The sequence below is a fragment of the Pseudomonas sp. TE12508 genome (assembly GCF_056279485.1).
In genome coordinates this window covers 57672-171396 of record NZ_JBWCCN010000017.1, presented here as the reverse complement: position 1 = coordinate 171396, position 113725 = coordinate 57672, and the positions used below count along the sequence as shown (strand labels likewise).

Annotated in this window: 107 protein-coding genes and 4 tRNA genes (2 of these 111 only partly in view); 56 read left to right on the top strand and 55 right to left on the bottom strand. The window is 59.0% G+C overall.

All coding sequences use genetic code 11. The features are described from left to right. Both ACZ9IM_RS23085 and ACZ9IM_RS23080 read right to left on the bottom strand, forming a co-directional pair. Positions 1-452 carry the 5' end (the start) of a FecCD family ABC transporter permease gene (locus tag ACZ9IM_RS23085; RefSeq protein WP_427626878.1) on the bottom strand. It extends 532 nt beyond the left edge of the window, so only the first 452 of its 984 coding nucleotides appear in the window; the start codon lies at positions 450-452; the stop codon falls past the left edge of the window. A gap of 50 nt (positions 453-502) precedes the next feature. Beyond that, positions 503-1375: a heme/hemin ABC transporter substrate-binding protein gene (locus ACZ9IM_RS23080; RefSeq protein WP_427626828.1), complete on the bottom strand. Its 873-nt coding sequence runs from the start codon at positions 1373-1375 to the stop codon at positions 503-505. A 166-nt stretch (positions 1376-1541) separates the two neighbouring features. Here ACZ9IM_RS23080 and ACZ9IM_RS23075 point away from each other — a divergent pair, with 166 nt between their 5' ends. Next, a complete protein-coding gene (locus ACZ9IM_RS23075; protein ID WP_476225040.1) occupies positions 1542-1859 on the top strand; it encodes a Rieske (2Fe-2S) protein in 318 nt (105 codons plus the stop codon). Here ACZ9IM_RS23075 and sfsA read toward each other — a convergent pair. Beyond that, positions 1848-2561: a DNA/RNA nuclease SfsA gene (sfsA, locus tag ACZ9IM_RS23070; RefSeq protein WP_476225039.1), complete on the bottom strand. Its 714-nt coding sequence runs from the start codon at positions 2559-2561 to the stop codon at positions 1848-1850. The genes ACZ9IM_RS23075 and sfsA overlap by 12 nt on opposite strands. Further along, the gene (locus tag ACZ9IM_RS23065) at positions 2561-3733 is read right to left on the bottom strand and encodes a pyridoxal phosphate-dependent aminotransferase (protein ID WP_007902028.1); all 1173 of its coding nucleotides are present in this window, start codon (positions 3731-3733) and stop codon (positions 2561-2563) included. The genes sfsA and ACZ9IM_RS23065 overlap by 1 nt, the downstream gene beginning before the upstream one ends. 334 nt (positions 3734-4067) lie before the next feature. On the opposite strand from ACZ9IM_RS23065, the gene dksA reads away from it, so the two are divergent. From dksA to ACZ9IM_RS22990, 15 genes are all read left to right on the top strand, one after another. Next, the gene (gene dksA / locus ACZ9IM_RS23060; RefSeq protein WP_007902025.1) at positions 4068-4508 is read left to right on the top strand and encodes an RNA polymerase-binding protein DksA; all 441 of its coding nucleotides are present in this window, start codon (positions 4068-4070) and stop codon (positions 4506-4508) included. Positions 4509-4715: 207 nt separating this feature from the next. Beyond that, positions 4716-5612, top strand: a complete 897-nt coding sequence (gluQRS, locus tag ACZ9IM_RS23055; RefSeq protein ID WP_476225038.1) for a tRNA glutamyl-Q(34) synthetase GluQRS — start codon at positions 4716-4718, stop codon at positions 5610-5612. Positions 5613-5689: 77 nt separating this feature from the next. Beyond that, entirely contained in the window at positions 5690-5866 is a 177-nt protein-coding gene (locus tag ACZ9IM_RS23050; RefSeq protein ID WP_003176118.1) for a hypothetical protein, read from the top strand. Next, positions 5850-8804, top strand: coding sequence for a sensor histidine kinase (locus ACZ9IM_RS23045; protein ID WP_476225037.1), 2955 nt, complete (start codon positions 5850-5852; stop codon positions 8802-8804). The genes ACZ9IM_RS23050 and ACZ9IM_RS23045 overlap by 17 nt, the downstream gene beginning before the upstream one ends. 22 nt (positions 8805-8826) lie before the next feature. After that, positions 8827-10263, top strand: coding sequence for a sigma-54-dependent transcriptional regulator (locus tag ACZ9IM_RS23040; RefSeq protein WP_476225036.1), 1437 nt, complete (start codon positions 8827-8829; stop codon positions 10261-10263). Positions 10264-10972: 709 nt separating this feature from the next. Continuing rightward, entirely contained in the window at positions 10973-12373 is a 1401-nt protein-coding gene (locus ACZ9IM_RS23035; RefSeq protein WP_008068509.1) for a polynucleotide adenylyltransferase PcnB, read from the top strand. Positions 12374-12376: 3 nt separating this feature from the next. Next, positions 12377-12862: a 2-amino-4-hydroxy-6-hydroxymethyldihydropteridine diphosphokinase gene (gene folK / locus ACZ9IM_RS23030; RefSeq protein WP_427626839.1), complete on the top strand. Its 486-nt coding sequence runs from the start codon at positions 12377-12379 to the stop codon at positions 12860-12862. 377 nt (positions 12863-13239) lie between these two features. After that, on the top strand, positions 13240-14040 hold the full coding sequence (gene panB, locus ACZ9IM_RS23025; protein WP_008068507.1) for a 3-methyl-2-oxobutanoate hydroxymethyltransferase: 801 nt from the start codon (positions 13240-13242) through the stop codon (positions 14038-14040). Then, entirely contained in the window at positions 14037-14897 is an 861-nt protein-coding gene (panC, locus tag ACZ9IM_RS23020) for a pantoate--beta-alanine ligase (protein ID WP_476225035.1), read from the top strand. Before panB ends, panC begins: the two co-directional genes overlap by 4 nt. A 244-nt stretch (positions 14898-15141) precedes the next feature. Continuing rightward, positions 15142-15522 (top strand): aspartate 1-decarboxylase, encoded by a 381-nt coding sequence (panD, locus tag ACZ9IM_RS23015; RefSeq protein WP_008153310.1) that lies wholly within the window; start codon positions 15142-15144, stop codon positions 15520-15522. 231 nt (positions 15523-15753) lie between these two features. Then, entirely contained in the window at positions 15754-17418 is a 1665-nt protein-coding gene (gene pgi, locus ACZ9IM_RS23010) for a glucose-6-phosphate isomerase (RefSeq protein WP_427626845.1), read from the top strand. A gap of 202 nt (positions 17419-17620) precedes the next feature. After that, a complete protein-coding gene (acs, locus tag ACZ9IM_RS23005) occupies positions 17621-19558 on the top strand; it encodes an acetate--CoA ligase (RefSeq protein ID WP_476225034.1) in 1938 nt (645 codons plus the stop codon). A gap of 191 nt (positions 19559-19749) precedes the next feature. Further along, entirely contained in the window at positions 19750-20766 is a 1017-nt protein-coding gene (locus ACZ9IM_RS23000; protein ID WP_427626849.1) for a class I SAM-dependent rRNA methyltransferase, read from the top strand. A gap of 61 nt (positions 20767-20827) precedes the next feature. After that, positions 20828-23818 carry a DUF748 domain-containing protein gene (locus ACZ9IM_RS22995; RefSeq protein WP_476225033.1) on the top strand — a complete coding sequence of 997 codons (2991 nt, stop codon included), beginning with the start codon at positions 20828-20830 and terminating at the stop codon, positions 23816-23818. Then, positions 23818-24114, top strand: a complete 297-nt coding sequence (locus ACZ9IM_RS22990; protein WP_427626880.1) for a DUF2845 domain-containing protein — start codon at positions 23818-23820, stop codon at positions 24112-24114. The genes ACZ9IM_RS22995 and ACZ9IM_RS22990 overlap by 1 nt, the downstream gene beginning before the upstream one ends. 204 nt (positions 24115-24318) lie before the next feature. On the opposite strand, the gene ACZ9IM_RS22985 is transcribed toward ACZ9IM_RS22990, so the two are convergent. After that, complete coding sequence (locus ACZ9IM_RS22985) at positions 24319-24675, bottom strand: BON domain-containing protein (protein ID WP_007901973.1); 357 nt, start codon at positions 24673-24675, stop codon at positions 24319-24321. A 316-nt stretch (positions 24676-24991) separates the two neighbouring features. After that, positions 24992-25414, bottom strand: coding sequence for a pilin (locus tag ACZ9IM_RS22980; protein ID WP_008068485.1), 423 nt, complete (start codon positions 25412-25414; stop codon positions 24992-24994). A 226-nt stretch (positions 25415-25640) separates the two neighbouring features. Between ACZ9IM_RS22980 and pilB the strand changes: the two genes are divergently transcribed. From pilB to yacG, 5 genes are read left to right on the top strand one after another with little or no spacing between them, the layout of a single operon-like run. Continuing rightward, complete coding sequence (pilB, locus tag ACZ9IM_RS22975; RefSeq protein ID WP_476225032.1) at positions 25641-27341, top strand: type IV-A pilus assembly ATPase PilB; 1701 nt, start codon at positions 25641-25643, stop codon at positions 27339-27341. A gap of 2 nt (positions 27342-27343) precedes the next feature. Then, positions 27344-28561, top strand: coding sequence for a type II secretion system F family protein (locus ACZ9IM_RS22970; RefSeq protein WP_476225031.1), 1218 nt, complete (start codon positions 27344-27346; stop codon positions 28559-28561). 1 nt (position 28562) lies between these two features. Further along, positions 28563-29435 (top strand): prepilin peptidase, encoded by an 873-nt coding sequence (locus ACZ9IM_RS22965; protein WP_476225029.1) that lies wholly within the window; start codon positions 28563-28565, stop codon positions 29433-29435. Beyond that, positions 29432-30055 (top strand): dephospho-CoA kinase, encoded by a 624-nt coding sequence (gene coaE, locus ACZ9IM_RS22960; protein WP_123497164.1) that lies wholly within the window; start codon positions 29432-29434, stop codon positions 30053-30055. The genes ACZ9IM_RS22965 and coaE overlap by 4 nt, the downstream gene beginning before the upstream one ends. Continuing rightward, positions 30052-30252, top strand: coding sequence for a DNA gyrase inhibitor YacG (gene yacG / locus ACZ9IM_RS22955; protein WP_008015124.1), 201 nt, complete (start codon positions 30052-30054; stop codon positions 30250-30252). Before coaE ends, yacG begins: the two co-directional genes overlap by 4 nt. A 9-nt stretch (positions 30253-30261) precedes the next feature. Here yacG and ACZ9IM_RS22950 read toward each other — a convergent pair whose 3' ends face one another. Then, complete coding sequence (locus ACZ9IM_RS22950) at positions 30262-30477, bottom strand: hypothetical protein (RefSeq protein ID WP_237886718.1); 216 nt, start codon at positions 30475-30477, stop codon at positions 30262-30264. 63 nt (positions 30478-30540) lie between these two features. Beyond that, the gene (locus tag ACZ9IM_RS22945; protein ID WP_427626861.1) at positions 30541-31230 is read right to left on the bottom strand and encodes an energy-coupling factor ABC transporter permease; all 690 of its coding nucleotides are present in this window, start codon (positions 31228-31230) and stop codon (positions 30541-30543) included. 323 nt (positions 31231-31553) lie between these two features. On the opposite strand from ACZ9IM_RS22945, the gene ACZ9IM_RS22940 reads away from it, so the two are divergent. Then, positions 31554-31796: a DUF2790 domain-containing protein gene (locus tag ACZ9IM_RS22940; RefSeq protein ID WP_476225028.1), complete on the top strand. Its 243-nt coding sequence runs from the start codon at positions 31554-31556 to the stop codon at positions 31794-31796. Positions 31797-31804: 8 nt separating this feature from the next. Here ACZ9IM_RS22940 and ACZ9IM_RS22935 read toward each other — a convergent pair whose 3' ends face one another. From ACZ9IM_RS22935 to ACZ9IM_RS22925, 3 genes are all read right to left on the bottom strand, one after another. Continuing rightward, on the bottom strand, positions 31805-33073 hold the full coding sequence (locus ACZ9IM_RS22935; protein WP_476225027.1) for an OprD family porin: 1269 nt from the start codon (positions 33071-33073) through the stop codon (positions 31805-31807). A gap of 111 nt (positions 33074-33184) precedes the next feature. After that, the gene (locus ACZ9IM_RS22930; protein ID WP_427626867.1) at positions 33185-34396 is read right to left on the bottom strand and encodes a benzoate/H(+) symporter BenE family transporter; all 1212 of its coding nucleotides are present in this window, start codon (positions 34394-34396) and stop codon (positions 33185-33187) included. A 122-nt stretch (positions 34397-34518) separates the two neighbouring features. Beyond that, positions 34519-35862: an aromatic acid/H+ symport family MFS transporter gene (locus ACZ9IM_RS22925; RefSeq protein WP_063342493.1), complete on the bottom strand. Its 1344-nt coding sequence runs from the start codon at positions 35860-35862 to the stop codon at positions 34519-34521. A 430-nt stretch (positions 35863-36292) separates the two neighbouring features. Between ACZ9IM_RS22925 and ppk2 the strand changes: the two genes are divergently transcribed. From ppk2 to ACZ9IM_RS22890, 7 genes are all read left to right on the top strand, one after another. Next, positions 36293-37117, top strand: a complete 825-nt coding sequence (gene ppk2 / locus ACZ9IM_RS22920; RefSeq protein ID WP_427626869.1) for a polyphosphate kinase 2 — start codon at positions 36293-36295, stop codon at positions 37115-37117. 49 nt (positions 37118-37166) lie between these two features. After that, positions 37167-38954, top strand: coding sequence for a SulP family inorganic anion transporter (locus tag ACZ9IM_RS22915; RefSeq protein ID WP_476225026.1), 1788 nt, complete (start codon positions 37167-37169; stop codon positions 38952-38954). An 82-nt stretch (positions 38955-39036) separates the two neighbouring features. Continuing rightward, entirely contained in the window at positions 39037-40137 is a 1101-nt protein-coding gene (locus ACZ9IM_RS22910) for an AI-2E family transporter (RefSeq protein WP_476225025.1), read from the top strand. A gap of 135 nt (positions 40138-40272) precedes the next feature. Then, entirely contained in the window at positions 40273-40899 is a 627-nt protein-coding gene (locus tag ACZ9IM_RS22905; RefSeq protein WP_008008717.1) for a DUF1780 domain-containing protein, read from the top strand. Positions 40900-41052: 153 nt separating this feature from the next. After that, a complete protein-coding gene (locus tag ACZ9IM_RS22900; RefSeq protein WP_007901951.1) occupies positions 41053-41226 on the top strand; it encodes a DUF3094 domain-containing protein in 174 nt (57 codons plus the stop codon). A 60-nt stretch (positions 41227-41286) separates the two neighbouring features. After that, entirely contained in the window at positions 41287-42585 is a 1299-nt protein-coding gene (locus tag ACZ9IM_RS22895) for an NAD(P)/FAD-dependent oxidoreductase (RefSeq protein WP_427626876.1), read from the top strand. Positions 42586-42916: 331 nt separating this feature from the next. Next, positions 42917-43318, top strand: coding sequence for an HvfA family oxazolone/thioamide-modified RiPP metallophore (locus tag ACZ9IM_RS22890; protein WP_008068435.1), 402 nt, complete (start codon positions 42917-42919; stop codon positions 43316-43318). A 106-nt stretch (positions 43319-43424) separates the two neighbouring features. On the opposite strand, the gene ACZ9IM_RS22885 is transcribed toward ACZ9IM_RS22890, so the two are convergent. The 7 genes from ACZ9IM_RS22885 to rluD all read right to left on the bottom strand — a co-directional run bounded on the left by ACZ9IM_RS22885 (position 43425) and on the right by rluD (position 48535). Next, a tRNA-Pro gene (locus ACZ9IM_RS22885) sits at positions 43425-43501 on the bottom strand. A gap of 95 nt (positions 43502-43596) precedes the next feature. After that, positions 43597-43672: transfer RNA gene (locus tag ACZ9IM_RS22880), tRNA-Lys, on the bottom strand. A 5-nt stretch (positions 43673-43677) separates the two neighbouring features. Continuing rightward, positions 43678-43754 (bottom strand) — tRNA-Pro (locus ACZ9IM_RS22875). A 9-nt stretch (positions 43755-43763) separates the two neighbouring features. Beyond that, a tRNA-Asn gene (locus ACZ9IM_RS22870) sits at positions 43764-43839 on the bottom strand. A 317-nt stretch (positions 43840-44156) separates the two neighbouring features. Further along, complete coding sequence (clpB, locus tag ACZ9IM_RS22865) at positions 44157-46721, bottom strand: ATP-dependent chaperone ClpB (RefSeq protein WP_192345402.1); 2565 nt, start codon at positions 46719-46721, stop codon at positions 44157-44159. 129 nt (positions 46722-46850) lie between these two features. Next, positions 46851-47576: a peptidoglycan editing factor PgeF gene (gene pgeF / locus ACZ9IM_RS22860; RefSeq protein ID WP_476225024.1), complete on the bottom strand. Its 726-nt coding sequence runs from the start codon at positions 47574-47576 to the stop codon at positions 46851-46853. Beyond that, positions 47573-48535 (bottom strand): 23S rRNA pseudouridine(1911/1915/1917) synthase RluD, encoded by a 963-nt coding sequence (rluD, locus tag ACZ9IM_RS22855; protein ID WP_095055713.1) that lies wholly within the window; start codon positions 48533-48535, stop codon positions 47573-47575. Before rluD ends, pgeF begins: the two co-directional genes overlap by 4 nt. Before the next feature lie 151 nt (positions 48536-48686). Between rluD and ACZ9IM_RS22850 the strand changes: the two genes are divergently transcribed. The 4 genes from ACZ9IM_RS22850 to ACZ9IM_RS22835 all read left to right on the top strand — a co-directional run bounded on the left by ACZ9IM_RS22850 (position 48687) and on the right by ACZ9IM_RS22835 (position 53001). Beyond that, entirely contained in the window at positions 48687-49709 is a 1023-nt protein-coding gene (locus ACZ9IM_RS22850) for an outer membrane protein assembly factor BamD (RefSeq protein WP_008068432.1), read from the top strand. 136 nt (positions 49710-49845) lie between these two features. Further along, positions 49846-50079 carry a PP0621 family protein gene (locus ACZ9IM_RS22845; RefSeq protein ID WP_007901926.1) on the top strand — a complete coding sequence of 78 codons (234 nt, stop codon included), beginning with the start codon at positions 49846-49848 and terminating at the stop codon, positions 50077-50079. Continuing rightward, entirely contained in the window at positions 50069-51658 is a 1590-nt protein-coding gene (locus ACZ9IM_RS22840) for an ATP-binding protein (RefSeq protein WP_476225023.1), read from the top strand. The genes ACZ9IM_RS22845 and ACZ9IM_RS22840 overlap by 11 nt, the downstream gene beginning before the upstream one ends. A 2-nt stretch (positions 51659-51660) precedes the next feature. Further along, on the top strand, positions 51661-53001 hold the full coding sequence (locus tag ACZ9IM_RS22835) for a sigma-54-dependent transcriptional regulator (protein WP_008068430.1): 1341 nt from the start codon (positions 51661-51663) through the stop codon (positions 52999-53001). Between the two features lie 108 nt (positions 53002-53109). Here the strand turns inward: ACZ9IM_RS22835 and thiO are convergent, their stop codons facing one another. Genes thiO through ACZ9IM_RS22800 form a run of 7 tightly spaced genes read right to left on the bottom strand, consistent with a single transcriptional unit; the run spans position 53110 to position 59912 of the window. Beyond that, complete coding sequence (gene thiO, locus ACZ9IM_RS22830; RefSeq protein WP_427627915.1) at positions 53110-54210, bottom strand: glycine oxidase ThiO; 1101 nt, start codon at positions 54208-54210, stop codon at positions 53110-53112. Between the two features lie 56 nt (positions 54211-54266). Next, positions 54267-54668: a type IV pilin protein gene (locus tag ACZ9IM_RS22825; protein ID WP_427627913.1), complete on the bottom strand. Its 402-nt coding sequence runs from the start codon at positions 54666-54668 to the stop codon at positions 54267-54269. A gap of 14 nt (positions 54669-54682) precedes the next feature. Continuing rightward, a complete protein-coding gene (locus ACZ9IM_RS22820; protein ID WP_427627912.1) occupies positions 54683-57805 on the bottom strand; it encodes a pilus assembly protein in 3123 nt (1040 codons plus the stop codon). Then, complete coding sequence (locus tag ACZ9IM_RS22815) at positions 57792-58271, bottom strand: pilus assembly PilX family protein (RefSeq protein WP_427627910.1); 480 nt, start codon at positions 58269-58271, stop codon at positions 57792-57794. Before ACZ9IM_RS22815 ends, ACZ9IM_RS22820 begins: the two co-directional genes overlap by 14 nt. Before the next feature lie 11 nt (positions 58272-58282). After that, the gene (locus tag ACZ9IM_RS22810; protein WP_427627908.1) at positions 58283-58996 is read right to left on the bottom strand and encodes a PilW family protein; all 714 of its coding nucleotides are present in this window, start codon (positions 58994-58996) and stop codon (positions 58283-58285) included. After that, positions 58993-59442 (bottom strand): type IV pilus modification protein PilV, encoded by a 450-nt coding sequence (gene pilV, locus ACZ9IM_RS22805; RefSeq protein WP_305446957.1) that lies wholly within the window; start codon positions 59440-59442, stop codon positions 58993-58995. The genes ACZ9IM_RS22810 and pilV overlap by 4 nt, the downstream gene beginning before the upstream one ends. Continuing rightward, on the bottom strand, positions 59439-59912 hold the full coding sequence (locus ACZ9IM_RS22800) for a GspH/FimT family pseudopilin (RefSeq protein ID WP_008068412.1): 474 nt from the start codon (positions 59910-59912) through the stop codon (positions 59439-59441). The genes pilV and ACZ9IM_RS22800 overlap by 4 nt, the downstream gene beginning before the upstream one ends. Before the next feature lie 131 nt (positions 59913-60043). Here ACZ9IM_RS22800 and ACZ9IM_RS22795 point away from each other — a divergent pair, with 131 nt between their 5' ends. Continuing rightward, positions 60044-60592 carry a GspH/FimT family pseudopilin gene (locus tag ACZ9IM_RS22795; protein WP_427627906.1) on the top strand — a complete coding sequence of 183 codons (549 nt, stop codon included), beginning with the start codon at positions 60044-60046 and terminating at the stop codon, positions 60590-60592. On the opposite strand, the gene ispH is transcribed toward ACZ9IM_RS22795, so the two are convergent. From ispH to murJ, 6 genes are all read right to left on the bottom strand, one after another. Further along, positions 60569-61516: a 4-hydroxy-3-methylbut-2-enyl diphosphate reductase gene (gene ispH, locus ACZ9IM_RS22790; RefSeq protein WP_007901894.1), complete on the bottom strand. Its 948-nt coding sequence runs from the start codon at positions 61514-61516 to the stop codon at positions 60569-60571. The genes ACZ9IM_RS22795 and ispH overlap by 24 nt on opposite strands. Positions 61517-61708: 192 nt before the next feature. Next, the gene (fkpB, locus tag ACZ9IM_RS22785; RefSeq protein ID WP_427627920.1) at positions 61709-62146 is read right to left on the bottom strand and encodes an FKBP-type peptidyl-prolyl cis-trans isomerase; all 438 of its coding nucleotides are present in this window, start codon (positions 62144-62146) and stop codon (positions 61709-61711) included. Between the two features lie 7 nt (positions 62147-62153). Then, complete coding sequence (lspA, locus tag ACZ9IM_RS22780) at positions 62154-62666, bottom strand: signal peptidase II (protein WP_007901890.1); 513 nt, start codon at positions 62664-62666, stop codon at positions 62154-62156. Continuing rightward, positions 62659-65490 (bottom strand): isoleucine--tRNA ligase, encoded by a 2832-nt coding sequence (gene ileS / locus ACZ9IM_RS22775; protein WP_476225021.1) that lies wholly within the window; start codon positions 65488-65490, stop codon positions 62659-62661. The genes lspA and ileS overlap by 8 nt, the downstream gene beginning before the upstream one ends. After that, a complete protein-coding gene (ribF, locus tag ACZ9IM_RS22770; protein ID WP_427627901.1) occupies positions 65491-66441 on the bottom strand; it encodes a bifunctional riboflavin kinase/FAD synthetase in 951 nt (316 codons plus the stop codon). Between the two features lie 129 nt (positions 66442-66570). After that, positions 66571-68109: a murein biosynthesis integral membrane protein MurJ gene (murJ, locus tag ACZ9IM_RS22765; protein ID WP_427627899.1), complete on the bottom strand. Its 1539-nt coding sequence runs from the start codon at positions 68107-68109 to the stop codon at positions 66571-66573. A 252-nt stretch (positions 68110-68361) separates the two neighbouring features. Here murJ and rpsT point away from each other — a divergent pair, with 252 nt between their 5' ends. After that, positions 68362-68640 carry a 30S ribosomal protein S20 gene (rpsT, locus tag ACZ9IM_RS22760; protein WP_007901883.1) on the top strand — a complete coding sequence of 93 codons (279 nt, stop codon included), beginning with the start codon at positions 68362-68364 and terminating at the stop codon, positions 68638-68640. Between the two features lie 183 nt (positions 68641-68823). On the opposite strand, the gene ACZ9IM_RS22755 is transcribed toward rpsT, so the two are convergent. The 5 genes from ACZ9IM_RS22755 to rplU all read right to left on the bottom strand — a co-directional run bounded on the left by ACZ9IM_RS22755 (position 68824) and on the right by rplU (position 72585). Then, positions 68824-69288 (bottom strand): CreA family protein, encoded by a 465-nt coding sequence (locus ACZ9IM_RS22755; RefSeq protein WP_063342478.1) that lies wholly within the window; start codon positions 69286-69288, stop codon positions 68824-68826. A 12-nt stretch (positions 69289-69300) separates the two neighbouring features. Beyond that, a complete protein-coding gene (proB, locus tag ACZ9IM_RS22750) occupies positions 69301-70419 on the bottom strand; it encodes a glutamate 5-kinase (protein WP_032830120.1) in 1119 nt (372 codons plus the stop codon). Positions 70420-70542: 123 nt separating this feature from the next. Beyond that, positions 70543-71766, bottom strand: a complete 1224-nt coding sequence (cgtA, locus tag ACZ9IM_RS22745; protein WP_007901876.1) for an Obg family GTPase CgtA — start codon at positions 71764-71766, stop codon at positions 70543-70545. A gap of 193 nt (positions 71767-71959) precedes the next feature. Beyond that, positions 71960-72235, bottom strand: coding sequence for a 50S ribosomal protein L27 (gene rpmA, locus ACZ9IM_RS22740; RefSeq protein WP_007901871.1), 276 nt, complete (start codon positions 72233-72235; stop codon positions 71960-71962). Between the two features lie 35 nt (positions 72236-72270). After that, a complete protein-coding gene (rplU, locus tag ACZ9IM_RS22735) occupies positions 72271-72585 on the bottom strand; it encodes a 50S ribosomal protein L21 (RefSeq protein WP_007901869.1) in 315 nt (104 codons plus the stop codon). Positions 72586-72825: 240 nt separating this feature from the next. Here rplU and ACZ9IM_RS22730 point away from each other — a divergent pair, with 240 nt between their 5' ends. The 3 genes from ACZ9IM_RS22730 to ACZ9IM_RS22720 all read left to right on the top strand — a co-directional run bounded on the left by ACZ9IM_RS22730 (position 72826) and on the right by ACZ9IM_RS22720 (position 74753). Beyond that, positions 72826-73794: a polyprenyl synthetase family protein gene (locus tag ACZ9IM_RS22730; RefSeq protein ID WP_008008687.1), complete on the top strand. Its 969-nt coding sequence runs from the start codon at positions 72826-72828 to the stop codon at positions 73792-73794. Between the two features lie 153 nt (positions 73795-73947). Further along, positions 73948-74289 carry a zinc ribbon domain-containing protein YjdM gene (locus ACZ9IM_RS22725; protein WP_007970912.1) on the top strand — a complete coding sequence of 114 codons (342 nt, stop codon included), beginning with the start codon at positions 73948-73950 and terminating at the stop codon, positions 74287-74289. 206 nt (positions 74290-74495) lie between these two features. After that, complete coding sequence (locus ACZ9IM_RS22720; RefSeq protein WP_095632313.1) at positions 74496-74753, top strand: PA4570 family protein; 258 nt, start codon at positions 74496-74498, stop codon at positions 74751-74753. Positions 74754-74883: 130 nt separating this feature from the next. On the opposite strand, the gene ACZ9IM_RS22715 is transcribed toward ACZ9IM_RS22720, so the two are convergent. The 3 genes from ACZ9IM_RS22715 to ACZ9IM_RS22705 form a co-directional block, all read right to left on the bottom strand. Continuing rightward, positions 74884-75501: an FKBP-type peptidyl-prolyl cis-trans isomerase gene (locus tag ACZ9IM_RS22715; protein WP_007901858.1), complete on the bottom strand. Its 618-nt coding sequence runs from the start codon at positions 75499-75501 to the stop codon at positions 74884-74886. Between the two features lie 130 nt (positions 75502-75631). Continuing rightward, complete coding sequence (locus ACZ9IM_RS22710; RefSeq protein ID WP_476225020.1) at positions 75632-75928, bottom strand: DUF6482 family protein; 297 nt, start codon at positions 75926-75928, stop codon at positions 75632-75634. Positions 75929-76130: 202 nt separating this feature from the next. Then, positions 76131-76619: a TIGR00645 family protein gene (locus tag ACZ9IM_RS22705; RefSeq protein ID WP_007901849.1), complete on the bottom strand. Its 489-nt coding sequence runs from the start codon at positions 76617-76619 to the stop codon at positions 76131-76133. A gap of 160 nt (positions 76620-76779) precedes the next feature. Between ACZ9IM_RS22705 and ACZ9IM_RS22700 the strand changes: the two genes are divergently transcribed. Next, positions 76780-78609: a hypothetical protein gene (locus tag ACZ9IM_RS22700; protein ID WP_476225019.1), complete on the top strand. Its 1830-nt coding sequence runs from the start codon at positions 76780-76782 to the stop codon at positions 78607-78609. A gap of 5 nt (positions 78610-78614) precedes the next feature. Here ACZ9IM_RS22700 and ACZ9IM_RS22695 read toward each other — a convergent pair whose 3' ends face one another. Further along, positions 78615-78956, bottom strand: a complete 342-nt coding sequence (locus ACZ9IM_RS22695) for a PA4575 family protein (RefSeq protein ID WP_007901845.1) — start codon at positions 78954-78956, stop codon at positions 78615-78617. Here ACZ9IM_RS22695 and ACZ9IM_RS22690 point away from each other — a divergent pair. Continuing rightward, positions 78955-79200 carry a hypothetical protein gene (locus ACZ9IM_RS22690; protein WP_427626810.1) on the top strand — a complete coding sequence of 82 codons (246 nt, stop codon included), beginning with the start codon at positions 78955-78957 and terminating at the stop codon, positions 79198-79200. The two genes, ACZ9IM_RS22695 and ACZ9IM_RS22690, sit on opposite strands and share 2 nt — an antisense overlap. A 67-nt stretch (positions 79201-79267) precedes the next feature. Here ACZ9IM_RS22690 and ACZ9IM_RS22685 read toward each other — a convergent pair whose 3' ends face one another. Further along, positions 79268-81706, bottom strand: coding sequence for a Lon protease family protein (locus tag ACZ9IM_RS22685; RefSeq protein ID WP_427626808.1), 2439 nt, complete (start codon positions 81704-81706; stop codon positions 79268-79270). Positions 81707-81981: 275 nt separating this feature from the next. Here ACZ9IM_RS22685 and ACZ9IM_RS22680 point away from each other — a divergent pair, with 275 nt between their 5' ends. The 4 genes from ACZ9IM_RS22680 to ACZ9IM_RS22665 all read left to right on the top strand — a co-directional run bounded on the left by ACZ9IM_RS22680 (position 81982) and on the right by ACZ9IM_RS22665 (position 85557). Continuing rightward, the gene (locus tag ACZ9IM_RS22680) at positions 81982-82470 is read left to right on the top strand and encodes a DUF3015 domain-containing protein (protein WP_007901840.1); all 489 of its coding nucleotides are present in this window, start codon (positions 81982-81984) and stop codon (positions 82468-82470) included. 105 nt (positions 82471-82575) lie between these two features. After that, entirely contained in the window at positions 82576-84429 is a 1854-nt protein-coding gene (locus tag ACZ9IM_RS22675; RefSeq protein WP_476225018.1) for an Lnb N-terminal periplasmic domain-containing protein, read from the top strand. 206 nt (positions 84430-84635) lie between these two features. Next, entirely contained in the window at positions 84636-84992 is a 357-nt protein-coding gene (locus tag ACZ9IM_RS22670) for a hypothetical protein (RefSeq protein ID WP_427626804.1), read from the top strand. A gap of 70 nt (positions 84993-85062) precedes the next feature. After that, positions 85063-85557 (top strand): GreA/GreB family elongation factor, encoded by a 495-nt coding sequence (locus ACZ9IM_RS22665; protein ID WP_476225017.1) that lies wholly within the window; start codon positions 85063-85065, stop codon positions 85555-85557. Positions 85558-85743: 186 nt separating this feature from the next. On the opposite strand, the gene ettA is transcribed toward ACZ9IM_RS22665, so the two are convergent. Beyond that, a complete protein-coding gene (gene ettA, locus ACZ9IM_RS22660) occupies positions 85744-87408 on the bottom strand; it encodes an energy-dependent translational throttle protein EttA (RefSeq protein WP_008072328.1) in 1665 nt (554 codons plus the stop codon). A 287-nt stretch (positions 87409-87695) separates the two neighbouring features. On the opposite strand from ettA, the gene ACZ9IM_RS22655 reads away from it, so the two are divergent. Beyond that, the gene (locus tag ACZ9IM_RS22655) at positions 87696-91544 is read left to right on the top strand and encodes a sensor domain-containing protein (RefSeq protein WP_476225016.1); all 3849 of its coding nucleotides are present in this window, start codon (positions 87696-87698) and stop codon (positions 91542-91544) included. A 253-nt stretch (positions 91545-91797) separates the two neighbouring features. Next, a complete protein-coding gene (glyA, locus tag ACZ9IM_RS22650) occupies positions 91798-93051 on the top strand; it encodes a serine hydroxymethyltransferase (protein WP_007895259.1) in 1254 nt (417 codons plus the stop codon). A 126-nt stretch (positions 93052-93177) separates the two neighbouring features. On the opposite strand, the gene ACZ9IM_RS22645 is transcribed toward glyA, so the two are convergent. Then, positions 93178-93429, bottom strand: coding sequence for a hypothetical protein (locus ACZ9IM_RS22645; RefSeq protein ID WP_476225015.1), 252 nt, complete (start codon positions 93427-93429; stop codon positions 93178-93180). Here ACZ9IM_RS22645 and ACZ9IM_RS22640 point away from each other — a divergent pair. Genes ACZ9IM_RS22640 through ACZ9IM_RS22630 form a run of 3 tightly spaced genes read left to right on the top strand, consistent with a single transcriptional unit; the run spans position 93428 to position 96233 of the window. Next, entirely contained in the window at positions 93428-94741 is a 1314-nt protein-coding gene (locus ACZ9IM_RS22640; RefSeq protein WP_063342470.1) for a C4-dicarboxylate transporter DctA, read from the top strand. The two genes, ACZ9IM_RS22645 and ACZ9IM_RS22640, sit on opposite strands and share 2 nt — an antisense overlap. A 53-nt stretch (positions 94742-94794) precedes the next feature. After that, a complete protein-coding gene (locus ACZ9IM_RS22635) occupies positions 94795-95499 on the top strand; it encodes a FadR/GntR family transcriptional regulator (protein WP_008072332.1) in 705 nt (234 codons plus the stop codon). 26 nt (positions 95500-95525) lie between these two features. Next, positions 95526-96233 (top strand): GntR family transcriptional regulator, encoded by a 708-nt coding sequence (locus tag ACZ9IM_RS22630; RefSeq protein WP_476225014.1) that lies wholly within the window; start codon positions 95526-95528, stop codon positions 96231-96233. Between the two features lie 130 nt (positions 96234-96363). Here ACZ9IM_RS22630 and yjiA read toward each other — a convergent pair whose 3' ends face one another. The 3 genes from yjiA to ACZ9IM_RS22615 form a co-directional block, all read right to left on the bottom strand. After that, entirely contained in the window at positions 96364-97335 is a 972-nt protein-coding gene (yjiA, locus tag ACZ9IM_RS22625; protein WP_427626795.1) for a GTPase, read from the bottom strand. 163 nt (positions 97336-97498) lie between these two features. Continuing rightward, a complete protein-coding gene (locus ACZ9IM_RS22620) occupies positions 97499-97696 on the bottom strand; it encodes a YbdD/YjiX family protein (RefSeq protein ID WP_007895266.1) in 198 nt (65 codons plus the stop codon). Positions 97697-97710: 14 nt separating this feature from the next. Next, a complete protein-coding gene (locus tag ACZ9IM_RS22615; RefSeq protein ID WP_427626794.1) occupies positions 97711-99777 on the bottom strand; it encodes a carbon starvation CstA family protein in 2067 nt (688 codons plus the stop codon). A gap of 158 nt (positions 99778-99935) precedes the next feature. On the opposite strand from ACZ9IM_RS22615, the gene ACZ9IM_RS22610 reads away from it, so the two are divergent. Then, positions 99936-100304 (top strand): PilZ domain-containing protein, encoded by a 369-nt coding sequence (locus ACZ9IM_RS22610; protein WP_192345377.1) that lies wholly within the window; start codon positions 99936-99938, stop codon positions 100302-100304. Between the two features lie 129 nt (positions 100305-100433). On the opposite strand, the gene radA is transcribed toward ACZ9IM_RS22610, so the two are convergent. The 3 genes from radA to katB are packed head-to-tail and all read right to left on the bottom strand — an operon-like array spanning position 100434 to position 104000. Then, positions 100434-101801: a DNA repair protein RadA gene (gene radA / locus ACZ9IM_RS22605; RefSeq protein ID WP_007937264.1), complete on the bottom strand. Its 1368-nt coding sequence runs from the start codon at positions 101799-101801 to the stop codon at positions 100434-100436. A 45-nt stretch (positions 101802-101846) separates the two neighbouring features. Continuing rightward, positions 101847-102401: an ankyrin repeat domain-containing protein gene (locus tag ACZ9IM_RS22600; RefSeq protein ID WP_476225013.1), complete on the bottom strand. Its 555-nt coding sequence runs from the start codon at positions 102399-102401 to the stop codon at positions 101847-101849. 57 nt (positions 102402-102458) lie between these two features. Then, positions 102459-104000, bottom strand: coding sequence for a catalase KatB (gene katB, locus ACZ9IM_RS22595; protein WP_427626790.1), 1542 nt, complete (start codon positions 103998-104000; stop codon positions 102459-102461). A gap of 285 nt (positions 104001-104285) precedes the next feature. On the opposite strand from katB, the gene mscL reads away from it, so the two are divergent. Beyond that, positions 104286-104699, top strand: coding sequence for a large-conductance mechanosensitive channel protein MscL (mscL, locus tag ACZ9IM_RS22590; protein ID WP_007895273.1), 414 nt, complete (start codon positions 104286-104288; stop codon positions 104697-104699). Positions 104700-104743: 44 nt separating this feature from the next. On the opposite strand, the gene ACZ9IM_RS22585 is transcribed toward mscL, so the two are convergent. Then, a complete protein-coding gene (locus ACZ9IM_RS22585; protein ID WP_476225011.1) occupies positions 104744-105520 on the bottom strand; it encodes a ferredoxin--NADP reductase in 777 nt (258 codons plus the stop codon). A 292-nt stretch (positions 105521-105812) separates the two neighbouring features. On the opposite strand from ACZ9IM_RS22585, the gene ACZ9IM_RS22580 reads away from it, so the two are divergent. Beyond that, positions 105813-106520, top strand: coding sequence for an autoinducer binding domain-containing protein (locus tag ACZ9IM_RS22580; protein ID WP_476225010.1), 708 nt, complete (start codon positions 105813-105815; stop codon positions 106518-106520). A 191-nt stretch (positions 106521-106711) separates the two neighbouring features. Beyond that, positions 106712-107836 (top strand): methyltransferase, encoded by a 1125-nt coding sequence (locus tag ACZ9IM_RS22575; RefSeq protein WP_476225009.1) that lies wholly within the window; start codon positions 106712-106714, stop codon positions 107834-107836. Between the two features lie 72 nt (positions 107837-107908). Here ACZ9IM_RS22575 and ACZ9IM_RS22570 read toward each other — a convergent pair whose 3' ends face one another. Genes ACZ9IM_RS22570 through ACZ9IM_RS22560 form a run of 3 tightly spaced genes read right to left on the bottom strand, consistent with a single transcriptional unit; the run spans position 107909 to position 110582 of the window. Then, positions 107909-108079: a DUF2474 domain-containing protein gene (locus ACZ9IM_RS22570; protein ID WP_476225008.1), complete on the bottom strand. Its 171-nt coding sequence runs from the start codon at positions 108077-108079 to the stop codon at positions 107909-107911. A gap of 49 nt (positions 108080-108128) precedes the next feature. Beyond that, the gene (gene cydB, locus ACZ9IM_RS22565) at positions 108129-109136 is read right to left on the bottom strand and encodes a cytochrome d ubiquinol oxidase subunit II (RefSeq protein WP_007895284.1); all 1008 of its coding nucleotides are present in this window, start codon (positions 109134-109136) and stop codon (positions 108129-108131) included. Positions 109137-109139: 3 nt separating this feature from the next. After that, positions 109140-110582, bottom strand: coding sequence for a cytochrome ubiquinol oxidase subunit I (locus tag ACZ9IM_RS22560; protein WP_427626784.1), 1443 nt, complete (start codon positions 110580-110582; stop codon positions 109140-109142). Positions 110583-111087: 505 nt separating this feature from the next. On the opposite strand from ACZ9IM_RS22560, the gene ACZ9IM_RS22555 reads away from it, so the two are divergent. From ACZ9IM_RS22555 to ACZ9IM_RS22545, 3 genes are all read left to right on the top strand, one after another. Further along, positions 111088-112326, top strand: a complete 1239-nt coding sequence (locus ACZ9IM_RS22555) for an MFS transporter (RefSeq protein WP_476225007.1) — start codon at positions 111088-111090, stop codon at positions 112324-112326. Between the two features lie 131 nt (positions 112327-112457). Beyond that, complete coding sequence (locus ACZ9IM_RS22550; RefSeq protein WP_192345368.1) at positions 112458-112736, top strand: type II toxin-antitoxin system RelE/ParE family toxin; 279 nt, start codon at positions 112458-112460, stop codon at positions 112734-112736. A gap of 14 nt (positions 112737-112750) precedes the next feature. Then, on the top strand, positions 112751-113038 hold the full coding sequence (locus ACZ9IM_RS22545) for a HigA family addiction module antitoxin (protein WP_476225006.1): 288 nt from the start codon (positions 112751-112753) through the stop codon (positions 113036-113038). A gap of 6 nt (positions 113039-113044) precedes the next feature. On the opposite strand, the gene ACZ9IM_RS22540 is transcribed toward ACZ9IM_RS22545, so the two are convergent. Together ACZ9IM_RS22540 and ACZ9IM_RS22535 are read right to left on the bottom strand one after the other, a co-directional pair. Continuing rightward, positions 113045-113596: a DJ-1 family glyoxalase III gene (locus tag ACZ9IM_RS22540; protein WP_008070008.1), complete on the bottom strand. Its 552-nt coding sequence runs from the start codon at positions 113594-113596 to the stop codon at positions 113045-113047. A 67-nt stretch (positions 113597-113663) separates the two neighbouring features. Beyond that, positions 113664-113725, bottom strand: partial view of a DUF4879 domain-containing protein gene (locus ACZ9IM_RS22535; protein ID WP_427626818.1) — the 3' portion only. Its footprint extends 394 nt past the window's final position; only the last 62 of its 456 coding nucleotides appear in the window; its start codon lies beyond the right edge, outside the window; its stop codon occupies positions 113664-113666.

The following is a 113725-nucleotide window of genomic DNA, read 5'->3' as shown; positions in this document are numbered from 1 at the left end:
GCAATACCGGCCAACAGCATGGTCGCGACATGGGTCTGCCCGTTGCGCCGGCCCAGCCGATACACCAGCGCCGTCACGCCGAGCCCACCAAGAAACGCGCACAGCGATAATAGGTAAGGCCCGAAGGATTCAGGTAGACCGCCGAACGCAGAACCACCGACAATCGCGATCGCCGCACCCAACGCCGCGCCGCTCGAGACGCCCACCAGCCCCGGATCGGCCAGAGGATTACGAAACAACCCCTGCATCGCCACGCCAGACAACGCCAACACCCCCCCCACCGCCAACCCCAACAAGGTTCGCGGCAGACGAATCTGCCCGAGGATCAGCTCGGCCTGCTCCAGCCCGTCGGGCGCGATCGGTACACCCACCAACCGCAGGGCTGCACGCAAGGTGTCGAACAACGGCAAGCTCACCGGTCCAAGCGCCAATGACAACCAGATGGCCAACACACACAGCAGGATCAGACCAATGAACAAAGCACGGGGTTTAACCAGGATGGTCATTGGCCGGCCGAATCGGGGTAAAAGGCGTCAGACAGTTTTTTCAACGCAGGGGGTAGCCGCGGTCCCAATCCCCCGACCAACAAAGTCGGATCAAGCTCCATGACTCGCCCGTCCTTGGCCGCGCGGGTCGAGGACAGGATCGGGTTCTCCTTGAACAATGCCGCACGGGCCGCATCGCCGATCAGTGCGCGATCGGCAAACACCAGCACCTCAGGATCCAGACTGACCAGGGATTCGACAGAAAAGGGTTTGTAGCCGGTATGCGTGGCCAGATTGTGCCCTCCGGCCTGTTGCAGCAACCAATCAGCGGCGGTGTCCTTGCCGGCGATGAGCGGTTTGCCGCCCGCGTGACCAAGCAACAACAGCACGCCCGGCGATTTTTGCGTCAGTTGTGACTGAGTGACCCGCCCCCTTTCATGATCGAGCATCTGTTGATAACTCTTGAACAACTGCGTCGCCCAGTCTTCAGCGCCGAGCAACGAGCCCAAATGCTTCAAGTTGTTCTGCAAAGTCATCAGATCCGGCTTAGCGGAAAACAGTTCGATTTGCACACCGGCACTGCGAATCTGCGACAGCACCGGCGGCGGCCCCATTTCTTCGGTGCCGATCAAAATCTGCGGGCGTAAGCTCAAGATGCCCTCCGCCGACAGTTGCCGCTGATACCCGATTCTTGGCAGCGTCTTGAGGGAGTCAGGATACTGACTGGTGGTATCGACACCGACCAGTTTTGACGCTCCGCCCAGCGCGATGACCCACTCCGTCAGCGCTCCACCGGCACTGACCCAACGTTGTGGCAACTCGGCCGTTGCGCCGTGGTGGCTGACGAGGAGTCCGACACAGAGCGCAACAACACGGGTACTCAGGCGCATAAACAGCTTCCTTTAAGGGTTTTCCCGGGCATCGAAATGACAGGCCACGTATCCTTGGCGTCTGGCACCCATGCCTGAAGGGCAAGACGGCCATTTGATAATTGCTTGCATTTGAACGTCAAGCTCGGACATATCTGGTCACGAGCCGCGGAACTTGAGGATAGACATGAAGTTTCTTTGCGCAGGCGCCGAATTGGCTGACGCCAGCAGTCGCGGTTTCGACATCGACGGCCAGAAACTCCTGGCCGTGCGCCGGGGCGGCCGGGTGTATGTGTATGAAAATCGCTGCCCGCACCGGGGCGTCGGACTGGAATGGAAGCCCGACCAGTTTCTCGACCCCAGCAACAGCATGATCCAGTGCGCCACCCATGGCGCACTGTTCCTGATTGAAGACGGCGAATGCGTCGCCGGCCCATGCGCCGGGCAATCCCTGACTACCATCCCCAGCCGCGAAGACGAGCAAGGAATCTGGCTAACCGTTTAACAGCACCTCCAGGCGCCGATCGACCACTATCTCTTCGTGGGTCAAGTGCACGCCATACGCCAGCACTTCGACCCCGCACGCCACCGCTTCGCGTAACGCCGCGGCGTAGGCCGAATCGATTTCTTCAGCAGGACGCACGGAGTCGATGCCGGTCAGGTTCACGCAATACAACTGCACGGCACGAATCCCGTCCCGGGCCAAATGCGCCAACTCTCGCAAATGCTTGGCTCCGCGCTGGGTCACTGCGTCTGGAAATGCCGCCACCAACGAGCCATCGAAGCCCAGGGTCACGCTTTTGACTTCCACATAAGCCGGCCCGCTCGGGTAGTCGAGACGGAAATCGATGCGGCTGCTCTCCAGACCATAGGCCACTTCGCGCTTCAGTTCGGTAAAGCCGTTCAGCTCGGTGATGACATTGGCCCGCAACGCCTCCTCGATCAAACCGTTGGCGCGCCCGGTGTTTACGCAAAACAACCGCCCTTGCGGGGTTTCCCCGACTTCCCAGGTGCCGGGCAATTTACGCTTGGGGTCGTTGGAACGGCTGAACCAGACCTGCCCGCCTTCAACCTGGCAATTAAGCATCGAACCGGTGTTTGGGCAGTGAATGGTCAGCAACTCGCCGCTAACGGTTTCGATATCGGCGAGAAAACGTTTGTAGCGACGAATCAAGCGACCTTCTTCGAGCGGAGGATGAAAGCGCATCAGCCTTGCCAGCTCTTCAAACCGCGAGCGATCCGTTCGACCGCTTCTTGCAAGCGTGGAAGACTCTGGGTATAGGCAAACCGCACATGATGCCCGGCCTGATAACGACCGAAGTCCAGGCCCGGCGTAATCGCGACGTGCTCGGTTTCGAGGAAATGTCGGCAAAACGCGAAGGCATCGCCGCCGAACTTGCTGATATCGGCGTACAAATAGAACGCACCTTCCGGCTCTACGGCAATACCGAAGCCCAATTCACGCAGGGCTGGCAACAGGAAATCACGACGTCGTCCGAACTCGGCGCGGCGCTCCTCGAAAATTTGAATAGTGGCGGGTTCGAAGCAAGCCAATGCGGCGTGCTGGGCCATGCTCGGCGCACTGATGTAGAGGTTTTGGGCGAGCTTCTCCAGCTCACCAACCGCCGCTTCTGGTGCTACCAGCCAACCGAGACGCCAGCCGGTCATGCCGAAATACTTGGAAAAACTATTGAGGACGAAGGCGCTGTCATCGACTTCCAGCACGCTGGCCGCCTCCGTGCCGTAAGTCAGGCCATGGTAGATCTCGTCGACCACCAAATGGCCGTGGCGGGCCTTGATCGCTGCAGACAGCCCGGCCAACTCGTCGCGGGTCAGGATGGTCCCGGTCGGGTTGGCCGGCGACGCTACCAGCGCGCCGACACTGTCGTGATCCCAGTGACGCGCAACCAAGTCCGGGGTCAGCTGATAACGCACGTCCGGGCCGACCGGCACCAGTTGCGCCGCGCCTTCCACCAACCGCAGGAAATGCCGGTTGCACGGGTAACCCGGGTCTGCCAGCAGCCAGTGTTTACCTGGGTCCACCAGCAAGGCGCTGGCCAACAGCAATGCGCCTGAACCGCCGGGCGTGATAAGAATTCGTTGCGGATCGATGTTCAGCCCGTAACGTTGCTGATAAAAGCCCGAAATGGCTTCACGCAGCTCAGGAATGCCGCGAGCGGCGGTGTAACGAGTCTTTCCCGCCGTCAGCGCGGCCTGGCCGGCCTGGATGATCGGCTCGGCGGTGGTGAAGTCCGGCTCGCCGATTTCCAGGTGAATCACGTCGTGGCCGGCTGCTTGCAGCTCGTTGGCCCGCGCCAGCAGGGCCATAACGTGAAACGGTTCGATAGCGCGACTGCGCGCACTGTAGGACAGAGCCATTAGCCTTCCTTACAACGGGGAAAAGAATCGATTCTACCCAAGCGCAGGAACGAGCGAGAACCTAAAGCGGTCAGAGCCCATATAACGCTGGTCTCAAACGGTTCAAGCGTATGCTCCAGGTTTGACTAAAATCAATAATTGATCAGGTCTCCAGAGCCACCAGGCAAGGCTTTGCAATCTTTTGCAAGCGCCACGGGCCGCGGGCTCGACATCCGGGAGTAGCGCGGTCCGATTTGATCTGGTAAGTTCGCCCGCTTGCAGCCGCAGGGCCGGCAGGTGTCGGTGATGGAGCAATCCTGCGCAATGGATTACAAGAGTAGAGGCGGTCCATTTCATGCCCACCCAAGCAAAGCAGCAAAATCAGTCGATCAGCGGCTTCGAACCCTACAAAGAAGTGAAGGGCGAAGAGTACATGGGCAAGCCCATGCGCGCTCACTTCACCAAGATCCTGAACAAGTGGAAACAGGACTTGATGCAGGAAGTCGACCGTACTGTTGATCACATGAAAGACGAAGCGGCCAACTTTCCTGACCCGGCAGACCGTGCCAGCCAGGAAGAGGAATTCAGCCTCGAATTGCGCGCCCGCGATCGCGAGCGCAAGTTGATCAAGAAAATCGACAAAACACTGCAATTGATCGAAGACGAAGAATACGGCTGGTGCGAATCCTGTGGCGTCGAAATCGGCGTCAAGCGACTGGAAGCCCGCCCTACCGCCGACATGTGCGTTGACTGCAAGACCCTGGCGGAAATCAAGGAAAAGCAAGTCGGCAAGTAATCTTTGCGACTTGAACGAAGAACGGAGCGTGCGAACGCTCCGTTTTTTTGTTTCTGACATTTCCCCTGGCAGCAAACCTGTGGGAGCGGGCTTGCTCGCGAAAGCAGTGTGTCAGGCAACATTAATGTTGAAGCTGATGGCCCCTTCGCGAGCAAGCCCGCTCCCACAGGTGGCTGGTGCACGCCCGGACAACGTAATATCGACCTTATGACCGCCATCGCCTCCCCCGCCTACATTGGGCGTTTCGCCCCTACACCCAGTGGCCACTTGCATTTCGGTTCGCTGGTCGCAGCGCTGGCCTCGTACCTCGACGCCCGTTCGGTCGGCGGCCGCTGGTTGGTGCGCATGGAAGATCTCGATCCGCCGCGCGAAGAACCCGGCGCTCAGGCGGCGATTCTCAAGGCCTTGGAAAGCTACGGGTTCGAGTGGGATGGCGACATGGTCCGACAGAGCGAGCGACACGCTGCCTATGACGAAGTCATCAATCGCCTGTTCAATCAGGGCCTGGCCTACGCTTGCACCTGTTCGCGCAAGCAATTGGAGCCGTATCACGGCATCTATCCCGGGTTCTGCCGCAACGCGGGGCACGGCACCGAGAACGCCGCGATCCGCTTGCGTGTACCGGAACTGGAATACCACTTCATCGACCGGGTGCAGGGCGAATTCCGTCAACACCTGGGCCGGGAAGTCGGTGATTTCGTGATCCGCCGTCGCGACGGGCTCTACGCCTATCAATTGGCGGTGGTGCTGGACGACGCCTGGCAAGGCATCACCGATATCGTGCGCGGTGCCGATCTGCTGGATTCCACGCCGCGCCAGCTCTATCTACAAGAACTGCTGGGCCTGCCGCAACCGCGCTACCTGCACATCCCGCTGATTACCCAGCCGGACGGCCACAAACTCGGCAAATCCTATCGCTCGCCGCCGTTGACCGAAGATCAGGCCACGCCGCTGTTGCTGCGCGCATTAAGGGCGCTGGGGCACAAGCCTGTCACCGAACTGAATGACGCCACGCCACGGCAAGTGCTGAACTGGGGGATTACCCACTGGGATGCATCGCTGATCCCGCGCACACTGACGTTGCCTGAAGCGCAACTGCAGTGATGCCACTTGCAGTGGCGCGCCCATCCGTTACCATCGCCGCACGTTTTCGGGCACGCGCATAAAAAAGAGAGGCCGGGATGTACATCTATCGCTTGGTCCTGCTCCTGGTAGTGGGGATTTATCTGTTCTCCCCGGCCATCATGGATTGGTGGATCGACGCCACGGGCGCCTGGTATCGCCCTTATTTGCTCTGGCTGATTCTGATTGTCGTGACCTTCATCCTGCAGAGCCAAAAAGATGCCGATGAGCTTTAGCCTGACCCAGATGATCCTGATCAGCGCCGCGTACCTGGCGGTGCTGTTCGGCGTAGCCTGGATCAGCGAACGGGGGATGATCCCCCGGGCGATCATTCGCCACCCGCTGACGTACACCCTGTCGCTGGGCGTCTACGCCAGTGCCTGGGCGTTTTACGGCACGGTGGGCCTGGCCTATCAGTACGGCTACGGTTTTCTGTCCAGCTACCTCGGGGTTTCCGGGGCCTTTCTGCTGGCGCCGGTGCTTTTGTACCCGATCCTGAAAATCACCCGCACTTATCAGCTCTCGTCCCTGGCCGACTTGTTCGCGTTTCGTTTCCGCAGTACCTGGGCCGGCGCACTGACGACAATTTTCATGCTGATCGGCGTGCTGCCGTTGCTGGCGTTGCAGATTCAGGCAGTGGCCGACTCCATCAGCATCCTCACCCGCGAGCCGGTGCAGCATCGCGTGGCCCTGAGCTTCTGCGCACTGATTACCCTGTTCACGATTTTCTTCGGCTCCCGCCACATCGCTACCCGCGAGAAACACGAAGGCCTGGTGTTTGCGATTGCTTTCGAGTCGGTGATCAAGCTGATCGCCATCGGCGGCGTTGGCCTCTATGCGCTGTACGGCGTATTCGACGGCCCGCAGCAGCTGGAACTGTGGCTGCTGCAAAACCAGACCGCCCTCGCCGCCCTGCACACACCATTGCAGGAAGGCCCGTGGCGCACGCTGCTGCTGGTGTTCTTCGCCTCGGCGATCGTGATGCCGCACATGTACCACATGACGTTTACCGAGAACCTCAACCCGCGCTCGCTGGTCAGTGCGAGCTGGGGTCTGCCGCTGTTCCTGCTGTTGATGAGCCTCGCGGTGCCGCTGATTCTCTGGGCCGGGCTGAAACTCGGCGCCACGACCAATCCGGAATACTTCACCCTGGGCATCGGTATCGCCGCCAACAACAAAGCCCTGGCGCTATTGGCCTATGTCGGCGGATTGTCAGCGGCCAGCGGTTTGATCATCGTCACCACGCTGGCGCTCTCCGGGATGGCGCTGAACCATCTGGTGCTGCCGCTCTATCAGCCGCCGGCCGAAGGCAATATCTACCGTTGGCTGAAATGGACCCGTCGGGCGCTGATCGTCGCGATCATCATGGCCGGTTACGGTTTCTACCTGATGCTGGGCGCCGAGCAGGATTTGGCTAACCTCGGCATCGTCGCCTTCGTCGCCACGTTGCAGTTCCTGCCGGGGGTGTTGTCGGTGCTGTATTGGCCGACCGCCAACCGTCGCGGCTTCATCGCAGGCCTGTTGGCGGGGATTCTGGTGTGGCTGGTGACCATGCTGCTGCCGCTGGTCGGCAATCTGCAGGGTTTCTACATTCCACTGCTGAACATGATTTACGTGCTGGACGACACCAGCTGGCACATGGCAGCAATCGCCTCGCTGGCCGCCAACGTGCTGATGTTCACGTTGATCTCGTTGTTCACCAACGCCAGCCCCGAAGAGGCCAGCGCCGCCGAAGCCTGCGCGGTGGACAACGTTCGCCGCCCACAACGCCGCGAACTGCACGCGGCCTCGCCTCAGGAGTTTGCCACGCAGCTTGCAAAACCATTGGGCGCCAAGGCTGCGCAGAAAGAAGTCGAACAGGCGCTGCGGGACCTCTATCTGCCATTCGATGAACGTCGGCCATACGCCTTGCGCCGTCTGCGTGATCGTATCGAAGCCAACCTTTCCGGCCTGATGGGGCCAAGCGTGGCGCAGGACATGGTCGAAACCTTCCTGCCCTACAAGGCTGGCGGCGAAAACTACGTCACCGAAGACATCCACTTCATCGAAAGCCGCCTTGAGGACTACCACTCGCGCCTCACCGGCCTTGCCGCCGAACTCGATGCCCTGCGCCGCTACCACCGCCAGACCTTGCAGGAATTGCCGATGGGCGTGTGCTCACTGGCCAAGGATCAGGAAATCCTCATGTGGAACAAAGCCATGGAGGAACTGACCGGGATTGCCGCACAGCGTGTGGTCGGTTCGCGCCTGAGCACCATTGGCGATCCATGGAGAGAACTGCTGCAAGGCTTCATCAATCTGCCGGACGAGCATTTGCACAAACAGCACCTGGCCCTCGACGGTCAGACGCGCTGGCTGAACCTGCACAAAGCGGCGATCGATGAACCGCTGGCGCCGGGTAACAGCGGCCTGGTGCTGCTGGTGGAAGATTTGACCGAAACCCAGATGCTCGAAGACAAACTGGTGCACTCCGAGCGCCTGGCCAGCATCGGCCGACTGGCGGCCGGCGTGGCCCATGAAATCGGCAACCCGATCACCGGCATTGCCTGTCTCGCGCAAAACTTGCGCGAAGAGCGTGAAGAAGACGCCGAACTCACGGAAATCAGCGGGCAGATCCTCGAGCAGACCAAACGCGTGTCACGCATCGTTCAGTCGCTGATGAGCTTCGCCCATGCCGGCAGTTATCAGCACAGTGACGAGCCCGTCTGTCTGGCGGAAGTGGCCCAGGATGCCATCGGCCTGCTGGCCTTGAACCGGCGCAATTTCGAAGTACAGTTCTATAATCTGTGCGATCCCGACCACTGGGTCGAAGGTGACCCGCAGCGGCTCGCCCAGGTATTGATCAACCTGCTCTCAAACGCCCGCGACGCCTCGCCTCCGGGCAGTGCGGTACGAGTCAAAAGCGAAGCCGGCGAACACACGGTCGATCTGATCGTCGAAGACGAAGGCAGCGGTATTCCCTCGAGCATCATGGACCGACTGTTCGAACCTTTCTTCACCACCAAGGACCCTGGCGAAGGCACCGGTCTGGGCCTTGCACTGGTCTATTCCATCGTTGAAGAGCATTATGGACAAATCACCATCGACAGCCCGGCTGATGTTCAAAGCCAACGCGGCACCCGTATCCGGGTAACTTTGCCGCGTCATGTCGAAGCGACGTCCGCTGTGAACTGAGACCGTCGAGAGTATCGAATCAATGCCGCACATTTTGATCGTCGAAGACGAAACAATTATCCGCTCCGCCTTGCGCCGTCTGCTGGAACGTAACCAGTACCAGGTCAGCGAAGCCGGATCCGTGCAGGAAGCACAAGAGCGTTTCAGCATCCCCACATTTGACCTGATCGTCAGCGACCTGCGCCTGCCAGGCGCCCCCGGTACCGAGTTGATCAAACTTGGCCAGGGCACTCCGGTGCTGATCATGACCAGTTACGCCAGCCTGCGTTCGGCCGTCGACTCCATGAAGATGGGCGCGGTGGATTACATCGCCAAGCCTTTCGATCACGACGAAATGCTCCAGGCCGTCGCGCGAATCCTGCGTGACCGGCAATCGGCGCAAGCCAGCGGTGAACCGGTCGTCGGCAAAACGAGCAATGGTGCCGCAAAAAGCGGTGTCGACAACAGCAACGGCGAGATTGGCATTATCGGCTCCTGCCCACCGATGCAGGACCTGTACAGCAAGATCCGTAAAGTCGCGCCAACCGATTCCAACGTCCTGATCCAGGGTGAATCCGGTACCGGTAAAGAACTGGTAGCACGCGCCCTGCACAACCTGTCCAAACGTGCCAAGGCGCCGATGATTTCGGTGAACTGTGCGGCCATTCCAGAAAGCCTGATCGAGTCCGAACTGTTCGGCCACGAAAAAGGCGCGTTTACCGGCGCCAGTGCCGGGCGTGCCGGGTTGGTGGAAGCGGCGGACGGCGGCACCTTGTTCCTCGATGAAATCGGCGAACTGCCACTGGAAGCCCAGGCCCGCCTGCTGCGTGTGTTGCAAGAAGGAGAAATCCGCCGGGTAGGTTCGGTGCAGTCGCAGAAGGTCGACGTACGCCTGATTGCCGCGACGCACCGGGACCTCAAGAGCCTGGCGAAGATTGGGCAGTTCCGTGAAGACTTGTATTACCGCCTTCACGTAATCGCCCTGAAACTGCCGGCCTTGCGCGAACGCGGCGCGGACGTCAATGAAATTGCCACTGCATTCCTCGCGCGGCAGAGCGCACGGGTCGGCCGTACCGATCTGAAGTTCGCCCTGGATGCCGAACAGGCCATTCGGCATTATTCCTGGCCGGGTAACGTTCGCGAGCTGGAAAATGCGGTCGAACGCGCAGTGATCCTGTGCGAAAGCCCGGAGATTTCCGCCGAGCTGCTGGGCATCGACATCGAACTGAGCGATCTGGATGACGACGACTTCATCGGCCTGGCGCCGCAGCAGGGCAACGGCGCCGGTAACACCAGCCACGAACCGACCGAAGATTTGTCCCTGGAAGACTACTTCCAGCATTTCGTTCTCGAGCATCAGGACCACATGACCGAAACCGAACTGGCCCGCAAACTCGGGGTCAGCCGCAAATGCCTGTGGGAACGCCGTCAGCGCCTGGGCATTCCGCGGCGCAAGACCGGGGTGGCCAGCGAGAGCTGAACCGCACCTGTCGTATGTGCGGGTAACACATGACATTGTGAAAAAACTGTTACCTCAGCTTTTTCGCGTAACAGAAGCCGGGGCTTACGGTAACGAAGCCCCGGTTTTTTTTGGCCTCGAACAACACCATCAGCCCGCCTAACCCCTTGTTTTACTAGGCTTCACAAAAGTTGGCACGCACCCTGCTATATGTTCAGTACAAGAACAATAACAAGCACTGTACAAGACAATAAAAATAAGACGAATCGACTCACGCACAATAAAAACAAGACGGCGAGAGGCGTAGCTAACTGATTCTTTTGGAGAGGCGTTGCATTTGGGGCTTGCCCCACGACCAGGCCGAGAATAATAAAAAACTGTCCCGAGACAGTGCCTGAACTGGTTGGATCGAACGATCACAGCAACACAGCGACCAAAGCAATCCGTTTGCTCTTGGCTCCCGATTGGGAGGGTCATGAAGGAAAACTTCATGGCGAGGGCGCTCAACAAAAACAAGAAGCCCGAAACCAATAATAAAAATAGAGCATGCAACTACTTCTTGGGGAGCTTCGGCTCCCCTTGTGGTTTCTGCCGTTTGCCCCTGCTACCGACATCCCCTTCACACGCTTGCGCAGCTTCCTACACCATCCCCCGACTAAATGCTAGAATCCCCGCCCATCATGCGGTCATTCTTCGTTATGGCCGAACATTCCTTCAAACAGTGCATCCCATGCTGAAGAAGTTGTTCCAGTCATTCCGTTCTCCCAAGCGTCATACGCAACACATTCGCAGTACGCCTGAAGTGCTCAACAGCGGCCAACATTCGCTGCAAAAGGCACAGTTCAGCCGTTACGCGGTGAATATCGTCGAACGCCTGCAGAACGCCGGTTACCAGGCTTACCTGGTCGGCGGCTGTGTGCGTGACATGCTGCTCGGCATCACGCCGAAAGATTTCGACGTCGCCACCAGCGCCACGCCTGAACAGGTACGCGCCGAATTCCGCAACGCGCGGATCATCGGTCGGCGTTTCAAACTGGTGCATATCCACTTTGGCCGCGAAATCATTGAAGTCGCGACCTTCCGCGCCAATCACCCGCAAAACGACGAAGACGAAGACAGCAACCAGTCGTCTCGTAATGAAAGCGGGCGCATTTTGCGCGACAACGTCTACGGCACCCTGGAAGAAGACGCGCAACGTCGCGACTTCACCATCAACGCCTTGTATTACGATCCGGTCAGCGAGCGCATTCTCGACTACGCCAACGGCGTACACGACATCCGCAATCATCTGATCCGCCTGATCGGCGATCCGAAGCAACGCTACCAGGAAGACCCGGTGCGGATGCTGCGGGCCGTGCGTTTCGCCGCCAAGCTGAATTTCGGCATCGAAAAACACAGCGCCACGCCGATCCGCGAACTGGCGCCGTTGCTGCGCGAGATTCCGTCGGCTCGTCTGTTCGAAGAAGTGCTCAAGTTGTTCCTCTCCGGCTATGCCGCGGACACCTTCGAAATGCTGGTCGACCTGCAGTTGTTCGATCCGCTGTTCCCGGCCAGTGCGGCCGCGTTGGAGTACAACCCGACCTACACGCACACGCTGATCAGTGAAGCGCTGATCAACACGGACCTGCGAATCAAGCAGAACAAACCGGTCACCCCGGCATTCCTGTTTGCCGCCCTGCTCTGGCCTGCCCTGCCGGCCCGTGTGTTGCGCCTGCAAGAACGCGGCATGCCGCCGATTCCGGCGATGCAGGAAGCCGCTCACGAATTGATCGCAGAGCAGTGCCAGCGCATTGCTATTCCGAAACGCTTCACCATGCCGATCCGCGAGATCTGGGACATGCAGGAGCGCTTGCCACGGCGTAGCGGCAAACGCGCCGACCTGTTACTGGACAATCCGCGGTTCCGTGCCGGTTACGACTTCCTGCTGCTGCGTGAAAGCGCCGGTGAACAGACCGATGGCCTGGGCGAATGGTGGACCGACTATCAGGACGCCAACGACAGCGAACGCCGGGACATGATCCGCGACCTCAGCGGCAAGGACGACGGTACCGGTGCTCCGCGCAAACGTCGCCGTAGCGGCGGTGCCAAGCGCAAGCGCGCTGCCGGCGCACCGAGCGCTACAGGCGAGTAAGCCATGGAACGCATCTACATCGGCATGGGCAGCAATCTGGCTGACCCCGCCGAACAGTTGCGCAGCGCTGTCGCAGCGCTGGCGCAATTGCCGCAAACCGAACTGGTCGGGGTTTCCGGGTTTTATCAAAGCGACTCGCTGCTGCCCGGCCAACCGCGTTACACCAACGCGGTTGCCGCGCTCGACAGCAGCCTGGCACCGCTGGACCTGCTGGATGCGCTGCAAGCCATCGAGAACGGCCAAGGCCGTGAACGCCTTGAACGCTGGGGCCCACGTACGCTGGATCTGGACATCGTGCTGTTCGGCGATCGATTGATCGACGAACCTCGCCTCAAAGTTCCCCACTATCACCTGCAGGAACGGGCCTTTGTGCTCTATCCGTTGGCCGAGCTGGCACCAGCTGATCTGCGCTTGGCCGACGGCCGCCCCCTCACAGAATTACTCGCTGCCTGCCCGTTCGTCGGGTTGGAACGCCTCCCCCCTAATTGACAAAGAACCCTGTGGGAGCGGGCTTGCCCGCGATAGCGACTTTACATTCAACATCAATGTTGAATGATAGTCCGCCATCGCGGGCAAGCCCGCTCCCACAATGGTTCCTGTCGTATCAAAGATCTGCAGCCGCAAAAAAATCTGCTGAATCGCATCAGTAACGCCGGTAACACCCCACGCGTAACAACCCGGTAACACACGCAATTGACTTCCCGGGTTCTCCTCACGACTATAGGCGTCCCGCTGCCGCCAACGCGGCGCCAAAGGGCGCAATCCAGGCCTTACAAGCACCACGAAAGAAGGTGCGCCTGTATAAATGACGAATCACGCGCGTTACTCGCAGTAGTTTCCATAGCGCCTGTAATGAGGATTTTTTCATGCCAGCCATCACCCTGACCACGCTCCAGAGCCTCAAGCAGAAAGGTGAAAAGATCACCATGCTGACCTGCTATGACGCGACCTTCGCCCACGCCTGCAACGAGGCTGGGGTTGAAGTGCTGCTGGTGGGCGACTCACTCGGCATGGTCTTGCAAGGTCACGACAGCACCCTGCCGGTGACCACCGCCGAAATGGCCTACCACGTGGCAGCCGTCAAACGCGGCAACACCGATGCCCTGATCCTCGCCGACCTGCCCTTCATGGCCTACGCCACCCTCGAACAAACCATGACCAACAGCGCCCTGTTGATGCAGGCCGGTGCACACATGGTCAAGGTTGAAGGAGCATTGTGGCTCGCGGACTCGATCCGTCTGCTGGCCGAACGTGGCATCCCTGTGTGCGCGCACATGGGGCTGACGCCGCAATCGGTCAACATCCTGGGTGGCTATAAAGTCCAGGGCCGCAACGAGAACCAGGCGCGGCAAATGCGTGCCGACGCGATTTCCTTGGAACAGGCTGGTGCGGCCATGCTGCTGCTTGAATGCGTGCCCAGCGAACTGGCCGAAGAAATCTCCCAGGCGGTGAAGATCCCGGTGATCGGCATCGGCGCCGGCAGTGGCACCGACGGCCAGGTGCTGGTCCTGCACGACATGCTGGGCTTGTCCATTACAGGCCGCGTGCCGAAATTCGTGAAGAATTTCATGACTGGCCAAACCAGCGTCCAGGCAGCCTTGAGCGCTTACGTCACTGAAGTCAAAGCGGCGACTTTCCCTGGCATCGAACACGGATTCTCTGCATGAACACCGTAAAAACCGTACGCGAACTGCGGGCCGCCGTGGCCCGCGCCCGTAGCGAAGGCAAGCGCATCGGCTTCGTGCCGACCATGGGCAACCTGCACAGCGGGCATATCGCGCTGATTACCAAAGCCACCCAACGGGTGGATTTCGTGGTCGCGAGCATTTTCGTCAATCCGCTGCAATTTGGTGCCGGCGAAGACCTCGACAAGTACCCGCGGACCCTGGCCGCCGATCAGGAGAAACTGCTCCAGGCCGGTTGCCATCTGCTGTTCGCACCGACCGTCGAAGAAATGTACCCCGATGGCATGGCCGGTCAGACCCGCGTCAGTGTTCCGCAACTGTCCGAGGGCCTGTGCGGCGCCAGCCGTCCGGGGCATTTCGAAGGGGTGGCGACCGTAGTCAGCAAGCTATTCAACATGGTCCAGCCGGACTTGGCGATCTTCGGCCAGAAAGACTTCCAGCAACTGGCGGTGATTCGCGCCCTGGTGCATGACCTGAACATGCCGATCCAGATCATCGGCGAACCCACCGTGCGGGCCGCCGACGGTCTGGCGCTGTCGTCGCGCAATGGTTTCCTCAGCGAAGAACAGCGGGCCATCGCGCCGGTGGTCTATCGCACCCTGAGCCATATTGCCGATGCAATTAAACAGGGAGAGCGGGATTACCCGACGTTGATCAACGAGCAGATCAAACAGCTTGAAGCCGCTGGCCTGCGTGCGGATTATCTGGAAATTCGCCATGCGCTGACCTTGCGTCCGGCGACGGCGGAAGATCGGGATCTGGTGATTCTGGTGGCGGCGTTCCTGGGCACGACGCGGTTGATCGACAACCTGCATTTGAACCTCGACGCACCAGCCTGAGCACCGCAAAACCAATGTGGGAGCGGGCCTGTGGCGAGGGGGCTTGCCCCCGTTTGAGTGCATAGCACTCACAAGATCTTTGGTACATCAGAGATTTTGGGGCTGCTTCGCAGCCCAACGGGGCAAGCCCCCTCGCCACAGGCCCGCTCCCACATTAGATCTACGTCGTTTCCAGACTGTATTGCTGCCTCCAAAGCCTTCGGGCAAACTGCCCGCCGTTCGATTCCGACCTGGGGAAACACTCATGCACGCCATCATGCTCAAGGCCAAGCTGCATCGCGCCGAAGTTACCCACGCTGTACTCGATTACGAAGGCTCTTGCGCCATCGACGGTGAATGGCTGGATCTGTCCGGCATCCGTGAGTACGAACAGATCCAGATCTACAACATCGACAACGGCGAACGCTTCACCACCTACGCGATTCGTGGCGAAGAAGGTTCGCGCATGATTTCGGTCAACGGTGCCGCGGCGCACAAGGCCAAGGTCGGCGACCGAGTGATCATCTGCGCCTACGCCCACTACAGCGAAGCCGAACTGCTCAACTTCAAGCCGCGCATGCTCTACATGGCGCCGGGTAACGAGTTGAGCCACACCAGCAATGCCATTCCGGTTCAGGTCGCCTGATCGAGCCGACGCCCCTGTCAGCCTTCCGTTTGTCGGACCGCTCCCTGTTTAAATGTTAAAAAAGTACCGGGAGCAGGTCAGACAAAGTCAAGACAGATTGCAGCGCGAGGTTTACTGTATTCGCCCTGCGCCATGAAATCGTGTCGACGCAGTTGACCGGACGCCCACCCACAGCGCTCCGGGATTTATCGTGTTCAAAAGGCCGTTCAAGTAAAAAGGAAAACCGCAGCGATGGCGTATTACCGCACCCCTCACGACGTTACCGCTCTGCCCGCCTGGCAAGCGCTGAATGACCACCGCCAAGCCATGCAGGATTTCAGCATGCGCGAAGCCTTTAATGCCGATCCGCAGCGTTTTACTCAATTCACCCTCAGCAGCTGCGGCCTGTTTCTCGACTACTCGAAAAACCTGATCAACGCCGAGACCCGCAACCTGCTGGTGGGCCTGGCCAACGAAGTCGACCTCAAAGGCGCGATCAAAGCGCTGTTCAATGGCGAAATCGTCAACTCTTCCGAAGGCCGCCCCGCCCTGCACACCGCACTGCGCCGCCCGGTGGGCGACAAGCTGTCGGTCAACGGCGTCAACGTGATGCCCGACGTGCATAAAGTGCTGAACCAGATCACCGACCTCGTGGGCCGCATCCACGATGGTTTGTGGCGCGGTTACACCGAGAAGCCGATCACTGACGTGGTCAACATCGGCATCGGTGGCTCGTTCCTCGGCCCTGAACTGGTGTCCGAAGCGCTGCTGTCCTACGCCCAGAAAGGCGTGCGCTGCCATTACCTGGCGAACATCGATGGCAGTGAATTCCACGAACTGACCATGAAGCTGCGCGCCGAGACCACACTGTTCATCGTCTCGTCGAAATCCTTCAACACCCTCGAAACCCTGAAAAACGCCCAGGCCGCACGCGCCTGGTACCTGGCTCAGGGTGGTTCGGAAGCCGAGCTGTACCGTCACTTCATCGCCGTATCCAGCAACAACGCGGCAGCGGTAGCGTTCGGTATTCGCGAAGAAAACATCTTCCCGATGTGGGACTGGGTTGGCGGGCGTTACTCGCTGTGGTCGGCTATCGGTTTGCCGATTGCATTGGCCATCGGCATGTCGAACTTCAAAGAGCTGCTGTCCGGTGCCTACACCATGGACCAGCACTTCCAGAGCGCGCCATTCGAACAGAACATGCCGGTACTGCTGGCGTTGCTCGGCGTCTGGTACGGCAACTTCTGGGGCGCGCAAAGCCACGCGATCCTGCCGTACGACCACTACCTGCGCAACATCACCAAACACTTGCAACAGCTGGACATGGAATCCAACGGCAAGAGCGTACGCCAGGACGGCACGCCAGTGTCCACCGATACCGGCCCGGTGATCTGGGGCGGCGTCGGCTGCAACGGTCAGCACGCTTATCACCAGTTGCTGCACCAAGGCACCCAACTGATTCCGGCCGACTTTATCGTGCCAATCGTCAGCTTCAACCCGGTGTCCGACCACCACCAGTGGCTGTACGCCAACTGCCTGTCGCAAAGCCAGGCGCTGATGCTGGGCAAGACCCTGGGCGAGGCCGAAGCCGAACTGCGCGACAAGGGCTTGAGCGAAGAGGAAGTACAAAAAGTCGCGCCGCACAAGGTGATCCCGGGCAACCGTCCGAGCAACACCCTCGTGGTCGAACGTATCAGCCCGCGTCGTCTCGGCGCACTGGTGGCGATGTACGAACACAAAGTCTTCGTGCAAAGCGTGGTCTGGGGCATCAACGCCTTCGACCAGTGGGGCGTGGAGCTGGGCAAGGAACTGGGCAAAGGCGTCTACAACCGCCTGGTCGGCAGCGAAGAAACCCCGGCCGACGATGCCTCCACCCAAGGCTTGATCAACTACTTCCGCGGTCGTCACCGCGGGTGATTTGAGACTCTTTCCCACAGGTCATCACTGACCCTGTGGGAGCGGGCTTGCTCGCGAAAGCGGTGTATCAGTCGACACCAATGTTGAATGACACACCGCTTTCGCGAGCAAGCCCGCTCCCACATTGGTTCTATGTACACTTGAACTCAAAATTCACAGGGCGCATCTTTATTACTTGTTGCAACAAGAATAAGGAACCGTCATGTTCGATATCAGCACGTTCCCCAAAGCCGATGCCGTCCGCCGGGCTGCACAGTTAAGTCAAGACGACTACCAACGCCTGTACCGCCAATCCATCGAGCACCCCAGCACCTTCTGGGCAGAACAGGCCACACGCTTTCTCGACTGGAGCGCGCCGTGGCAAACCGTCCAGCGTTACGACCTGAAAACCGGTGAGGCGAGCTGGTTCGCTGGTGGACAGATAAACGTCAGTTACAACTGCATCGACCGTCACCTGGAAAAACGCGGCGATCAAATCGCGATCATCTGGGAAGGCGATGACCCCGCCGAATCCGCCCAGATCACCTACAAAAAACTCCATCACAACGTCTGCCGACTGGCCAACGTGCTCAAAAGCCGTGGTGTGAAGAAAGGCGACCGCGTGTGCATCTACATGCCGATGATCCCCGAAGCCGCCTACGCCATGCTCGCCTGCGCGCGAATCGGTGCGATTCATTCGGTGGTGTTCGGCGGCTTCTCTCCGGACTCGTTGCGCGACCGGATTCTCGACGCCGATTGCCGCACCGTGATCACTGCCGACGAAGGCGTGCGCGGCGGTAAATTCGTGCCGCTCAAACAGAACGTCGACACGGCGCTGCAAAGCTGCCCCAACGTGAACACCGTGATCGTGGTCGAACGCACCCAAGGCCAGGTTAACTGGGTCGAGGATCGGGACATCTGGTACCACCAGGCTTTGCGCGACGTCAGCAACGACTGCCCGCCAGAGCCTATGGACGCCGAAGACCCGCTGTTCATCCTCTATACCTCCGGCAGCACCGGCAAACCCAAAGGCGTAATGCACACCACTGGCGGCTACTTGCTGCAAGCCGCCATGACCTTCAAGTACGTGTTCGACTATCGCGACGGTGAAATCTTTTGGTGTACCGCCGATGTCGGCTGGGTCACCGGCCATAGCTACATCGTCTACGGGCCGCTGGCTAACGGAGCGACCACGCTGATCTTCGAAGGTGTGCCGAGCTACCCCAGCACCTCGCGCTTCTGGCAGGTGATCGACAAGCACCACGTGAACATCTTCTACACCGCCCCGACTGCCCTGCGTGCACTGATGCGTGAAGGCCCCGAGCCGTTGAAGGAAACGTCCCGCGAGAGCCTGCGGTTACTCGGCACCGTCGGCGAGCCGATCAATCCGGAAGCCTGGGAGTGGTATTTCAATACAGTCGGCGAGCAGCGCTGCCCGATTGTCGATACTTGGTGGCAGACCGAAACCGGCGGCATCATGCTCAGCCCGCTGGTCAGCACCCAACGGATCAAACCCGGTTGCGCCACCCAACCGATGTTCGGCGTGCAACCGGTATTGCTCGACGAACACGGCAAGGAAATCAAAGGCGCCGGCAGCGGCATACTGGCCATCAAGTCCAGCTGGCCGGCGCAGATCCGCAGCGTCTACGGCGACCCGAAACGGATGATCGAAACCTACTTCAAGCCCTACCCCGGCTATTACTTCACCGGCGACGGCGCACGTCGCGACGAGGACGGCGATTACTGGATCACCGGGCGCATCGACGACGTGATCAACGTCTCCGGGCACCGCATCGGCACGGCCGAAGTGGAAAGCGCCCTGGTGCTGCACGACAGCATCGCTGAGGCCGCCGTGGTCGGTTACCCCCACGACGTCAAAGGCCAGGGCATCTATGCCTTTGTCACACCCATGAATGGCACCGAACCCAACGACGAACTGAAGAAACAATTACTGGCGCATGTCAGCAAGGAAATCGGCAGCTTCGCCAAACCGGACTTGATCCAGTGGGCGCCGGCCCTGCCGAAAACCCGCTCGGGCAAGATCATGCGGCGAATTCTGCGCAAGATCGCCTGCAATGAACTGGACAGCCTGGGCGACACCTCGACCCTCGCCGACCCGAGCGTGGTGCAAGGGCTGATCGATCAGCGGCTGAACCAATGAGCCCATGCCGTGCATTGGCCATCACATCCCTGTAGGAGCGAGGCTTGCCCGCGAAGACGGCGGCACAGTCAACATTAATGTCGCCTGACACACCGCTTTTGCGGGCAAGCCTCGCTCCTACAGGTACAGGTTCTTCATCGTCCAAGCTGTTAAACTCCCGCGCCCCAATTCCCTCCTGCAAGGCGCCCAGCATGTCTTCCTTGAATCAGGCGCTGCGCGCCGCCCTCGATCATCGTCAGGACCTGCTTGCCGAGCTGCATCAGCAAGGCACCGATTGCTATCGCCTGTTCCACGGCAGCCAGGAAGGCGCCGGCGGCCTGACCATCGACCGCTACGGTCCGCAACTGTTGGTGCAGAGTTTTCATCAGGCGCTGGAGCGTGACGCTCTGCTGCAACTGCACGAGATCGTCAATCAGCAGTTGGGCCTCGACACCCTGCTGGTCTACAACGACCGCTCCCGTGGCAACTCGCGCATCGACCGCGAAGACACCGTCTACCGCGCCGACGAAGCCGCCCTGCAAGATCTGATCGGTCACGAATGGGGACTGAACTACCGGGTTCGCGGGCGCCACGCCGGCCAGGACCCGTTGCTGTTTCTCGATCTGCGTAACGCTCGCGGCTGGGTCAAGGCGCACAGCAAAAACAAAAGTGTGCTGAACCTGTTTGCCTACACCTGTGGCGTCGGCCTCAGCGCCGCGGCGGGTGGTGCGAGCGAGGTGTGTAACCTGGACTTTGCCGAAGGCAATCTGGCGGTCGGTCGTGAGAACGGTCTGCTCAACCCGCAATTGCCGACGATGGAATTCATCCAGTCCGATTATTTCCCGGCGATTCGTCAATTGGCCGGTCTGCCGATCAGCCAGCGTCGCGGCCAGAAACTGCCGAGCTATCAACGTCTGGACCCGCGTCAGTACGATTTGGTACTGCTTGATCCTCCGGCCTGGGCCAAGAGTGCTTTCGGCACGGTCGACCTGTTGCGCGACTACCAGAGCCTGCTCAAACCGGCGCTGCTGACCACCGCCGACGATGGCGTACTGATCTGCTGCAACAACCTGGCGAAGGTCAGCATGGACGATTGGCGCGAGCAGGTTTTGCGCTGCGCAGAGAAGGCCGGGCGCCCGGTGCGTGAGTGGACAGCGCTGACACCGGGCAGCGATTTCCCATCGTTGGATCAGCAGCCGCCACTGAAAACGCTCATTCTGCAGCTCTGAAAATTCGCACCGATAATCAGATAAATCCTATAAAGCCTGGTTGCTTCGGAACCGCAAACGCATGCCATACTCCAAGGCACTCCGATTCCGACAGATGAAGCCGCACATGCCCAAAGGATTGATTCGCGCTATCGGCGCCTTGTTGACTGCCCTGGCTCTTTATAGCCTGTTGGGATTTCTGATTTTGCCGGGCATCGCGTTGCGAATCGCCAACCAACAATTGGCCAACTACGCCACGACGCCCGCCACGATTCAGCGGATCGAACTCAATCCGTTCAGCCTTGAAGTCACCCTTTGGGGCCTGGTCATCGGCGAGCCGGGCAAAGAGCAAGTGGGCTTCGAACGTCTGTACGCCAACCTGCAGATCGATAGCCTCTGGACCAAGGCGCTGCACTTGTCCGATATCGAACTGGACAAACCCAAGACCGAAATCCTTTTCGGCAAAGACGGCAAACTCAACCTGCTCGGCCTGTTCAAAATCCCCGCCAGCGAACCGACCCCGGTCGATCCGGACGCCAAACCATTCCCTCTGCGCGTGGAGCGAATCAAACTGGCCGGCGGCTCCTTACATTTCGAGGATGCACGGCCCAGCGAACCCATCGAGTTCCTCTATGACAAACTCGATTTCGAACTGAAAAACCTCAGCACCCTGCCTGAAGACAGCGCCGACATGACGTTGGTCGCCATCGGCCCGGCAGGTGGACAGATCGACTGGACCGGTAATTTCAGCCTGATCCCGATCGCCTCCGAAGGTAAGCTGAAAATCACCGACGGCAAGATGAAATCCTTCTGGCCCTATGTGCGCGATGCTGTGCCACTTGCACTCGAAGATGGCGTCATCAGCCTCAGCACCGACTACAAACTCAACCTGGCCAAGGAAACCGAACTGCTGCTAAGTAACGTTGCCGTCAGTGTCGCGCCTTTCGCCATCAAGACGCCGGACGGTCGACCGCTGGCGAAGCTCGAGCGGCTGGACATCAGCGAAACCACCGTAGACCTGGCCAAACAGCAAGTGGTGGTCGGCAAGATACGTAGCAAAAAACTGGAAACCTGGGCCGCCCTCGAAGCCGACGGGCAACTCGACTGGCAAAAACTGTTCGCCAGTCAGCCGTCCAAAGCGGCCAACAAAGCCAATGCCGAGCCAGCCAGCGCGCCGGCAGTGGCCGATTCGCCGAAGCCTGAACCGACCGCGCCGAGCAAGCCTTGGCAGGTGCTGCTCAAAGACGTGCAGCTACGCGATTATCAGGTGCACCTGGCCGACCGCAAGGCACAACCGGCGGTGGCGCTGGAGCTGGGTCCGCTAAACCTGGACCTGCAAAATTTCGATAGCCTCAATGGCTCACCTTTCAACCTCAAGCTCGACTCCGGCGTGGGCAAGCAAGGCAAGATCACCGCGGACGGCGTGGTCAATCTGGCCCCGATCAGCGCCAAACTGAACGTGCAGACGAAGGACATCGACCTGCGCGTCGCCCAGTCCTACATCAACCCGTTCATTCGTCTCGAATTGCGCAGCGGAATGCTGGGCAGTGATCTGGCGGTCGACCTGAAAAGCACCGAACCGCTGGCGTTCAGCGTCACAGGCAAAGCCCAGGTCGATCAACTGCATACCCTCGACACTCTGAAAACCCGCGACTTCCTCAAGTGGCAACAGTTGGTGCTCGAAGGCCTTAACTATCAGCATGGCGACAGCCTGTCGATCGACAAGGTCAACTTGTTCCAGCCTTATGCACGCTTCATGATCAACGATGATCGCACCACCAACGTCGATGACCTGTTGATCCCGCAACCGGCCGACGCCGGCGCCACAACCACCGCTGCGGCCAAACCGGCAGCCGGAAAAGAAAAACCGCTGGGCATCCACATTGGCGGCATTGCCATCAATGACGGTTCGGCAAACTTCGCCGACTTCAGCCTGACCCCGAACTTCGCCACCGCCGTTCAACAGCTCAACGGGAAGATTGGCACCATCGACAGCCGCCAGGCAAAACCGGCCAGCGTCGACATCAAAGGCAAGGTCGACCGCTATGCACCGGTGACCATCAAGGGTTCGGTCAATCCGTTCGACCCGATGGCCAGCCTGGACATCGCCACCAGTTTCAAACGGGTGGAATTGACCACTTTGACGCCCTACTCCGGCAAGTTCGCCGGTTACCGTATCCGCAAGGGCCGGCTCAATCTCGACCTGCATTACAAGATCACCAACGGCCAGCTCCTGGCCGAAAACAAAGTGGTGGTCGAGCAGTTGCAACTGGGTGAAAAGGTCGACAGCCCGGACGCGGTGAGCCTGCCACTGAAACTGGCGATTGCCTTGCTCAAGGATGTCGACGGCAAGATTTCCATCGAACTGCCGGTGAGCGGCGACCTGAACAACCCTCAGTTCAGTGTCATGCCTATTATCTGGCAGACCCTGCGCAACCTGATCGTGAAAGCCGCCGCAGCGCCATTCAAAATGATTGGCGGGCTGGTCAGCGGCGGTGGTTCGGAAGACTTGGGCAGCGTGGCATTTGCACCGGGTTCCAGTGACTTGAGCAAAGACGCCGAAGCGGCGCTGGTCAAACTGTCCCAAGCGCTCAAGGAGCGTCCGGCCCTGCGCCTGGAAATCGAAGGCACCGCCGCCAAGAGCAGCGACGGCCCGCTGATTGCCGAGCAACGCCTGGAGCGGGAATACCAGTACAACTACTACAAAATGCTCCAGCGTCGCGGTGACAAAGTACCGGCCCAAGCCTCGTTGCTGGACGTACCGGACAACGAGAAAGGCCCGCTGCTTGAAGGGATCTACCGCACACGCCTCAAGACCCAGCCGCCCGCCGAATGGAAGGATCTGGGCAAGGAAGAACGCAGCAAAAAAATGCGGGAAGACGTGATCGCGTTCTGGAGTTCCAGCGAGGTGCTGTTGCGTCAACTGGGGCAAGAACGGGCCAGCAGCATCAAGGATTATCTGGTGGACAAGGGGCAATTGGCCGATGACCGCGTGTACTTCATCGACGCCAGCCTCGGCGAGGCAGAAAGCGATGGCCGCGTTATCACGCCCATGCATCTGGATGCCGAATGATGGGCGCACATTGGCTTCTGAGCCTGTCTCTGTTGCTGGTTGCCGGCCAGGCAGCGGCGGCCGATACCTTGCGTTGCGGCAGTCAATTGATCAGCGTCGGGGACAGGTCCAGCGAAGTGCTGCAAAAATGCGGAGAGCCCGTTGCCCGCGACTTGCTGGGCTACAAGCGCAGCGCCAATCGACGGGAAGAATTTCAAGTCGAGGAATGGACCTACGGGCCCAACAGCGGGATGTACCAGTACCTGCGCTTTGAAGGAAACAGGTTGGTTCGAATCACCAGCAAGCGTGGTAATTGAATCCACCACAAACCAATGTGGGAGCGGGCTTGCTCGCTCCCACAGTTGTTTTGCGTAGCCCGCAATAGAACAGGCCCCGACACGAATGCCAGGGCCTGTAATGGCCACGTCCTTGTGGCCTTCGCATGAACTCTCAAGTAGCGGCAGACGTATGACTCGGCCCGTCTACCGCACCTTCTCCCGGTCCAGGCGAGAAGCCTTGTCTTACTCGGATTTCAGGCCGTCAGCGGACACCGCTTTGACGCCTTTGATTTTCTTGGCTATAGCCACGGCGGTTGTTTTCTGAGCATCTGTCAGAACGGTCATGGAAGACAGGGAAACAACGCCTTTGTTGGTTTCGACTTTGATGTCGGTGCCTGGGATGCCTTTTTCGGTGACCAGGTCTGCTTTGACTTTGGTTGTGATCCAGGTATCGGAAACATCCTCTTTCGCTTCAGTGACTTCACCGGCGGCCAGCATCATGGGTGCCTGAGTCGCCTGGGTGGTCTGTGCGAATGCAGCGTTGGCCATGGTCAGGGTCAACGCGGTAGCAGTAGCGGCAGCGATAGCGAACTTCTTCATACGAGTAACTCCTGTATTTCTGGAAAGTCTGCTGCGTGTCTTGTCAGCAGGGTTACAGGAGATAGTGCGAACGCTGTGCCAACTGTCAGATAAAAAATAAATAGTTATAAATCAATAAGTTAGATAAAAAGACAATGTCCGAAATCATGCAAAATGCATGACTGATAAATTATCTACATGCAACTTGCGGGTTTTAACGCAGGCCTAAGGCCATGAATTGTCGGGGGTTTCTTGATAATTCGAACAACAGGGGAAAAGACGAACAAAAAAATGCCCCGCGTCGTGAGAAGCAGGGCATTGGCAGGATGACAATGGATCAGCCAGCAGCGGCAGCACCCGTGCAGCCTTTAGGAGCATATTCCTGTTCAGCCGTGGTGGCGCACGTCCAACCACCAGCGAGTGTGCGTGTTAGCGTAATGGTTTTGCTGAGTACCGGTCCTGGAGCATTGAGGATCGTGCAACCGATAGTACCTGCGCCGTCAGCGGCGGTACCCGATGCTGTAATTGTGCAATTACCTGTGGTCGCCGTACCGCCGATCAGAGCGAGGGTCGGATTAGTACCTTGGTTGATAATGTCTTCGAAAGGCACTTTCAGTGCCGAGATTTCTGCAAGAGCAGCGGTCACTTTCGCCCGCGCCTGGTACTTCGAATATTGCGGCAACGCAAACGTCGCCAGAATCCCGATGATCGCCACCACGATCAGCAGCTCGATCAGAGTAAAACCTTTTTGATTTTTCATAGACAGGCTCCATGCATGAGTCGAAATCTCATGATCTGAACAAGGCACAGCACAGGTCATGCCAAGTTGCGTGCGCCCCTGCCTGCTGGGCGCGAGATCGCGGCAAAGACCTTTCCTACTCCAAGGATCCGCACTATCTGACACTTTTTGTCACCTCACCCCGGCTGGTTTGGTTCCACTGCTTGACTAGGCTATAAGTCATTCACTGTCTGCGTCCGGTATCCCAATGAATGACATCGCCCTTAGCGGTCTGGCCAAGCAATTGGTACTGGCCGAACTGATCACTGACCAAAGTGCGCAACAGGCGTATCAACAAGCCCAACGCAATCGAATTTCGCTGGTCAGCTATCTGGTGCAAAACAAACTGCTGAAAAGCTGGCAGGTCGCCGAGGTGGCCTCGGAGCATTTCGGCATGGCCCTGCTGGACCTCAACTGCCTGGACAAGGACACTCAACCCCGAGGGCTGGTCAGTGAGAAGCTGATCCGCCAGCACCACGCCCTGCCCCTCTGGCGGCGTGGTAACAAGCTGTTCGTGGGGATTTCCGATCCGACCAATCACCAGGCCATCAACGACATCCAGTTCAGCACCGGGCTGAGCACCGAAGCCATTCTGGTGGAGGAAGACAAGCTCAGCGACGCCATCGAAAAATTCTTCGACAACCACTCCACCGGCCTGGAAGACATGGCCGATGTCGACCTCGACGGGGTGGACATCGAGTCGGTCGATGAGCAGAAACAGGACGCCCTCGGAGGGCAAGATGCCGATGATGCCCCCGTGGTGCGCTTCGTCCACAAGATGTTGCTCGACGCGATCAAGAGCGGTTCTTCCGACCTGCATTTCGAGCCCTATGAAAAAATCTACCGCGTGCGCATGCGCACCGATGGCATGCTGCGGGAGGTCGCCAGGCCGCCGACGCAACTGGCCAACCGCATTGCCTCGCGGCTGAAGATCATGGCCAGTCTCGACATCTCCGAGCGGCGCAAACCCCAGGACGGGCGAATCAAGATGCGGCTGTCCAAAAGCAAGTCCATCGACTTCCGGGTCAACACACTGCCGACCTTGTGGGGCGAGAAAGTGGTAATCCGGATCCTCGACCCGTCCAGTGCCCAAATGGGCATCGATGCCCTCGGCTACGAGCCCGACCAGAAAGACCTGTACATGGCCGCGCTCAAGCAGCCACAGGGAATGATCCTGGTGACCGGCCCCACAGGCTCGGGCAAGACCGTGTCGCTCTATACCGGGCTGAACATCCTCAACACCGTCGACATCAATATTTCCACTGCCGAAGACCCGGTAGAAATCAACATCGAAGGCATCAACCAGGTCAACGTCAATCCCAGGCAGGGACTGGATTTCGCCCAGGCGCTGCGCTCGTTTCTGCGTCAGGACCCGGACGTGATCATGGTCGGCGAAATCCGCGACCTCGAAACCGCTGAAATCGCCATCAAGGCTGCCCAGACCGGGCACATGGTGCTTTCCACCCTGCACACCAACAGCGCCGCGCAAACCCTGACCCGCCTGCACAACATGGGAATTCAGGGGTTCAACATCGCGACCTCGGTCAGCCTGATCATCGCCCAGCGCCTGGCGCGCAAATTGTGCAGTCATTGCAAAAAACCCATCGAGATTCCCCGCGAGGCGTTGCTCAAAGAAGGCTTTCCCGAGGAACGCATCGGCTCATTCACGATCTATGAACCGGTCGGTTGCGATCAGTGCAACAGCGGTTACAAAGGGCGGGTAGGGATTTATGAAGTGGTAAAGAACACCCCAGAACTGCAACGGCTGATCATGGCCGAAGGCAATTCACTGGAAATCGACATCCAGATGCGTAAGGACGGCTTCAACGACCTGCGTACTTCGGGCCTGCTCAAGGCCATGCAAGGCATCACCAGCCTTGAAGAAATCAACCGGGTCACCAAGGACTGAACATGGCGGTCAAAGCAGCGAAAATCAGCGTATATGCCTGGGAAGGCACAGACAAAAAAGGCACAAAAATGACCGGCGAATTGACCGGCCAGAATCCCGCGCTGATCAAGGCCCAGTTACGCAAGCAAGGCATCAACCCGGGCAAGGTGCGGAAAAAAACCGCGTCCATTTTCAATGCCGGCAAACGCATCAAGGCCCTGGACATTGCCCTGTTTACCCGGCAGATGGCGACCATGATGAAAGCCGGCGTACCGTTGCTGCAATCGTTCGACATTATCGGCGAGGGCTTCGATAACCCGAACATGCGCAAACTGGTGGACGAGGTAAAACAGGAAGTCGCGGCCGGTAACAGCTTCGCCGCGGCCCTGCGCAAAAAGCCCCAGTATTTCGATGAGCTGTACTGCAATCTGGTGGATGCCGGCGAGCAGGCCGGTGCTCTGGATACCCTGCTGGAACGGGTGGCGACCTACAAGGAAAAGAGCGAAAGCCTCAAGGCCAAGATCAAGAAGGCCATGACCTACCCGCTGGCGGTGGTGTTCGTCGCGATCATTGTGACCGGGATTCTGCTGGTCAAGGTAGTGCCGCAGTTCGAGTCGGTGTTCTCGGGGTTCGGCGCCGAACTGCCGGCATTCACCGTGATGGTCATCGGCTTGTCGGAGTTCCTGCAGGCCTGGTGGTGGATGGTGCTCGGCCTGTTGGGTGCGCTGGTTTTCGGCATCCGCCATGCCTTTAAAAAGTCCCCCGGCTTTCGGGACCGAATGGACACCTGGCTGCTGAAACTGCCGTTGGTTGGCGCGCTCATGTACAAGTCCGCCGTGGCCCGTTACGCCCGCACCTTGTCGACGACGTTCGCCGCCGGCGTGCCACTGGTCGAAGCCCTGGATTCAGTGGCAGGCGCAACCGGCAACATCGTGTTCAAGCGAGCGGTATTACGCATCAGGCAGGATGTTTCCACCGGCATGCAGCTGAATTTTGCGATGCGCACCTCCGGTATATTTCCGAACATGGCGATCCAGATGACGGCCATTGGCGAAGAGTCTGGCGCACTGGATGACATGCTCGACAAGGTCGCGAGCTTCTATGAGGACGAGGTGGATAACATGGTCGATAACCTGACCAGTCTGATGGAGCCTTTCATCATGGTGGTGCTGGGGGTTATCGTCGGCGGCCTGGTGGTTGCAATGTACCTGCCCATCTTCCAACTTGGCTCAGCGATCTGATATGTCCTTGAACGAATTTCTGAGTCACAACTCACTGGCCTTCGTGATCACCACATGGGTGATCGGTTTGCTGATCGGCAGTTTTCTCAACGTGGTGGTCTGGCGCCTGCCGAAAATGCTTGAGCGTGAATGGCGCTTGCAAGCCCATGACGTCCTGGATTTGCCACCCGAAGCCCCCGGCCCGGCTTACAACCTGATATTGCCTCACTCCGAGTGCCCCGACTGTGGCCATCGGATTCGAGCGTGGGAAAACATTCCCGTGCTCAGTTATCTGTTTTTACGCGGGCGATGCTCGAACTGCGCGACGCCGATCAGCAAACGTTACCCGCTGACCGAACTGGCCTGCGGCGTGCTGTCAGCGTTCGTCGCCTGGCATTTCGGTTTCGGCTGGCAGGCCTGCATGGTGCTGGTCCTGAGCTGGGGCCTGTTGGCGATGAGCCTGATCGACGCCGAACACCAGCTGTTGCCGGATGTGCTGGTGCTGCCGTTGATATGGCTGGGATTGATCGTCAACAGTTTCGGGCTCTTCGTGTCACTGCATGACGCGCTCTGGGGTGCGGTGGCCGGCTACATGGCGTTGTGGACGGTGTTCTGGCTATTCAAGCTGATCACCGGCAAGGACGGCATCGGCTACGGTGACTTCAAGCTCTTGGCGATGCTCGGCGCCTGGGGCGGCTGGCAGATCCTGCCACTGACCATCCTGCTGTCATCGCTGCTGGGCGCCATCATCGGGGTGATTTTGCTGCGCCTGCGGGATGCGCAAACCTCGACTCCGCTGCCCTTTGGCCCCTATCTGGCGATTGCCGGCTGGATTGCCTTGCTCTGGGGTGGTCAAATAACCGGCTTCTATTGGCAGTTTGTCGGTTTGAAATGAATACCCCTGTGGAAAAACCCTGGATTCTCGGCCTGACCGGCGGCATCGGCAGCGGCAAAAGCGCGGCCGCCCAGCACTTCATCGATCTGGGCGTGCACGTGGTGGACGCCGATCATGCGGCTCGCTGGGTGGTAGAACCCGGTCGCCCGGCACTGGCGAAGATCGCCGAGCACTTTGGCCCCGGCGTGCTGCAAGCCGACGGCCAACTGGATCGCGCGGCGCTGCGCAAGCTGATCTTCGAAGTGCCGGATGAACGCCGCTGGCTCGAAGCGCTGCTGCATCCGCTGATCGCCGAAGAAATCACCCACCATCTGGCCAAGGCACAATCGCCTTACGCGATTCTGGTTTCGCCGCTGCTGATCGAGTCCGGGCAGTACGCCATGACCCAACGGGTTTTGGTGATCGATGCCCCGGAACAGTTACAGATCGAACGCACCCTGCAGCGTGACCAGACCAGCGAACAGCAGGTCCAGGCGATCCTCAAGGCCCAGTCCAGCCGACAGGACCGCGTGAGCCATGCCGACGATGTGGTGGTCAACGACCGCGACCTCGCCTGGCTGCACAGCGAGGTCGAACGCCTGCATCACTTTTACCTTACTTTGCGTGGAGGCCAGTCATGAGCCAAACCCCAACCGTCGATTGCCCAACCTGCGGCGCCCCTGTCGAATGGAGCCCCGAAAGCAAGTTCCGGCCATTCTGTTCGGACCGTTGCAAACTGATCGACCTGGGCGCCTGGGCGTCGGAAGAACACAAGATCCCGGTGCCTCCCGATGCCGAGGACGAGATGTTCAGCGGCGACTTCGACCCGCGCCACTGATCCCGCCCCTCAGGGCCGCATAAAGCCATAGTCCTGGCCCTCGTCGAGGTTCTCGGCGAGAAACCGCAACTCATCGGCCAGGTCTTCCATATTGCGTACCGCCTTGCTCTGCTGCACCACCGCACTGAGCAAGGCGCGCAGGCTCAATCCCGGATCGAAGCCCACCTCTTGCGCCACATCCAGACTCTGACGCAACTCCTGCCGGGCCCACTCATACACACTCATGCCATTGCTCCTGAAGGTTTTCCAGAGCATGGATTCGGCAACGCTTTTTGGATTTGATGTGGATCAAGATTTGGGATCGTCGTCCTTCCAGGGCGCTGAAAGGTAGCGCGTGCGATTGAACGTCTCCAGCCATTCGGGACAGAACACCACCAATGCGCTGACCACCATGCCGTTGATAAACGCTTCCGGGAAAATCAGTAGCCACAGGTAGCCGACAAAATCTGTCAGCCAGTACGGCATGGCGAAACGTTCGTCATACCACAGCAGCGTGAGCGCCAGAGTCAGGCACAGCAGGGCCGACAACGCAGCGGCAAAAAAACCGGAACAGAAGATGTACACAAAGGGGTTACGCGGCTGCGCGCGCTCCACCAGGATGGCGCAGCACTCGGTGACCAGCACCGGCAGTAGAATCAGCAGCGCGCCGTTGACCCCCATGGCCGCCATGTCCTGCCGTCCGAGCAGCACCAATCCTGCTTGCGCGACCAACCCGCCGACAATCGCCAACGGCCAATCCAGCAGTAACGTCACCGCCGTCATGCCGATGAAGTGATAGGACACGCCGGTATCAAAGTCCCGTCGCACCAGCCAGAGCATGAACAGCGCGAACACCGTGCCGAACAATAGATGCTGGCGGCGACTGTCGCTGAACAGTTCGACCCAGGGTGCTCGCGCAATGGCCCAGATCAGCACCGGTGCATAGATCAGCCACCCCACCGTCAGGGTTTCGGAGGACAGTAACTCGGCACCGATCATGGCTGGGCACACTCCCTTGTCTTGCCGAAAGAGAACAGGCCCTCAGTCTACCGCCCTTCGACTTTGCTCTGGAGGGGTGTTTTAGGATTGGGGGGCGTATCCGTTTCTGCGGTAATGGCGGCTCTTTTCTGATCGTGTACATATCCGTTTCTGCGGTAATGGCTGCTTATGGTCGCCATTACCGCAGAAACGGATATGTACCCGATAAAAAAGAACCAGCGATTGTTACGTTTCCTGTAAGGCTGAATCAGACCCAGCCCCCTTTATCACCCACGGACAAAGCCTAGAATTGAGCCATCGGAATCAACACGGAGTAAGGAAAAATGAAAACCTTGATGAGCCTGTTTTTGACCCTCGCCGCCACCTCGGCCCTGGCCGCCGGCAATGAGCCAGCCGCCACCTCGTACAACCCGGTGCAGCCGTTGGACATCGCCAAGGTGGTTTCAGTGACGAACACCGCAACCGCCTGCGGGGTTGTGCCTGCGACCATGGAGTATGTCGATCATCAGGGCCAGACCCATCGTGTGACGTACGAAGTCATGGGTGACTGCACCACAGATCTGTGACCGCGGGCTCATAACAGCTTCCACGTGTAGCTGAGGATCAGACGGTTTTCGTCGATATCGCTGCGGTAGTTGGAACGCGCCATCACATTGCGAACACGGATGCCGAGGCCTTTGAGGCTGCCACTCTGCAGCACATAACCGATGTCCAGATCGCGTTCGCGATCCTTGCCTTCAAAGCCCTTGCCGGTGTCGACGTTATTGCCGGTGATGTAGCGCACGGTGCTGGTCAGGCCGGGCATGCCGATGGCCGCGAAGTCGTAGTCGTAACGCGCTTGCCAGGAGCGTTCATCGGTGTAGGCGAACTCGTAGGTCGGTACCTCGTTGCCCAGCGGTGAGATGTTGGCAAACACCCGCGGGAAGGCGCTGTCGCCGAACATGCCCTGATAGCCGACATAAAACGTGTGGCCGCCGCGCTTGGCCGACAGCAAGGAGAAGAACGCCTGGTTGTCGATATTGCCCAGCAACTTTTTGCCGTCTTCGTGCGAATCGTAATAGCCAAGGTTGGCGCCCAGGGTCCAGTCTCCCAACGGCTCGCTGTGCTTGAAGCCGAGAAAGCGCTGGTTGTAGATATCTTCCAGTTGCCCGAACCAGGCACTGACCGAACTGCGCTTGTCATTGAAGGCGTAGTCGGCGCCAGCAAAGTTGAAACCATCGCTGCTGACCTGACGCTGCGGAACATGACCGAGCATGGCTTGCATCTTTTCGTCGCCGGCCTCGTTGCGCAGGCTGGTTGAATTCAAGTGGCCGCCTTGCAAGGTCAGACCATCGATTTCATTGGAGCTGATGCTTGCGCCCTGATAGCTGGGCGGCAGCAGCCGGATATCGCTGAAGGCCAGCACCGGCACGTTGGGTTGCAACTCACCCACTTTCAGCTCGGTCTTGGAGTAACGCATCTTCAGCGCACCTTCCAGACGGCTGTAATCATCTGCCGCGCGACCATCATCGTGCACCGGCAGCAAACCGGTATTGACCCGGTCCGGGCTGCTATCGAGTTTGAGGCCGAGCAGGCCGATGACATCCACACCAAAACCGACCGGGCCCTGGGTATAACCGGATTTGACATTGAGGATGAAGCCCTGCGCCCACTCTTCGGCCTTCGACTGTTGATTGGCCCCAACGATGTCGGAAAAGTCCCGGCTGAAGTAATAGTTACGCGCCTGCAAGGTGGCCGTGGTGTCTTCGATAAAGCCCCCCTCGGCGGCCATTACGCCACTGGAAAAACCCGAGACGACCGCCAGGGACAACACTGAACCGGTTGCTGGAAAGATCTGTTTCATCGCTGTTCTCTTATTGTTATTGATCGACAGGTTGAAGTGCTCCACCCGTGGCGGATTCGCCGCGAGGGATGGTGAAAACGGATAAGGATCGGGTTTCGATTAACTACTCGATCAGCGCGCCACCTCCTGCGCAGGGGCCGCTTGAGTCGCCGGCGCGGGACGCCGGGCACTCAACAGCACGTGCGTGACCATGCCGAAAATCAGCCCCCAAAAAGCGGCGGACAAACCAAACAACGACATGCCCGAAGCGGTGGTGAGAAAGGTCACCAGCGCGGCTTCGCGATCACTCGGCACGGCCATTGCGCCGGCCAGCGCCCCGGCTATCGCGGCGAACAGCGCCAGCCCGGCCAGGGCCGCGATCAGTTCCTTGGGGAACGCCGAAAACAACGAAACCAGCGTGGCACCGAAGATCCCCAGCACCAGGTAACACAGCCCGCCCACGACCCCGGCCACATAGCGTTTTCGCGGATCTTCATGGGCCTCGCGACCGGTACAAATGGCCGCGGTAATCGCCGCCAGATTCAACCCGTGACAACCGAACGGCGCCAACAGCGCAGTGCCCAACGCGCTGCTGGCGATGATCGGGCCGGCTGGCGTTGGGTAGCCGCTGGCACGCAGCACCGCCATGCCGGGAACAAACTGGCCGGTCAGCGCCACCATCACCAGCGGCAAGGCGACATTCAGGGTCGCACTCAGGCTGAACGCGGGGGTGATCCATACCGGTGTGGCCAAGCCGATCACCAGTGCTTCGCGGTGCAAATCACCGGCGAGAAACGCAATCGAACAACCCACCAGCAGCACCATCAACACCGCATAGCGCGGCATCACCCGCTTGCAGATCAGGTACGTGGCAAACATCGCCAGCACCAGCAGCGGCTTGCCTTGCAACGAGACGAACAACCCGGTGCCGAAGCTGAACAGAATCCCCGCCAGCATCGCCGCCGCAATCGCCGCGGGCAGTTTGCCGATGATCCGGTCAAACGCCCCCGACACCCCGACCAGAAAGATAATCAGGCTGCTGACCAGGTAAGCGCCCACCGCCTCCGGCATGGAGATCCCCGGCAACAGGGCCACCAGCAACGCCGAGCCCGGTGCCGACCACGCGATGATCACCGGGACGCGGTAACGCAGGCTCAAACCGATGCCGAGCACGGCGCTGCCGATGGAAATCGCCCAGACCCAGGACGACAACATTTCCCGCGAGAGGTGTGCGGTCTCGGCGGCCTGAAAGATGATCACCAAGGGGCCTGCGTAGGAAATCACCGTGGCGATAAATCCGGCGACGGCAGCAGACAGGGAAAAGTCCTGAAATAACGCTTTCATGAAACCTCGCCGCAAGACTCGTCAGGCGATCCGTGGCACAGGCCCGGTCGCTCTTGTTCGGAAAAATGTGTGGGGGACCCAGGCCGGCGACACGGCATGACGCCGTGCCGCCACTACCGGGTTCAGGCACTGGTCGGCGCAAGCGTCTGGGTGGCACCTTTGGCGCTGCGTTGGCTGCTGATGGCGAACACGGTCATGGCGAGAGCGGCCACCGCACCGGGCAAGGCAAACGCCATGAAGTTCAGTTGCAGCGGCAGGCTGATCCCCAGCAAGGCACCGCCCAGCAGTGGGCCGACGATCGCGCCGTTGCGGCCGATGCCTGACGCCCAGCCCAAACCGGTGGAGCGAATGGTCATGGAGTAGAACTGCGCGGCGCAGGCGTACAGCAGAATCTGTGAGCCGATGGTGGTGGCGCCGGCAAGGGCGATCAGCAGGTACAACACCGGCATCGGACTGTTGAAGCCCAGCAAGGTGATCGATACCGCAGCCACAACGAAGAACACCGCCAACACACGCGGCAGGTTGAGCTTGTCGCCCAGCACCCCGCCGCCGACCGCGCCGAAAATGGCGCCGAAATTGAGCACCAGCAGGAACGACAGACTCGAGCCCAGGCTGTAACCGGCGTTGGCCATCAGTTTCGGCAGCCAGGAACTCAAGGCATAGACCATCAGCAAGCAGCAGAAAAACGCCAGCCACAGCATCAGCGTGCGCAGCGCACGACCCTCGCGGAACAGTTGCAACACCGGGGTGCCAGTGCCCTTCACTTCGCTCATGTGCAACTGATCGCTGGCGAGTGCAACGTAAGCCGGGTCAACCCGCTCCAGAACGTTGCGCGCCTCTTGATTGCGCCCCTGACGCAGCATGAAACCCACCGATTCAGGCAGGAAGTACATGATCAACGGCAACAACAGCAACGGCAGCACCGCCACGTAAAACACCGACTGCCAGCCGAAACTGGGGATCAGCACGATGCCGAGCCCCGCCGAGAGCATGCCGCCCACCGAGTAACCGCTGAACATGATCGCCACCAGCGTGCTGCGGATTTTCTTCGGCGCGTACTCGTTCATCAGCGCCACGACATTGGGCATCACCCCGCCAATGCCCAGCCCGGCAATGAACCGGCAGAGGCCAAACTCGGTAGGGTTACGAGCAAAACCATTGAGCACGGTAAAACCGCTGAAGAGCATCACGCACAGGGTGATGGCTTTCTTGCGGCCAATCTTGTCCGACAGCGGGCCGAAAAACAGCGCCCCGAACATCATCCCGAACAGTGCATAACTTCCCAGTGCGCCAGCTTGCAAGGGACTGAGCCCCCACTCTTTCATCAGCATCGGCAACACCACGCCGTAGATCACCAAATCGTATCCGTCGAAGATGATGATCAGGGCGCACCAGAACAGCACCATCCAGTGAAAGCGGTTGAATCGAGCGTTGTCGATAACCTCATGTACGTCGATCTTGCGCATGGCATCTATCTCTTGTTGTTGTTTTTTTAAGAGTCGGTAACGCGGCTAACGTCCGTACAGCCGAGGGTAGAGACGCCGGGCACGGGGCAATAGCCGCTTTGCGCAGATCGCTATCCGTTTTGTGCAATGCCCTGAATCGGGCGTGGGATGAGGAATGCTGCGGGCATGCCACCCTGCAGACGGGTCGGGCAATACGCGTATCGAACCTGATGGGACCTGGCGTGTTCCAGGAACCTGTGGCAACCCTGTAGAGGGTTGATTCATGGACTAGACTCACGCGGTTGGTGATGGAGTTGAACGTCAAGAGCAGAGGGCCGTCCACGACTGACGCCAGGTTTGCTCGAAGCAATGCGCGATCTGCAAGCTGATAGCTGCACCTGCAGGGTCCATCTATCGGTAGTCAGCGACTGGCATAGGTGAGGCTTGGGTCATGGCAAAGGACAAGAAGAAAACCCCTGTTAAAAGCAACTCCGCTGAACCCTTGAAACTGAAGAACAAAGACTATCTTGAGCAGTTACGCCGACTGCATGTCGAACTGGTCAAGTTGCAGGAATGGGTGAAACAAAAGGGCATCAAGATCTGTATCGTCTTCGAAGGGCGGGATGGCGCCGGCAAGGGTGGGACGATCAAGGCGCTCACTGAGAGGGTGAGCCCGCGTGTCTTTCGGGTGGTGGCGCTACCAGCACCGACCGATCGCGAGAAGAGCCAGATGTATATACAGCGCTACCTGGCGCACATGCCCGCGGCTGGCGAAGTGGTGATCTTCGATCGCAGTTGGTACAACCGCGCAGGGGTCGAGCGCGTGATGGGATTTTGTACCGATGAGCAGGTGACCCGTTTCCTGGCCCTGGCCCCCCTCATGGAACGCATGATGGTCGACTCGGGCGTCATGCTGTTCAAGTATTGGCTGGAAGTCAGCGAAGAGGAGCAGACTCGCCGGCTCGAGGCGCGGATCAAGGATGGCCGCAAAACCTGGAAACTGACGCCCATGGATCTCAAGTCATACAGCCGCTGGTATGACTACTCGCGCGCACGTGACGACATGTTCAAGTCGACCGACACCGATCATGCTCCGTGGCTTGTGGCCAACTCGAACGACAAGAAGCGGGCCCGCCTCAACATCATCTCTGATTTGCTCAGCCGTATTCCGTACAAGAATGTACCGCGCGAGAAGGTGGTTTTGCCCAAACGGCAGAAATCAGGCGGCTATCGTGAACCGGATTATCCGTTGCGGCGAATTCCGGAAAAGTTCTGACCGGCACGTTCAAGCGGATCTGCGCTGTACACCAAAGGGCCACCGTCCTATGAGCCATTCGGATGCTTCGCCTCCCGTCCCGGAACCGGGCCGCATTGCCCATCGCAACACCGGCGGCGACACCGGTTGGAGTCGTTGGCTGCCCGGACTACGCACGCTGCGCGGTTACAAAATAACCTGGTTGCGGCACGACCTCGTGGCCGGACTGGTGCTGACCACGATGTTGGTGCCTGTCGGCATCGCCTACGCGGTGGCATCGGGCGTACCCGGCATCTATGGCCTTTACGCGACCATCGTTCCGCTGCTCGCTTATGCGCTGTTCGGACCCAGCCGGATTCTGGTGCTGGGGCCGGATTCCTCGCTGGCTGCCGTCATTCTCGCCGTCGTCCTGCCACTGTCCGGCGGTGATCCGCATCGTGCCATCGCCCTTGCGAGCATGATGGCGATCGTATCGGGGGTGGTGTGCATCTTGGCCGGCATAGCGCGCTTGGGCTTTGTCACGGAGCTTCTTTCCAAACCGATCCGCTACGGGTACATGAACGGGATCGCGCTGACGGTATTGATCAGCCAACTGCCCAAGTTTTTCGGTTTTTCGATTGAATCCGACGGCCCGCTGAGAAACCTGTGGGCGATCGCTACGGCTGTAATGGAGGGGAAAACCAACTGGACCGCCTTCATGGTCGGCGCAGCCACCTTGGCCGTGATTCTGCTGCTCAAGGGCAACAAACGCGTGCCGGGCATTCTGATCGCCGTGGCAGGGGCGACCGTCGCCGTGGGTGTGCTGGACCTTGCCGCGCGCACTGGAATATCGGTCCTCGGCTCTCTTCCGCAAGGCCTGCCTGCGTTCGCCATCCCCTGGATCACTAGCGCCGATATTGTCCCCGTCCTGATCGGTGGTTGCGCCGTTGCCCTGGTTTCGTTCGCCGATACCAGCGTGCTCTCACGTGTCTATGCGGCGCGGACCCGCACCTATGTGGACCCGAACCAGGAAATGGTGGGCCTCGGCGTCGCCAACCTGGCCGCCGGATTTTTTCAGGGTTTTGCGATCAGCAGCAGTTCGTCACGTACGCCCGTGGCCGAGGCTGCAGGCGCCAAAACCCAGTTGACCGGAGTCATCGGCGCGCTTGCTGTTGCCTTACTGCTGGTGGTGGCACCAGACCTGTTGAAGGATTTACCTACCAGCGCACTGGCTGCGGTGGTGATCGCCTCCGCCATCGGCCTGATTGAGGTCACCGACCTGCGACGCATTTATCGAATCCAGCGTTGGGAGTTCTGGCTGTCAATCGTCTGCACCGTCGGGGTGGCCGTGCTGGGGGCGATTGAAGGCATCGGCCTGGCCATCGTGATCGCCGTCATCGAATTTCTGTGGGATGGCTGGCGTCCTTACTCTGCCGTCCTGGGACGCGCGGACGGCGTGAAGGGTTATCACGACATCAAGCGCTATCCCGACGCGCGCCTTGTACCCGGCCTGGTCCTGTTTCGCTGGGATGCGCCGTTGTTTTTCGCCAACGCCGAGTTGTTCCATGACCGAGTGCTGGACGCCGTGGCTGCATCGCCTACGCCAGTGCGCTGGCTGGTTGTTGCGGCGGAACCCGTCACCAGCGTGGACGTGACCTCTGCCGACATGTTGGCGGAACTGGACGAAACGTTGCACGCGGCGGGTATCAAGTTGTGTGTGGCCGAGATGAAGGACCCGGTCAAGGACAAGCTGAAGCGATTCGGGCTTTTTGCGCGGCTTGGCGAAACAGCGTTCTTTCCAACAATAGGCTCTGCAGTCGACAGCTATCTCGCGATACATCCGGAGGATTGGATGGGTCGGGAGGACAAGAGTCGCTGAGCGGCATGTTCACCGGCTCACTTGCGACCAAGGCTGGACTTACCAAATGCAGGCCCTTGCCACTCTCTACAGGAGGTAATCCATGGTTCCCATCCCCCTTCTCGAAAAGGTTTTTTCCCGAGACCTGCTCGATGTGCTGATTCGTGCCGGAGTGATTGCCGTTCTGGTGATGTTCTGCTTTCAGATATTCAGCCCGTTCCTCGATCTGATGCTGTGGTCGGTGATCCTGGCAATCACCCTCTACCCCTTGCAAGTCAGGTTCAAAAGCAAGCTGGGGAATAAAGACGGGATCACCGCGACGCTGATCGTATTGGTCGTCATCAGTATTCTTATGGTGCCTATTTATTTGTTGGGAGCCTCGCTTGCGGATTCCGTGGAGAAGGTCATGACCATGGTCAAAACCGACAGTTTCCATATTCCACCACCCTCCGATGCGATAGCCAGCTGGCCACTGGTGGGCGAACCTCTTTATAACTTGTGGGCGCAAGCCACCACTGACCTGCCCGATCTGGCACACAAGTTCATGCCGCAGATCAAAGGTGTCAGCCTCTCCCTGCTGAGCAAGCTTGCGGGTGTCGGCATGGGGCTCCTTTTATTCATCGTTGCCCTGATTATTGCCGGTATTTTTTTAGCGTATGGCGAGAGCGGCCACCGCAGCGCGGTGCAAATCGTTTCGCGCTTCAGCGGTCCGATCAACGGGCCGAAAATCGCCGATCTGTGCACCGCGACCGTCCGGGCAGTGGCGTTGGGGGTGGTCGGTATCGCCTTCATCCAGATGCTGTTGGTGGGCATCGGCTTTGTGTTCATGGGCGTCCCCGGCGCCGGCCTTCTCGCCCTGGCGGTGCTGCTTCTTGGCATCATGCAATTACCGGCCACCCTGATTACCCTTCCGGTCATCGTTTTTGTTTTCATGAGCGAAGGTGCCAGTACGGCGACCATTGTGTTTGCCATTTATGTCTTCATCGCGGGATTGGTCGATAACGTCCTCAAACCGCTGCTGCTGGGTCGTGGTGTCGATGTGCCGATGCCCGTGGTGCTGATCGGCGCCTTGGGCGGCATGGTCACGGGCGGTATCCTCGGCCTGTTTATCGGCCCTGTGATACTCGCGGTCGGCTATCAGCTGTTCTGGGAATGGGTGGATCAAGCGCAAGAACCCGGGCCAGATAATCAGGGACAGACCTGACACGGCGGTAGAGGATATTCGGTGATGAACACCCATAGGCATGCCAGAAAAAACGGCTGAAGAAATCCCGACAGACTTTTTTCTTTTGCGACAGACTTATTATTCAGATCACATTTGAACGCTAAGCTTGGGCCTATGGATGATTCAGATTATTTACGCCTGCTGACCATTGCGGCCGAGCAAGCCAACACGTTCCTCTCCAATGCCCGCAAATGGGAGCGTGAGCGTTGGGTTTGCCAGCGCCTGCTGCAAGGCCTGAACATTCCCTATCGCGCCGACGAATTTGCCCCCGCCGGGGAGCCACCGGACGTGTTGTTCCGCGACGCGAACTTCGAAGTGTTCTTCGTGCTCGACGAGGGTCGGCGCCTCAACGATGAATGGCGCGACGAGCTGCAACGTCGACGCAGCGCGTTTTCCCTGAGCCAGCTAGTGCGCCGTGAGGCCAAGCCCCGGCGCATCCCGGCCAATGAGTTTCTGCTGAGACTGGCGCCGACCTTGCGCAAAAAAGCCCACAACTACAAAGAGCGCGGCATGGACCTGGGGGAGCTGGACATCATCGCCTTCGCCAGCCTCAAGCGCGAAGTGCTGGACCTCAACAGCCACTTTCCGCCGCCCACCGAATACTTGCGTCAGGGCTGGCGCTCGTTGTCGCTGGTCGGCCCGACCTTCGCCCGAGTGTTGTTCGCCCACCCGGAAGCCCCGGATTTCCTGCGCAGCAACCTGGGGCGCAGCATCGTTTTCGACGTCGGGATCAGCCTGTGAGTCCATTGCAGGAGTTGGTCGCCGAGTGTTACAAAGTGGAATCATTCGCCATTCCCGCCAGCAACTATGCTCCGTTCCATACCGGATAGGTCGCGACATCGCTGCGCGCTGTAGCGTCTACACATTCAGCAACGTCTACCTGACGAGGCCTTTATGACCAGCCGCCTGAACCCCGACGACCAGAAGCATGTCGAAGAGTACCTGAACCTGTCCCAGCACCAAGTCGAGCGCCGGCCTTTCCGGCCGTGGATGCTCCTTGTGCTGGTGTTGGCAGTGACCATGGGTTTAGGCCTGTTGAGCCGACTTATCAGTTACCTGACGCTATGAGCTGCATCGCGCTCGCTCGGGTAATTGCACCGATTTCTTTTAGCCTTGCGAGATATCCCCATGACTCATCGTATTGTCATCGTTGGCGGCGGCGCCGGCGGTCTGGAGTTGGCTACCCGTCTGGGTAAGACTCTGGGCAAGCGCGGCACGGCCAGTGTGATGCTGGTCGACGCGAACCTGACCCACATCTGGAAACCGCTGTTGCACGAAGTGGCGGCAGGTTCCCTGAACTCTTCCGAAGACGAACTCAACTATGTTGCCCAGGCAAAATGGAACCACTTCGAGTTCCAGCTGGGGCGCATGAGCGGGCTCGATCGCACACAGAAGAAAATCCAGCTGGCCGCCACCTACGACGAGGCCGGCCTGGAGCTGGTGCCGGCGCGCGAAGTGCCTTACGACTCGCTGGTGATTGCCGTCGGCAGCACCACCAACGACTTCGGCACGCAGGGCGCGGCGCAGCACTGTCTGTTCCTTGATACCCGCAAACAGGCTGAGCGCTTCCATCAGCAACTGCTCAATCACTACCTGCGCGCCCACGCTGGGCAAACCGACGCGGTGCAACAGATCAGCGTGGCCATCGTCGGCGCCGGTGCCACCGGAGTCGAACTGGCAGCGGAACTGCACAACGCCGCCCATGAACTCGCGGCCTATGGCCTGGACCGGATCAAACCGGAAAACATGCACATCACCCTGATCGAAGCCGGGCCACGGGTGTTGCCAGCCCTGCCGGAACGAATCGGTGGGCCTGTGCATAAAACCCTGGAGAAACTCGGGGTCAACGTGATGACCAATGCCGCGGTCAGCGAAGTGACGGCAGACAGCCTGATTACCGCCGATGGCCAAGTGATCAACGCCAGCCTCAAAGTCTGGGCCGCCGGGATTCGTGCGCCGGGTTTCCTCAAGGACATCGATGGCCTGGAAACCAACCGCATCAATCAGCTGCAAGTGTTGCCGACCCTGCAAACCACCCGCGACGAGAACATCTTCGCCTTCGGTGACTGCGCGGCCTGCCCACAACCAGGCACCGACCGCAATGTGCCGCCGCGCGCCCAGGCTGCGCACCAGCAAGCTTCGTTGCTGGCCAAATCGCTGAAACTGCGGATCGAAGGCAAAGCCCTGCCGGAGTACAAGTACACCGACTATGGTTCGCTGATTTCGCTGTCGCGTTTTTCGGCTGTGGGTAACTTGATGGGCAACCTGACCGGCAGCGTCATGCTCGAGGGCTGGCTGGCGCGGATGTTTTACGTGTCGCTGTATCGCATGCACCAGATGGCGCTATATGGCGCGTTCCGCACAGCGATGTTGATGCTGGGTAGCAAGATTGGGCGCGGGACTGAGCCGCGGCTGAAGCTGCACTAAATACTCGGCGTCTGTCAGGGCCTCATCGCGGGCAAGCCACGCTCCCACAGGTTATGTGTTGGACCCATGGTCGATGCATAACCTGTGGGTGCGTGGCTTGCCCGCGATGCAGGCGCCTCGGTCCAACCTGCGGACAGTTGTGTGTCTCACTGTATCTTCCCCACTAATTCCATCCCTTCGCTTACAAAGCCCCCCTTGCGCGACACAGTAGCGATACACCACGCCCGCTAAATGGCCACACCCGAGCAAGGCACTGCCTGCTTCGGTCATCGCCGCACTCACGTGGCGTCCTTTATCGAGCGGTTGTGTTGTGCAACCCAGGAGATTTGTAATGTCCCGTACCACTACTCTCAGCAAAAACACCGTTGGCCTGCTCGGCGCTGTCCTGGCCGGCGGCGTGATGTTGTCCGGTTCTGTCTTCGCTTCGCAGCCGCTGACTCAAGGCTACCTGCTGGCCTCGGCGGAACAGGTCGTGAAGACGCCTGAAGGCAAATGTGGCGAAGGCAAGTGCGGCGATGCTTCGATGGCCCGGACCGATACCGATGATGATGGCCAGGTATCCCGCGCGGAATTTTTGAAAGTGGCGCCCAAGGCCGATTTCGACAAGATCGACACCAACCATGATGGTCAAATCTCGGAACAAGAGGCTTTTGATAACGTGAAAGCCAACTACGAAGCCAATGGTAAAAAGATGCCAAAGGGCTTGTTCGAGCACCTGAAAGACAATAGTTAAGCCTCTGAAGGCCCAAGCCCTGCCTCTGCGTCGAGAAGCAGGGCTTTTTTGCATTTGCAGCAGACAAAAAAAATCCCCGTATCTTTCGATACGAGGATTTTTAATATGGTCGGGGTAAGGGGATTCGAACTCCTGACATCCTGCTCCCAAAGCAGGCGCGCTACCGGACTGCGCTATACCCCGGTAAAAAAAAGGCACCTTTGAAAGGCGCCTTCTGCGAACAGAGCTTTTGGCGTCTGATCTTAAGATTCGATTCCAGCGTTAACTGGTTTCAAAAATGGTGGGTCGTGTGGGATTCGAACCTACGACCAATTGGTTAAAAGCCAACTGCTCTACCAACTGAGCTAACGACCCAAAAATGGTCGGGGTAAGGGGATTCGAACTCCTGACATCCTGCTCCCAAAGCAGGCGCGCTACCGGACTGCGCTATACCCCGGTTTGAAATTGGCTCCGTGACCAGGACTCGAACCTGGGACCCAATGATTAACAGTCATTTGCTCTACCGACTGAGCTATCACGGAACTACATATTTCAATTTACAACTGGTATTTCAATTTACAACTGTGAAGCTTGCTTCACCTCTTCGACCCGTTCGCATCGCTGCGTTCGTGTGTCTGAGGCGCGCTATTCTACAATCTTAAGCACCTCTGTCAACCCCCTAAATTGCTTTCAAGTTAATGATTTGCAACTTATTTCAGATTCCTGCTTGGGGAGCAGAAACCCTTCAGGGCGACTTACTGCGGGGCGCACTTTACAAGCCTTTTCCTTTGAGTTCAACAGCCTGGCGAAAAAAAGGCCTCGCAATGCGAGGCCTCTTTCAATTTGCTGCCGGCGGGAATCAGACGAAAACGATTTCGTCGTTTTCCACGGTGCCCTTGGCCGTCTCGCCTGGCATGTATCGACCCGACAGAATCAGCTGTGCCAACGGGTTCTCGATCCAGCGCTGGATCGCCCGTTTGAGCGGCCGTGCGCCATAGACCGGGTCGTAACCGACGGCGATCAACTTATCCATCGCTTCCGGGCTCAGCTCAAGCTTCAGCTCGCGCTCGGTCAGGCGGCTACGCAGGCGACCCAACTGGATTTCGGTAATGCCGGCAATCTGATCCCGAGCCAGAGGCTCGAAAATCACCACTTCGTCGACCCGGTTGATGAACTCCGGCCGGAAGTGCGTGGAAATCGCATCCATTACCGCCGCGCGCTGCGCTTCGCGATCCCCTACCAGCTCCTGGATCTGCACCGAGCCAAGGTTGGAGGTCATAACGATCACAGTATTTTTGAAATCCACTGTGCGGCCATGGCTGTCGGTCAAACGGCCATCTTCAAGCACTTGCAGCAAGATGTTGAACACATCCGGGTGGGCCTTCTCGACCTCGTCCAGGAGGATCACCGAATAAGGCTTGCGACGCACCGCCTCGGTCAGGTAACCGCCCTCTTCATAGCCCACGTAGCCCGGTGGCGCGCCGATCAGTCGAGCCACGGAATGTTTCTCCATGAACTCGGACATGTCGATCCGCACCATCGCCTCTTCGGTATCGAACAGGAACTCGGCCAGCGCCTTGCACAGCTCGGTTTTGCCGACACCGGTCGGGCCGAGGAACATGAACGAACCGCTCGGGCGATTCGGGTCGGACAACCCGGCGCGGGAACGCCGCACCGCGTTGGAGACAGCGATCACCGCTTCGTCCTGACCGATCACACGTTGGTGCAACAGGCTTTCCATCTTCATCAGTTTTTCGCGCTCGCCCTCGAGCATTTTCGCCACGGGGATGCCGGTCCACTTCGACACGACTTCAGCGATCTCTTCTTCAGTCACCTTGCTGCGCAGCAACTGGTTTTCACTTTTGCCGTGCTGGTCGACCATTTGCAGGCTGCGCTCCAGGTCCGGGATAACCCCGTATTGCAGCTCGGCCATGCGGTTCAGGTCGCCTTTACGGCGTGCGGCTTCCAGTTCCTGACGGGATTGTTCGATTTTCTGCTGGATCTGCGCCGAACCCTGGACTTCGGCTTTTTCCGAGTTCCAGATTTCTTCGAGATCCGAGTATTCGCGCTCGTGACGGGCGATTTCTTCCTGCAGTTTTTCCAGACGTTTCTTCGCCGCGTCGTCGCTTTCTTTCTTCAGCGCCTGGGATTCCACCTTCAGCTGAATCAGGCGACGCTCCAGGCGGTCCAGTACTTCCGGCTTGGAGTCGATCTCCATGCGGATGCGGCTGGCGGCTTCGTCGATCAGGTCGATGGCTTTGTCCGGCAGCTGGCGGTCGGTGATGTAGCGATGACTGAGTTTGGCCGCGGCGATGATCGCGCCGTCGGTGATCGCCACCTTGTGGTGAACCTCGTAACGCTCTTTCAGGCCGCGCAGGATGGCGATGGTGTCTTCTTCGCTTGGCTCATCCACCAGGACTTTCTGGAAGCGTCGCTCGAGAGCTGCGTCCTTTTCTATATATTGGCGGTATTCGTTGAGCGTGGTCGCACCGACGCAGTGCAGCTCACCACGAGCCAACGCAGGCTTGAGCATGTTGCCGGCGTCCATCGAGCCTTCGCCCTTGCCGGCGCCGACCATGGTGTGCAGTTCGTCGATGAACAGAATGATCTGCCCTTCCTGCTTCGACAGTTCATTGAGCAGGGATTTGAGGCGTTCTTCGAACTCGCCGCGGTATTTGGCACCGGCAATCAGAGCCCCCATGTCCAGGGACAATAGACGCTTGCCTCTCAGACCATCCGGCACTTCGCCGTTGATGATGCGCTGGGCCAGGCCTTCGGCGATGGCGGTTTTACCCACGCCTGGCTCACCGATCAGTACCGGGTTGTTCTTGGTGCGGCGTTGCAGGACCTGAATGGTGCGACGAATTTCGTCGTCACGGCCGATCACCGGATCGAGCTTGCCCTCTTCGGCGCGCTTGGTCAGGTCGATGGTGTACTTGTCGAGCGCCTGACGTGACTCTTCGTGGTTGGCATCATTGACTGCCTCACCACCGCGCAGGTTGTTGATCGCATTTTCCAGGGCTTTCTTGCTCACGCCCTGGCCCAGCAACAATTTGCCGAGCTTGCTGTTCTCGTCCATGGCGGCGAGCAGCACCAGTTCGCTGGAGATGAATTGGTCGCCCTTCTGCTGGGCCAGGCGATCGGCCTGATTCAGCAGACGCGCCAGATCTTGCGACATGTTCACATCGCCAGTCGGGTTCTGGATTTTTGGCAGCTGATCGAGGGCTTTGGTCAGCTCTTTACGCAAACTGTTGACGTCGAAACCCACCTGCATCAGCAGGGGTTTGATCGAACCACCCTGCTGTTCAAGCATGGCCTGCATCAAATGCGCCGGCTCAATCGCCGGATGATCGAGGCCGACGGCCAGGGATTGGGCGTCGGACAAGGCTAACTGCAACTTGCTGGTTAAACGGTCTATACGCATGGGTCACCTTCCTTTTGAGCAGGCCGGACCTATAAACATCCTGAATGAAGAAACCTGCCAGATACCTCACTAGATGTGGTCGATTCTGGGAGTTTCAAGCGTCTTGACGTTGATGCAAGTCAGGTAAGTCTAGCGTTCGAGCCAGATCAGAGAGGCAAACCGGCCGGTGCGTGGACTGCGGCGGTAAGAAAAGAAGCGTGGATCGGTCACGGTGCATAAACCGCCACCATAAACAGCGGTAACCCCGCGAGCGGCCAGACGCAAACGCGCCAGCTCATAGATGTCGGCCATGAACTTGCCGGCATTCTGGCTCGGTACAAAGGCTTTATCGGCTTCAGGCAATTGCTGGACGAAGGTTTCGCGCACTTCCGAGCCGACTTCAAAGGCTTGTGGGCCAATGGCCGGGCCAAGCCAGACCAGCACGTCTTCAGGCGGTACGGCCAGACTGTCGAGGGTCGCCTCCAGCACACCCGCCGCCAACCCGCGCCAACCGGCATGGGCGGCAGCGACGCGGGTGCCGGCGCGGTCGCAGAACAGCGCTGGCAGGCAATCAGCGGTCATCGCCGCGCAGGCGATACCGGGTGTTGCCGTCCAGCTGGCGTCAGCTGTGGCTACCAGGCCTGGATCCGCTTGGGCCACGACAATGCCGTGAACCTGCTTTAACCAGGCCGGCTGAATAGAGAAATGATCGGTAAGGCGACGGCGGTTTTCGGCGACAGCTTCGGGGTTGTCGTCGACATGATCGCCGAGGTTGAGGCTGTCGAACGGCGCCAGACTGACGCCGCCCGCACGGGTGGTAACGCAGGCTTTCACCCCGGCAGGCGCAGGCCAGTCGGGAATCAGCCAGTCATTCATCCGATGAACGCCTCACGGTCTTGCTTGAGCAGCGACAGCAACCAGACGAAATCGTCCGGCAGCGGCGATTCCCAGCTCATGCGTTTACCGGTGGTCGGATGATCCAGCTCCAGGAATCGCGCATGCAGCGCCTGACGCGGGAAATTTTTCAGGGATTCGACCATGGTCACACTGGCGGCCGGCGGAATTCGGAAACGACCGCCATAGGCAGGATCTCCGACCAACGGGTAGTTGATGTGCGCCATGTGTACGCGAATCTGGTGCGTACGGCCGGTTTCCAGCTTCACCCGCACGTGCGTGTGGGAACGGAAACGCTCGAGCACGCGGTAATGGCTGACGGCTTGCTTGCCACCTTCCATCACGGCCATGCGCTGGCGTTGCTGGCCATGACGACCGATCGGCGCGTTGATCTTGCCGCCGGCTGTCACCACACCGATCACGATGCACTCATAGATCCGGCTTACGCTGCGGCTCTGCAATTGCGTGACAAGCTGTGTCTGCGCCTGAATGGTCTTGGCCACCACCATCAGACCGGTGGTGTCCTTGTCCAGGCGATGCACGATACCGGCGCGGGGCACATTGATAATGTCCGGCACGTGGTGCAGCAAAGCGTTGAGCAAGGTGCCGTCGGCGTGGCCGGCAGCCGGATGCACCACCAGGCCCGCAGGTTTGTTGATCACCAGGATGTCGTCGTCTTCATAGACGATGTCCAGCTCGATGTCTTGAGCGATCCATTCGCCCTGAGCTTCCTGCTCGGCAGTCAGTTCAAGAACGGCGCCACCGTGAACGATGTCTCGCGGGCGGATAACCGCCCCATCCACAGTCAGGCGGCCGTCTTTGATCCAGGCGGAAAGGCGCGAGCGCGAGTGCTCAGCGAATAATTGTGCGGCGACTTGATCGAGGCGTTGGCCGCCCAATTCGGACGGCACCTCTGCGCGAAGTTCAATTTTATCGGACATGCTCAGACTAGGCGTCGGCACAGCCTTTGGTTTCGGCTGCGCGCTTGTGGTTAAATACGGCGTCTTTTGCCCCGAGGCTTTTCAACGGGGCACTCATCATAACAGGACGGCCCCGCCCAAGACAGCGGCCGTCATAGGGACGCAAGCCGCCATGCAAGTGAAACACCTGCTGCTGATCGCCATCCTCGCATTGACCGCTGCTTGCTCATCGAAGGAAGTCGTAGACGAAAACCTGAGCGAAGTCGAGCTGTACCAGCAGGCTCAGCACGATCTGGACAACAATAGCTACACCGCCGCCACAGCCAAGCTGAAGGCCCTGGAGTCACGTTATCCGTTCGGTCGCTACGCCGATCAGGCTCAACTCGAGCTCATCTACGCCAACTATAAGAACACCGAGCCTGAGGCTGCGAAATCCGCCGCCGAGCGTTTCATTCGCCTGCACCCGCAGCACCCGAATGTCGATTACGCCTACTACCTCAAGGGTCTGACTTCCTTCGACCAGGACGTCGGCCTGCTGGCGCGCTTCCTGCCGCTGGACATGACCAAGCGTGACCCGGGCGCCGCTCGCGACTCCTACAACGAGTTCGCCCAGCTGACCAGCCGCTTCCCGAACAGCCGCTACTCGCCGGACGCCAAGCAGCGCATGATCTACCTGCGCAACCTGCTGGCTTCCTACGAGATTCACGTTGCCGACTATTACCTGACCCGTCAGGCCTATGTCGCCGCCGCGAACCGTGGTCGTTACGTGGTGGAAAACTTCCAGGAAACACCTTCGGTCGGTGACGGCCTGGCAGTGATGACTGAAGCCTACCAGCGTCTGCACCTGGACGAACTGGCCGCAACCAGCCTCGAAACCCTGAAGCTCAACTACCCGAACCACCCAAGCCTGGTGGACGGTCAGTTCGTGCCCTCGAAGGACGAAGCCGACAACCGTTCGTGGCTGAGCAAGGCCACCCTGGGCCTGATCGAATCCCGTCCGCCGCTGCCACCGGGTGAAACCCGCGCCAACCAGGACGTGCAGAGGCAGTTCCAGGACGCCAAGGACTCGATTCCGAACGAGCTCAAGCCTAAAGATGAAAACGGCGATGTGATCGAAGAAGAGCAGCACGAGTCTGAAGCCAACAACGCCGACCGCTCGTGGTTCAGCTACATGACCTTCGGCGTGTTCGACTGACGCTGAGTGTTGTGCCAAGAAGGCGCCTTTCGAGGCGCCTTTTTTATTACCGGATTTCAGGGGTGAGCGTATTGCGCTGTGCGACCGACCCGTCCTTGGCTAAACTGCCAATTCACTACTCAAAAAGCAGCTCACCATGCTTCGTTTATTATTCTGGATCGCACTGATTGCCGCTGCGGTATGGCTCTGGCGCAAGTTCAAGGCCCCGGTTTCGGGCGCCAACACGCCGCGAGAGCAAGATGCTCCGCCCATGGTGCGTTGCGCTCATTGCGGCGTACATCTGCCCCGCGACCGCGCGCTGAGCCTTCAACAACAGTGGTATTGCAGCCAGGCTCACCTTGAGCAAGGCCCGGGTTCCAGTGATCGCTGAGACGTCCAGTCCCGGCAACAAACAGGCCCAGCGACTGCTGCGCCTCTATCACCTCTACCGTTTAAGCATCGGCATCACCTTGGTGCTGTTGATCTCCAGCAATATGGACAGCCAGTTGCTGACGTTTGCCAATGACGACTTGCTGCGCAACGGCAGCTGGTTGTACCTGGTGCTGAATATCCTGCTGGTGGTCTTTCTGGAGAACACCCGTCGCCCGGCGCAGTTGTTCGGCCTGGCGCTGGTCGATGTCCTGCTGCTATGCGGTCTGTTCTATGCCGCTGGCGGCATGCCCAGCGCCATCGGCAACCTGTTGATCGTGTCAGTGGTCATCAGCAATACCCTGCTGCGCGGGCGCATCGGCCTGCTGATTGCGGCTGTTGGCGCCCTCGGCATCGTGGGTTTGAGCTTCCTTCTGAGCTTCAGCCACCCCACCAGTCCCAATGATTACCTGCAAATCGGCACGCTCGCTGCTCTGTGCTTTGTCGCGGCATTGCTGGTGCAAGGCTTGATCCGAAGAGTTGAAGTCAGCGAAACCCTGGCCGAGCAGCGGGCCAGTGAAGTGCTCGGCCTCGAAGCCCTCAACGCACTGATCCTGCAACGCATGCGCACGGGCATTCTGGTGCTCGACGACCAACGGCGTGTGCAACTGGCCAATCACAGCGCCTTGACCTTGCTGGGACAGGAAAAACTCGATGGCCAACTGATCGACGACCATTCGATGCCTTTGGTCGAGCGACTCCAACTTTGGTTCAACAATCCGACTTTGCGCCCGCAAAGCCTGAAAATCGCCAGCAATGGCCTGGAGCTGCAACCGAGCTTCATTGCCCTGGACCAAAGCCCGCACCACCAGACGCTGGTTTTTCTCGAAGACCTCGCCCAAATCGCCCAGCAGGCCCAGCAACTTAAACTCGCCGCCCTCGGCCGCCTGACTGCCGGTATTGCCCATGAAATCCGCAATCCACTAGGCGCCATTAGTCATGCCGCGCAGTTACTGCAGGAATCCGAGGAACTGAACGGCGCGGATCGGCGTCTGACGCAGATTATTCAAGACCACTCTCAGCGAATGAATCGGGTAATCGAAAATGTCCTGCAACTGTCCCGTCGCCAGCAAACCGTGCCGCAACGGCTGGATTTGCGGCCATGGCTGGAGCACTTCGTGGCCGAAACCCGCGAGGGTGCGACTGAGCGTCAGCTAGTTCACCTGCGAATCGGTTCGGGGGACTTCACAACCCTGATGGATCCGAATCAGCTGACCCAGATTCTCGACAATCTGTTGCGCAACGCCTGGCGCCATAGTGCCCTGAACCATGATCAGGCACAGGTCTGGCTCGAGTTGTTTATTGACCCGGACAGCCAGTTGCCTACCCTTGAAGTCCTGGACAATGGCCCCGGCGTGGCGCCGGACCAGCGCTCGCATTTGTTCGAACCGTTCTTCACCACCAGCAGCCAGGGCACTGGCCTGGGGCTTTATCTGTCCCGTGAGCTGTGCGAAAGCAATCAGGCCCGCCTAGACTTCAAACCACGCCAAGGCGGCGGCTGCTTTCGCATCACTTTTGCTCACGGACGGAAACAAAGTTGAACATGAGCCCACGGCAAAAAATCCTGATCGTCGACGATGAGCCGGATATCCGCGAACTCCTGGAAATAACCCTGGGACGGATGAAACTCGACACCTTTAGTGCCCGCAACCTCGCAGAAGCGCAAGCTCTGCTGGCACGGGAGACATTCGACCTGTGCCTGACCGACATGCGCCTGCCCGACGGCACCGGTCTGGCACTGGTGCAGCACATCCAGCAGCGCTATGCGCAAGTGCCAGTGGCGATGATTACCGCCTACGGCAGCCTGGAAACGGCAATCAACGCCCTCAAGGCTGGCGCGTTCGACTTTCTGACCAAACCGGTCGACCTCACCCGCCTGCGCGAACTGGTCACCAGCGCCCTGAGTCTGCCGGCACCAGGCGGTGCCAGCAGCGTCATCGACCGTCGGCTACTGGGCGACTCCCTGCCAATGCGCAGTCTGCGCAAACAAATCGACAAACTGGCCCGCAGCCAGGCCCCGGTGTACATCAGCGGCGAGTCCGGCAGCGGCAAGGAGCTGGTCGCCCGACTGATCCACGACCAAGGCCCACGCGCCACCCGACCATTTGTGCCGGTGAACTGCGGGGCGATCCCTTCGGAATTGATGGAAAGCGAATTTTTCGGCCATCGCAAAGGCAGTTTCAGTGGTGCCATCGAAGACAAACCCGGGCTATTCCAGGCCGCCCATGGCGGCACTTTGTTCCTCGATGAAGTGGCAGACCTGCCACTGGCAATGCAGGTCAAACTTTTGCGGGCCATTCAAGAGAAAGCCGTGCGTAGCATCGGTGGACAGCAGGAAACCGTGGTGGATGTGCGCATTCTCTGCGCCACCCACAAAGACCTCGATACCGAAGTCGCCGCCGAACGCTTTCGCCAGGACTTGTACTACCGCCTTAATGTGATCGAATTGCGGGTACCGCCCTTGCGCGAACGCCGCGACGACATTGAGCTTCTGGCCAACAATATGCTCAAGCGACTGGCAACTGGCACTGGCCAACCTGCGGCAAAACTCCACCCGCAAGCCCTCGACGCACTGAAAAGCTATCGTTTTCCAGGAAACGTGCGGGAGTTGGAGAACATGCTTGAGCGGGCCCACACCTTGTGCGAGAACAAACAGATCGAAGCCAGCGACCTGCGGCTGGCCGAAGGCAACTGCAACCCGGATGGCGGCGTGCCGGACCTGACGCAGATCGACAACCTGGAAGCCTATCTGGAAAACGTCGAACGCAAACTCATCCTCCAGGCCCTGGAAGAAACCCGCTGGAACCGCACGGCAGCGGCTCAGCGGTTGAATCTGTCGTTTCGGTCGATGCGTTACAGGCTCAAGAAATTGGGGCTGGATTGAAAAGATCGCAGCCTTCGGCAGCTCCTACAGATTCAGTGTTCGCCGCCATATCGCGGTCAAACACAATTCAATGCAGGAGCTGCCGAAGGCTGCTCTTTTGATCTTCTGTCAAATACGCCCGGCCGGTGCATACGGCGCAGGATCGATAATCGGTGCCCGACCCAGCATCACATCCGCAAACAACTGACACGACGCCGGCGCCAGCACCAACCCATTGCGGTAGTGCCCGCAGTTAAGCCAGAGCCCGTCAAACCCCGGCACCCGACCGATATAGGGAATCCCTTCCGGCGACCCCGGCCGCAACCCGGCCCAATGCCCCACTACCTCGGCATCCGCCAGCGCCGGAATCAACTCCACCGCCGAAGCCTTCAGGCTTTCCAGCGCGGTATCGGTCGGCGTTTTATCGAAGCCTTCATGCTCCAGCGTACTGCCGATCAGAATGTGCCCGTCACGCCGAGGAATGGCATAACGACCCTTGGCCAGAACCATGCTTGGGAGGAAGTCCGCCGCGCACTTGTAGAGAATCATCTGGCCTTTGACCGGCTCGACCGGCAGTTCCAGGCCCAGGCTTTTCAGCAAGTCACCGCTCCAGGCCCCTGCGGTCAAAACCACCTGATCACCCGCAATGGCCCCCATCGAAGTCTGTACCCCGACCACCGCAGCGCCCTCACGGATAAACCCGCTGACCTCGCACTGCTCATGAATTGTCACGTTCGGCAGCGCCAGCAAGGCTGCCTTGAGGGATTTCACCAACCGTGGATTGCGCACATTGGCCACATCGGCCATGTAGATCGCCCGCGAAAAACCAGCGCCCAATACCGGCACCGCATCGTGTGCCGCAGAGATATCCACAGCCCGCAACGGGCGGTTTTCCCGTTTGGCCCAGGCGAGCGCTTCGGCTTCGTCATCCAGGTCCAGCCAGTACAACCCGGTGGTGTGCACTTCAGGATCGACACCCGTGGCGGCGTACAGACGTTCCGCCAGCTGTGGATAAAAATCCTGGGACCAATGAGCCAGCGCAGTGACCGCCGGGCTGTAGCGCCACGGGTAGAGCGGCGAGACGATCCCGCCACCGGCCCAGGACGACTCCTGACCGACATTCGAGCGGTCCAGCAGCACGACGCTCTGTACTTCGGACGCGAGATTGAACGCCGTCAGCAGGCCAATCACGCCGCCGCCGACAATCACCACTTGCTGTTGCCTGCTCATGTTCTGATCCAACCGTTCAATAGACAGAAGGCGCAAAGGGCGCCTGAAAAATAAACTCAGCGCCCCCAGCAATCCTTGGTGGTCAGGCCGGACGTTGCATTGACCATGCCCCGAACGCCAGTATTGGTCAGCGTGAAATTACCGCACTTGTCGCTCGCCATGCTCGAACCGGCCTTGCGTGTTGCCGTCAGCAGGAAGGTCTGATCGGTCAGGGTCGGGGTGATGGTATAGAAATCATTGCCGACACTCAGACCGCTGGCATTGGTATAGACATTATTCTTCGAATAGAAGCGCTCCAGGATCTGTGCCTGCTCGGAAAGCAGACCCGCCACTTCAGTACGACGGCCCTTTTTTACATACTCGGTGAGGCTCGGATAGCCAATGGTGATAACGATCCCGATGATCGCAATCACGATCATGATTTCGATCAGGGTAAAACCTCGATTGGATCTGCGCATGCCTCAACTCTCACTTACTGTATTTGTCGCCACATGATGCGGCGGCCGCTGCCGCCACCGGATTTTTCCACCAGAGTGGTCACGCCACCGCCGGAGTCGTTCACAATCTTGCGGGATGCGTCATTGACGACCGCATTCAGGGTCGGGATCCCACCGGTGAAGATCACCCCGCTGGAAATCGTGTCAGTGCTGTCGACCACTCCGTCAGCATTGGTGTCGAGCACCGCATAGTTGAGCATCTTACCGCTGAACGCATCGAGTTCGACCAGTTTGCCGGAGCCGAAGCCGGCACAGGGGTCAACGGTATCCATACTGGCCGTGGTAAAAACGATTCGCCCTGCCACGAGACTGGCCTGATTGATCACCCGCTCCCCCGTCAGTACGTTGTTGTAGACCAGCGGCAAGTACCAGCCTTTCTTTGCCGGGTAGGTCACCTCATTCTGGCTGGTGGTGATGAATTGCCCGCTGCTGCCAGAGAACACGCCAGTCACCGCCTGCGCCTGCAAGCTGGAAGTGGTGATTTGCCCAGCCCCCCCCTCCGCATCCCATACCGCGTAGAACGCCTGCAGATCCTTATTGGTCTTGTCGGCGCTCTCATTGAGTTTGCCGGTGCCGAACAACACTTGCTTGCCGCCCGATGCATGATCGGCGAGCAGCGGTTGTACCGTGATCGGCTGAGTCGCGCCGCCCGCGGTGGTGAACAACGGCTTGCCGGAAAACGCCACGCCCCAGGTATCGGTGGTGGTGCCGCTCAAATCGAACTTCCACAACCGCCCTTTCAGGTCGCCCCCATAGGCGGCCTGCACCACATTCTGCGAGTTGACCCGAAGCTTCACCGACGACAGGCCGTTGTTGGTTTCTGTACTGTCGACCACGATTTTCTTGATCAGCGAGCCGTCGCGGATATCCACCACATAAAGTGCTGCCACCCCGGAGTTGCTGCCATAACCGTTGGAGATAAACGCGGCCCAGCGACCATCGGCCAAGCGTGCCACTTCGGGGCGCGCATAGGCATAACCCAGATCATTGAAAACGTTCGCCGTACTGGCTGTGGTCGGCGCACTGATTTCCCACAACGCGTTAATCACGTTACCGGCCGAGGCGTCGAACAGCTGCAGCGCATAGAAGGTTTTGCCGCCCGCCCCTGTTCCACCAATCGCCAGGGTTTTCCAGGCGCTGTCGAGTTGGGCATCGAACACGCCGACCTGACCGTCGACCAGATATTTGTGGCTCACACCGTTGATATAAGTGGGATCAGCGATGTAGCGCAATGATGGCAGCACACTGGAGGGCATATAGCCGTAGCGTCTGACACCATTGGTCGAGTTGATGACGTTTACAAAACCGTCGTTGGCGTTCACCACCAGGCTGGCATTCATGTTGGCGGCTTTGGTAGCCAAATAGGTGCTGTAGGTAGTATCCCCTACCAGGTCGGACGCGGTTTGGTCCGTGGGCGCGGCCAGTACGAGAGGCGAATTGATGATATCGCCGAGCAATACACTGCGCGCTCTCAACCCGGTTTTGTTGGTGCCCTTGCTCCACTCCACCAGATCGCTGCCGGTAATACCGACGGGCAGGCTCTGGTTGAGGGAAGTCTGTTGGACCGTAGAGAAATTGTTATAGGCCAGGGTAACGACGGCGTTGGTCAGGGTATTCCAGGACTGGTAGGTCGGGACGGTAGCACCGGGCACGATGGTGGTGTCGGTCGTCCACAGCACCGCGGCCGTGTTCACCGCGCCCGCCGAGGTGAAGCCAAAAGACTTGATGGTGCCGCGCCAGTCCTTGGGGTCGTAGGTGGTCTGGAAGTAGGCTGAGTTGCTGGTCAGGGTCGTGCCGCTGGTAACGCCGCTGCCACCTGATCCGGCCTTGGCGGTGATGTCGCTCAAGGCTGAAGACAATGCGCTGTTGAGCCCCGCACCGTCGGTCGCCTGGTAGTACTTACCCTGTCCATAGCTGGCGGCATCCGACAACATCTGGTTTGCCGTGGTGAAACCCACGGTATAGGTGTTGAGGTTCTGCTTGGGAAAATCCAGGGCGTTCCAGCCTTTTCCTGTGATGTCGGTACCCGTGGACCGCATGTCAATATCGAAGGCGAACTTGGCGATGTCATCCAGATAAAAGGTGTCACCCTCTTTGTCGCCGACGGGGTTGGCGCCATCGTTACTGCTGATACCGTCCCAGTTCGGTAACTTGCTGGTACCCAGCGGATCGTCAGTCGGAAAGGTATGGTCGAAGGTCGGCAAACCACTAGTGATTACTACGCCGTAATTTCTCTGGCAGCGATACTGAATCGGACTGGTGTAGGTGGTAGGCGTCGAGTTGTTGTATGGCGCCATGCCACGGAAATAGCGGGTGATCTCGTAATAGGCTTCAGCCAGCGGCGTATCCGCCTGTGCGCTCAGTTCGTCGATTCCGGCGATCAGATCGTTGTAGTTGGCATCGGCCTGAGCCTGGGTCACGGTGCCGCTGACCGCCGACAAATCGCTGACCGAACGAACGATATAACCGCCGTCATTCTTATGGTTGCCGACCGCCAGGTTGAACGTCGACAGACCGATGCGCAGCGAGCGGTTGCTGGCCACCAACGCCTTGGAAACGTTGCGCGCTACATTCATCCGGTAGTCATTGGGAATCGAGCCATCGGTGAAATCCCGGTCGGAGTTGTTGGCCAGGCTTATCAGATAGGACAAGTAATTCGCCGTATAGAGCGTGTCTTCGCTCCCCACCGGATCGGGAAGCTTGAGGCAAAGCGACTCCAGACCGAGAAGGCTGTTCTTATAAAAACCGTACCATCCGTCCTTCGTGCATGTTCCATGAGTCAAACTCGACAAGGGAATATTGCCATCGGCCATGCCAAGCTCACGGCCTTTGTTGCACGAACCATTGGAGAGGCAAATAGTCACCGGGGCACGTGCGACCGTCGGATCGAAGCCTGCCGCCCAGATAATGCTGTTCATACTCTTCGAGTCGTCGAGCAACAGCATCACATTGGGCGCCACGGCGGCGGCGTTCAACAGCGGCGAATCCGAGGGTGTGAAGGCGTAAGTCGGTGCTGCCAGATAAAGGCTCAACGCCGCGCCGCAGAACAACTGCAACAACCAACGGCGCCAGCCTGTGCGTGCCTCAGTACTTCGCATAGATACTCTCCACCACACTGCGCGAATTGCCCGCGATGCCCACGGCGGTCACCCGGTACAGCGTTGTCGACGTGTTGCTCGGTACGTTCACGGCCGTCAGGGTGGTGCCGATGTTCTGCACCCCGTAAAAGCCGCTGCCGGAGGCGATCCAGGTCACCCCCGAGGTGGAGTTGAACCCGGCGGCGGTAATGACCGACGCTTCGGCCGGAGGTGCGCATTGGCTGGTACCGCTGCAGACCGGCAATGAATAGGTGTTGAGTTGCACCGCGCTTTCGCCAATACGCAATGCCGCTTCTGCGCCCTGGAACGACTGATTGCGCAGGATCACGCTGCTGGCCATTTTTTCCTGCAACGTGGCGCTCTGCATTGATGAAAGCCCGATCAACGTCAGCACCAGGAGAAACACCAGGCTGACCAGCAGCGCCATGCCGCGCTGGGCGTGAGGGGTCATGGGAGCAATACTCATCGGCTCTCCCCTCATGGCAACCGGTTGCGCAAGGCGGCAACCACGTTGAAGGTTTGATCGCTGACCCGGTGGTTCGGGTCGGTCAGTGTCAGCGTCAGTCGCACACTTCGGATTCGTGCCGGATCGGATGGGTTGCTGCTGTAGCTGGAGGCAGCCGTATCCGTGGCGGAGCTCGCGAGGCCGAAGCTCACCTTGAAGGCACTGACATTGTTCACCAGCACCTGCTGCGTCGGCGTGCCGGCACCAGAGCCCATCAGCAGTTGATTGTTGCTGAAGCTGTAGATCAGCCGCCGGATCGGAAATGCCAACTGCCCGGATGTTGTCGTTCGTAGGCCGGAGTAGGCCGTTGCAGTGTTGCGACAGTCCGAAACCACCGTCCAGGTCGGCACCCCGCCACTGCCGCCGACATCGGCGGTGACAAGCGTTAATTTGAGGTTGGCATTGTCCCAACTGATCGGCGTGATCTGACTGGCATTGAAATTCCCTGCCGAGCTGGCGTCGATAATCGTGCCCAGGCAACCGAACATGCCGACCATGCGGATTTCCTGAATCATCTTGCTCAAGACGAACCGTGCATCTTCCTGCATGCCGGCGGCGGTATTCTGGCTGACGTAGGTATTTTTAGCTGCGATGAAGATCTGCGCCACGCCAAGAACCACGACCAGACTCAACGCCAGGGCGATCAGTAACTCGATCAGGCCGAAACCTTTGCTGGCTCTGATCATGGTGTCGTCGCCGGATCAACGGTGGCGCGACTGGTGAGGACGAAACTGCGGCGCGAGTCGGCGGTATTGGCGGCCCGCGAGTCATCCCAGGTAATGGTGATGGTGTATACCCGTTGGTTTCGGGTAATGCTGCCGGTCGCCGTGGCGCCGCCGAAATTGACGATGTTGGTGGTGAAATCGTAAAGATCCTGATCCCGGGCCACGCTCAGGTTGCCCGAGGTCGGTGGCGTGACGGTGTAATCGGCGCCGGAGTTGGCGCGAATGCGGTCCATCATGTCGTAGGCGATAAAACTCGCCTGGCTGGTCATCCGCGAGCTGTCGGTGTACTTCAGCGCATTGAGCTGAATCGCCGCCGCGCCCAATAACCCTACGGCCAGAACCAACAACGCGACCAGTACCTCGATCAGCGTCATGCCCTCCTGTGCGCGCTTGCTCCAACCCCTCATCCGCAACTTCCACCCAATAGAATTCGTCCGTTCAAACACACATTCAGCGTCCTGCTCTGTGCCCCCAGTACATAACTGATCACGACGGCCGTGGACGGCGCCGACAAACCGCCCAGATTGTTGAAATCAATAGCGGTCACTCCTGAGGTTAGCGTCAGAGTGGCGCCACTGCTCATCGCTGGAACAACCCGCAATACATTGGCCGGATTGCCGGTACCGTCATAAACGGTCAGCTCGCCGGTCCAGACACTGCCGCCGGCTGTCGGGCGAACCCGGGTGGTGAGGCCCCGGTCAATCGCCTCAAGCCGGGCGAAATTGAGCGCGCGTTGCAGGTCGCCGATCTCGGTGTCGGCCTTGGTGCTTTGCACCGAGCGGGTAAACGCCGGAACAGCCAGGCTGATCAGGATCAGAAACACGGCGAGCGTGATCAGCAGCTCGATCAGCGTGAAACCTTTTGTACGATGATCCATCGGTGCCCTCCGTTGCCGTCGGCTATACCTGCTTCTACACGCTAGAACATTCGACCGACAGATGTACGGTTGTTTTGCCATTACTCGCGCAGGGATCGCGCGGACCGCAGCACTCCAGGGAGGGAGATAACATGCATCAGCAAGGTTTCAGCCTGATCGAACTGCTCATGGGACTGACAATTGTCGGGATTGTTCTGCTGTTGGTCAGTCCGGCGTTCGCCGCACTGACAGAATCGAACCATCGAGAACAGGCGGCGCAGTCGATTGTCAGTGGTATGCGTAATGCCAGAACCGCTGCCATCACACGCAATCAGAGTGTGGTGATACACGGAATCAACGGCGACTGGGGCCAGGGTTGGCGGATCATTCTGGATGTCAGCGGCAAAGGCCCGGAGGACAGCAGCAATCCGCTGCTGGTCGAGCAACAGAGCGACGCTCGAGTGCCAGTTGTCGGCAATCGGCCGGTCAAGAATTTCGTACAGTTCAGCAGCCTGGGCGAACCGCAGTTGCCCAGCGGTGCCTTTCAAGCGGGGACGGTACATATTTGCGCCAGCCGCAAACCGGTCAGCCTGCACCAGGTGGTGCTGTCCCGGACCGGACGCGTCAGCCTGCGCAGCGATAAGACTGAACAGGCGCTGTGCGCGGGAGGAGAAGACTCAGAGCAGGGAGCGGACGCGTAGCTCTTTAGGCATCGAGAACGTGATGTTCTCTTCACGCCCGGCCAACTCATCGGCCCCGGTGGCACCCCAAGCCTGCAACTGCTGGATCACGCCACGCACCAATACTTCCGGAGCGGAGGCACCGGCAGTGATGCCAATCCGCTCGACACCATCGAACCAGCTCTTTTGCAGGTCTTCGGCGCCGTCGATCAGATAGGCCGGGGTGGCCATGCGTTCAGCCAGTTCACGCAGGCGATTGGAGTTGGAGCTGTTCGGGCTGCCGACCACCAGCACCACGTCGCATTCGTCTGCCAGCTGCTTGACGGCGTCCTGACGGTTTTGCGTGGCGTAGCAGATATCGTCCTTGCGCGGACCGCCGATCGCCGGGAACCGAGTACGCAGGGCGTCGATCACGCGACTGGTATCGTCCATGGACAGGGTGGTCTGGGTGACGAAGGCCAGTCTTTCAGGGTTGTTTACCTGCAGCTCGGCGACATCTTTCTCGTCCTCGACCAGATAGATCGCGCCACCATTGCTGCCATCGTACTGGCCCATGGTGCCTTCTACTTCCGGATGGCCGGCATGGCCAATGAGGATGCATTCACGGCCGTCGCGGCTGTAACGCGCGACTTCGATGTGCACCTTGGTCACCAGCGGGCAGGTAGCGTCGAACACCTTCAGGCCACGGCCTGCTGCTTCGGTACGCACGGCCTGGGAAACGCCATGGGCGCTGAAGATCACGATCACGTCATCCGGCACCTGATCCAGCTCTTCAACGAAGATCGCCCCACGGGCGCGCAGGTCTTCGACGACGAATTTGTTGTGGACCACTTCGTGGCGCACGTAGATCGGCGGCCCGAAGACTTCCAGGGCGCGGTTGACGATTTCGATCGCCCGGTCCACACCGGCGCAGAAGCCACGGGGATTGGCGAGTTTGATTTGCATGCTGTGCCTCGTGTCTTGCGCGCAAGAAATAGTAATGCCACCTGTCATTCGAACACCGGGCTCGAAAACAGTGAAAATCTTAATGTGGGAGCGGGCTTGCTCGCGAAAGCGGTGTGTCAGTCGACATTGATGTTACATGTGATGACGCTTTCGCGAGCGAGCCCGCTCCCACATTGGACCGAGTTCAGTCAGTTACAGCGCTTTGACGTTGATGATCTCGACGTCAAAGGTCAAGGTTTTACCGGCCAGCGGGTGGTTGAAGTCGATGGTCACTTGCGTGTCATCGAATTCTTTCACCACACCGGGCAACTCAGTATTGGCCGCATCGTTGAAGATCACCAGCAAGCCAGGCGACAGTTCCATATCCTTGAACTGCGAGCGCGGGATGATCTGCACGTTTTGCGGGTTCGGCTGACCAAAGGCGTTTTCCGGCTCGATGTTCAGGGTGCGTTTGTCGCCGGCCTTGAAGCCGAACAGCGCGGCTTCGAAACCTGGCAACAGGCTGCCGTCGCCAACCTTGAAGGTCGCCGGGGCTTTGTCGAAGGTACTGTCGACGGTGTCGCCGTTCTCCAGGCGCAACGCAAAGTGCAAGGTGACTTCCGTGTTCTGGCCAATGCGTTGCTCAGCCAATACCTGTTCAGTCATGAACGGTTTCTCCGGTCTTTTTACTTTTGAACATATCCAGTGCAAGCATCACGGCACCGACAGAAATTGCACTGTCGGCAAAGTTGAATGCCGGGAAATACCAGCGGTTCTGCCAATGCACCAGAATGAAATCGATCACATGGCCCAAGGCAATGCGATCGTACAGGTTACCCAGCGCGCCACCCAGCACCAGCGCCAAGGCGACTGCCAGCCAGGTTTCGTTGCGCCCCAGGCGCTTGAGCCAGACTACCAGCACCGCACTGACCACCACCGCGATCAGGGCGAACAGCCAGCGCTGCCAACCCGAGCTGTCAGCCAGGAAACTGAACGCCGCGCCGGTGTTGTAGGCCAGGGTCCAGCTGAAGTAATCGGGGATCACCACGATTTGCTGGTACATGCTCAGCGAGCCTTCGAAGTAGAACTTGCTGGCCTGGTCGATGACCAGGACCAGCAAACTCAACCAGAGCCAGCTCAGCCGTCCGAAACGGCCAACGGCATTAGGCATAGTGACGAACCTCGCCAGCGCCGCTGATGTTGTCGACGCAACGACCGCAGATTTCCGGATGCTCCGGGTTCACGCCGACGTCTTCACGGCAGTGCCAGCAACGGGCGCACTTGGCATGGCTCGACTTGACCACTTTGAGCTTCAGGCCGCCGACTTCGGTGACCACCGCGTCTGCCGGAGCCTGCACGAACGGTGCAACGGTGGCAGTCGAGGTAATCAACACGAAGCGCAGTTCGTTGCTCAGCTTGGCCAGATCGGCGCTCAGCGCGTCTTCGGCGAACAGCGTCACTTCGGCTTGCAGGTTGCCACCGACGGCCTTGGCCGCGCGCTGGATCTCCATTTCCTTGTTGACCGCTACCTTCACCGCCATGATCCGCTCCCAGTAAGCGCGGTCCAGCTCGAAGCCTTCCGGCAATTCGGTCAGGCCTTCGTACCAGGTGTTGAGCATCACAGACTCGTTACGCTCGCCCGGCAGGTACTGCCACAGCTCGTCGGCGGTGAACGCCAGGATTGGCGCGATCCAGCGCACCAGCGCTTCGCTGATGTGGTACAGCGCGGTTTGCGCCGAACGACGGGCCTTGCTGTTGGCGCCAGTGGTGTACTGACGGTCCTTGATGATGTCGAGGTAGAAACCACCCAGCTCCTGCACGCAGAAGTTGTGGATCTTGGAGTAGACGTTCCAGAAGCGGTATTCGCCGTAGTGCTCTTGCAGCTCGCGTTGCAGCAGCAGGGTGCGATCCACGGCCCAACGGTCCAGCGCCAGCATTTCTTCGGCCGGCAGGATGTCGGTGGCCGGGTTGAAACCGGTCAGGTTGGAAAGCAGGAAGCGCGCGGTGTTACGGATGCGCCGATAGGCGTCCGCACTGCGTTGCAGGATCTGCTCGGAAACCGCCATTTCACCCGAGTAGTCGGTAGAAGCAACCCACAGACGCATGATATCGGCGCCCAAGGTGTCATTGACCTTCTGCGGCGCGATCACGTTGCCCAAAGACTTGGACATTTTGCGGCCGGACTCGTCGACGGTGAAACCGTGGGTCAGCAGCTCGCGGTACGGGGCGTGGTCGTCGATGGCGCAACCGGTCAGCAACGACGAGTGGAACCAGCCGCGGTGTTGGTCCGAACCTTCCAGGTACAGGTCGGCGCGTGGACCGGTCTCGTGGCCCATCGAGTGCGAGCCGCGCAGGACGTGCCAGTGCGTGGTGCCCGAGTCGAACCAGACGTCCAGGGTGTCGCTGATCTTGTCGTACAGCGGCGCTTCTTCACCGAGCAACTCGGCGGCGTCCATCTTGAACCAGGCTTCGATGCCTTCGACTTCGACGCGCTGGGCAACGATTTCCATCAGTTCGACAGTGCGTGGGTGCAGCTCGCCGCTTTCCTTGTTCAGGAAGAACGGGATCGGCACGCCCCAGTTGCGCTGACGGGAAATGCACCAGTCCGGACGGTTGGCGATCATCGAGTGCAGACGCGCCTGGCCCCAGGCCGGAACGAACCTGGTCTCTTCGATGGCTTTGATCGCCCGCTTGCGCAGGGTGTCGCCGGTCACAGGCTCTTTGTCCATGCCGATGAACCACTGCGCGGTGGCGCGGTAGATCAGCGGGGTCTTGTGACGCCAGCAGTGCATGTAGCTGTGTTCGATGATGCTGGTGTGCAGCAACGCACCGACTTCGGTCAACTTGTCGACGATGGCCGGGTTGGCCTTCCAGATGAACTGACCGCCGAAGAATTCCAGCGACGGTACGTAAACGCCGTTGCTTTGAACCGGATTGATGATGTCATCGTTGACCATGCCGTACTTTTTGCAGGTCACGAAGTCATCTACGCCGTAGGCTGGCGAGGAGTGAACCACACCGGTGCCCGCGCCCAGTTCGACGTATTCAGCCAGGTAAACCGGCGACAGACGATCGTAGAACGGGTGACGGAAGTTGATCAGTTCCAGTTCTTTACCGGTGGTGGTCGCAATGACCGAACCTTCCAGGCTGTAGCGGGCCAGGCACGACTCGACCAGCTCTTCAGCCAGCACCAGCAGTTTATCGCCGACGTCGACCAGTGCGTAGTTGAATTCCGGGTGAACGTTCAGCGCCTGGTTGGCCGGGATGGTCCACGGGGTGGTGGTCCAGATCACGATCGAAGCAGGTTTGCCCAGCGATGGCAGACCGAACGCGGCAGCCAGTTTGGCTTCGTCGGCGATCGGGAAGGCCACGTCGATGGTCGCGGATTTCTTGTTCTCGTACTCGACTTCCGCTTCAGCCAGGGCCGAACCGCAGTCAAAGCACCAGTTCACAGGCTTCAGGCCCTTGAACACGAAGCCACCCTTGACGATTTCCGCCAGGGCGCGGATTTCACCGGCCTCGTTTTTGAAGTCCATGGTTTTGTACGGGTTGGCGAAATCGCCCAACACACCCAAACGGATGAATTCGGACTTCTGGCCTTCGATCTGCTCGGTGGCGTAGGCACGGCACAGTTCGCGGGTTTTGTCCGCGCCCAGGTTCTTGCCGTGGGTCACTTCGACTTTGTGTTCGATCGGTAGACCGTGGCAGTCCCAGCCCGGCACATAAGGCGCGTCGAAACCCGACAGGGTTTTCGAGCGGATGATCATGTCCTTGAGAATCTTGTTCAGCGCATGACCGATATGAATCGTGCCGTTGGCGTACGGAGGACCATCGTGAAGTACGAACTTCGGACGATCCTTGCCAATCTCGCGCAACTTACCGTACAGGCCAATGCTGTCCCAGCGCTGCAGAATCTGCGGTTCGCGCTGAGGCAGGCCGGCCTTCATTGGGAAGGCGGTGTCCGGAAGGTTTAGCGTGGCTTTATAGTCGGTCATTTAAGGCTCTTCATTAGCGATTGGCGCTAGGTGCGACAGGGCACGGGCGGCGGCGACATCCGCATTGATCGCCGTCTTAAGCGCCTCCAGAGAGGCGAAACGCTGCTCTTCACGCAGCTTGTGGTGGAAAACCACCGTCAAACGCCGGTCATACAGATCGCCGGCAAAATCTAAAAGGTGTACTTCCAGGTGGGCTTTGCCATCACCTTGGACCGTTGGCCGCACGCCGATATTGGCGACGCCTGGCCAGGTCTTGCCGTCGATGTCGACGTTGACCAGATAAACCCCGGACAGCGGTACACGACGACGCTTGAGTTGTATGTTGGCGGTCGGCGTACCGAGCTGGCGCGCCAGCTTCTGGCCATGCAGGACTCGCCCGGCAATCCGGTACGGACGACCGAGCAGCCGCTCGGCCAAGGCAAAATCGGCAGCGGCCAGGGCGTTACGCACCTGAGTGCTGCTGACACGAATGCCGTCCAGCACAACGGTCTGCGCCGCTTCGACGGTAAACCCCTGAAGGACGCCAGCCTGTTGCAGGAAATCGAAATCCCCTAGCCGGTCGCAGCCGAAACGGAAATCGTCGCCGACCTCCAGATGCTGCACGCCGAGGCCGTCCACCAGAATAGTATCGACGAATTCGCTGGCGCTGAGTTTGCTCAGGCGCTGATTGAACGCCAGGCACAGCACCCGGTCGACGCCCTCTTCGGCCAGCAGCTGCAGTTTGTCCCGCAAGCGGGCCAGACGGGCCGGGGCGGTGTCCGGGGCGAAGAATTCTCGCGGCTGCGGCTCAAAAATCACCACGCAGCTGGGCACGCCCAACTCGAGCGCACGCTCACGCAGCCGGGCCAGGATAGCCTGGTGACCACGGTGAACACCGTCAAAGTTGCCAATAGTGGCGACACAGCCCCGATGCTGGGGGCGCAGGTTGTGGAGGCCTCGAACCAGCTGCATAACGCGCTTCTTGCTCATAAAGTGGTCGATTATAACCACACCCGGCGGCCGACGACAGGCAACACCGTAACCCAAAGTGATCGAGCCGACAAAACCGTCGGCCCGCCCGTGTTTATCGAGACAAAAGCCTCAGTTCAAAGCCTTGCGATTGAAGTCGCGCAAACGGAAGCCCATCAACAGCAACATGCCGAAATAGACCACCACGCCAGCGATCACCAATGCACCCAGACGCAGCAAACGCTCTAGCATATGCCCTTCCGCCCAAGCCGGCATGAAGTGCATTGCGCCCAGCAATACCGCGGACATCACCGCCACCGCCACCAGCAGTTTGAGACCGAACTTCGCCCAGCCCGGTTGCGGCTGATACATCTGCTGCTTGCGCAACTGATAGAACAACAGCCCGGCATTGATGCAGGCCCCCGCGCTGATGGCCAGGGCCAGACCGGCATGAGCCAGCGGACCGATCAACACCAGGTTGAACAGCTGAGTGACTATCAGGGTGAAAATCGCGATTTTTACCGGGGTCCGGATGTTTTGTTGCGCATAAAAGCCTGGCGCCAGCACTTTGATCACGATAATCCCCAGCAAGCCGACGGAATAGGCAATCAACGCGCGCTGGGTCATGGCCGCATCGAGCGCGCTGAATTGGCCGTACTGGAACAACGAAACCGTCAGCGGCTCAGCCAGAATCCCCAGCGCCAGAGCGCACGGTAATACCAGCATGAAGCACAGGCGCAGCCCCCAATCGAGGATCCGCGAGTATTCGTGGCGATCCTGGCTGGCATAGGTCCTGGCCAGGGTCGGCAGCAGAATCGTGCCCAGTGCCACACCCAGCACACCGGATGGCAATTCCATCAGGCGATCGGCGTAATACATCCAGGAAACGGAGCCCGCCACCAGAAACGAAGCAAATATGGTGTTGATGATCAGCGAAATCTGGCTCACCGAAACGCCGATGATCGCTGGCAGCATCTGCTTCATGACCCGCCAGACACCGCTATCGCGCAGACTCAGGCGCGGCAGCACCAACATGCCGATCTTCTTCAGGTGCGGCAGTTGAAACAGCAACTGAGCCAGACCACCTACCAGAACGGCCCAACCCAGCGCCATGACCGGCGGATCGAAATACGGCGTCAGGAACACCGCAAAGATGATCATGCTGACATTGAGCAGGGTCGGCACGAAGGCCGGGACCGAGAAGCGGTTCCAGGTATTGAGGATCGCGCCGGCCAATGAAGACAGGGAGATCAGCAATATATAAGGAAAAGTGACCCGCAGCAGATCGGTGGTCAGCTCGAATTTTTCCGGGGTAGTGACGAAACCCGGTGCCGTGGCCCAGATAACCCAGGGCGCGGCGAGCATGCCCAACGCGGTGACCAGCGCCAGTACCAGCGTCAGCAGGCCCGAGACGTAGGCAATGAAGGTTCGTGTCGCCTCCTCGCCCTTCTGGCTTTTATATTCGGCGAGAATCGGCACGAACGCCTGGGAAAATGCTCCCTCAGCGAAGATCCGCCGCAGCAGATTGGGCAGTTTGAAGGCGATAAAGAAGGCGTCAGTCGCCATTCCCGCACCAAATGCGCGAGCGATAAGGGTGTCGCGAACGAACCCCAACACCCGGGAAACCATCGTGATAGAGCTGACAGCGGCCAACGATTTGAGCAGATTCATTGAAAGAGTTTTTGCCTGTCGATAAACAGCAGGCGAACAACGCGCCCACTTATGCGATACTCCGCGCCGCAACAGCACAGAGCCAAAGCTCGCGAGTTTACAGGTCGCACGCCGGAAAGAAATATCCCGGCGCTCTATACCTGCCACTTAGCGGATCGTCTCAACCGCCCTTGACAAGACATCAACTCATCGGCATGATTCGCGGCCTATTTTGTTTGCTATTTCCTAAAAAGTCTTTCGAGGAGCTCGACGGTGGCCAACACACCTTCCGCCAAAAAACGTGCAAAACAGGCTGAGAAGCGTCGCAGCCACAACGCCAGCCTGCGTTCCATGGTTCGTACCTACATCAAGAATGTAGTTAAGGCCATCGACGCAAAAGACGCTGCCAAAGCTCAAGCTGCTTACGTTCTGGCTGTGCCAGTTATCGACCGTATGGCCGATAAAGGCATCATCCACAAGAACAAAGCTGCTCGTCATAAGAGCCGCCTGAATGGCCACGTAAAGGCCCTGAACGTTGCCGCTGCTGCCTAAGCGACACGCTCATTAAAAAACCGACCTCAGGGTCGGTTTTTTATTGCCTGCGATTTGGCAAACACCACGCAAAAAAAGTGGGGGCGGGCTTGCTCGCGAAGGCGGCGTAACAGTCAACATAGATGCTGAATGTCAGCCAGTCTTCGCGAGCAAGCCCGCCCCCACATTTGGATCTTCGCTAGATTATTGAGCGTGCGCCCACGGCAAAATCGGAATCGCCGTCACCGCATTCTGCGGGCTACCCTCGATCAAGCGATCGCTGTAGACCAGATACACCAGCGTATTGCGCTTCTTGTCGAGGAATCGCACCACTTGCATGGTCTTGAACACCAGGGACGTGCGCTCCTTGAACACCTCCTCGCCATCCTTGAGCTCACCCTTAAAGTTGATCGGCCCGACCTGACGGCACGCAATAGACGCTTCAGCGCGATCCTCCGCCAGACCCAGCCCACCCTTTACCCCACCAGTCTTGGCGCGTGACAGGTAGCAAGTCACGCCCTCAACTTTCGGATCATCAAACGCCTCGACAACGATACGGTCGTTCGGGCCGACGAACTTGAACACCGTCGACACCTGGCCAATTTCATCAGCCGAAGCCAACAGCGGCATCGCCAACAACAAGCCCAATAATCCTTTTGCCACACGCATTCAGGTATTCCTTCAGACCAGAATCAGGTTATCGCGGTGAACCAGTTCCGGCTCCGCCATGTAACCCAGCAGACCGACAATCGCCTCAGACGACTGACCGATGATTTTTTGCGCTTCCAGAGCACTGTAGTTAGCCAGGCCACGGGCGATTTCACGACCGTCCGGCGCCACGCAGACCACCATTTCGCCGCGACGGAAACTGCCCTGGACCAGTTTGACGCCCACCGGCAGCAAACTTTTATTGCCCTGGGACAACGCCGTCACCGCCCCTGCATCCAGCACCAGCGTGCCGCGGGTTTGCAGATGCCCGGCCAACCACTGCTTACGCGCCGCCAGCATGCCGCGCTCAGGTGACAACAAGGTACCGATGCGCTCGCCAGCCTTGAGACGATCCAGCACGCGATCAATGCGCCCGCCGACAATGATGGTGTGCGCACCGGAACGCGCCGCCAGACGCGCAGCGCGCAACTTGGTCTGCATTCCGCCACGCCCCAGTGCACCGCCCGTGCTGCCAGCCACCGCATCCAGCGCCGGATCATCGGCACGCGCCTCGTAAATCAGCTTGGCATCGGGATTGTTGCGCGGATCGGCGTCGAACATGCCGTCGCGATCGGTGAGGATCACCAGCAAATCAGCTTCAACCAGATTCGCCACCAACGCTGCCAACGTGTCGTTGTCGCCGAAACGGATTTCGTCAGTGACCACGGTGTCGTTCTCGTTGATCACCGGGATCACCTTGAGCTCGACCAGCGCGCGCAAGGTACTGCGAGCGTTCAGGTAGCGCTTGCGGTCGGACAAATCGTCGTGAGTCAGGAGAATCTGCGCGGTATGCCGGCCATGCTCGGCGAAGCTCGACTCCCAGGCCTGCACCAACCCCATCTGACCGATGGCGGCAGCGGCCTGCAACTCGTGCATTGCACTGGGTCGTACAGTCCAGCCCAAGCGGCTCATACCCGCCGCCACTGCCCCGGAGGACACCAGCACCAGCTCAACACCCGCCTCGTGCAGGGCAACCATCTGTTCGACCCAGACACCCATTGCCGCGCGATCCAGGCCTTTGCCGTCCGCCGTCAGCAAAGCGCTGCCGATCTTCACGACCCAACGCTGCGCACCTGTCACCTTGCTCCGCATCATCTTCAACCTTAGCTTGAGGACAGCACGACCCAGCGCTGCCCGTAACGTTATTCGTGACTACCGATTTCCAGATACTAAAACGCCGCTCTAGTGAGCGGCGCTTAAGTTTATCGCAACGAATCAGTCACGCACGTAAATGATTTCCGGACCGTCTTCGTCATCCACATCTTCTTCGTCCCAATCGTCGTCACCGATGTCATGAACCGACTTCACGCCACTGCGGCGCAGGGCACGCTGATCGTCCAGCGCCTGCAGCTGGGCGCGCGCTTCGTCTTCGATACGCTGATCGAGCTCGGCCAGCTCTTCCTTGTAGGCCGGGTCATTAGCCAGACGATCGGCACGATCTTCCAGGTAACGCATGATGTCATGACAAAGACGCTCGGTGCCTTGCTTGGCGATCGCGGAGATCACGTAGACCGGACCGGTCCACTCCAGACGATCAACGATTTCCTTGACGCGAGCGTCGTGCTCTTCTTCAAGGATCTGGTCGCACTTGTTCAGCACCAGCCAGCGATCACGCTCAGCCAGGGACGGGCTGAACTTGGTCAGCTCGCTGACGATTACTTCAGCGGCATCCGGAGCACTGGTGTCATCCAGCGGCGCCATGTCGACGAGGTGCAGCAGCAGACGGGTACGCGACAAGTGCTTGAGAAAACGAATCCCCAGGCCCGCGCCGTCGGAAGCACCTTCGATCAGACCCGGAATGTCCGCCACCACGAAGCTTTTCCAGCGATCTACGCTGACCACACCCAGGTTTGGCACCAGAGTGGTGAACGGGTAGTCGGCGACTTTCGGCTTGGCGGCCGATACCGAGCGAATAAAGGTACTTTTGCCGGCGTTCGGCAAACCGAGCAGACCGACGTCCGCCAACACCTTCATTTCCAGTTTCAGGTCGCGCTGCTCACCCGGTTTGCCCGGCGTGGTCTGGCGCGGCGCCCGGTTGGTGCTGGATTTGAAACGAGTGTTACCCAGACCGTGCCAGCCACCATGAGCCACCAACAGACGCTGGCCAGCCTTGGTCAAGTCGCCGATCACTTCCTGAGTCGCGGAATCGATAACGGTAGTGCCAACTGGAACGCGCAGCACCAGCTCCTCACCTTTCTTGCCGGTGCAGTCAGTGCTGCCGCCGTTGGAACCACGCTCGGCATCGAAGTGCCGGGTGTAACGGTAGTCCACCAGGGTGTTGAGGTTTTCGTCGGCGACCATGTAGACCGAGCCGCCATCACCACCATCACCGCCGTTCGGGCCGCCGTTTTCAATGAATTTTTCGCGACGGAAGCTCATGCAACCGTTGCCGCCGTCCCCGGCCTTTACTCGAATCGATACTTCATCAACAAACTTCATAACAAAACGCCTCTCGCCATACGGACGAGCCGAAAAAACCTAGACATAAGACTCTTGCAAAAATGAGCGCAGCGACCTCAATCAACGACCGCCAATACAGCGCTGGAGCCCATCACAAACAGCTTTGCAAGAGACTCACCCCACAAACGAAAAAGCCCCGTCGCAAGACAGGGCTTTTCCAGCAACTACGTAATTATGCCGCGACGACGTCAGTCTTCGGGACAATGCTTACGTAACGACGACCGAAGGCGCCTTTTACTTCGAACTTGATCACGCCGTCGATTTTAGCGAACAGAGTGTGATCTTTGCCCATGCCAACGCCGTAGCCAGCGTGGAATTGGGTGCCGCGCTGACGCACGATGATGTTGCCCGGAATGATAACCTGGCCGCCATACATCTTCACGCCAAGGCGTTTGGCTTCTGAGTCGCGACCGTTACGGGTACTACCACCAGCTTTTTTGTGTGCCATGAGTTCAATTCTCCTAGTGAGGAATTAGGCTGAAATTAAGCCTGAATACCGGTGATTTTGATCTCGGTGTACCACTGGCGGTGGCCCATACGCTTCATGTGGTGCTTACGACGACGGAACTTGATGATGCGGACTTTATCGTGACGACCTTGGGAGATCACTTCAGCCACAACGGTAGCGCCAGGAACAACTGGAGCGCCGATATTCACGTCGTCGCCATTGGCAACCAACAGAACGCGATCAAAAGTAACGGATTCGCCGGTAGCGATTTCCAGTTTTTCGATCTTCAGGTATTCACCTGGAGCAACTTTGTACTGCTTGCCACCAGTAACGATTACTGCATAAGACATGGTATTTCTCCGATAATCCTGCTCACCCAGCTCTTTATAAGAAGAGGTATTGGCTGGCATGGCTGCATAAGGCTGGAAGGCCTGTTTGCAATTGCGTAAGGCAGGTGCTGCCCAGGAAGTTCAGGGTGCGCGATTGTACGCAAGCTGCTTGAGCGTTGCAAGTGGTCGTCTATCGTGCCTTGACACCCGCCGACGTGGGTCCTAGCATGCCGCGCAACCCTTCTGGAGCAACTGTCGCTGATGCAACCCCAAGCTTTCTACCGCGCGGTGGCGGACGATTTTAGCGCCGTCGACGGCATCATCAAGAAACAGCTGACTTCCCGAGTGCCGCTGGTATCGAAAATCGGCGACTACATTACCTCGGCTGGCGGGAAACGCCTGCGCCCGTTGCTCGTGCTGCTGTGCGGCAAGGCACTCGGCCGTGAAGGCGATGACCTGCGCCTGCTGGCCGCGACCATCGAGTTCCTGCACACCGCCACTTTGCTGCATGACGACGTTGTCGATATGTCCGGTATGCGCCGTGGCCGCTCGACCGCCAACGCCATGTGGGGCAATGCGCCAAGCGTGCTGGTGGGCGACTTCCTGTATTCGCGCTCTTTCGAAATGATGGTCGAACTGGGCTCCATGCCGGTGATGAAGATCCTTTCGCAAGCCACGCGCATCATCGCTGAAGGCGAAGTGTTGCAGCTGTCGAAGGTCCGCGACGCCAGCACCACCGAAGAAACCTACATGGAAGTCATCCGCGGCAAAACCGCGATGCTCTTCGAAGCCTCGACCCACAGTGCCGCCGCTCTGGCCGGTGCCTCGCCGGAACAGAGCGAAGCACTGCGCACCTTCGGCGATCACCTGGGGGTGGCCTTCCAATTGGTCGACGACCTGCTGGATTACCGTGGCGATGCCGAAACCCTGGGCAAGAACGTCGGCGACGATCTGGCCGAAGGTAAACCGACTCTGCCGCTGATCTACACCATGCGCGAAGGCACTCCGGAGCAGGCCGCACTGGTTCGTCGGGCGATCCAGAAAGGTGGCATCGAAGATCTGGAAAGCATTCGCGAAGCTGTTGAAGCTTCCGGTTCGCTGGATTACACCGCGCAACTGGCCCGCGATTACGTGGCCCGTGCGATCAAGTGCCTCGACGCCCTGCCCGCCAGCGAATACCGCGATGCGCTGGTTGAGTTGAGTGAGTTCGCGGTCGCCCGCACGCATTAAGATCAAAAGATCGCAGCCTTCGGTGCTCCTACAGGTGTCCACAAAACCCTGCAGGAGCTGCCGAAGGCTGCGATCTTTTGCTTTCAGCTCCCTGCGCCTTAAAAACCCTATACAATGTGCGCTTTTTAGCGATCCTGAATCCAAGGAGCCTTAGTGAGCACGCTGCCACCCTGCCCAAAATGCAATTCCGAATACACCTACGAAGACGGCACCCAGCTGATCTGCCCCGAGTGCGCCCACGAATGGTCCGCCAGCGGTGAAGCCGAAGCGGCGTCCGATGACACCGTGAAAAAGGATTCGGTCGGCAATGTCCTGCAGGACGGCGATACCATCACCGTGATCAAGGACCTCAAGGTCAAAGGCACATCGTTGGTGGTCAAGGTCGGCACCAAGGTCAAGAACATCCGCCTGTGCGATGGCGACCACGACATCGACTGCAAGATCGATGGCATCGGCCCGATGAAACTCAAATCCGAGTTCGTCAGAAAAGTCTGAGTCTGCTGCATTCCATCCCGCGCCCGGCGCGGGATGGTGCTTCGCCCTTCCCCGAATCACCCAGCATTCCCGCGCAATAGCCAAACGCCAGTCGTTTTGACACTCAGCAATTTCCCCACAGAAAAAAACACAAACCGCCAATAGGCCCTTGCTATTTGATGAATAAGAATTATTCTCATTGAAACCCATCAATGGAGATGAGACTCATGACTTATTTGATCGATGCCTGGCTGGACCGCCCACACCCCTACCTCAGAATCCTGCATCGGGAAACCGGGGAAGTTTGTGCGGTACTTGAAGAAGAAGCCTTGAACGAACTGCAGGATCAGGGTGATCTGGACGTCAACGGTTTAAGTTCCAGCGAGCCGGTGGTGCTCAAGGAACTGGTGCGCAATCTGTTTCTGTTCTGCTATGCCCGGGCGTTGCGCCCGACCAGCGATCTGAACCATAAGATCGAACTATGAGACAACGCAAAAAACTGTGGGAGCGAGCCTGCTCGCGATGGCATCACCTCGGTTTCACGGAAAAACAGAGTTGACTGCATCGCGAGCAGGCTCGCCCCCACATTAGCCCGTCATGACGACAGGCCGGGCATTACAGAACGTCGAGCAGTTCGACGTCGAATACCAGTACGCTGTGCGGCGGAATGCTGCCAACGCCTTGAGCGCCGTAAGCCAGTTCGCTCGGCACGTACAGACGCCATTTGCTGCCGGCGTTCATCAGTTGCAGGGCTTCGGTCCAGCCAGCGATAACGCCGCCTACCGGGAATTCTGCAGGCTGACCACGATCGTAGGAGCTGTCGAACACAGTGCCGTCGATCAGGGTGCCGTGGTAGTGAGTGCGCACTTGGTCTTCACGGGTTGGCTTGGCGCCTTCACCTTGAGTCAGCACTTCGAATTGCAGGCCGGAAGCCAGAGTGGTGATGCCTTCGCGCTTGGCGTTTTCAGCCAGGAAAGCCAGGCCTTCGCCAGCAGCGGCTTCAGCCTTGGCTGCAGCTTCGGCTTGCATGATTTCGCGGATAACCTTGAAGCTGGCGGACATTTCTTCCTGACCCACACGGCTTGGCTTGCCGGCGAACGCGTCGGTCAGGCCAGCCAGGATTGCGTCCAGGCTAACGCCCGGAGGCGGATTGTCACGCAGCTGGTCGCCCAACTGACGGCCAATGCCGTAGCTGACGCGGGTTTCGTCGGTGGACAGATTTACTTCGGACATGACACTGCTCCGTTGTGCGGACGGCCCTGGAACTTGCCGTGCATGCACAGCGCATCCCGGAGCGCCCGGAATCAAAAGGGCGAGCAGACTAGCACAGATGCCGTCACGTTGATGAGCCGTGTCGGCCCTGTCACGCGGAACGGAAAGTGATCGGTACTTTCAGGCTTTCCTCGGTGCTGGCACCGCACATTTCATCCTGAACCGAGGTATGCACGACGTTGAACGACAACTTGGGAAAGGCATGAAGCACTTCACGCGCATGCTCGACCGAGCGCAGATGCAATATCTCGCCGTGCGCATCGCGCAATGGATGCCCCGCGCCATGCATCCGTGCCTCCAGCACGTAAAACACGCCTTCCATCGAGATCAGGTTCAGCTCATCGATCTTTCCGGCGACGGCATACGCATTCAACTCTTGCAGGTTCATGAGCGCACCTCAGGCAGTGGCGAGCCAGGACCTCTACATGGATATGCCTCGGCGGGCCAAAGTACAAGCCACAGACGACACCACCCGTCTGTTTCACAAAACTGTAGGAGCGTGGCTTGCCCGCGATGGCATCACCGCGGTTTATCGTCAGACCGAGGCGATGCTATCGCGGGCAAGCCACGCTCCCACAAGGATTAGTCGATCAGTGCTTGGTCAGCTTGTCCAGATAGCCCATGGCAAACGCCGACACCACGAAGGTCATGTGAATGACCACGTACCACTTCAAATGCTCGGGATCGACGTTCTTGGCGTCCATGAAGATCCGTAGCAGGTGGATGGACGAAATCGCCACGATGGACGCCGCGACCTTCATCTTCAACGAAGACGAATCCATGGTGCCTAGCCAGTTGAGCTTTTCCTTGCTGTCGTCGATATCCAGCTGAGAAACGAAGTTCTCGTAACCGGAGATCATCACCATCACCAGCAAGCCGCCCACCAGCGCCATGTCGATCAGCGACAGCAGGACCAGAATCAGATCCGACTCGGCCATCGAGAACACGTTAGGGATGACGTGGAAGACTTCCTGGAAGAATTTCAGTGCCAACGCCAGCAAGCCCAGGGACAAACCGAAATAGATCGGCGCCAGTAACCAGCGGGAGGCGTACATTGCATTTTCGATAAAGCGTTCCATTGAATCTCACACAAGGGGCTGGAAATGGCGGCGAGTATAACAGCCACCTGTTACACCCAGAAACCGCCGGAAAATCCGCAACCTGCGTGTGTGTGACAAAGTTTTTCTGCTAGTGTCCAGATGATTGACAGGTCAGCGACGTCGGACAGGAAGACTGGAAATGGATGTGCGATTGCCGTTAACGAGTGCCGGGCTTTGCTTCGCATTGTTGCTCGGTGGCTGCTCACCCAACGATGAGAAACGCCAGGTCAGCCTCGAAGAAAAGATCGCACAGTTCGAACAATCCCTGGAGACGATCGAGGACCCCAAACTCAAGGATGCCGTGGCCGAGCTAGGCGGCTCCCTATTGTTACTCGAGCGCGCACAACTCAAACTCGACACCAAACCAGTGGTCACCGAATACGGCGAAGACGCCCTCGCCGTGCTCAAGCACTACCCCACACCCCAGGCCCTGGTCGACACCTACATTAACGGTCTGCTCGTGTTACACAAGGAGTCCAGCTCGGATTACCTGACCGATCTGCAACCGGTATTCCCCTTCAACTTCAACATTCCGGGCGCGTTCCTTTTTCCTCATGGCCTGGAATGGCAATCGGTGACCCTGAGCAACAAGCGCGTCATCGCGTTCCAGCCGGAATGGTCGGAAACCGATCCCGGCATTCAGCTGAGCCCGTCGAGCTCCAACCTGACCAACCCCGATGATTTGACGGTGACCTACCCCTTCATCGAAGGCCTGGATGTGGACAAGAAGAACCAACCACAACCGGTGAGCCTGCAAGGCAAGGTGGAAGTCATCGCCCCACGCCGGCTCTACAGTTTCGACCTGACGAAAAAGGACGTCGGCCAGACTCGCACCAACGACAATCTCAGTGTCACCTTATTGAAACTGGGGGATAACTACGCCGAAATCGAATTCAGTAATAGCACGCCGCTGGCCCCCGAGATACGCGACATATCACTCACCCCATTGATCGTTCAGGCCAGGGACGCCACCGGGCAATTCCTCTCTCGTTCAGGTGCGATCAACGAAACCGCCGCGCAAATTGCGTTTTATCAAAAACAGCTGGCGCAGATGCAACTGCAGAAGGCGTGGAACGAAGCGTTCGAAAAACAGCTCGATGACGAGCAGCGTGCGTTTGAAAAGCAACAAACCCGGCATTACACCAAGGTCTACTTCAACGGGCCGATCGACACGGTCGAAGTCAGCCTGCTGGACTTCTCGACGGTCACGGTGACTCACAAGGACCTGGACCTGCCGATACGCCGCTTCGACCCGCACACCACGGAAAAAACCATCCAGCCACTGACCTTGCCGGTGGTGGTGTATGACGACCAGGCCGCGACTTGGCTCAAGGGCGCAACGCTGGGCGAGAAACAACTGAAAAAAAGCATCAGCATCAGTCAATCGGTGGATGACCCGAGTGCCGCGCGCATCGAGTTCGATCATCCCAGAAGCTTCAATGACGAGTTGCTCGGCACTTCTTTCAATCCCGGCGAAAGCCCGGTGACGTTCTTTACCCAAGATCGCAACGGCCAGCGCGATGGGCCGATCGAGCTGCCGCCGGAAGCGTATCAGGTCGATCCGATACGCGGCGCCATCACCTATGATCTGAACCTGTTCCCGGAAACCCCGGCCTACGCCGTGGGCTCCATGCCGCAGTACCTGGCGACTGTCGAGCAGCAAACGTACGACGCCCGCCAATTGCCCAAAGGCCTGGAATTCAAAGGGAATGCGTTGGTGGTTGATTTGAAACTGTTTCCCGCCCAGGACTGGCGTTTTTTCGCCAAGGACGACAGCGGCAATTATTTGAAAGAGATTCTGTCGGTCAGTCACGACGCGAGCGCGCAAGGCCCGGCGTTATTTGCAGTGCATTACTTCTATGGCCAGCCCACACGTCTGGAAACTTATCAGCGAACGAACCTCACCACCGTGCAATATGGGTTTGAGGTCAAACTCGACAAGGCTGAGCCAGGCAGCCTTGATCAATAGCCTGTTCAGTGCTCGGGCCGAAACTCGGGTCCGCTAAGGTTGCGGTAACGACCACCATTGATCTCTCGCAACTGGGCTTGCAGATGCAGGCACCAGATTTGCGGGTCGTCGGCCAGCTCGTAACCATGCAAGGTCAGACTTTCAACGATGGTGTCGAGGATCGATTCCGCCACGACCGGCCCACGGAACGGGCCTTGGGCCTTGATGGCAGAAGGCTGCTCGCCGGCCATTCCGGCGGCGAAGAGCAAGGTCCACATGCCCGTATCTCCCGCCAGCGGGCGGATAGCACATTCGATACGGGTCACAAGGCCCAGGCATTGACGGGTGAGACAGAGGTTGCGCGACATGGCGGCGACCCTCGGTAGATCCGGTATTCAGCCTCCACGGGAAGGCTGTCTCGATCCAGTGATTACTGTCGATATCCTTGAGCAGATAATAGAAGAAAAGTCTGGCTCGCACGCGAACCAGAATCAGAAGGTGCCGAGTGGTCACTGCGTGAATATTGACGCCATTTCGATGGCGCTCTTTTGCATTGAATACAGTTTGCAAAAACAACCTGTGGGAGCGGGCTTGCTCGCGAAGACGGCATAACAGTCGACATTGATGTTGAATGTTAGTCAGTCTTCGCGAGCAAGCCCGCTCCCACATGGGGGTTGTGTCAGGCCGGTTTGATTTCCAGCATCGCTTCCTGCGCCAACTCCTTTTCGGCTTCCTTGAGGTCTTCCTCGCTGATCATTTCCGCAATCACCCGCAAGCGTTCCACTACCCGCGCGTTGATGCTGCCTTCAGGGAATGCGCCATTCTCATCCGGCGCGCCGGCTGGCTCGCCGACCAACAGGCTCAGAGCCTCGTCGGCCTGGCGCACTGCGTAGACATGAAACTGCCCTGCGCGCACCGCCGCCAGCACCTTCTCGTCGAGCATCAACGTGGCAACGTTGGCCTGAGGAATGATCGCCCCTTGCTCACCGGTCAAACCACGGGCTTCGCAGAGTCGGAAGAAACCTTCGATCTTCTCGTTGACCCCACCCACCGCCTGCACTTCACCGAACTGGTTGATCGAACCGGTAATCGCGAAGCACTGCTTGAGCGGGGTTTTCGACAAGGCCGAGATCAGCGTGCACGCTTCGCCAAGAGACGCGCTATCGCCGTCGACATAACCATAGGACTGCTCCAGAGCGATACTCGCGGAAATCGCCAGCGGGAATTCCTGGGCATAACGGCTGCCCAGATACCCGGTGAGGATCATCACGCCTTTGGAGTGGATCGGCTGACCAAGGTTGACCTCACGCTCGATGTCGACGATGCCGCTGCCGCCCGGATAAACCGTGGCGGAAATCCGCGCCGGCACCCCGAAGGCCGAATCGCCGACTTCCAGTACCGTCAGCCCGTTGCACTTGCCAACCGCCGCGCCATCGGTGTCGATCAGAATGATCCCGGCCAGCATGTCATCGAGAATCCGCGCCGAAACGCGCCCGGTACGGGTGGCCTTGGCCTTGAGCGCACGCTCGATGTGCCCGGCGTCGGTCATGTCGTCGCCCGCCAGGTCGCGAATGAAATCCGCCTCGCTGACCAGCTGGAACAGATCGCCGATCCGAGCCGACAGACGCCCCTGATGTTCTGCCAGACGCGCGCTGTAAGTCGCCAGGCGCGCCACCGCATCGGCGGTCAGCGGCGCCATGCCTTCCTCGGACGTACGGGTTTTGAGCAACTGGGCGAACTGCTCCAGGCTCTCGTCGACCATCGGGATGTCTTCATCGAAATCCACCAGGACGCGGAACATCTCCTGGAAGTCCGGATCGAGGTCTTGCAGCGTGTAGTAGAGCTGTCGGGCGCCGATGATGACGACTTTGACCTGCAACGGAATGTGTTGCGGTGTCAGCGTCACGGTGGCCAGACGGCCCAATTCACCCAGCGGTGACTCCATTTTCAGCTTGCGCGATTGCAGGGCGCGCTTGAGCGCATCCCAGACAAAAGGCTCGCTGAGCATTTTTTCCGCTTCGAGAATCAGGAAACCGCCGTTGGCCCGGTGCAGCGCACCCGGTCGCAGCTGCCGATAGGTGGTGTAGAGCGCGCCCTGATCGGTGCTGTATTCGATGCGGCCGAACAGGTTGTCGTAGGTCGGGTGCGGCTCGAAGACCACTGGCGCACCGCCGCTGAACGGATGACCGACCACCAGGCTCGGGGCGTATTGCTCTTCGAGCAATTTGCGGGCGATGGCGTCGGTCTTGCTGTCGTCCACCAGTTGCTCGACCACCGTCTTGAGCAGGTACACCTGCATCGCTTGCAGGTAACCGCAAACACCGGCGTTTTCCGCGTACTTTTCCGACAGCGGAGCGAGCAATGGCTGCAAGGCCAGGGTGATGGTTTCTTCGTTGAGCTGACGCAGTTGATTGCTCGACTCGCGCTTCCATTGCGGCAAGCTGGCGAGTTCTTCGTTCAACCGCTCTTCCAGCCCGGAAATGTCGTCGTGAAAACGTTCGCGCTCGGCTTCCGGCAACTGGGCGAATTCCGCCTCATCCAGCGCCTTGCCTTCGCTCATCGGGGTGAAGGCAATGTTGCTGCTGTCGCGGTAGAGCGCGACCTCTTTCTCCAGCGCCAGACGCTCGATCACATCCAGTGCACGGTCATAACGCTGATTGAAAGCGCGGTCGATGGCGCTTTTCTTCTGCTGGTAGGACGGGTGCTCGAACACCGCCGGAAAGGTCGCCAGCAGGTTGTCGATCAAACCGTTGATGTCGCCGATGAAGGCACCGGCGGTGCCCGACGGCAATTCCAACGCACGAGGCTCGCGTGGTTCATCGAAATTATTGACGTAAACCCAGTCCGCCGGGGTCTGCAGGCGTTTGCCTTCGGCCTTGAGGTAGCGTTTGACGAACGAAAACCGACCGGTGCCGGGCTCGCCCATGACGAATACGTTGTAACCGGGGCGTGGCATGGCCACACCGAACTGCAAGGCTTCGACCGCGCGTTCCTGGCCAAGCACACCGCGGAAGGGCTCCAGATCATTGGTGGTAGAGAAGCTGAACTGTTCAGCGGAAAACGGACGGGTCAGCGCTTCAGGCGCTAGACGCAAGCTGGCAGCAACAGGATCAGGCATCGGGCTTCCTTACATCAGGCGGGGCAGATAGCGGCATTCTGGCGCTGCCCGTACCTCACTGGCAAGGCGCGCCTCAAGCCAAAGTCTAGACAAAGCGTCAGCCCCGGGCCGAGCGGGTCAAAATCAGTGTTTTCAAGGAATGTTTCGCAAAAGATTACGGAACCCCCGGAACCTGCCTAAACTCCAAGCTGCGCGGCTGGATGATAACCGGCCCACTGGCACCATTAGGGGCCAGCACCCTTGTCCATTGGTATGCACACAAAGAGAACATAGCTATGAAACGGATTCTTCTCGGTACTCTCTTCACCGCTGTATCCATCAACGCCATGGCTCAGGCGCCAGGCGGTCCGGACTGCGGTTGGGGCAACATGCTGTTCGAAGGTCAGCGTGGCACCCCGGCACACTTCCTGGCATCCACCACCAACGGCACTTCCGGTAACGCAACGTTCGGTATGACCTCCGGCACCAACGGTTGCTCGACCAATGCGTCGCTGACCTATGGCGGCAAATCCTGGATCGCCATGAATGGCATGATGAACGAGCTGTCCGAAGACATGGCCAAAGGTCAGGGCGAAGCGCTGACCACTTACGCCGTGGTACTGGGCGTGGCGCCGGAAGACCGTGCGCATTTCGCCGCTGTGACTCATCAGCACTTCCAGCAAATCTTCAGCAAAGCTGACGTGACCGCTGATGACGTGCATACCAACACCCTGGCCGTGCTGAAAAGCGACCCTCGTCTGGCCAAGTACGCTACTCAAGCTTAAGCTCGACCCACCCGCTCCTTCCGGGGAGCGGGTTTTGTTTTTTGGACCTGGCCCTTTTGGCCTGCCCCTTTGGGTCTTTGTTTCTTTCGACTTAAGTTGCTCACTATGCTCAAACGCCTTGCCTGGCTGGCGCTCTGTGTCTGCGCCCCGCTGTCCGCCGCGCCACACATCGACAATCAACGTTTGCAGCAACTGGCCAACGACCCCTTCTGGATTTCCCTGGGGCATTACGAAACCGCCAAGCTCGGTGGCTGGCGCAGCTATGTCAGCGACAAGAAATTCTTTCTCGCCCCCGATGGCAACGAACACCCCGACCGTGAACTGGCGGCGACCGTGCAGGCACTATACGCCCCGGCCAGTGCCGGCGAGCAGCATGCCCAATGCGTTTATCCGGCCCGCACCCGCTGGCTCAAGGCGCAACTTGAGTTGAGCGATCTGCCGACGCAGGACTGTGCTGAGTTCAAGCAATGGTTCAAGGATGTTTCGCCCCACAGCGCGGTGATGATTTTCCCGGCGGCCTACCTGAACAGCCCATCGTCGATGTTTGGCCACACCTTGTTGCGCATCGATCAGGCCAATGTGCAGAGCGACAAGACATCACTGCTCAGTTACGCTATCAACTTCGGCGCCTACATCGAAGGTTCGGACAACAGCATTCTTTACGCCTGGAAAGGCTTGATGGGCGGTTATCCCGGGCTGTTCGCGCTGGTGCCGTATCAGGAAAAACTCTCGGAATACCGCAGCCTCGAGAACCGCGACCTGTGGGAATACCGCCTGAACCTGACCCAGCAGGAAACCGAGCGTATGGTCGAACACGTCTGGGAACTCAAGCAGATCCAGTTCGACTATTTTTTCTTCGACGAAAACTGCTCCTACCGCCTGCTTGAGCTGTTGCAAGTGGCACGGCCGAGCCTGCATTTGACCGAGCAATTCCCGTTGACCGCTATCCCCACCGACACGGTCAAAGCGGTGAAAGAAGCCGGACTGGTGGAATCGATCGAGTATCGCCCGTCCCGTGAGCGCGAACTGCTGAGCCGTGCCGAGCCATTAACCTTTGAAGAACAGGAATGGGTACTGAACGTCAGCGCCGATCAGCAGCAATTGCAGACTCCGGCGTTCATGGCCCTTCCTCGCGACCGTCAGGCGTTGATCATCGATGCGGCTTATCGTCTGGAGCGTTATCGCGCCAACGGTCAGGAGCGTGACCCGCAACGGTCTCAACGCAGTTTCGAATTGCTGCGCGCAATCAATCAAAACCCGCCCCCGGAGCTGGAAATCCCGCAACCCGGCTTGCCCGAGGACGGTCACGAATCCCGCACCTGGCAGGCCGGCATCGGCACTCGAGGCGACAAAGCCTTTGGCGAATATGGCCTGCGCATGGCCTATCACGACCTCAATGACAACATGGAAAGCTTCCCCCTCGGCGCGCAGATCGAAATTCTGCAGATGAAGCTGCGTCAATACGAAGGCAATGACTGGCAGTTGCAGCAACTGGACCTGGCGACCATCCGCTCGCTGACGCCTCGCAATGAATTGTTGCAGCCGCTGTCATGGCAAGTCACCGGCGGCCTGGAACGCGTACCGGGCAAGCATGATGACGAAACCCTGGTCAGCCATGTCAATGGCGGTGGCGGTGGGACCTGGCAACTGGGTGACGATATGCTCGGTTTTGCCTTGGGCACCGTGCGTGTTGAGCATAACAACGACTTCGCGGGTTTCATCGCCCCGGCAGCGGGATTCAACAGCGGCCTGCTATGGAAAAACCCGCTGGGCAATTTCAGCCTGGAAGCCAAGGGTGATTACTTCACCAATGGCGAAGTGCGCCGCAGCATGAGCCTGAATCAGCAGTGGGAACTGTCGCGCAATCTGGGTGTGCGTCTGAGCGCCCAGCGCGAATTCAGCCACCTGGCTTCGCCCGAAAACGAAGTGATGCTTGAGGTGAAGTGGTATCACTATTGACGCAAGTCCCTGTGGGAGCGGGCTTGCCCGCGATGAGGGAGTGTCAGTCGGCATCAATGTTGTCTGACACTCCGCCTTCGCGAGCAAGCCCGCTCCCACATTGAATCCTTGTACGCCCACAGATTAATCACAAGCCTTTCACATACACCCGACAAATCCGCTTCTAGACTTCCCTTATAGGCCGTTGAACGGCCCAGGAGTCCGGGATGTGGCGTTGCGTGGGTGTGTTGGGGTTATTGGTAGTGATCACGGGGTGCCAATCGACCCACGAGGATCTGATCGCCAAGGGTTATCCGCCGGCATTCGCCGATGGCTTCGATGACGGTTGCAGCAGTGGCCGGCAAGCCGCTGGGGCGATCACCGGTGAGTTTCGCAAAAATGTCCCGCGTTACCTCAAGGACAAGCAATACGCCGAAGGCTGGACCGATGGCTTCCGTCAGTGCCAGGCCATGCGTGAAAACGAGGATCGTAACGAGTACAAGGACCGCCATTGGGACGAGCGCGAACGGGCCTGGCAACAAGAGAAAGACAGGGACGCCGCGCGAGCCTATCGCTCGCAATAAGTCGTTTACAGACATTCGTCGAAACTTAAAGCCTGCGACCATGGCCCAAACCCTATAACGGGAGAACAGCATGAGTCGCGCCTTCGTCAATGAAGATAACGCCGCCGCGCAAGCCGATCAGCCAGTCGAACGGCAGGTCAGCGCGCAGCCCAATTACGTCACGCCAGCGGGCCTGGCGCAGCTTCAGGCAAAAGTTGCCGAGCTGCAAAGCCTGCTTGACCAGGAAAGCGCCAAAGGCGAACTGGCCGATAAGCAGCGCCAGGCCGACCTCGATCGCGACTGGCGCTACTTCAAGCAGCGCCTGCAAAGCGCCCAGGTGGTCGCACAAGCCTCCTCGACCGACAAAGTGCAGATCGGCAACTGGGTGACCTTTGCCGACGAACACGATCATGAGCAGCGCGTGCAATTGGTCGGAGAAGACCAGGCGGATGCCACCCATGGCTTGATCAATTGGAGCTCGCCGCTGGGACGGGCGTTGCTCGGGACGCAAGTGGGCAATGAAGTGTTGTGGAAGCGACCGGCGGGGGATTTGGTGATTGAGGTGTTGGCCATAGAGGCCGGGTGAGTTCGATGACGCCTTCGCGGGCAAGCCCGCTCCCACAAGAGTTCTCGAGCGCTCTCAAAATCCGAGCCTGAAACAGATCCCTGTGGGAGCGGGCTTGCTCGCGAAGGCCGCGACTCGGTCTTACTGAACACCCATAAAAAAACGGAGCCCCAAAGGCTCCGTTTTTTCTATGCGACCAACCTGATATCAGGCCAGCTTCTTGTGCCGTACCCGGTGCGGCTGGGAAGCCGCTTCGCCGAGGCGTTTCTTGCGATCGGCTTCGTACTCGGTGTAGTTGCCTTCGAAGAACACCGCTTGCGAGTCGTCTTCGTACGCCAGGATGTGAGTCGCGACGCGGTCAAGGAACCACCGATCGTGGGAGATCACAATGGCGGCGCCCGGGAAGTCCAGCAAGGCCTCTTCCAGGGAACGCAGGGTTTCAACGTCGAGGTCGTTGGACGGTTCGTCGAGCAGCAGGACGTTGCCGCCCTCTTTCAGGGTCAGGGCCAGGTGCAAGCGACCACGCTCACCACCGGACAGGTCCTTGACGAACTTCTGCTGATCGCCGCCCTTGAAGTTGAAGCGACCAACGTAGGTGCGCGACGGGATCTCGTAGTTGCCGATGCGAATCTGGTCGGAACCGTCGGAGATCTGCTGGAACACAGTCTTGCTGCCATCCAGGTCTTCACGGCTCTGGTCGACGCACGCCAGTTGTACGGTTTCGCCGACTTCGATGGAGCCCGAATCCGGTGTTTCCTTGCCCATCAGCATGCGGAACAGGGTCGATTTACCGGCACCGTTACCGCCGATCACGCCAACGATGGCGCCTTTAGGCATGGAGAACGACAGGTTGTCGATCAACACGCGATCGCCGTAGCCCTTGCTGACGTTCTTGAACTCGATAACCTTGTCGCCCAGACGCGGACCGGCCGGAATGTAGATCTCGTTGGTTTCGCTGCGCTTCTGGAATTCCTGCGATTGCATTTCTTCGAAGCGTTGCAGACGAGCCTTGGATTTGGACTGGCGGGCCTTGGCGCCTTTGCGCACCCACTCCAGTTCTTCCTTCATGGCCTTTTCGTGAGCCGATTGCTGCTTGGATTCGGCCGCCAGACGATCGGACTTGGCTTCGAGCCAACCCGAATAGTTGCCCTCGTAAGGGATACCGGCGCCGCGGTCGAGCTCGAGGATCCAGCCGGCGACGTTGTCCAGGAAGTAACGGTCGTGCGTGATCGCAACCACGGTGCCCGGGAAATCGTGCAGGAAGTGCTCCAGCCAGGCGACGGAATCGGCGTCCAGGTGGTTGGTCGGTTCGTCGAGCAGCAGCATGTCCGGAGCGGACAGCAGCAGGCGGCACAGGGCCACACGACGCTTTTCACCACCGGACAGGACTTCGACCTTGGCATCCCACGCTGGCAGACGCAGCGCATCGGCGGCGACTTCCAGTTGGCGATCCAGGTTGTGACCGTCGCTGGCTTGCAGGATGGCTTCAAGCTTGGCCTGTTCTGCCGCCAGTTTGTCGAAGTCGGCATCCGGTTCAGCGTAGGCCGCGTAAACCTCGTCCAGGCGCGCCTGAGCGTCCTTGATCACGCTGACCGCTTCCTCGACCACTTCACGCACGGTTTTGGTCGGGTCCAGAATCGGTTCTTGCGGCAGGTAGCCAATATTCAGGTCCGGCATCGGACGGGCTTCACCGTCGAACTCTTTATCGACGCCCGCCATGATTTTCAGCAGCGTGGACTTACCCGAACCGTTGAGACCGAGTACACCGATCTTGGCGCCAGGGAAGAACGACAGCGAAATGTTTTTCAGGATTTCCCGCTTCGGCGGAACAACTTTGCCCAGCCGATGCATGGTGAAGACGTATTGAGCCATGGAGAACCTTGGGTCAGTGACTGATGAATGATTGGAGCGCAGGCGATGCCCGGCCAGGCCATGCGCGTCGTTCGTTTGATGGGTATCAAGGCGTGCGCGCTGAAAAAAACCTGATTCTAGGAGCTGGAACGCTCCCGCGTAACCGGCAAAGCTACCTTATTGATAGGAGGCAGTCCAGCCGAGCGAGGGCTGGCACTTCGCCACAACTCAAGGCATGCTAGCCGCCCTTCGGGCGTCCGGCTTATAGTGCACGTCGCGCCAGTCCAGCCAAACCGCAGGATTACAGTTTGTCCAAGGTCACTCCGCCATCGTCCGTGAGCGCACTCAATCCTGCGACCGGCTCGCCCCTGCGCGGAACCTTGAAGGGCGCGCTGGCAACCCTCGTACTGTTGCTGCTCGCACTGCTGTTCTGGCAGCTGCTGGATCAGCTTCGTGAAACCCAGAAAAACCAGCGCCAATACACCATCGACTACTCCGCCGATCTGGCTGCGCAAGTCAGCCTCAACATGGCGCTCAATGCCCAGATCGCCCTCAACCTGCTACCGATCATCGAACAACCACAAAGTCCCGACGAACAGCAGGCGTTGCTGCGCAAACTGCAACAATCGCTGCCCGATTTGCGCAGCCTGGCGTTGCTCAGTCCCTCCGGAAAAATCCTCAGCGACAGCGCCGCCGACAGCCAGGACGCCAGTTACCTCGGCGAACTGGTTCAGCGTAGCCGCGCCCAGGCCCACTATTTCAGCAATGCCGACGACGGCTCAGTGGTGCATCTGCTCCTGCATCAAGCCAGCGGCAGCAGCCGCGGTTATTGGGCCCTGCGTCTGACACCGACGTTTTTCTCCTCATTGACCAAGCAGGGCGACGCCGGCATCCGCCCCCTGTGGCTGGTGGAAAACCGCATCAATCATCAGATCATCAGCCGCGATGACACCCAGCCCTCGGCCAAGCCGGCCGTGCTGACAGCCGACGAACTGGCCAACAGTGTGCTGACAGTCCCTCTGAGCAGCAGCGACTGGCAATTGCGCGGGTTGTTCGACCGCCAACGGGTGCTCGAACAACTGCTGCCGGCGTTCATCGGCAAATGCCTGCTGGGCCTGGCCTTTTCGCTGTTACCGTTCATCGCTCTGCTGAGCATTCGTCGCCGTCAACGCCTGTTGCATGAAGGCCGCCGACGCTATCAGGACATTTTCGAAGGTACCGGCGTTGCGCTGTGCGTGCTCGACCTGTCCGGACTCAAAAGTTTTTTCGACAAGGCTCAACTCAACAGCAGCGAGCAGTTGAAGGCCTGGCTCCAGACACCGGAACAACGCCAGCAACTGCTGCAGGAACTGCGCATCACCGAGGTCAACCAGGTCGCCCTGCAACTGCTCAATGTCAATTCCTGCGATCAAGCCTGGAAACTGCTGATCAACGGCTGCCCATTGGACTGCACGGCCATCGGCAATCAAGTGCTCGAAGCGGTGCTCCAACAGCAGAAACAGCTTGAGCTGGAAATCAAACTCCAGGACGCCAATGGCCGCGACCAGCATTTGTGGCTGGTGCTGCGTCTGCCGGAAGATCAGGCCGACTATAAAGCGGTGATCCTGAGCATCAGCGACATCACCAGTCGCAAGCTCATCGAATTGTCGCTGCTGGAGCGTGAAGGGTTCTGGTCCGACGTGGTGCGCACCGTGCCGGATCATCTGTATGTGCAGGATGTAATCAGCCAGCGGATGATCTTCAGCAACCATCACCTGGGACAAACGCTGGGTTACAACCGCACCGAACTGCACCAGATGGGCGAGTACTTCTGGGAAATCCTGTTGCACCCCGAGGATGCCGACTACTACCACCGATCACGCCAGTCCCAACGTCACGCGGGTTACACCCAACTGATGCAATGCCAGCTGCGTTTCCGCCATCGCGATGGCAAATGGCGGCGTTTCGACATTCGCGAACAGGCCCTGGCCCGGGACAAACACGATCAGGTCACGCGCATCATTGGCGTGGCCAAGGACATCACCGAGCAGATCGAAGCCAGTGAGTCCCTGCGCGACAGCGAGCAGCGTTACCGGATGCTCGCCGAAAGCATCAGCGACGTGATTTTCTCCACCGACAGCAAGATGTCGCTCAATTACGTCAGCCCCTCGGTACAAGCCGTGCTGGGTTTCGACGCCGACTGGATATTCCAGAACGGCTGGCAATCGACCATCGCCAACCCGCAACAACTGACCGGCATCTACAGCCTGATGGACCGGGTCAGCAAAGCGCTGGATAAACCCGAACAACTGGCGCTGCTGCGCAGTCAGGTACAGACCCAGCTGTTTCTGTTCGACTGCCTGCGGGCCGACGGACGCAAGATTCCCATCGAGCTGCGTCTGGTGCTGGTCTGGGACGAACACGGTGCCTTCGAAGGTGTGCTCGGGGTCGGCCGCGACATCAGTCAGCAACGCCGGGCCGAGAAAGACTTGCGCATGGCGGCCACGGTATTCGAGCACTCGACCTCGGCGATTCTGATCACTGACCCGGCCGGCTATATCGTCCAGGCCAACGAGGCTTTCAGTCGCGTCAGCGGCTATGCAGTGGCCCAGGTCCTCGACCAATTGCCGAATATGCTCACCGTCGATGAGCAGCAGGAAGCCCATCTGCGCTACGTGCTCAAGCAATTGCATCAGCACAGCACCTGGGAAGGCGAAGTCTGGCTCAAACGACGCAATGGCGAGCATTACCCGGCCTGGGTCGGGATTACGGCGGTACTCGACGATGAAGGCGATCTGGCCAGCTACGTGTGTTTCTTCAGCGACATCAGCGAGCGCAAGGCCAGTGAACAACGGATTCACCGCCTGGCCTATTACGACGCCCTGACTCACCTGCCCAACCGCACGCTGTTCCAGGATCGCCTGCACACCGCGCTGCAATCGGCTGAACGGCAGAAGTCCTGGGTGGTGCTGATGTTCCTCGACCTCGACCGTTTCAAGCCGATCAACGACTCCCTGGGCCACGCCGCCGGCGACCGCATGCTCAAGGAAATGGCCACGCGCCTGCTTGGTTGCGTCGACGATGACGACACCGTGGCACGCATGGGGGGTGATGAGTTCACTTTGCTGCTGCAACCGCGGGTCAACCGGGAGATCGCGTTGAACCGGGCGATTCACGTGGCCGAACAAATCCTCGCCAGCCTGGTGAAACCGTTCGTGCTGGAAGGCCGCGAGTTCTTTGTCACCGCCAGTATCGGCATCGCCCTGAGCCCTCAGGACGGCAGCGAACTCAGTCAGTTGATGAAGAACGCCGACACCGCGATGTACCACGCCAAGGAGCGTGGCAAGAACAACTTCCAGTTCTATCAGGCCGACATGAACGCCAGCGCCCTGGAGCGTCTGGAGCTGGAAAGCGACTTGCGCCATGCCCTGGAGCAAAATGAATTCGTGCTGTACTACCAGCCGCAATTCAGCGGCGATGGCAAACGCCTGACCGGTGCCGAAGCCCTGCTGCGCTGGCGTCACCCACGACGTGGCCTGGTACCGCCGGGGGATTTCATTCCCGTGCTCGAAGAGCTCGGGCTGGTGGTGGACGTCGGCGACTGGGTGATCAGCGAAGCCTGCCGTCAGCTCAAGACCTGGCATCAAACCAAAGTCCGGGTACCGAAGGTTTCGGTGAACATTTCGGCCCGGCAGTTCTCCGACGGTCAGCTCGGCACGCGGATCGCCACCATCCTCAAGGAAACCGGCCTGCCGCCGGCGTGCCTGGAGCTGGAGTTGACTGAAAGTATTCTGATGCGCGAAGTCAGCGAAGCGATGCACATCCTCGCCGGGTTGAAAAACCTTGGTCTGAGCATTGCAGTCGACGACTTCGGCACCGGTTATTCATCGCTCAACTACCTCAAGCAATTCCCGATCGACGTGCTGAAAATCGACCGCACTTTCGTCGATGGCCTGCCCTCGGGGGAACAGGACGCACAAATTGCCCGGGCGATCATCGCCATGGCCCACAGCCTCAATCTGGCGGTGATAGCCGAAGGCGTGGAAACCCACGAGCAGCTCGACTTCCTGCGTGAGCATGGGTGCGATGAGGTCCAGGGGTATCTGTTTGGCCGGCCGATGCCGGCGAGTCGGTTTGAGGCGCAGTTCAGCAATGATGCGTTGTTCATGTTTGACTGACTGATCGTTCCCACGCTCAGCGTGGGAATGCAGCCCGTGACGCTCCGCGTCACATGCCGAAGCGGACGCAGAGCGTCCAATGAGGCATTCCCACGCAGAGCGTGGGAACGATCACCTGACTCTGGCCAGCCCAGACACCGCAAATCCGGCGCATGAACACCACTTGTCTGCGACATGATGTCCTTTCATATGCCATCTAAAACCCATTGGGTTAGAATGCCCCCCTTTTCTGCCCCGATCCTTGAGGACCGCCATGTTCAGCCGTGATTTGACTATTGCCAAGTACGACGCCGACCTTTTTGCCGCCATGGAGCAAGAAGCTCAGCGCCAGGAAGAACACATTGAGCTGATCGCTTCGGAAAACTACACCAGCCCTGCGGTGATGGAAGCTCAAGGCTCGGTACTGACCAACAAGTACGCCGAAGGTTATCCGGGCAAGCGCTACTACGGTGGTTGCGAGTTCGTCGACGTGGTTGAGCAACTGGCCATCGACCGTGCCAAAGAACTGTTCGGCGCCGATTACGCCAACGTTCAGCCACACGCCGGCTCCCAAGCCAACAGCGCCGTTTATCTGGCCCTGCTGCAAGCGGGCGACACCATCCTGGGCATGAGCCTGGCCCACGGCGGTCACCTGACCCACGGTGCCAGCGTTTCGTCCTCCGGCAAGCTGTACAACGCTGTTCAGTACGGTATCGATGCCAACGGCCTGATCGACTACGACGAAGTCGAGCGTCTGGCGGTCGAGCACAAGCCAAAAATGATCGTGGCCGGTTTCTCTGCCTACTCGCAGATCCTCGACTTCCCGCGTTTCCGCGAAATCGCTGACAAAGTCGGTGCCTACCTGTTCGTCGACATGGCTCACGTGGCCGGTCTGGTCGCCGCTGGCGTCTACCCGAACCCGGTTCCATTCGCTGACGTCGTGACCACCACCACCCACAAGACCCTGCGCGGTCCACGTGGCGGCCTGATCCTGGCTCGCGCCAACGCCGACATTGAGAAGAAGCTGAACTCCGCCGTATTCCCGGGCGCCCAGGGTGGCCCGCTGGAGCACGTGATCGCTGCCAAGGCGATCTGCTTCAAGGAAGCGCTGCAACCTGAGTTCAAGGCCTACCAGCAACAAGTGGTGAAAAACGCCCAGGCCATGGCCGGCGTGTTCATCGAGCGCGGTTTCGACGTGGTGTCGGGCGGTACTCAGAACCACCTGTTCCTGCTGTCGCTGATCAAGCAGGAAATCTCCGGTAAAGACGCCGACGCCGCACTGGGCAAAGCGTTCATCACCGTGAACAAGAACTCGGTACCGAACGATCCACGCTCCCCGTTCGTCACCTCCGGTCTGCGTTTCGGCACTCCGGCTGTGACCACTCGCGGCTTCAAGGAAGCAGAGTGCAAAGAGCTGGCCGGCTGGATCTGCGACATCCTGGCAGATCTTTCCAACGAAGCGGTGATCGACGCCGTTCGTGAGAAGGTCAAGGCCATCTGCAAGAAGCTGCCGGTGTACGGCGCTTAATTGCCCCGCTGAACTGCAGCAATGAAAAAAACCGGCCAGTGATGGCCGGTTTTTTTTCGTCTGCCATAAAGATCAAAAGATCGCAGCCTTCGGCAGCTCCTACAGAGGTTGTGTACATTCGTGAAATCATGGGTGTACGCGGTTTTTGTAGGAGCTGCCGAAGGCTGCGATCTTTTGACCTTGATCGGCATCTCCTGCCCGGCCTCGGCCACTGGTCAGACCGGTCATGCCAATTTTTCGATTTCCACTTGTAATCCTGAAAAAATCCAGCGTAGACTGCGCCTGCACTGGACATACCGGTAAGACCACAATAATTAAGTCCTGAATCTGATGCGCATCGCGCACGGCAGCCAGGACACCGACCAGGATTCCTCCCATGCTCAGATGGTGCTCGCGTTCAATCTTCCTTCAAGTGGTTCTCGGACTGGTGCTCGGCATCGTCTGCGGGCTGACCCTTCCCGAATACTCCGCTCAGCTTAAACCGCTCGGTGACGGTTTCATCAAACTGATCAAGATGCTCATCGGTCTGATCGTGTTCTGCGTGGTGGTCAGCGGCATCAGCGGTGCCGGCGACCTGAAGAAGGTCGGACGCATCGGCCTCAAATCGGTGATCTACTTCGAAATACTGACCACCATCGCCTTGGTGATCGGCCTGGTGTTCGCCTTCACGACCGGTATCGGTAGCGGTGCGAACATCCATCTGGAGCAACTCTCCGCCGCCGACATGGGCGACATCGCCCAGCGCGGTCAGCACATGCAAACCACCTCCCAGTTCCTGATGAACCTGATCCCGACCTCGGTAATCGGCGCCTTCGCGGAAAACAACATTCTGCAAGTCCTGCTGTTTTCGGTGCTGTTCGGCAGCGCGCTGAACCTGGTGGGCGAAGCAGCGTCGGGTATTTCCCGGCTGATTAATGAGCTTAGCCACGTGATCTTCCGCATCATGGGCATGATCGTGCGTCTGGCGCCGATCGGCGTGTTCGGCGCCATCGCCTTCACCACCAGCAAATATGGCCTGGATTCGCTGCAGCACCTGGGCAGCCTGGTCGGTCTTTTCTACATGACCTGTGTAGCGTTCGTGGCATTGATTCTCGGCCTGGTGATGCGCCTCTCGGGCCTGAAGATGTGGCCGCTGCTCAAGTACCTGCGTGAAGAACTGCTGATCGTCATGGGCACCGCTTCTTCCGACGCCGTGCTGCCACAAATCATGCGCAAGCTTGAGCATCTGGGCATCGGCAGCTCCACGGTCGGGCTGGTGATTCCGACCGGGTACTCGTTCAACCTGGATGGTTTTTCGATCTACCTGACCCTGGCCATTGTGTTCATCGCCAATGCCACCGGCACGCCGCTGGCCATGACTGACCTGCTGACGATTCTGCTGGTGTCGCTGATCACCTCCAAAGGTGCCCACGGGATTCCCGGCTCGGCGCTGGTGATTCTCGCGGCGACACTGACGGCCATTCCGGCGATTCCAGTGGTCGGGCTAGTGCTGGTATTGGCAGTGGACTGGTTCATGGGCATCGGCCGGGCGCTGACCAACCTGATCGGCAATTGCGTCGCCACGGTGGCCATCGCCCGTTGGGAAAAGGACATCGATATCCAGCGAGCGAACAAAGTGCTTTCCGGTCAGGTGGGTTATACCTTCCAGCCCAGGAAACCGGTGGTCCCGGCGCACCAGCAGGAATTTTAAACTACGTGTGCCTGCCCAAGGTCAGGCACATTTATCACGACTTGGAGCGAACAGTGATTACCTCGTCAACCGTTGTAAATTCGGTGGTAGAAAAACTTCGGGCCGCCCTGGCCCGCGGTCAGTGGCGCTCCGGCGAAATGCTGCCGGGCCAGCGTGAACTGGCCGAGCAACTGGGCATTAGCCGCCCGAGCCTGCGCGAAGCGGTCATCGTGCTGGAAACCCTCGGGCTGGTGCGCTCCATGCCGGGCAAAGGCGTGGTGGTGCTGGAAGCCAATCTCAGCGACAGCCAAAGCCACGACAGCGCGGTGGCCGGGGCCAGCCTGGAAGACGTGCTGCAACTGCGCTACACCCTCGAACCCTTCATCGTCGGCCTGGTTGCACAATCCATCAGCAGCAAGGAAGTCGGGCAACTGCGCCTGACCCTGATGGACATGCGCGAAGCCTTGGAGGCCAACGACAGCGAAGCCGGGGTCAGCGCCTACATCGCGTTCCACGAAGAACTGTTCACCCTGACCTCGAACCCGATCTTCCAGAGCGTTGTGCAGCAGACCAGCAACGCCCTCAAGCAAAGCGCCGAGGTGCTACGCAATTCGCCAGAGCATCTGGCTGAACGCCTTGAAGAAAACGAAGCCGTGGTGCGGGCCATTCGCAGCAAAAACAGCGCCCAGGCCAGCGCCGAGATGCGTCGGCACATCCTGCGCGAAGGCCAGCGGATGGGCATCGAATTGAACATTCCGGATGACCACCTCGGCAGTTGACCCCCTCTTCGAACTGGAGACAGGCCATGAACAGCTTCGCCTCACCACAGATATTCACTGCCCTGCCCTTCTCCCGAACCGACACCGGGAAACCGCCGGCGGATGATCTCTATTCACGGATCGTCGACGCCATTCTTGAACAGCGCATCCATGCAGCCAGTCGTTTTACCGAAGACAGCATGGCGCAGATGTTCAGCGCTCGCCGCAGTGACATTCGTGGCGTGCTGACGCAGTTGTCCCATCAGCAGATCATTATCCTTCGCACTCACCATCGTCCCCGAGTCGCAGCGCCCGATGCCGAGCAGATTCGCCAGACGCTGCATGCCCGACGACTGACCGAGATCACGCTGGTTCGACTGGCCTGCCAGCAACCTCACCCGCAAGACTTGAAACGCCTGCGCGCCCTGATCGACAGCGAACGCCAATGCACAGCACGTGGTCCGGCGATTCGATTGTCTGGGGAGTTTCATCTGCAACTGGCCGAAATGGCGGGGAACGCACCGTTGGCGCATTTTCTTGGCACTCTGGTGCCGCTGACTTCGCTGGCGATTGCGCAGTTTGATGCGCAGGCAGGCGGTGATTGCGCGTGGCAGGAGCACATGGAGATTGTCGATGCAGTGGAGCGTGGGGATGCTACGGCGGCCGAGATGTTGATGACCCGGCATCTGGATCATCTTGACGAAAAACTGCTGAACGCTGGATCGGTAGTCAGCCAGAATCGTGTCGCCGGTTAGATCGCCTTCGCGAGCAAGCCCGCTCCCACATTGGTTTTGTGTCGCGCCAGATAGAGTGGGCAATACAGATCAAATGTGGGAGCGGGCTTGCTCGCGAAAGCGGCCTCAAACACGCTGAAGATACCTGAGCTTACTCAGCCGCAACCCGCGCAAACCCCTCGCGAATTTTCTCTTCCGGCAAATCATCGGCAATGAACACGATCACGCTTTCCCGCGCCTCATCGTCCGCCCACTCGGTATCCCAATCGAAGCCGTACAGTTTCAGCACTCCTTGGAACACCATGCGCCGCGGTTCGCCAAGAATGTTCAAAACACCTTTGTAGCGCAGCAATTGCTTGCCGTGGTCTTCCAGCAGTTCGTTCATGAACTCACTGAGTTTGTCGATATCCAGCGGCTTGTCGGTGCGCAGCACCAGGCTGGAAATGCGATCGATGGAGGGCGCCTTGCTCACTGGACGCAAACTCACTCCACCGCCGAGATCGGCATTGAGGTTGAAGCCGCGCACGTCCAGCAGTTCGGCCAGATCAATCTTGCCGTGGTCGACCACGCGGATTGGCGCGCGACGGTTGATGCGGGTCAGACGCTCGCTGAGGGCAGTGAAGGTCGGTTCGTCCACCAGATCCCGTTTGCTCACCAGCAAGCGGTCGGCAAAGCCGATCTGTGCCTGGGCGATGGTCTGGGTCAGGTGCAGGTCGGCGTGGGCCGCGTCCACCAGGGTGATGATGCCGTCGAGGATGTAGCGCTCACGCAGTTCTTCGTCGATGAAGAAGGTTTGCGCCACCGGGGCCGGGTCGGCCAGACCGGTGCATTCGATGACCAGACGATCGAAGGCGATTTCGCCGCTGTCCAGGCGTTCGAGCAGCAGGTACAGCGCTTTGGTCAAATCGGTGTGGATGGTGCAGCAGACGCAGCCGTTGGACAGCGTCATCACTTGCACCGGCTCGTCGCCCAACAGTTGGGTGTCGATACCAGCGTCACTGAATTCGTTTTCGATCACGGCGATTTTCAGGCCGTGCTCGGCTTTGAGCAGGTGGCGCAGCAGCGTGGTTTTGCCAGCGCCGAGGAAGCCGCTGAGAATCGTGACTGGGATGGGAGAGGACAACTGGAATCTCCTGTTTCACAAAATTAGAAATCAACACAAAAACAAATGTGGGAGCTAGCCTGCTAGCGATGGCGGACTGTCAATCAACAGTGATGTTGAATGTTCAGGCGCCATCGCTAGCAGGCTAGCTCCCACAGGGATTGCTATTAACCCGACAACCGGGTCAACAGCACTTCGGCCCACCCTTACCACCGTAACGGGCTTCCTGACGCTCGCGAAAGAACATCTCGTAGCTCATTACCGGTTTGTCCGGGTGTTTGGTTTGCATATGCTCGACGTAGTTGTCGTAGTCGGGCATGCCGACCATCAGGCGCGCGGCCTGACCGAGGTATTTACCGAGGCGACTCAGGTCATTGAACATGGTGCAATCCTCGATTACGCATCCGGCTGAGCCTGGAACGGCGATTCTTTATCCGTACGTTCTTTGCTACCCCAGGCAGCAATGCCGACCTTGAGCGCATAGAACAGGATGCTGAATACCACAAACAGGAACAGCGCAGTCAATGTTGCGTTGGTGTAGGCGTTGTAGATCACGTGCTGCATCTGCTCGATGCTTTTGGCCGGGGCCAGAATCTGCCCGTTAGCCAACGCATCGCTGTATTTCTTCGCCAGCGACAGGAAACCGATCGCCGGGTTGGCGTCGAACAGCTTGATGAAGCCTGCGGTGGTGGTGCAGATCAGCAACCACACGGCGGGCAACATGGTGACCCAGATGTAACGTTGGCGCTTCATTTTGATCAGCACCACGGTGGCCAGCATCAGCGCGATTCCGGCCAGCATCTGGTTGGAGATGCCGAACAGCGGCCACAAGGTGTTGATGCCACCCAGCGGATCGATCACGCCTTGGTACAGCAGGTAACCCCACATCGCCACGCAACCGGCCGTTGCGATCAGGTTGGCGGTCCAGGACTCGGTGCGTTTCAGCGCCGGAACGAAGGAGCCGAGCAAATCCTGCAGCATGAAACGCCCGGCACGGGTGCCGGCGTCGACCGCAGTCAGGATGAACAACGCTTCGAACAGGATCGCGAAGTGGTACCAGAACGCCATGGTGTTTTCACCGGGCAGCACACTGTGCAGGATCTGCGCGATACCGACTGCCAGGGTCGGCGCACCACCGGCACGGGCCAGAATGGTGGTTTCACCGATGTCCTTGGCCACCGCTTGCAGCGCTTCCGGGGTAATCGCAAAACCCCAGCCGCTGACCGCTTGTGCCACAGCCACCACGTCACCACCGACGACCGCCGCCGGGCTGTTCATGGCGAAGTACACGCCTGGCTCGATCACCGAAGCGGCCACCATCGCCATGATCGCCACGAAGGACTCCATCAGCATGCCGCCGTAACCGATGTAACGGGCGTTAACTTCGTTATCCAGCAACTTCGGCGTGGTGCCGGAGGAGATCAGCGCGTGGAATCCCGAGACAGCGCCACAGGCAATGGTGATGAACAGGAACGGGAACAACCCACCCTTCCACACCGGCCCGGTGCCGTCGATGAACTGGGTCAATGCCGGCATTTTCAGCTCAGGCATGGTGATCAGAATGCCGATCGCCAGCGCAACGATGGTGCCGATCTTGAGGAAAGTGGACAGGTAATCACGCGGCGCCAGGATCAGCCACACCGGCAACACTGCCGCCACGAAACCGTAGCCGATCAGCATCCAGGTGATCTGAACCCCGGTAAAGCTGAACGCCTTGGCCCACACCGGGTCAGCGGCAATCTGCCCGCCCAGCCAGATCGAACCCAGCAGCAACGCCACGCCGATCACCGAGATTTCACCGATGCGGCCCGGGCGGATGTAGCGCATGTAAATGCCCATGAACATCGCGATCGGGATGGTCGCCATCACCGTGAAAATACCCCACGGGCTTTCGGCCAGGGCCTTGACCACGATCAGCGCCAGCACCGCGAGGATGATGATCATGATCAGGAAGCAGCCAAACAGCGCGATGGTCCCGGGGATGCGGCCCATTTCCTCACGGACCATGTCGCCCAGGGAACGACCGTTGCGGCGGGTGGACATGAACAGGACCATGAAGTCCTGAACCGCACCCGCCAGCACCACCCCGGCAATCAGCCACAGCGTACCGGGCAGGTAGCCCATCTGCGCCGCCAATACCGGACCGACCAGCGGCCCTGCGCCGGCGATGGCTGCGAAGTGGTGGCCAAAAAGAATGTGTTTGTTGGTCGGCACATAGTCCAGACCGTCATTGTTGAGCACGGCAGGTGTAGCCCGACGCGGATCGAGTTGCATCACATTGTTAGCGATGAACAGGCTGTAGTAGCGGTACGCGACCAGATAAATGGCCACCGCGGCGACCACAATCCACAAGGCGTTGATCGCCTCGCCTCGGCGCAATGCCACTACACCCAGGGCGCACGCTCCCAGGATTGCCAGCAGCAGCCAGGGTAAGTGGCGTAGCAGGCTATTATTATTTTTCATTTTATGATTCCAGCCAGAGTGGACAAGAAAGACAGCCATCCGGAGTTTAGCGCTACTGACGGCAAAGGCCATACCCCGACATTGATCCAGAGCCTGTCTTTGCTGGCAGGCTTTAACCATGCGGGTCTATAGTCAGCGGACATTCAGAGGATTGCGCCATGAGTGACCACCCTGCTGATCGCCGCCGCTTCAAACGTTTTGCGTTCGATGCCCGAACCGAGCTGAGCCAAGGGGAATTCATCTGGCCGGTGAAGTTGATCGACCTGTCGCTCAAGGGGTTGCTTATCGAGAAGCCCGAGCCGTGGCTGGGTAATCCAGACTGGCATTTCCTGGTTGATATTCATCTTAACGAAGAGATCGAGATCAAGATGGATGTGATGCTGACCCACGATGACCATGGTCAACTCGGGTTTGTCTGCAAACACATCAGCCTGGAATCGATTGAACGCCTGCGGCGGTTGATCGAGTTCAACCTGGGCGATCCGCAAGAGCTTGAGCGTGAGTTGGGCGCCCTGATCGAAATCTGAAGGCCAATCCCATACCCATGTGGGAGCGAGCCTGCTCGCGAATGCGGTCTGACATTCAACATTTAAGTCGACTGACACACCGCTATCGCGAGCAGGCTCGCTCCCACAGGTTTTGTATCGATCTGAAAGTTATTCGAACAACGCGTCCAATGCCTGTTCCAGGCGCGTCACGGCAATAATCTGCAACCCCGGCGGCGCCTCTTTCGGCGCGTTGCCCTTGGGCACGATGGCGCGCTTGAAGCCGTGCTTGGCCGCCTCTTTCAAGCGTTCCTGACCACTCGGCACCGGGCGCACTTCACCCGACAAGCCGACTTCGCCGAACACCAGCAGATCATGGGGCAGCGGCCGGTTGCGCAAACTGGACATGACCGCTGCCATCAGGGCCAAGTCAGATGCTGTTTCCAGCACCTTCACCCCGCCGACCACGTTGAGGAACACGTCCTGGTCGTGAGTCGGGATGCCGCCGTGGCGGTGCAAAACCGCCAACAACATGGCCAGGCGATTCTGGTCCAGACCGAGCGTCACCCGGCGGGGGTTGGCCAGATGGCTGTCGTCCACCAACGCCTGGACTTCCACCAGCATCGGCCGGGTGCCTTCCCACGTTGCCATGACCACGCTACCCGGGACTTCTTCCTGGGCCCGGGTCAGAAAAATCGCCGAGGGGTTGGAGACTTCCTTCAGGCCTTTGTCGGTCATGCCAAACACGCCCAATTCGTTGACCGCGCCGAAACGGTTTTTCACTGCCCGCAAAAGACGCAGGCGCCCGTCGGATTCGCCTTCGAAATACAGAACAGTGTCGACCATGTGCTCCAGCACTCGGGGACCGGCCAGCGCGCCTTCTTTGGTGACATGGCCCACGAGGAAAATCGCCGTGCCGCTTTGTTTGGCGTAACGCACCAGCAATGCTGCACTTTCGCGCACCTGGGAAACGCCCCCCGGCGCCGATTGCAGTTGCTCGGTGAAAATCGTCTGGATCGAGTCGATCACCATCACCTTGGGCTTTTCCTGCCGGGCCGTGGCGATGATGGTTTCGATGCAGGTTTCGGTCATCACCCGCAGCTGATCCTGAGGCAAGCCCAAGCGCCGGGCGCGCATGGCCACTTGTTGCTGGGACTCTTCGCCGGTGACATACAGTGCCGGCATGCTCTTGGCGAGGTTGCACAAGGTTTGCAACAAAATGGTCGACTTGCCGATACCCGGATCACCACCGATCAACACCACCGAGCCATCCACCAGGCCGCCGCCCAGAACGCGATCCAGCTCGCTGGACGCCGTGGAGAAACGCGGAATCTCTTCGACGCTGACTTCGGCCAGGGTTTTGATCTGCGCCTGCTGGCCGGTCCAACCGGTGCGCCCGCTGGGGGCTGCGGCGCCACCACTCTCGACCATGGTTTCGGTCAGCGTGTTCCAGGCCCCGCATTCGCCGCACTGGCCGGCCCACTTGGGGAAGGTTGAGCCACACTCGGTGCAGCCGTACATGCGCTTGGCCTTGGCCATCTGAACTCCCGGCAAAAACCGCGATGATAGCTCAGCTCGCGCGGATCAGCGCGGCGGCGCCGTACGGATTTCACCGCTGGCCAGACGCGCGGCGCTGTTGCCCAGCGGATCTTCGGCGTTCATATCCGCCCCTTTGGCCTTGAGGGCGTCCAGCAACTCAACGCGCTTGAACAACCCGGCGTACATCGCGGCAGTCTGTCCCGCGCCGTTGCGGTGGTCGGGGTTGCACTGGGCGGCCAGCAGCGTTCTGGCAATCTGCACTTCGCCTTTGAAAATCGCGCCCATCAACGCCGTGTTACCGCGTTGATCCTGAGCGCAGGCGTCCGCCCCGGCAGCGAGCAAACGCTCCACTGCAGCGCTCTGCCCATGATAGGCGGCCAGAATCAGTGCGGTGTAACCCTTGCTGTCGCGGGTATCGAGGGAATAGCCGGCCTCGATGAAGGTATCGAGCATCGGCACATCACCGCGTCGAGCGGCATCAAAGTAGTAATCCTGTAATTGGGCTTTCAGCGCCTGAGGGCTCTTCGAGGCTTGCACGTCAGGCCCGGCGAACACACTGAGCGACCAGCACGCCAGAAACACAGAAAGATAAAAACGCATGGCGCAACTCCTTGATCAGACGGGACCTCGCATGAGGCCCCGCTTCAGGCAGATGGATCAGTCGACCAGTTTGGCCGCCAGCGCCTTGACCCGAGCCAGATCACCCTTGGCTACTTTGGCCACGCCGGTCCCGTATTCCGGGTCGGCCTTGTACAGGAAGGACAGGATGATGTGCTTGCTCTCGTCATCGGTGGTGGCCAGTGAGCCACCGAAGCTGTCGATCAAGTCCTGACGTTCCTTCTGGTTGAACGAGCGGTACAGATCGCCGGCCTGCTTGAAGTTCTGCTCACGCTGAATCTTCGCCTGCTGCGTGCTGCCCGACAGGGTCGACTGGCTGTAACGCGCGGTTGGAGGCTCTTCACGCGACACCAAACGACTTGGCTGGTAATTTACGCCGGTGCTGTTGGCGCCGATGTTCATTGCGCCATCCTGATTACCGTTGTTCACGGCGACTTTGGGTGCGTTGATCGGCAACTGCAGAGCGTTGGCCCCCAGACGATACAGTTGAGTATCGGCATACGAGAACACTCGCCCTTGCAATAAGCGATCTTCCGAAGGTTCGATACCCGGAACTAAATTGGCCGGGGCCATGGCCACTTGTTCAGTTTCCTGGAAAACATTCGCCGGATTACGGTTCAACACCATTTGTCCAACTTTTCGTTCCGGCACACCTGGCCAAATTTTGGTCGCGTCCAATGGATCGAAATCAAACTTGGACAAGTCTTGTGGATTTAGAACCTGGATGTACAAGTCCCATTTAGGAAAGTTGCCCTTGTTAATATTGGCGACCAAGTCGTTAGTCATATGACTGTAGTCTTGACCTTGAACACCCGTCACTTCTTTAGGGTCGAGATTCTTTAACCCCTGCAGACTTTTCCAATGGAATTTTACATAGTGCACATCGCCTTTGGCGTTCACTAACTTGTAGGCATGTACACCGTTACCGTCCATCTCCCGATAACTGGCCGGCGTACCGGAGTTGGAATACAACTCGGTCAAGGTGCGAGTGGCTTCTGGAACATGGGAGAAAAAGTCGAAACGACGGGAATCGTCGTCAAGGTTGGTGCGCGGGTCTGGCTTGAAGGCGTGAACCATGTCTGGGAACTTGATCGCGTCACGGATGAAGAAGGTCGGAAAATTGTTGCCGACCAGGTCCCAGTTGCCGTCTGCGGTGTAGAACTTGGTGGCGAACCCCCGCGGATCACGCAAGGTTTCCGGCGAATGGTTGCCATGGACCACAGCGGAGAAACGCACAAACACCGGCGTGCTCTGGCCGCCGGCGAACACCTTGGCCTTGGTCAGGTCACTGAGGTCGTCGGTGACGGTGAACGTGCCATGGGCGCCAGTGCCACGGGCATGCACCACGCGTTCGGGAATGCGTTCACGGTCAAAACGCTGGAGTTTCTGGATCAGTTGCACGTCTTGCAGCAGTACTGGCCCGGTCGCGCCGGCGGTTTGCGAGTTCTGGTTGTCGCCGACGGCGGCACCGTTATCGCGGGTCAAGGTCGCAGCATTGACGCAGAAGGACAGCAGGCTGGCGGTCAGAACGCCAAGGGTACGAGGGAAGGGAAAAGCCCCGAGGCCAAGGGGAGTTGTCATGGAAGTTTCCTCTGGTTTTATAAGGCGCATCCAGGTGCGCCCCACAGAGGCTAGTGACCCAAAGGCTAAAACATAAATAGAAATCCCGCACTGAGCCGATAGCGAAAACGTTCTGGAATACCCGGTCTAGAGCGGTTAGTCGCGCGCGAATGGTGGCACTTTGTAAACTAATTGCCGGAAGATGTGTCGATAAGAGCGAGCATTGTAAGGCAGTGTTTCGAGCGCCAGCCGTTTTGCTGATTTACACTGCGCTCACCAACCTCATCTGTAACAAGGAAATAACCTATGGGCGTGATAAGTGAGTTCAAGGCCTTCGCGGTCAAAGGTAATGTGGTCGACATGGCCGTGGGTATCATCATCGGCGCCGCCTTCGGCAAAATCGTTTCGTCATTTGTCGGCGACGTGGTGATGCCGCCAATCGGCTTGCTGATCGGTGGGGTGGACTTCAGTGACCTGGCCATTACGCTCAAGGCTGCCAACGGTGATGTCCCGGCGGTGATGCTGGCCTACGGTAAGTTCATCCAGAGCCTGATCGACTTCATCATCGTTGCCTTCGCGATCTTCATGGGCGTCAAGGCCATCAACCGCCTGAAACGTGAAGAGGCCGTTGCGCCCACCCTGCCGCCGGTTCCGACCAAGGAAGAAGAGCTGCTGGAAGAGATTCGCGATCTGCTCAAGGCTCAGAACAATCAGCCCTGATGACTGATTGCCCCAAGTAACGGCGCCTTCAGGGCGCCGTTTGTTTACCAGTAGTTTTCCACTGCCACCTGGCCGGGTCGTCGACTGAGACTCAGGTGCATGTCTCGTTGTTTGAGCAACTTGCGCGTGTCATCGATCATCTGTGGATTACCGCAGAGCATCACCCGCGAATGCTCGGCTGTCAGCGCTACACCGGCCGTGCGCTCTAGCTCGCCACTTTCCATGAGTGTCGTGATCCGCCCATTCAGGGCCCCCGGATGCTGCTCGCGGGTGACGGTGGCAATGAACTGCAGCTTGTGCGCGTATTCGGCCAGATAATCGCGCTGGGCGAGCCCTGCGATCAGCTCCTGATACGCCAGCTCCCGCGCTTCGCGCACGCTGTAGACCAGGATGATTCGTTCGAACTTCTCCCACACCTCGAAGTCCTGCAGGATCGACAGAAACGGCGCCAGCCCCGTGCCTGTGGATAACAACCAGAGGTCACGGCCATCGACGAAGCGATCCAGCGTCAGATAGCCAAAGGCCTGCCGGTCGACGAGCAGCGTATCGCCGACTTCCAGCCGGCTCAGTTCACTGGTGAACTCCCCTCCCGGTACGACAATGGAGAAAAACTCCAGGAACTCGTCATAGGGGGACGAGACCATGGAATAAGCCCGCCAAACCGTACTGCCGTCGGCCTTGGTCACGCCCAGCCGGGCGAATTGCCCTGCGCGAAAACGAAAGCCAGAATCCCGGGTGGTTCGCAGGGTAAACAGGTTTGGAGTCAACGGCTGGACGTCGAGCAGTGTCTGGCGTGTGAATTTCTCTGCACTGGCAGTCATTGGGTCGCTCCATTCAACAGATAACGCCAGTGTCCCGCAAAGCAGAAGGTATAAACACCGGTGATTTGTAATGGCTTTTGCCTCACCTCACCAAACAGTAGAAATACAAATATGATATGCAGTTGATTCCTGTTGATCCGTTAGTAAGCTAAGAACTGGTTTATGCAGTTGCATATTTTTTTTAAGAGCAAAAAAATCCACCACACATGTAGGAATTCTCCTACAATCGTGACGTGCCGGATATCGGATCCAATCAGCACCAACGACAGTAAGGCCGCAATGGAGCTACCCAATGAAAGTGTGGAAGGAGTCACAGTTAACGCAGCTTTCTTACGCTCAGAAAATAGAGACCGCGTACGAGATTTCTCTCAGTCTTGTTAAAAATCTTGGCTTTAATTTCTGTGCATTTTCAATAACATCCCAAGTAAGGGGGATACGCCGCCATACGATCAATCTGAATAATTATCCCACCGAATGGAACACAAAATATGAACAAGAGCACTTCAGTGAAGTCGACCCGATACTAGCCCATTGCAATCATTCCGAATTACCGATTCTTTGGCAGGAAGAAATCTTCTGCAAGACACCAACACTGCGGCAAGCACAAAAACAGCAAGGGTTGCGCTATGGCTGGTCCCAATCCGTTCATGATGAGAACGGGCTTTGCAGCATGCTGAGCCTGGCCAGAAGCCATTGTCCGATTACGACGCATGATCTGTATAAAAATCTGGGCTACGCGTTGTTCATTAGCCGTCACTTGCATGGGCTTGTGGCGAAAGAACTGCCTGCGCCCTCAAAACCAGGCACAGTGCATTTATCATCCCGGGAAATCGAGGTGTTGAAATACTCAGCCGATGGCAAGACGGCAGACGAGGTCGCGATCATCCTCAACCTCAGTCCAAGCACGGTACAGTTCCATATACGCGGCGCCATCCGAAAATTCGGCGTAAACAACAAAATTGCGGCAGTGATCAGAGCCGCGAGAGTGGGCGTCATCTGAATCTGTTTGAATCCGCTAATCCCCGCGAGTAATCCAAGCGAAAAAACCGTACCATCTGTGATCCAGTCCTGAGTGATGCCGTGTGAAATTCCACGACGTAGTCCACTCGGAATGGCTCGCCCGTTACAAGCCTCTGCGCGGCGGGCCACTCGTTGATTATCCTCCGTTGATTACCCAGAGCCCCCCGTCTCATGCCTCTGCTCGAAACCCCCTTCGCTCAACTCGATCTGATCCGCCAGCCAGAACAGCCGAACGAACCGTTGCAAGCCTTTGATGCCGCAGACGAATACCTGCTCACTCATCTGGCCGGGCAACAACCGGCAGCCGATACCCGCGTGCTGGTGCTCAACGACAGCTTCGGCGCTTTGGCCGCCAGCCTGGCGGGCATGGTTCGGGTGACCAGCAGCGGCGATTCGTTTCTGGCGTTTCAGGGGCTGGAAAAGAACCTGATACGCAATGGCCAGACGTTTGATGCAGTGCCGAAGGTGCCTGCCAGCGAAATATTCGTCGGGCCGTTTGACCGGGTATTGATCCGGGTACCGAAAACCCTGGCCCTGCTGGAAGAGCAACTGATCCGGCTACAAGGGCAACTGGCTCCTGGCGCTCAAGTGATTGCTGCCGCGATGGTGAAGCATTTGCCACGCGCTGCGGGCGATCTGCTGGAGCGCTATATCGGCCCGGTGCAAGCCTCGTTGGCCGTCAAGAAGGCTCGGCTGCTGATCGCCACGCCCCAAGACAAAGCGCCCGCGACCTCCCCCTACCCGACCCGCTATCGACTCGACGCCCCTGCGATCGAACTGCTCAATCACGCCAATGTGTTCTGCCGCGAAGGGCTGGATATCGGCACGCGGGCCTTTTTGGCGCACTTGCCGAAGAACCTCGGCGCAGCACGGGTTGCCGATCTGGGGTGTGGCAACGGCGTGCTGGCGATTACCAGTGCCCTGCAAAACCCTGAGGCGCACTACACGCTGGTGGACGAATCGTTCATGGCGGTGCAATCGGCCGCTGAAAACTGGCGCGCGGCGCTGGGCGATCGTGACGTGATCGTGCGGGCCGGCGATGGTCTGGCAGAGCAGGAACCTCAATCCCTGGACGTGGTGCTGTGCAATCCGCCGTTTCACCAACAGCAAGTAGTCGGCGATTTCCTGGCCTGGCGGATGTTCCAGCAGGCGCGTGAATCGTTGGTGGTGGGCGGCGCGCTGTACATCGTCGGCAATCGTCACCTGGGTTATCACAGCAAGCTGGCGCGGTTGTTCCGCGGCGTCGAGCAAGTCGCGGCCACACCCAAGTTCGTGATTCTCAAAGCACGCAAATAATCACGGACAAAAAAAAACCCTCCATCGCAGGAGGGTTATAAATCCGTGCCGCAAGGCAACGGGATGGGAAGTTCAGTGGGTACTCAGGCCCGCGGCATTCATGAACATCCGCATTAGCGTGGCCACGATGAACAGTGCCACGACGCTGCCGGTCCAGATCATCGCCAGCCAGCCGAGTCGCTGCCAGAGCGGCTTTTTCTCGGCAGCTTCGATTTCCTGCAAATCAGGTTTTCCAGCCTTCATCGCTTTCTCCTCTGCAACGGCGCAGGTATCAATCCTGCGCCGTAGTCGGCTAGTGGTAACCATCTTCGTGGGTGACCTTGCCGCGGAACACGTAGTAGCTCCAGAAGGTGTAGCCCAGGATGAACGGGATGATGAACAGCGTGCCCACCAGCATGAAGCCCTGGCTTTGCGGCGGTGCGGCGGCGTCCCAGATCGAGATCGACGGCGGCACGATGTTCGGCCACAGGCTGATACCCAGACCGCTGTAGCCGAGGAAGATCAGCACCAGGGTCAGCAGGAATGGCGTGTAGTGCGCATTGCGGGCCACCGCGCGAATCAGACCGTACAGGGTCACCAGCACCAGAATCGGTACCGGCAAGAACCAGAACAGATTCGGTAGAGTGAACCAACGCGCGGCGATCTCGGCATGGGCCAACGGCGTCCAGATGCTGACAATGCCAATCACCGCCAGCAACACGAAGGCCAACGGGCGCGCCAGATCATGCATCTGCTCCTGCAGCTTGCCTTCGGTCTTCATGATCAGCCACGTGCAACCGAGCAGCGCATAAGCCACCACCAACGCCGCACCGCAGAACATCGTGAACGGTGTCAGCCAGTCGAGTGAACCGCCGGCGAACTGACGGTTGACCACCGGCAGCCCATCGATGAACGCACCCAATGCCACGCCCTGGAAGAACGTTGCGGCGATCGAGCCACCGATGAAGGCCTTGTCCCAGAGGTGACGCTTGTCATCCTTGGCCTTGAAGCGGAACTCGAAGGCCACACCGCGGAAAATCAACCCGATCAGCATAAAAATCAGCGGCAGGTACAGCGCCGAGAGCACCACCGAATAGGCCAGCGGGAAAGCGCCGAACAATGCCGCGCCACCCAATACCAACCAGGTTTCGTTGCCGTCCCAGACCGGAGCGACGGTGTTCATCATGACGTCACGATCGCTTTTGCCCTTGATGAACGGGAAGAGAATGCCGATTCCCAGGTCGAAGCCGTCCATGACCACATACATCATGATGCCGAAGATGATGATCACGGCCCAGATCAGCGGAAGATCAATACCCATGATTCAAATCTCCTTGGTCAGGCTGGGGCTGTTATCAGCTTCGGTGCCATCGTCATCGGCTGCGGACAGCGGACGGGCTGGTGTGCGTTTCTGGCCAGGACCGCCTTCGTTGGTTTCCTTGCCTTCGTCGATCTTCGGCCCTTTGCGCACCAGACGCATCATGTAGCCAAGACCGGCACCGAACAGTGCGAAATACACCACAACGAACATGATCAAGGTGATGCTCATCTGCACGAAGCTATGCCCGGAGGATGCATCCGCCGTGCGCATCAGCCCATAAACCACCCACGGCTGACGGCCGATTTCAGTGGTGAACCAGCCGGCGAGGATCGCGATCAGGCCGGACGGCCCCATCCACAGCGCCAGGTACAAGAATGGACGTGAGGTATACAGCTTGTCGCGCTTGCGCAGCCACAGGCTCCACATACCGGTGAAGATCATCAGCATGCCCAGACCGACCATGATCCGGAACGACCAGAACACGATGGTCGAATTCGGCCGGTCTTCAGGCGGGAATTCCTTGAGCGCAGGGACCTGTTTGTCCAGGGTGTGGGTCAGGATCAGGCTGCCGAGGTACGGAATTTCTACCGCGAATTTGGTCTTCTCGGCTTTCATGTCCGGCCAGCCGAACAGAATCAGCGGCGTCGGTTCGTCGCCGTGGTTTTCCCAGTGGCCTTCGATCGCAGCGATTTTCGCCGGCTGATGCTTGAGGGTATTGAGGCCATGGAAGTCACCGATAACCGCCTGAATCGGGGCAACGATCAGTGCCATCCACATCGCCATCGAGAGCATGGTGCGGATGGCCGGGTTGTCCTTGCCGCGCAGCAAGTGCCAGGCCGCCGACGAGCCTACGAAGAACGCGGTCGCAACGAACGCCGCCGTGGCCATGTGCATCAGGCGGTAGGGGAACGACGGGTTGAAGATAATCGCCAGCCAGTCCACTGGAATGACCTGGCCGTTGACGATCTCGTAGCCTTGCGGGGTCTGCATCCAGCTGTTGGAGGCCAGAATCCAGAAGGTAGAAATAAGGGTGCCGATGGCCACCATGACGGTAGCGAAGAAGTGCAGCTTGCGCCCGACCTTGTTCCAGCCGAACAGCATGACGCCGAGGAAACCGGCTTCGAGGAAGAAGGCGGTGAGCACTTCATAGGTCAGCAACGGCCCGGTCACCGAACCGGCGAAGTCCGAGAAACGGCTCCAGTTGGTGCCGAACTGATAGGCCATGACCAAACCGGAAACTACGCCCATGCCGAAGTTGACGGCAAAGATCTTCGACCAGAAATGGTACAGATCGCGGTAAGTGTCGTTGTGCGTCTTCAGCCACAGGCCTTCGAGCACCGCCAGGTAACTCGCCAGGCCAATGGTGATGGCCGGGAACAGGATGTGAAACGAAATGGTGAACGCGAACTGAATCCGGGCGAGATCAAGTGCCTCCAAACCGAACATAAGTCTTCCTCTGTCAGGTAATACCGGCTGAAGGCTTGCGGCCTACACCCACTGCCCCCACGGATATGGAGTGTGGCGAATTCGAATTCGTTCTTTTTGTACCATCATCACAAACGTAGGGAGTCTGGCCATCTGGCCGCCGGATCAATTCCACGAAGGGTCTTGATCTGGATCAAGCAACGTTGAAAGAGTAGTCGCATTTTTGCCGATGGACGGTGTGGTCTTTTGCCGCGTGACAGCTTGCCTCATGGGGTTGGTCATGCATTGCAATACATTTTTAGATGGGTGAACTAACTGTGGCGAGGGGGCTTGCCCCCGTTCGGCTGCGCAGCAGTCGTAAAGGTCTGGGGCCGCTTCGCAGCCCAACGGGGGCAAGCCCCCTCGCCACAGGGATTTCGTATGCTCTGTAGATCGGTGTCTAGCTAACTAAATTTCTCAGCCCTGCAACTTCTGGTTACAGGTTGGTGATAATCTCGCCCTTCCCCTCGCCCAGACCTGCCTTCAGATGCCCAGCCAAGCGCCCCTGCTGTTACGTCATCACCGCCCGTTTATCGCGTTCTGGCTGGCTCGGGTATTTACCGCCAGCGGTTTTCAGATGTTGACCGTGGCCATTGGCTGGAATCTGTATCAACTGACGGGCAATGTGCTCGATCTGGGCCTGGTGGGGCTGGTGGAATTTGCCCCTCGAGTGTTGTTCATGCTGCACACCGGGCATGTCGCGGACCGCTATGACCGGCGCAAGGTCGCGGCGATCTGTCAGTTCTTGCAAGCGCTGATCGCCCTGTCACTGGCCATCGGCAGCGCGACCGACCAGGTCACCCGGGAGATGATCTTCATCCTTGCGTTCCTGCTCGGCGCCGCCCGGTCTTTCGAAATGCCGACGACTCAGGCCTTGCTGCCGAGCATCGTGCCCAGCGCGTTATTCCCCCGCGCCGTTGCCGCTGCGCAGTCTGCGCAACAATCGGCCACCATCGTCGCCCCGGCCCTCGGCGGCTTGCTCTACGCCTTCGGCAGCGTCTGGGTGTATGGCCCGACAGTGATCCTTTACCTCATCGCCTGTGCGTTGATGCTCAACCTTCCGGCCCGGCAGACACCGCTGAACAAGGGCAAGGCCACCCTGGATTCGCTGCTGGCGGGTATCCGCTTCATTCGCAGTCGCCCGGACATTCTCGGGGCGATTTCCCTGGATCTGTTTGCCGTCCTGCTGGGCGGCGCGACCGCGTTGCTGCCGGTGTTCGCCAAAGACATTCTGCTGACTGGCCCGTGGGGGCTGGGCCTGCTGCGTTCGGCCCCTGCAGTCGGTGCGCTGCTGATGTCGCTGTTTCTGGCGCGATTTGCCGTAGAGCGAAACGTCGGGCGGGTGATGTTCACGGCCGTGGGTGTATTCGGCGTGGCGACCATCGCTTTCGGCCTGTCGACTTCGTTCTGGTTCTCTCTCGCCGTGCTGGTGGTATTGGGCGCAGCGGACATGATCAGCATGGTGATCCGCGCCTCATTCGTGCAACTGGAAACCCCGGACGAGATGCGCGGCCGGGTCAGCGCTGTGAATGGCTTGTTCATCGGCGCTTCGAATCAGCTCGGCGAGTTCGAATCAGGCCTGACGGCCCACTGGTTCGGTACCGTGCCGGCAGTGGTTATGGGTGGCATCGGCACGCTGATGGTGACCGGGGCCTGGATCAAACTGTTCCCGACCCTGGCCAACCGCGACCGAATGCATGTGCCTGTGGAAGAAGTCAGGGCCTGATGTAGCTCAGGATACGGAAGTCCCCTACCTGCTTCCAAAAGACTGGAAATCAGCACAAAGCATAAATTCTCCGACCAAGTGCAATACATAGATAGTGCTTCAAGTGTAATGTATCGCCTTACACTTCGAGCATGATCAAATCCTTTCAGCACAAAGGCCTTCGTGGCTTCTACGAAACCGGTTCGACTCGTGGGATTCGAGCAGATCATGCGAAACGTCTGGCTCGCATGCTGCAGTTCATGGATCGCGCAGTGGCCCCCGACGACCTCGACCTTCCGGGATGGCGATTACATCCGCTCAAGGGCGATCTGATCGAATATTGGTCACTCAGCATTTCGGGGAACTGGCGGGTTATTTTTCGTTTTATTGGTTCGGATATCGAACTGGTCGACTATCTGGATTACCACTGACAGGAGGCAGGACCATGCCCATGCACAACCCGCCACACCCTGGCGAAACACTCTTGATGGATGTATTGCCCGAGCTTGGTGTCAGCGTCACCGAACTGGCCAGGCACCTTGGATTCGCCCGCCCGCATCTTTCGCGAGTGCTGCACGGCCATGCGCCCATCAGTCCGGACCTGGCGGTACGTCTGGAGCGGGCTGGAATCGGTAAGGCCCGGATGTGGTTAGGGGGCCAGATCGACTACGATCTCTGGCAAGCGGAGCAGCGTGAGCAACCCTTCATCGAACCGATTGCTATCCACGCCTGACATTCACTAGACCACCAACTCCCCCGCCACCGTCGACCGCGTGGCTTTGCCGCAGAGTTGCTCCACCAGCGTCAGCGCAAACTCCAACGCGGCGCCTGAACCCTGAGCAGTGATGCAGTTGCCATCGACCACCACCGGTTGATCGATGAAGTTGCAACCCGACAGTTGATTGCTGACCGTGGGCAGGCAAGTCATGCGCCGCTGGCGCAAAACGCCAAAGGTTTGCAGCGCCAGTGCCGGAGATTCGGCAATACCGGCGAACAGGCGCCCGGCGGCGGCCTGGTCCTTGATCAATTGTTGCAAGGGTTGGTGGGCCGCCAAATGCTGCGCCCCTACGGCACCGCCAGGCAGCACGATAAGGTCGAAGGGTTGGGCGAGTAAATCCACCAACATCGCATCGGCGGTCAAGCGCGTGCCGCGAGCGCAGGTGAGCATGCGCCGCGCCTCGATGCTGGCCACCACCACTTCAACCTTGGCGCGGCGCAGCACATCGATCAGGGTCACGGTTTGCAGATCGTCGATGCCCTCGGCGAGGGTAATCAGGGCTCTAAAGGTCATGGGCGCGGTCCACAGGATAATCTTTAAAGCGTAGTCAGCTTTCCTGACCCTTGTTCGAGGCCAGCCGTTACTTGATGTAAAGCTGCGTCGACATCGTGTTGCCGGGAGCATTGATCGAGGTGTTGCTGA

Coding starts and splice junctions, on each gene's coding strand:
- ACZ9IM_RS22800 (WP_008068412.1), bottom strand. CDS start 59,912: ATGGATCATCGTACAAAAGGTTTCACGCTGATCGAGCTGCTGATCACG.
- ACZ9IM_RS23035 (WP_008068509.1), top strand. CDS start 10,973: ATGCTGAAGAAGTTGTTCCAGTCATTCCGTTCTCCCAAGCGTCATACG.
- ACZ9IM_RS22680 (WP_007901840.1), top strand. CDS start 81,982: ATGAAACGGATTCTTCTCGGTACTCTCTTCACCGCTGTATCCATCAAC.
- ACZ9IM_RS22620 (WP_007895266.1), bottom strand. CDS start 97,696: ATGTTCAATGACCTGAGTCGCCTCGGTAAATACCTCGGTCAGGCCGCG.
- ACZ9IM_RS22715 (WP_007901858.1), bottom strand. CDS start 75,501: ATGTCCGAAGTAAATCTGTCCACCGACGAAACCCGCGTCAGCTACGGC.
- ACZ9IM_RS22970 (WP_476225031.1), top strand. CDS start 27,344: ATGGCGGTCAAAGCAGCGAAAATCAGCGTATATGCCTGGGAAGGCACA.
- ACZ9IM_RS22910 (WP_476225025.1), top strand. CDS start 39,037: ATGGTTCCCATCCCCCTTCTCGAAAAGGTTTTTTCCCGAGACCTGCTC.
- ispH (WP_007901894.1), bottom strand. CDS start 61,516: ATGCAAATCAAACTCGCCAATCCCCGTGGCTTCTGCGCCGGTGTGGAC.
- ACZ9IM_RS22755 (WP_063342478.1), bottom strand. CDS start 69,288: ATGCGTGTGGCAAAAGGATTATTGGGCTTGTTGTTGGCGATGCCGCTG.
- ACZ9IM_RS23065 (WP_007902028.1), bottom strand. CDS start 3,733: ATGGCTCTGTCCTACAGTGCGCGCAGTCGCGCTATCGAACCGTTTCAC.
- ribF (WP_427627901.1), bottom strand. CDS start 66,441: ATGCAGCTGGTTCGAGGCCTCCACAACCTGCGCCCCCAGCATCGGGGC.
- ACZ9IM_RS22895 (WP_427626876.1), top strand. CDS start 41,287: ATGACTCATCGTATTGTCATCGTTGGCGGCGGCGCCGGCGGTCTGGAG.
- ACZ9IM_RS23045 (WP_476225037.1), top strand. CDS start 5,850: ATGCCGATGAGCTTTAGCCTGACCCAGATGATCCTGATCAGCGCCGCG.
- ACZ9IM_RS23000 (WP_427626849.1), top strand. CDS start 19,750: ATGTCTTCCTTGAATCAGGCGCTGCGCGCCGCCCTCGATCATCGTCAG.
- radA (WP_007937264.1), bottom strand. CDS start 101,801: ATGGCCAAGGCCAAGCGCATGTACGGCTGCACCGAGTGTGGCTCAACC.
- ACZ9IM_RS22965 (WP_476225029.1), top strand. CDS start 28,563: ATGTCCTTGAACGAATTTCTGAGTCACAACTCACTGGCCTTCGTGATC.
- ACZ9IM_RS22985 (WP_007901973.1), bottom strand. CDS start 24,675: ATGAAGAAGTTCGCTATCGCTGCCGCTACTGCTACCGCGTTGACCCTG.
- panB (WP_008068507.1), top strand. CDS start 13,240: ATGCCAGCCATCACCCTGACCACGCTCCAGAGCCTCAAGCAGAAAGGT.
- acs (WP_476225034.1), top strand. CDS start 17,621: ATGTTCGATATCAGCACGTTCCCCAAAGCCGATGCCGTCCGCCGGGCT.
- ACZ9IM_RS22555 (WP_476225007.1), top strand. CDS start 111,088: ATGCCCAGCCAAGCGCCCCTGCTGTTACGTCATCACCGCCCGTTTATC.
- murJ (WP_427627899.1), bottom strand. CDS start 68,109: ATGAATCTGCTCAAATCGTTGGCCGCTGTCAGCTCTATCACGATGGTT.
- pilV (WP_305446957.1), bottom strand. CDS start 59,442: ATGAGGGGTTGGAGCAAGCGCGCACAGGAGGGCATGACGCTGATCGAG.
- pgi (WP_427626845.1), top strand. CDS start 15,754: ATGGCGTATTACCGCACCCCTCACGACGTTACCGCTCTGCCCGCCTGG.
- rpmA (WP_007901871.1), bottom strand. CDS start 72,235: ATGGCACACAAAAAAGCTGGTGGTAGTACCCGTAACGGTCGCGACTCA.
- ACZ9IM_RS22845 (WP_007901926.1), top strand. CDS start 49,846: ATGCTTCGTTTATTATTCTGGATCGCACTGATTGCCGCTGCGGTATGG.
- ACZ9IM_RS22550 (WP_192345368.1), top strand. CDS start 112,458: ATGATCAAATCCTTTCAGCACAAAGGCCTTCGTGGCTTCTACGAAACC.
- dksA (WP_007902025.1), top strand. CDS start 4,068: ATGCCCACCCAAGCAAAGCAGCAAAATCAGTCGATCAGCGGCTTCGAA.
- ACZ9IM_RS22995 (WP_476225033.1), top strand. CDS start 20,828: ATGCCATACTCCAAGGCACTCCGATTCCGACAGATGAAGCCGCACATG.
- coaE (WP_123497164.1), top strand. CDS start 29,432: ATGAATACCCCTGTGGAAAAACCCTGGATTCTCGGCCTGACCGGCGGC.
- ACZ9IM_RS22925 (WP_063342493.1), bottom strand. CDS start 35,862: ATGCGCAAGATCGACGTACATGAGGTTATCGACAACGCTCGATTCAAC.
- ettA (WP_008072328.1), bottom strand. CDS start 87,408: ATGGCTCAATACGTCTTCACCATGCATCGGCTGGGCAAAGTTGTTCCG.
- ACZ9IM_RS22820 (WP_427627912.1), bottom strand. CDS start 57,805: ATGCGAAGTACTGAGGCACGCACAGGCTGGCGCCGTTGGTTGTTGCAG.
- ACZ9IM_RS23075 (WP_476225040.1), top strand. CDS start 1,542: ATGAAGTTTCTTTGCGCAGGCGCCGAATTGGCTGACGCCAGCAGTCGC.
- ACZ9IM_RS22890 (WP_008068435.1), top strand. CDS start 42,917: ATGTCCCGTACCACTACTCTCAGCAAAAACACCGTTGGCCTGCTCGGC.
- thiO (WP_427627915.1), bottom strand. CDS start 54,210: ATGAGCAGGCAACAGCAAGTGGTGATTGTCGGCGGCGGCGTGATTGGC.
- ACZ9IM_RS22705 (WP_007901849.1), bottom strand. CDS start 76,619: ATGGAACGCTTTATCGAAAATGCAATGTACGCCTCCCGCTGGTTACTG.
- ACZ9IM_RS22540 (WP_008070008.1), bottom strand. CDS start 113,596: ATGACCTTTAGAGCCCTGATTACCCTCGCCGAGGGCATCGACGATCTG.
- ACZ9IM_RS23080 (WP_427626828.1), bottom strand. CDS start 1,375: ATGCGCCTGAGTACCCGTGTTGTTGCGCTCTGTGTCGGACTCCTCGTC.
- panC (WP_476225035.1), top strand. CDS start 14,037: ATGAACACCGTAAAAACCGTACGCGAACTGCGGGCCGCCGTGGCCCGC.
- ACZ9IM_RS22915 (WP_476225026.1), top strand. CDS start 37,167: ATGAGCCATTCGGATGCTTCGCCTCCCGTCCCGGAACCGGGCCGCATT.
- ACZ9IM_RS22905 (WP_008008717.1), top strand. CDS start 40,273: ATGGATGATTCAGATTATTTACGCCTGCTGACCATTGCGGCCGAGCAA.
- rplU (WP_007901869.1), bottom strand. CDS start 72,585: ATGTCTTATGCAGTAATCGTTACTGGTGGCAAGCAGTACAAAGTTGCT.
- ACZ9IM_RS22815 (WP_427627910.1), bottom strand. CDS start 58,271: ATGAGTATTGCTCCCATGACCCCTCACGCCCAGCGCGGCATGGCGCTG.
- ACZ9IM_RS22795 (WP_427627906.1), top strand. CDS start 60,044: ATGCATCAGCAAGGTTTCAGCCTGATCGAACTGCTCATGGGACTGACA.
- glyA (WP_007895259.1), top strand. CDS start 91,798: ATGTTCAGCCGTGATTTGACTATTGCCAAGTACGACGCCGACCTTTTT.
- folK (WP_427626839.1), top strand. CDS start 12,377: ATGGAACGCATCTACATCGGCATGGGCAGCAATCTGGCTGACCCCGCC.
- ACZ9IM_RS23050 (WP_003176118.1), top strand. CDS start 5,690: ATGTACATCTATCGCTTGGTCCTGCTCCTGGTAGTGGGGATTTATCTG.
- ACZ9IM_RS22575 (WP_476225009.1), top strand. CDS start 106,712: ATGCCTCTGCTCGAAACCCCCTTCGCTCAACTCGATCTGATCCGCCAG.
- clpB (WP_192345402.1), bottom strand. CDS start 46,721: ATGCGTATAGACCGTTTAACCAGCAAGTTGCAGTTAGCCTTGTCCGAC.
- pgeF (WP_476225024.1), bottom strand. CDS start 47,576: ATGAATGACTGGCTGATTCCCGACTGGCCTGCGCCTGCCGGGGTGAAA.
- ACZ9IM_RS22675 (WP_476225018.1), top strand. CDS start 82,576: ATGCTCAAACGCCTTGCCTGGCTGGCGCTCTGTGTCTGCGCCCCGCTG.
- ACZ9IM_RS22570 (WP_476225008.1), bottom strand. CDS start 108,079: ATGAAGGCTGGAAAACCTGATTTGCAGGAAATCGAAGCTGCCGAGAAA.
- pilB (WP_476225032.1), top strand. CDS start 25,641: ATGAATGACATCGCCCTTAGCGGTCTGGCCAAGCAATTGGTACTGGCC.
- ACZ9IM_RS22615 (WP_427626794.1), bottom strand. CDS start 99,777: ATGAAAAATAATAATAGCCTGCTACGCCACTTACCCTGGCTGCTGCTG.
- proB (WP_032830120.1), bottom strand. CDS start 70,419: ATGCGGAGCAAGGTGACAGGTGCGCAGCGTTGGGTCGTGAAGATCGGC.
- ACZ9IM_RS22945 (WP_427626861.1), bottom strand. CDS start 31,230: ATGATCGGTGCCGAGTTACTGTCCTCCGAAACCCTGACGGTGGGGTGG.
- ACZ9IM_RS22610 (WP_192345377.1), top strand. CDS start 99,936: ATGAGTGACCACCCTGCTGATCGCCGCCGCTTCAAACGTTTTGCGTTC.
- ileS (WP_476225021.1), bottom strand. CDS start 65,490: ATGACCGACTATAAAGCCACGCTAAACCTTCCGGACACCGCCTTCCCA.
- ACZ9IM_RS22825 (WP_427627913.1), bottom strand. CDS start 54,668: ATGCGCAGATCCAATCGAGGTTTTACCCTGATCGAAATCATGATCGTG.
- ACZ9IM_RS22900 (WP_007901951.1), top strand. CDS start 41,053: ATGACCAGCCGCCTGAACCCCGACGACCAGAAGCATGTCGAAGAGTAC.
- cgtA (WP_007901876.1), bottom strand. CDS start 71,766: ATGAAGTTTGTTGATGAAGTATCGATTCGAGTAAAGGCCGGGGACGGC.
- sfsA (WP_476225039.1), bottom strand. CDS start 2,561: ATGCGCTTTCATCCTCCGCTCGAAGAAGGTCGCTTGATTCGTCGCTAC.
- cydB (WP_007895284.1), bottom strand. CDS start 109,136: ATGGGTATTGATCTTCCGCTGATCTGGGCCGTGATCATCATCTTCGGC.
- ACZ9IM_RS22640 (WP_063342470.1), top strand. CDS start 93,428: ATGCTCAGATGGTGCTCGCGTTCAATCTTCCTTCAAGTGGTTCTCGGA.
- ACZ9IM_RS22645 (WP_476225015.1), bottom strand. CDS start 93,429: ATGGGAGGAATCCTGGTCGGTGTCCTGGCTGCCGTGCGCGATGCGCAT.
- ACZ9IM_RS22700 (WP_476225019.1), top strand. CDS start 76,780: ATGGATGTGCGATTGCCGTTAACGAGTGCCGGGCTTTGCTTCGCATTG.
- ACZ9IM_RS22585 (WP_476225011.1), bottom strand. CDS start 105,520: ATGACTGCCAGTGCAGAGAAATTCACACGCCAGACACTGCTCGACGTC.
- ACZ9IM_RS22930 (WP_427626867.1), bottom strand. CDS start 34,396: ATGAAAGCGTTATTTCAGGACTTTTCCCTGTCTGCTGCCGTCGCCGGA.
- yacG (WP_008015124.1), top strand. CDS start 30,052: ATGAGCCAAACCCCAACCGTCGATTGCCCAACCTGCGGCGCCCCTGTC.
- ACZ9IM_RS22580 (WP_476225010.1), top strand. CDS start 105,813: ATGAAAGTGTGGAAGGAGTCACAGTTAACGCAGCTTTCTTACGCTCAG.
- panD (WP_008153310.1), top strand. CDS start 15,142: ATGCACGCCATCATGCTCAAGGCCAAGCTGCATCGCGCCGAAGTTACC.
- mscL (WP_007895273.1), top strand. CDS start 104,286: ATGGGCGTGATAAGTGAGTTCAAGGCCTTCGCGGTCAAAGGTAATGTG.
- ACZ9IM_RS22810 (WP_427627908.1), bottom strand. CDS start 58,996: ATGATCAGAGCCAGCAAAGGTTTCGGCCTGATCGAGTTACTGATCGCC.
- ACZ9IM_RS23040 (WP_476225036.1), top strand. CDS start 8,827: ATGCCGCACATTTTGATCGTCGAAGACGAAACAATTATCCGCTCCGCC.
- ACZ9IM_RS22695 (WP_007901845.1), bottom strand. CDS start 78,956: ATGTCGCGCAACCTCTGTCTCACCCGTCAATGCCTGGGCCTTGTGACC.
- ACZ9IM_RS22560 (WP_427626784.1), bottom strand. CDS start 110,582: ATGTTCGGTTTGGAGGCACTTGATCTCGCCCGGATTCAGTTCGCGTTC.
- ACZ9IM_RS22940 (WP_476225028.1), top strand. CDS start 31,554: ATGAAAACCTTGATGAGCCTGTTTTTGACCCTCGCCGCCACCTCGGCC.
- ACZ9IM_RS22720 (WP_095632313.1), top strand. CDS start 74,496: ATGACTTATTTGATCGATGCCTGGCTGGACCGCCCACACCCCTACCTC.
- ACZ9IM_RS22730 (WP_008008687.1), top strand. CDS start 72,826: ATGCAACCCCAAGCTTTCTACCGCGCGGTGGCGGACGATTTTAGCGCC.
- ppk2 (WP_427626869.1), top strand. CDS start 36,293: ATGGCAAAGGACAAGAAGAAAACCCCTGTTAAAAGCAACTCCGCTGAA.
- ACZ9IM_RS22685 (WP_427626808.1), bottom strand. CDS start 81,706: ATGCCTGATCCTGTTGCTGCCAGCTTGCGTCTAGCGCCTGAAGCGCTG.
- lspA (WP_007901890.1), bottom strand. CDS start 62,666: ATGCCTAATGCCGTTGGCCGTTTCGGACGGCTGAGCTGGCTCTGGTTG.
- ACZ9IM_RS22990 (WP_427626880.1), top strand. CDS start 23,818: ATGGGCGCACATTGGCTTCTGAGCCTGTCTCTGTTGCTGGTTGCCGGC.
- gluQRS (WP_476225038.1), top strand. CDS start 4,716: ATGACCGCCATCGCCTCCCCCGCCTACATTGGGCGTTTCGCCCCTACA.
- ACZ9IM_RS22630 (WP_476225014.1), top strand. CDS start 95,526: ATGAACAGCTTCGCCTCACCACAGATATTCACTGCCCTGCCCTTCTCC.
- ACZ9IM_RS22835 (WP_008068430.1), top strand. CDS start 51,661: ATGAGCCCACGGCAAAAAATCCTGATCGTCGACGATGAGCCGGATATC.
- ACZ9IM_RS22950 (WP_237886718.1), bottom strand. CDS start 30,477: ATGAGTGTGTATGAGTGGGCCCGGCAGGAGTTGCGTCAGAGTCTGGAT.
- ACZ9IM_RS22710 (WP_476225020.1), bottom strand. CDS start 75,928: ATGAACCTGCAAGAGTTGAATGCGTATGCCGTCGCCGGAAAGATCGAT.
- ACZ9IM_RS22850 (WP_008068432.1), top strand. CDS start 48,687: ATGCAAGTGAAACACCTGCTGCTGATCGCCATCCTCGCATTGACCGCT.
- ACZ9IM_RS22600 (WP_476225013.1), bottom strand. CDS start 102,401: ATGCGTTTTTATCTTTCTGTGTTTCTGGCGTGCTGGTCGCTCAGTGTG.
- ACZ9IM_RS22665 (WP_476225017.1), top strand. CDS start 85,063: ATGAGTCGCGCCTTCGTCAATGAAGATAACGCCGCCGCGCAAGCCGAT.
- katB (WP_427626790.1), bottom strand. CDS start 104,000: ATGACAACTCCCCTTGGCCTCGGGGCTTTTCCCTTCCCTCGTACCCTT.
- ACZ9IM_RS22980 (WP_008068485.1), bottom strand. CDS start 25,414: ATGAAAAATCAAAAAGGTTTTACTCTGATCGAGCTGCTGATCGTGGTG.
- ACZ9IM_RS22545 (WP_476225006.1), top strand. CDS start 112,751: ATGCCCATGCACAACCCGCCACACCCTGGCGAAACACTCTTGATGGAT.
- ACZ9IM_RS22690 (WP_427626810.1), top strand. CDS start 78,955: ATGGCGGCGACCCTCGGTAGATCCGGTATTCAGCCTCCACGGGAAGGC.
- ACZ9IM_RS22935 (WP_476225027.1), bottom strand. CDS start 33,073: ATGAAACAGATCTTTCCAGCAACCGGTTCAGTGTTGTCCCTGGCGGTC.
- ACZ9IM_RS22670 (WP_427626804.1), top strand. CDS start 84,636: ATGTGGCGTTGCGTGGGTGTGTTGGGGTTATTGGTAGTGATCACGGGG.
- rluD (WP_095055713.1), bottom strand. CDS start 48,535: ATGTCCGATAAAATTGAACTTCGCGCAGAGGTGCCGTCCGAATTGGGC.